This is a genomic window from Pseudoalteromonas sp. SCQQ13, from assembly GCF_015864415.1.
In the GTDB taxonomy this organism is placed as follows: domain Bacteria; phylum Pseudomonadota; class Gammaproteobacteria; order Enterobacterales; family Alteromonadaceae; genus Pseudoalteromonas; species Pseudoalteromonas nigrifaciens.
Window position 1 is genome coordinate 1 of the sequence record NZ_JADYXG010000014.1, and the last position, 114280, is coordinate 114280.

General features: G+C 39.2%; 98 protein-coding genes, 3 tRNA genes, 5 pseudogenes and 1 riboswitch. Of the genes and pseudogenes, 64 read left to right on the forward strand and 42 right to left on the reverse strand.

Going from position 1 to position 114280, the window contains the following annotated elements; translation table 11 throughout:
- The 3 genes from I6F41_RS12065 to I6F41_RS12075 form a co-directional block, all read left to right on the forward strand.
- Positions 1-103 (forward strand): transposase (locus I6F41_RS12065; protein ID WP_197108535.1); only part of this gene is annotated, 103 nt, incomplete at its 5' end.
- Positions 104-187: 84 nt separating this feature from the next.
- Positions 188-1231 carry a hypothetical protein gene (locus I6F41_RS12070; protein WP_197108536.1) on the forward strand — a complete coding sequence of 348 codons (1044 nt, stop codon included), beginning with the start codon at positions 188-190 and terminating at the stop codon, positions 1229-1231.
- An 820-nt stretch (positions 1232-2051) separates the two neighbouring features.
- Entirely contained in the window at positions 2052-3437 is a 1386-nt protein-coding gene (locus tag I6F41_RS12075; RefSeq protein ID WP_197108537.1) for a Fic family protein, read from the forward strand.
- 2 nt (positions 3438-3439) lie between these two features.
- On the opposite strand, the pseudogene I6F41_RS18205 reads toward I6F41_RS12075, so the two are convergent.
- The 4 genes and pseudogenes from I6F41_RS18205 to I6F41_RS12095 all read right to left on the reverse strand — a co-directional run.
- A pseudogene (locus tag I6F41_RS18205) lies at positions 3440-3638 on the reverse strand (transposase); the annotation flags it as partial.
- 114 nt (positions 3639-3752) lie between these two features.
- The gene (locus tag I6F41_RS12085; protein ID WP_197108538.1) at positions 3753-4196 is read right to left on the reverse strand and encodes an antitoxin Xre/MbcA/ParS toxin-binding domain-containing protein; all 444 of its coding nucleotides are present in this window, start codon (positions 4194-4196) and stop codon (positions 3753-3755) included.
- Positions 4197-5127: 931 nt separating this feature from the next.
- Positions 5128-6141 carry a helix-turn-helix domain-containing protein gene (locus I6F41_RS12090; protein ID WP_197108540.1) on the reverse strand — a complete coding sequence of 338 codons (1014 nt, stop codon included), beginning with the start codon at positions 6139-6141 and terminating at the stop codon, positions 5128-5130.
- Positions 6117-7037, reverse strand: a complete 921-nt coding sequence (locus tag I6F41_RS12095) for a GGDEF domain-containing protein (RefSeq protein ID WP_197108542.1) — start codon at positions 7035-7037, stop codon at positions 6117-6119. Before I6F41_RS12095 ends, I6F41_RS12090 begins: the two co-directional genes overlap by 25 nt.
- A gap of 308 nt (positions 7038-7345) precedes the next feature.
- Between I6F41_RS12095 and I6F41_RS12100 the strand changes: the two genes are divergently transcribed.
- From I6F41_RS12100 to I6F41_RS12110, 3 genes are all read left to right on the forward strand, one after another.
- Complete coding sequence (locus I6F41_RS12100; RefSeq protein ID WP_197108543.1) at positions 7346-10054, forward strand: TonB-dependent receptor; 2709 nt, start codon at positions 7346-7348, stop codon at positions 10052-10054.
- Positions 10055-10176: 122 nt separating this feature from the next.
- Positions 10177-12105, forward strand: coding sequence for a phytase (locus I6F41_RS12105; RefSeq protein WP_197108544.1), 1929 nt, complete (start codon positions 10177-10179; stop codon positions 12103-12105).
- Between the two features lie 63 nt (positions 12106-12168).
- The gene (locus tag I6F41_RS12110; protein WP_231613532.1) at positions 12169-13056 is read left to right on the forward strand and encodes a metallophosphoesterase family protein; all 888 of its coding nucleotides are present in this window, start codon (positions 12169-12171) and stop codon (positions 13054-13056) included.
- A gap of 262 nt (positions 13057-13318) precedes the next feature.
- Here I6F41_RS12110 and I6F41_RS12115 read toward each other — a convergent pair whose 3' ends face one another.
- Complete coding sequence (locus tag I6F41_RS12115; protein ID WP_197108545.1) at positions 13319-13720, reverse strand: PaaI family thioesterase; 402 nt, start codon at positions 13718-13720, stop codon at positions 13319-13321.
- A gap of 487 nt (positions 13721-14207) precedes the next feature.
- On the opposite strand from I6F41_RS12115, the gene I6F41_RS12120 reads away from it, so the two are divergent.
- From I6F41_RS12120 to I6F41_RS12130, 3 genes are read left to right on the forward strand one after another with little or no spacing between them, the layout of a single operon-like run.
- Entirely contained in the window at positions 14208-15236 is a 1029-nt protein-coding gene (locus I6F41_RS12120) for a TRAP transporter substrate-binding protein (RefSeq protein ID WP_197108546.1), read from the forward strand.
- Between the two features lie 30 nt (positions 15237-15266).
- The gene (locus I6F41_RS12125; protein ID WP_197108548.1) at positions 15267-15755 is read left to right on the forward strand and encodes a TRAP transporter small permease; all 489 of its coding nucleotides are present in this window, start codon (positions 15267-15269) and stop codon (positions 15753-15755) included.
- Positions 15755-17041, forward strand: coding sequence for a TRAP transporter large permease (locus I6F41_RS12130; protein WP_197108550.1), 1287 nt, complete (start codon positions 15755-15757; stop codon positions 17039-17041). Before I6F41_RS12125 ends, I6F41_RS12130 begins: the two co-directional genes overlap by 1 nt.
- A gap of 92 nt (positions 17042-17133) precedes the next feature.
- On the opposite strand, the gene I6F41_RS12135 is transcribed toward I6F41_RS12130, so the two are convergent.
- Positions 17134-17706, reverse strand: coding sequence for a TetR/AcrR family transcriptional regulator (locus I6F41_RS12135; RefSeq protein ID WP_197108552.1), 573 nt, complete (start codon positions 17704-17706; stop codon positions 17134-17136).
- Between the two features lie 235 nt (positions 17707-17941).
- Here I6F41_RS12135 and I6F41_RS12140 point away from each other — a divergent pair, with 235 nt between their 5' ends.
- Positions 17942-19237, forward strand: a complete 1296-nt coding sequence (locus I6F41_RS12140; protein ID WP_197108554.1) for a DcaP family trimeric outer membrane transporter — start codon at positions 17942-17944, stop codon at positions 19235-19237.
- Between the two features lie 510 nt (positions 19238-19747).
- Here the strand turns inward: I6F41_RS12140 and I6F41_RS12145 are convergent.
- A complete protein-coding gene (locus I6F41_RS12145; protein ID WP_197108556.1) occupies positions 19748-20314 on the reverse strand; it encodes a TetR/AcrR family transcriptional regulator in 567 nt (188 codons plus the stop codon).
- 184 nt (positions 20315-20498) lie between these two features.
- On the opposite strand from I6F41_RS12145, the gene I6F41_RS12150 reads away from it, so the two are divergent.
- The 13 genes from I6F41_RS12150 (at position 20499) to I6F41_RS12210 (ending at position 32624) form a co-directional block, all read left to right on the forward strand.
- Entirely contained in the window at positions 20499-21329 is an 831-nt protein-coding gene (locus I6F41_RS12150) for an alpha/beta fold hydrolase (RefSeq protein WP_197108558.1), read from the forward strand.
- A gap of 6 nt (positions 21330-21335) precedes the next feature.
- Positions 21336-21650 (forward strand): bifunctional 3-phenylpropionate/cinnamic acid dioxygenase ferredoxin subunit, encoded by a 315-nt coding sequence (locus I6F41_RS12155; RefSeq protein ID WP_197108560.1) that lies wholly within the window; start codon positions 21336-21338, stop codon positions 21648-21650.
- Positions 21647-22891 (forward strand): NAD(P)/FAD-dependent oxidoreductase, encoded by a 1245-nt coding sequence (locus tag I6F41_RS12160; protein ID WP_197108562.1) that lies wholly within the window; start codon positions 21647-21649, stop codon positions 22889-22891. The genes I6F41_RS12155 and I6F41_RS12160 overlap by 4 nt, the downstream gene beginning before the upstream one ends.
- A 27-nt stretch (positions 22892-22918) precedes the next feature.
- A complete protein-coding gene (locus tag I6F41_RS12165; protein WP_197108564.1) occupies positions 22919-23806 on the forward strand; it encodes a VOC family protein in 888 nt (295 codons plus the stop codon).
- Between the two features lie 22 nt (positions 23807-23828).
- Positions 23829-24611, forward strand: coding sequence for a 2-keto-4-pentenoate hydratase (locus I6F41_RS12170; protein WP_197108566.1), 783 nt, complete (start codon positions 23829-23831; stop codon positions 24609-24611).
- 10 nt (positions 24612-24621) lie between these two features.
- Positions 24622-25563 carry an acetaldehyde dehydrogenase (acetylating) gene (locus I6F41_RS12175; protein WP_197108568.1) on the forward strand — a complete coding sequence of 314 codons (942 nt, stop codon included), beginning with the start codon at positions 24622-24624 and terminating at the stop codon, positions 25561-25563.
- A gap of 3 nt (positions 25564-25566) precedes the next feature.
- Positions 25567-26589 (forward strand): 4-hydroxy-2-oxovalerate aldolase, encoded by a 1023-nt coding sequence (gene dmpG, locus I6F41_RS12180; protein ID WP_197108571.1) that lies wholly within the window; start codon positions 25567-25569, stop codon positions 26587-26589.
- A gap of 68 nt (positions 26590-26657) precedes the next feature.
- Positions 26658-27581 carry an NAD(P)H-dependent flavin oxidoreductase gene (locus I6F41_RS12185; RefSeq protein WP_197108573.1) on the forward strand — a complete coding sequence of 308 codons (924 nt, stop codon included), beginning with the start codon at positions 26658-26660 and terminating at the stop codon, positions 27579-27581.
- Entirely contained in the window at positions 27574-29424 is a 1851-nt protein-coding gene (locus I6F41_RS12190; RefSeq protein ID WP_197108574.1) for an AMP-binding protein, read from the forward strand. The genes I6F41_RS12185 and I6F41_RS12190 overlap by 8 nt, the downstream gene beginning before the upstream one ends.
- Positions 29425-29454: 30 nt before the next feature.
- On the forward strand, positions 29455-30759 hold the full coding sequence (locus I6F41_RS12195) for an aromatic ring-hydroxylating oxygenase subunit alpha (protein WP_197108576.1): 1305 nt from the start codon (positions 29455-29457) through the stop codon (positions 30757-30759).
- A 28-nt stretch (positions 30760-30787) separates the two neighbouring features.
- Positions 30788-31321, forward strand: a complete 534-nt coding sequence (locus I6F41_RS12200; RefSeq protein ID WP_197108578.1) for a 3-phenylpropionate/cinnamic acid dioxygenase subunit beta — start codon at positions 30788-30790, stop codon at positions 31319-31321.
- Positions 31322-31342: 21 nt separating this feature from the next.
- A complete protein-coding gene (locus tag I6F41_RS12205) occupies positions 31343-32116 on the forward strand; it encodes an SDR family NAD(P)-dependent oxidoreductase (RefSeq protein ID WP_197108581.1) in 774 nt (257 codons plus the stop codon).
- Between the two features lie 97 nt (positions 32117-32213).
- Complete coding sequence (locus I6F41_RS12210; RefSeq protein ID WP_197108583.1) at positions 32214-32624, forward strand: acyl-CoA thioesterase; 411 nt, start codon at positions 32214-32216, stop codon at positions 32622-32624.
- 49 nt (positions 32625-32673) lie between these two features.
- Here I6F41_RS12210 and I6F41_RS18045 read toward each other — a convergent pair.
- Both I6F41_RS18045 and I6F41_RS12215 read right to left on the reverse strand, forming a co-directional pair.
- A pseudogene (locus tag I6F41_RS18045) lies at positions 32674-32817 on the reverse strand (transposase domain-containing protein); the annotation flags it as partial.
- Between the two features lie 122 nt (positions 32818-32939).
- The gene (locus I6F41_RS12215; RefSeq protein WP_197108584.1) at positions 32940-33083 is read right to left on the reverse strand and encodes a hypothetical protein; all 144 of its coding nucleotides are present in this window, start codon (positions 33081-33083) and stop codon (positions 32940-32942) included.
- Positions 33084-33434: 351 nt separating this feature from the next.
- On the opposite strand from I6F41_RS12215, the gene I6F41_RS12220 reads away from it, so the two are divergent.
- The 4 genes from I6F41_RS12220 to I6F41_RS12235 all read left to right on the forward strand — a co-directional run bounded on the left by I6F41_RS12220 (position 33435) and on the right by I6F41_RS12235 (position 39951).
- Positions 33435-35336 (forward strand): TonB-dependent receptor domain-containing protein, encoded by a 1902-nt coding sequence (locus I6F41_RS12220; protein WP_192532837.1) that lies wholly within the window; start codon positions 33435-33437, stop codon positions 35334-35336.
- A gap of 2 nt (positions 35337-35338) precedes the next feature.
- Positions 35339-39142 carry a cobaltochelatase subunit CobN gene (cobN, locus tag I6F41_RS12225; RefSeq protein WP_197108585.1) on the forward strand — a complete coding sequence of 1268 codons (3804 nt, stop codon included), beginning with the start codon at positions 35339-35341 and terminating at the stop codon, positions 39140-39142.
- A gap of 115 nt (positions 39143-39257) precedes the next feature.
- Positions 39258-39644 (forward strand): MotA/TolQ/ExbB proton channel family protein, encoded by a 387-nt coding sequence (locus I6F41_RS12230; protein ID WP_231613541.1) that lies wholly within the window; start codon positions 39258-39260, stop codon positions 39642-39644.
- On the forward strand, positions 39631-39951 hold the full coding sequence (locus tag I6F41_RS12235) for a DUF2149 domain-containing protein (protein WP_197108586.1): 321 nt from the start codon (positions 39631-39633) through the stop codon (positions 39949-39951). The genes I6F41_RS12230 and I6F41_RS12235 overlap by 14 nt, the downstream gene beginning before the upstream one ends.
- Positions 39952-40506: 555 nt before the next feature.
- Here I6F41_RS12235 and I6F41_RS12240 read toward each other — a convergent pair.
- From I6F41_RS12240 to I6F41_RS12260, 5 genes and pseudogenes are all read right to left on the reverse strand, one after another.
- Positions 40507-42036 (reverse strand): purple acid phosphatase family protein, encoded by a 1530-nt coding sequence (locus I6F41_RS12240; RefSeq protein ID WP_197108587.1) that lies wholly within the window; start codon positions 42034-42036, stop codon positions 40507-40509.
- A gap of 113 nt (positions 42037-42149) precedes the next feature.
- A complete protein-coding gene (locus I6F41_RS12245; protein WP_197108588.1) occupies positions 42150-44648 on the reverse strand; it encodes a TonB-dependent receptor domain-containing protein in 2499 nt (832 codons plus the stop codon).
- A 133-nt stretch (positions 44649-44781) separates the two neighbouring features.
- Positions 44782-45816, reverse strand: a complete 1035-nt coding sequence (locus I6F41_RS12250; protein WP_197108589.1) for a FecR family protein — start codon at positions 45814-45816, stop codon at positions 44782-44784.
- 12 nt (positions 45817-45828) lie between these two features.
- Entirely contained in the window at positions 45829-46485 is a 657-nt protein-coding gene (locus I6F41_RS12255) for an RNA polymerase sigma factor (protein ID WP_197108591.1), read from the reverse strand.
- A gap of 638 nt (positions 46486-47123) precedes the next feature.
- A pseudogene (locus I6F41_RS12260) lies at positions 47124-47785 on the reverse strand (transposase); the annotation flags it as partial.
- A gap of 154 nt (positions 47786-47939) precedes the next feature.
- On the opposite strand from I6F41_RS12260, the pseudogene I6F41_RS18210 reads away from it, so the two are divergent.
- Positions 47940-48056: pseudogene (locus I6F41_RS18210) on the forward strand (transposase domain-containing protein); the annotation flags it as partial.
- A gap of 33 nt (positions 48057-48089) precedes the next feature.
- Here I6F41_RS18210 and I6F41_RS12270 read toward each other — a convergent pair.
- Positions 48090-50429, reverse strand: a complete 2340-nt coding sequence (locus tag I6F41_RS12270) for a TonB-dependent receptor (RefSeq protein WP_197108593.1) — start codon at positions 50427-50429, stop codon at positions 48090-48092.
- A 147-nt stretch (positions 50430-50576) separates the two neighbouring features.
- On the opposite strand from I6F41_RS12270, the gene I6F41_RS12275 reads away from it, so the two are divergent.
- Both I6F41_RS12275 and ltrA read left to right on the forward strand, forming a co-directional pair.
- On the forward strand, positions 50577-52439 hold the full coding sequence (locus I6F41_RS12275; protein WP_197108595.1) for a bifunctional metallophosphatase/5'-nucleotidase: 1863 nt from the start codon (positions 50577-50579) through the stop codon (positions 52437-52439).
- Between the two features lie 1083 nt (positions 52440-53522).
- Positions 53523-54953 (forward strand): group II intron reverse transcriptase/maturase, encoded by a 1431-nt coding sequence (ltrA, locus tag I6F41_RS12280; protein WP_231613543.1) that lies wholly within the window; start codon positions 53523-53525, stop codon positions 54951-54953.
- 47 nt (positions 54954-55000) lie between these two features.
- Here the strand turns inward: ltrA and I6F41_RS12285 are convergent, their stop codons facing one another.
- From I6F41_RS12285 to I6F41_RS12315, 7 genes are all read right to left on the reverse strand, one after another.
- The gene (locus I6F41_RS12285; RefSeq protein ID WP_231613545.1) at positions 55001-55228 is read right to left on the reverse strand and encodes a sigma factor-like helix-turn-helix DNA-binding protein; all 228 of its coding nucleotides are present in this window, start codon (positions 55226-55228) and stop codon (positions 55001-55003) included.
- A gap of 493 nt (positions 55229-55721) precedes the next feature.
- Complete coding sequence (locus tag I6F41_RS12290; protein WP_197108597.1) at positions 55722-57026, reverse strand: hypothetical protein; 1305 nt, start codon at positions 57024-57026, stop codon at positions 55722-55724.
- Positions 57027-57958: 932 nt separating this feature from the next.
- Positions 57959-59719, reverse strand: a complete 1761-nt coding sequence (locus tag I6F41_RS12295; RefSeq protein WP_182684079.1) for a hypothetical protein — start codon at positions 59717-59719, stop codon at positions 57959-57961.
- Positions 59720-59735: 16 nt separating this feature from the next.
- On the reverse strand, positions 59736-60662 hold the full coding sequence (locus tag I6F41_RS12300) for a DNA repair protein (RefSeq protein ID WP_182684080.1): 927 nt from the start codon (positions 60660-60662) through the stop codon (positions 59736-59738).
- Between the two features lie 3 nt (positions 60663-60665).
- On the reverse strand, positions 60666-61070 hold the full coding sequence (locus tag I6F41_RS12305; protein WP_182684081.1) for a hypothetical protein: 405 nt from the start codon (positions 61068-61070) through the stop codon (positions 60666-60668).
- A 14-nt stretch (positions 61071-61084) separates the two neighbouring features.
- Positions 61085-62158: a hypothetical protein gene (locus I6F41_RS12310; protein WP_182684082.1), complete on the reverse strand. Its 1074-nt coding sequence runs from the start codon at positions 62156-62158 to the stop codon at positions 61085-61087.
- 32 nt (positions 62159-62190) lie between these two features.
- Complete coding sequence (locus tag I6F41_RS12315; protein ID WP_182684083.1) at positions 62191-63066, reverse strand: helix-turn-helix transcriptional regulator; 876 nt, start codon at positions 63064-63066, stop codon at positions 62191-62193.
- Positions 63067-63142: 76 nt separating this feature from the next.
- On the opposite strand from I6F41_RS12315, the pseudogene I6F41_RS18050 reads away from it, so the two are divergent.
- Positions 63143-63320 (forward strand): annotated as a pseudogene (locus I6F41_RS18050) (IS3 family transposase); the annotation flags it as partial.
- A 680-nt stretch (positions 63321-64000) separates the two neighbouring features.
- Here I6F41_RS18050 and I6F41_RS12320 read toward each other — a convergent pair.
- Both I6F41_RS12320 and I6F41_RS12325 read right to left on the reverse strand, forming a co-directional pair.
- Positions 64001-65368: an MFS transporter gene (locus I6F41_RS12320; RefSeq protein ID WP_182684084.1), complete on the reverse strand. Its 1368-nt coding sequence runs from the start codon at positions 65366-65368 to the stop codon at positions 64001-64003.
- Between the two features lie 367 nt (positions 65369-65735).
- Positions 65736-67103, reverse strand: coding sequence for an MBL fold metallo-hydrolase RNA specificity domain-containing protein (locus I6F41_RS12325; protein WP_404936207.1), 1368 nt, complete (start codon positions 67101-67103; stop codon positions 65736-65738).
- Between the two features lie 344 nt (positions 67104-67447).
- Here I6F41_RS12325 and I6F41_RS12330 point away from each other — a divergent pair, with 344 nt between their 5' ends.
- Positions 67448-68614: a nucleotide sugar dehydrogenase gene (locus tag I6F41_RS12330; RefSeq protein ID WP_182679281.1), complete on the forward strand. Its 1167-nt coding sequence runs from the start codon at positions 67448-67450 to the stop codon at positions 68612-68614.
- 233 nt (positions 68615-68847) lie between these two features.
- Here I6F41_RS12330 and I6F41_RS12335 read toward each other — a convergent pair whose 3' ends face one another.
- The gene (locus I6F41_RS12335; RefSeq protein ID WP_182684086.1) at positions 68848-69774 is read right to left on the reverse strand and encodes a manganese-dependent inorganic pyrophosphatase; all 927 of its coding nucleotides are present in this window, start codon (positions 69772-69774) and stop codon (positions 68848-68850) included.
- Positions 69775-69893: 119 nt separating this feature from the next.
- On the opposite strand from I6F41_RS12335, the gene I6F41_RS12340 reads away from it, so the two are divergent.
- The 3 genes from I6F41_RS12340 to I6F41_RS12350 all read left to right on the forward strand — a co-directional run bounded on the left by I6F41_RS12340 (position 69894) and on the right by I6F41_RS12350 (position 71731).
- The gene (locus I6F41_RS12340; RefSeq protein ID WP_182684087.1) at positions 69894-70400 is read left to right on the forward strand and encodes a hypothetical protein; all 507 of its coding nucleotides are present in this window, start codon (positions 69894-69896) and stop codon (positions 70398-70400) included.
- 25 nt (positions 70401-70425) lie between these two features.
- Positions 70426-71235, forward strand: a complete 810-nt coding sequence (gene mutM, locus I6F41_RS12345) for a bifunctional DNA-formamidopyrimidine glycosylase/DNA-(apurinic or apyrimidinic site) lyase (protein WP_182684088.1) — start codon at positions 70426-70428, stop codon at positions 71233-71235.
- A gap of 148 nt (positions 71236-71383) precedes the next feature.
- Positions 71384-71731: a four helix bundle protein gene (locus tag I6F41_RS12350; RefSeq protein ID WP_182684106.1), complete on the forward strand. Its 348-nt coding sequence runs from the start codon at positions 71384-71386 to the stop codon at positions 71729-71731.
- A 211-nt stretch (positions 71732-71942) separates the two neighbouring features.
- Here I6F41_RS12350 and I6F41_RS12355 read toward each other — a convergent pair whose 3' ends face one another.
- The 3 genes from I6F41_RS12355 to I6F41_RS12365 are packed head-to-tail and all read right to left on the reverse strand — an operon-like array spanning position 71943 to position 74385.
- Positions 71943-72443 (reverse strand): DUF3299 domain-containing protein, encoded by a 501-nt coding sequence (locus tag I6F41_RS12355; RefSeq protein ID WP_086996534.1) that lies wholly within the window; start codon positions 72441-72443, stop codon positions 71943-71945.
- 11 nt (positions 72444-72454) lie between these two features.
- Positions 72455-73702 (reverse strand): ABC transporter permease, encoded by a 1248-nt coding sequence (locus I6F41_RS12360; protein ID WP_179807851.1) that lies wholly within the window; start codon positions 73700-73702, stop codon positions 72455-72457.
- Positions 73699-74385 (reverse strand): ABC transporter ATP-binding protein, encoded by a 687-nt coding sequence (locus tag I6F41_RS12365; protein WP_182684089.1) that lies wholly within the window; start codon positions 74383-74385, stop codon positions 73699-73701. The genes I6F41_RS12360 and I6F41_RS12365 overlap by 4 nt, the downstream gene beginning before the upstream one ends.
- A 360-nt stretch (positions 74386-74745) precedes the next feature.
- On the opposite strand from I6F41_RS12365, the gene I6F41_RS12370 reads away from it, so the two are divergent.
- The 8 genes from I6F41_RS12370 (at position 74746) to I6F41_RS12405 (ending at position 82817) form a co-directional block, all read left to right on the forward strand.
- Positions 74746-75036 (forward strand): helix-turn-helix domain-containing protein, encoded by a 291-nt coding sequence (locus I6F41_RS12370; protein WP_041454642.1) that lies wholly within the window; start codon positions 74746-74748, stop codon positions 75034-75036.
- Positions 75026-76321, forward strand: a complete 1296-nt coding sequence (locus tag I6F41_RS12375) for a type II toxin-antitoxin system HipA family toxin (protein WP_011327163.1) — start codon at positions 75026-75028, stop codon at positions 76319-76321. The genes I6F41_RS12370 and I6F41_RS12375 overlap by 11 nt, the downstream gene beginning before the upstream one ends.
- A 149-nt stretch (positions 76322-76470) precedes the next feature.
- Positions 76471-77574 (forward strand): phosphoribosylaminoimidazolesuccinocarboxamide synthase, encoded by a 1104-nt coding sequence (locus tag I6F41_RS12380; RefSeq protein ID WP_182684090.1) that lies wholly within the window; start codon positions 76471-76473, stop codon positions 77572-77574.
- Between the two features lie 121 nt (positions 77575-77695).
- Entirely contained in the window at positions 77696-78373 is a 678-nt protein-coding gene (locus I6F41_RS12385) for a methylamine utilization protein (protein WP_197108599.1), read from the forward strand.
- A complete protein-coding gene (locus I6F41_RS12390) occupies positions 78366-80681 on the forward strand; it encodes a bifunctional diguanylate cyclase/phosphodiesterase (RefSeq protein ID WP_197108601.1) in 2316 nt (771 codons plus the stop codon). The genes I6F41_RS12385 and I6F41_RS12390 overlap by 8 nt, the downstream gene beginning before the upstream one ends.
- Positions 80668-81501 (forward strand): DUF3034 family protein, encoded by an 834-nt coding sequence (locus I6F41_RS12395; protein WP_197108604.1) that lies wholly within the window; start codon positions 80668-80670, stop codon positions 81499-81501. Before I6F41_RS12390 ends, I6F41_RS12395 begins: the two co-directional genes overlap by 14 nt.
- Positions 81501-81920, forward strand: a complete 420-nt coding sequence (locus I6F41_RS12400) for a group I truncated hemoglobin (RefSeq protein WP_011327168.1) — start codon at positions 81501-81503, stop codon at positions 81918-81920. The genes I6F41_RS12395 and I6F41_RS12400 overlap by 1 nt, the downstream gene beginning before the upstream one ends.
- Positions 81921-81986: 66 nt before the next feature.
- Positions 81987-82817, forward strand: a complete 831-nt coding sequence (locus tag I6F41_RS12405; protein WP_182684094.1) for a sulfurtransferase — start codon at positions 81987-81989, stop codon at positions 82815-82817.
- Position 82818: 1 nt separating this feature from the next.
- On the opposite strand, the gene I6F41_RS12410 is transcribed toward I6F41_RS12405, so the two are convergent.
- Positions 82819-83169 carry a DUF5522 domain-containing protein gene (locus tag I6F41_RS12410; RefSeq protein WP_011327170.1) on the reverse strand — a complete coding sequence of 117 codons (351 nt, stop codon included), beginning with the start codon at positions 83167-83169 and terminating at the stop codon, positions 82819-82821.
- Positions 83170-83211: 42 nt separating this feature from the next.
- On the opposite strand from I6F41_RS12410, the gene I6F41_RS12415 reads away from it, so the two are divergent.
- Complete coding sequence (locus I6F41_RS12415; protein ID WP_011327172.1) at positions 83212-83535, forward strand: hypothetical protein; 324 nt, start codon at positions 83212-83214, stop codon at positions 83533-83535.
- Positions 83536-83567: 32 nt separating this feature from the next.
- On the opposite strand, the gene I6F41_RS12420 is transcribed toward I6F41_RS12415, so the two are convergent.
- Positions 83568-84536, reverse strand: a complete 969-nt coding sequence (locus I6F41_RS12420; protein WP_011327173.1) for a class 1 fructose-bisphosphatase — start codon at positions 84534-84536, stop codon at positions 83568-83570.
- A 154-nt stretch (positions 84537-84690) separates the two neighbouring features.
- Here I6F41_RS12420 and I6F41_RS12425 point away from each other — a divergent pair, with 154 nt between their 5' ends.
- Together I6F41_RS12425 and I6F41_RS12430 are read left to right on the forward strand one after the other, a co-directional pair.
- Entirely contained in the window at positions 84691-87120 is a 2430-nt protein-coding gene (locus I6F41_RS12425; protein WP_197108606.1) for a zinc-dependent metalloprotease, read from the forward strand.
- Between the two features lie 210 nt (positions 87121-87330).
- Positions 87331-88104, forward strand: a complete 774-nt coding sequence (locus I6F41_RS12430; protein ID WP_011327175.1) for a YggN family protein — start codon at positions 87331-87333, stop codon at positions 88102-88104.
- Positions 88105-88214: 110 nt separating this feature from the next.
- Here the strand turns inward: I6F41_RS12430 and wecB are convergent, their stop codons facing one another.
- Together wecB and rsuA are read right to left on the reverse strand one after the other, a co-directional pair.
- A complete protein-coding gene (gene wecB / locus I6F41_RS12435; protein ID WP_089367747.1) occupies positions 88215-89330 on the reverse strand; it encodes a non-hydrolyzing UDP-N-acetylglucosamine 2-epimerase in 1116 nt (371 codons plus the stop codon).
- Between the two features lie 127 nt (positions 89331-89457).
- The gene (gene rsuA, locus I6F41_RS12440; RefSeq protein ID WP_089367748.1) at positions 89458-90156 is read right to left on the reverse strand and encodes a 16S rRNA pseudouridine(516) synthase RsuA; all 699 of its coding nucleotides are present in this window, start codon (positions 90154-90156) and stop codon (positions 89458-89460) included.
- Positions 90157-90215: 59 nt separating this feature from the next.
- Here rsuA and zapE point away from each other — a divergent pair, with 59 nt between their 5' ends.
- The gene (zapE, locus tag I6F41_RS12445) at positions 90216-91325 is read left to right on the forward strand and encodes a cell division protein ZapE (RefSeq protein ID WP_197108608.1); all 1110 of its coding nucleotides are present in this window, start codon (positions 90216-90218) and stop codon (positions 91323-91325) included.
- Positions 91326-91548: 223 nt separating this feature from the next.
- Here zapE and galE read toward each other — a convergent pair whose 3' ends face one another.
- On the reverse strand, positions 91549-92562 hold the full coding sequence (gene galE / locus I6F41_RS12450) for a UDP-glucose 4-epimerase GalE (protein WP_011327179.1): 1014 nt from the start codon (positions 92560-92562) through the stop codon (positions 91549-91551).
- Positions 92563-92836: 274 nt separating this feature from the next.
- Between galE and I6F41_RS12455 the strand changes: the two genes are divergently transcribed.
- Positions 92837-93328, forward strand: a complete 492-nt coding sequence (locus I6F41_RS12455; RefSeq protein ID WP_197108610.1) for a DUF3016 domain-containing protein — start codon at positions 92837-92839, stop codon at positions 93326-93328.
- Positions 93329-93407: 79 nt separating this feature from the next.
- On the opposite strand, the gene I6F41_RS12460 is transcribed toward I6F41_RS12455, so the two are convergent.
- Positions 93408-93698 carry a hypothetical protein gene (locus I6F41_RS12460; RefSeq protein ID WP_011327181.1) on the reverse strand — a complete coding sequence of 97 codons (291 nt, stop codon included), beginning with the start codon at positions 93696-93698 and terminating at the stop codon, positions 93408-93410.
- A 168-nt stretch (positions 93699-93866) separates the two neighbouring features.
- Here I6F41_RS12460 and I6F41_RS12465 point away from each other — a divergent pair, with 168 nt between their 5' ends.
- Complete coding sequence (locus I6F41_RS12465; RefSeq protein ID WP_058372567.1) at positions 93867-94076, forward strand: hypothetical protein; 210 nt, start codon at positions 93867-93869, stop codon at positions 94074-94076.
- A gap of 8 nt (positions 94077-94084) precedes the next feature.
- Here the strand turns inward: I6F41_RS12465 and epmB are convergent, their stop codons facing one another.
- A complete protein-coding gene (epmB, locus tag I6F41_RS12470; RefSeq protein ID WP_197108613.1) occupies positions 94085-95098 on the reverse strand; it encodes an EF-P beta-lysylation protein EpmB in 1014 nt (337 codons plus the stop codon).
- 41 nt (positions 95099-95139) lie between these two features.
- On the opposite strand from epmB, the gene efp reads away from it, so the two are divergent.
- Together efp and epmA are read left to right on the forward strand one after the other, a co-directional pair.
- A complete protein-coding gene (efp, locus tag I6F41_RS12475; RefSeq protein ID WP_011327184.1) occupies positions 95140-95706 on the forward strand; it encodes an elongation factor P in 567 nt (188 codons plus the stop codon).
- Positions 95707-95765: 59 nt separating this feature from the next.
- Positions 95766-96740, forward strand: coding sequence for an elongation factor P--(R)-beta-lysine ligase (gene epmA / locus I6F41_RS12480; RefSeq protein ID WP_011327185.1), 975 nt, complete (start codon positions 95766-95768; stop codon positions 96738-96740).
- A gap of 141 nt (positions 96741-96881) precedes the next feature.
- Here epmA and I6F41_RS12485 read toward each other — a convergent pair whose 3' ends face one another.
- On the reverse strand, positions 96882-98981 hold the full coding sequence (locus I6F41_RS12485; protein ID WP_011327186.1) for a TonB-dependent receptor: 2100 nt from the start codon (positions 98979-98981) through the stop codon (positions 96882-96884).
- A gap of 102 nt (positions 98982-99083) precedes the next feature.
- Here I6F41_RS12485 and I6F41_RS12490 point away from each other — a divergent pair, with 102 nt between their 5' ends.
- The gene (locus tag I6F41_RS12490) at positions 99084-99485 is read left to right on the forward strand and encodes an acyl-CoA thioesterase (protein ID WP_182684103.1); all 402 of its coding nucleotides are present in this window, start codon (positions 99084-99086) and stop codon (positions 99483-99485) included.
- Positions 99486-99615: 130 nt separating this feature from the next.
- Here I6F41_RS12490 and I6F41_RS12495 read toward each other — a convergent pair whose 3' ends face one another.
- Entirely contained in the window at positions 99616-100713 is a 1098-nt protein-coding gene (locus tag I6F41_RS12495; protein ID WP_197108614.1) for an RNA-guided endonuclease TnpB family protein, read from the reverse strand.
- Positions 100714-100785: 72 nt separating this feature from the next.
- On the opposite strand from I6F41_RS12495, the gene tnpA reads away from it, so the two are divergent.
- The 8 genes from tnpA (at position 100786) to I6F41_RS12535 (ending at position 108525) form a co-directional block, all read left to right on the forward strand.
- Positions 100786-101205, forward strand: coding sequence for an IS200/IS605 family transposase (gene tnpA, locus I6F41_RS12500; RefSeq protein ID WP_197108615.1), 420 nt, complete (start codon positions 100786-100788; stop codon positions 101203-101205).
- A gap of 157 nt (positions 101206-101362) precedes the next feature.
- Entirely contained in the window at positions 101363-101761 is a 399-nt protein-coding gene (locus I6F41_RS12505; RefSeq protein ID WP_041454338.1) for an META domain-containing protein, read from the forward strand.
- 162 nt (positions 101762-101923) lie between these two features.
- Positions 101924-102036, forward strand: a riboswitch (TPP riboswitch).
- 172 nt (positions 102037-102208) lie between these two features.
- Positions 102209-104161, forward strand: coding sequence for a phosphomethylpyrimidine synthase ThiC (gene thiC, locus I6F41_RS12510; RefSeq protein ID WP_231613550.1), 1953 nt, complete (start codon positions 102209-102211; stop codon positions 104159-104161).
- A gap of 57 nt (positions 104162-104218) precedes the next feature.
- On the forward strand, positions 104219-105220 hold the full coding sequence (locus I6F41_RS12515; protein WP_179807833.1) for an FAD-dependent oxidoreductase: 1002 nt from the start codon (positions 104219-104221) through the stop codon (positions 105218-105220).
- Between the two features lie 7 nt (positions 105221-105227).
- Positions 105228-105422 (forward strand): sulfur carrier protein ThiS, encoded by a 195-nt coding sequence (thiS, locus tag I6F41_RS12520; RefSeq protein WP_011327191.1) that lies wholly within the window; start codon positions 105228-105230, stop codon positions 105420-105422.
- 5 nt (positions 105423-105427) lie between these two features.
- Positions 105428-106219, forward strand: coding sequence for a thiazole synthase (locus I6F41_RS12525; protein ID WP_086993123.1), 792 nt, complete (start codon positions 105428-105430; stop codon positions 106217-106219).
- Between the two features lie 11 nt (positions 106220-106230).
- The gene (thiE, locus tag I6F41_RS12530) at positions 106231-107757 is read left to right on the forward strand and encodes a thiamine phosphate synthase (RefSeq protein ID WP_182684587.1); all 1527 of its coding nucleotides are present in this window, start codon (positions 106231-106233) and stop codon (positions 107755-107757) included.
- 21 nt (positions 107758-107778) lie between these two features.
- On the forward strand, positions 107779-108525 hold the full coding sequence (locus I6F41_RS12535) for a HesA/MoeB/ThiF family protein (protein ID WP_086993126.1): 747 nt from the start codon (positions 107779-107781) through the stop codon (positions 108523-108525).
- A gap of 170 nt (positions 108526-108695) precedes the next feature.
- Here the strand turns inward: I6F41_RS12535 and asd are convergent, their stop codons facing one another.
- On the reverse strand, positions 108696-109562 hold the full coding sequence (gene asd, locus I6F41_RS12540; RefSeq protein ID WP_182684588.1) for an archaetidylserine decarboxylase: 867 nt from the start codon (positions 109560-109562) through the stop codon (positions 108696-108698).
- Between the two features lie 15 nt (positions 109563-109577).
- Positions 109578-110636, reverse strand: a complete 1059-nt coding sequence (rsgA, locus tag I6F41_RS12545; RefSeq protein WP_011327196.1) for a small ribosomal subunit biogenesis GTPase RsgA — start codon at positions 110634-110636, stop codon at positions 109578-109580.
- 121 nt (positions 110637-110757) lie between these two features.
- On the opposite strand from rsgA, the gene orn reads away from it, so the two are divergent.
- The 4 genes from orn to I6F41_RS12565 all read left to right on the forward strand — a co-directional run bounded on the left by orn (position 110758) and on the right by I6F41_RS12565 (position 111949).
- The gene (gene orn / locus I6F41_RS12550) at positions 110758-111303 is read left to right on the forward strand and encodes an oligoribonuclease (protein WP_011327197.1); all 546 of its coding nucleotides are present in this window, start codon (positions 110758-110760) and stop codon (positions 111301-111303) included.
- A 174-nt stretch (positions 111304-111477) separates the two neighbouring features.
- A tRNA-Gly gene (locus I6F41_RS12555) sits at positions 111478-111553 on the forward strand.
- A 128-nt stretch (positions 111554-111681) separates the two neighbouring features.
- Positions 111682-111757, forward strand: a tRNA-Gly gene (locus I6F41_RS12560).
- A 116-nt stretch (positions 111758-111873) separates the two neighbouring features.
- Positions 111874-111949, forward strand: a tRNA-Gly gene (locus tag I6F41_RS12565).
- A 289-nt stretch (positions 111950-112238) separates the two neighbouring features.
- Here I6F41_RS12565 and I6F41_RS12570 read toward each other — a convergent pair.
- The 3 genes from I6F41_RS12570 to I6F41_RS12580 form a co-directional block, all read right to left on the reverse strand.
- Positions 112239-112667 carry a secondary thiamine-phosphate synthase enzyme YjbQ gene (locus I6F41_RS12570; protein ID WP_179808376.1) on the reverse strand — a complete coding sequence of 143 codons (429 nt, stop codon included), beginning with the start codon at positions 112665-112667 and terminating at the stop codon, positions 112239-112241.
- Complete coding sequence (locus tag I6F41_RS12575; protein ID WP_011327200.1) at positions 112664-113131, reverse strand: chemotaxis protein CheX; 468 nt, start codon at positions 113129-113131, stop codon at positions 112664-112666. The genes I6F41_RS12570 and I6F41_RS12575 overlap by 4 nt, the downstream gene beginning before the upstream one ends.
- Before the next feature lie 63 nt (positions 113132-113194).
- Complete coding sequence (locus I6F41_RS12580) at positions 113195-113632, reverse strand: transcriptional repressor (protein ID WP_011327201.1); 438 nt, start codon at positions 113630-113632, stop codon at positions 113195-113197.
- Positions 113633-114280 lie beyond the last annotated feature (648 nt).

The following is a 114280-nucleotide window of genomic DNA, read 5'->3' on the forward strand; positions in this document are numbered from 1 at the left end:
ATTCTGGGTTAAAAAAACATTTTGGTCTGACGGATATTTTGTTTGCTCTGTTGGAAATGCGGCTGCTGATACAATTCAAAAATACATTCAAGAGCAGGGCTAACTATTCCGATTCATCCCATCGACACCGCTTCGCGTCGATCAATGGGTTTTCTCGGAAAATTTCGATAAAATGAAAGGTTGAAACATGATTAACTACTTAAAACTGATGACAATCATCTTGTTCATCGCAAACCTAATTGCCTGCAAAGCGTTAGAAGATCCAATATACAAGGATGTTTCGCGTAACAACTGGACTATGCCAGAAAAAGAGCCTGTTAAAGATAAAGAAGAAATTATAAAAGCAGCAATTATCGGTAAATTTATGCTCGACAGCCAAGCTCGACATGACCTTTTTATGGAGATTGAAAGTGTGCCGTTTAGTTTTAAAGTTGGTAAGTCAGGGTTTGAGACGGCATCAGACTTAAGTACCGGCGTTCAAATGACAACTGATCTTTTCACTGGGACAGTAGGCTCAGGTCAAGGGCAAGCTCTGGGTTTAGCTGTGGGCGTTGCGGCGTTAACATTTTCAGCATTTTCAGATGATGGTAGTCACGATGTTACTTCAGGTATATTTTTACCGGCTGAAATGGATGGCGTAAAAATAGACACTCCCGAACAAGCCATGCTGATTGCACGTCAAATGGTGAATGATAAAATTCAAACTATAGCACGAAAAATAAACTATTCAGCGGCGTGTGTAGAGGGATGTGACCAAGCTCGCTCAACCTACCAGCTGAAAAACTTGGATTATAAAGCGCCAACAAACCCAGAAAGGTATATTCCAAAAGAAATAGGTATTTACGTTTCAATCTCTCCTTTTGTAGAAAATGAAGATCTATCAAAGTATGATTCTTTAGCCACTGGTTTTAAAGTTAAGTGGATGACAGAGAATATAAACGGTTTTCAATTTGTTATGGCTTCTGATAACTCATTTAACAATACAGACGTTAAATTTATAGAGGGGGAAGATGGGCTGCCCACAATTTTTGGTGATTTACGTTTTTCTAGGACTGAGCTGGGCAGAAAAATAACGAGAACGCTTCATAATACGCCGCATACATTCTTTGGCTCATCAAAAACATTTTTCGACGTTCTTTACTTTAATGACCGCGTTTACAATTTTTATAGCAATGGCCGCTATGAAACTTTCAGGGATTATGCAAAACCAGAATTTCAGCAGGGGCTATGATTGAACACTTATAAGCTAAGTATAGCTTTCCCTATAATATAGGGAGTTTATAGGTTCTATATGGCATTAAACGCTGCCCGCTAGCCGCAACCGAAAAAAGCATGCGGGCAAAACCAGCGAGCTCTTGAGCTTTATTCGAAAACATGACGATTCTTCACGCTCGCTAAATGAAAGCCTTGCTTGCCTTGTTAAAAGCGGTATTTGAGAGCGAGCGGCTAGGAGGCGTTTCAAATCAGGGGAACACGTCAAGTTTACAGCTGCATATATAAGCATGTTATTTTTTTAATAGATTTTTTGATGAGTTCCAAAAATAGACCACTCTATTTAGCATTCTCTAAAATTTGACTTTTAAAAATCATTTTAATTCAAATAGTCTATTTTGTTTTTTTTATTGATTATATGTTTTAGCTAAATAGCTAACTAAAAGTTCAGCTAGCTTTCACTGTTAGCATAAGTGTGATCTCTTATACGACTTCTAGACAGGTAATTAAACTTCAAAAAGGGGCAGCTCTGTTAGCTGTAAAAATTGGTGATCAAAGTCGTAAGAGTGCGCAGTTGCTGATGCACTAGGTGAATGGGCTTCTTATTGGTTACTTATCGATTGCTTCAGAAAATTGCAATCTCTATGATTAAAGATTAAAGAGCAGTTACTTGAGATCCCATATAAAAATATATTGAAAATACAAGATGATGAGAATAGATGCTTTATTCTAATCAAAAGTAGGTGTAAGTTGATGGTAATATAGCATTGGTGAGAATGATGGTTTTAATATCATCAAAATAATTAATAATATGATTAGAATAAAAGAGATGTAAAACTATGTATTTAAAATACAACTGGCAACATCCTGATTGGCCAAATTTTACATATCAGTCTGACAGACTGAGCAAGGCCATCAATGAATACATCCAAATTTCTTCTAACCTTCAAGGTCAAGTGTCTCAGCTCGAGCAAAATAATAAGTCTGAGGCTTATATTTATCTTATGGTTGAAGAAGCTATCAACACGAGCAAAATTGAGGGTGAAAATCTAAACCGTGAAGAAGTTCGATCCTCTGTTGCACGTTATCTTGATTTAGACTTATCACAACCTAAAGGTGTATTTCATAAAGAAAATGGTATCGCATCCTTATTGATTGATGTACGGAGCAACTTTGCCAATAACTTATCCAAAGAAATGATTTGTGACTGGCATAAATTATTACTTACCGGGCAAGAAGAGTATTGTGGAAAACGAGATATAAAGGTAGGTGAATATCGTGATGGTTCTGTTGATATAGTTTCTGGTCACGGTGATTATGAAGAAGTCGTTTTCGAGGGACCTCCGGGTGAAATAGTTGAGGCTGAAATGGCTGCTTTTGTTGAGTGGTACAATACAACGTCCCCATTAAATGCTGATGAAGATGTCCTTTATATTCCCGGGCCTGTGCGTTCTGCAGTAGCACACATGTGGTTTACATCAATACATCCTTTTAATGACGGAAATGGACGTATAGCTCGTGCTATTTCTGAGCATGCTTTGTTTCAGGATTTTGATATACCGCCATTATTTAGTATCTCAACACCCATCAATGAAAATCGTGATGAATACTATAAAAAACTTGCAGAAAGCTCTCGTATAAATCCATCGGTTGATTTGAGTGAATGGGTTAAGTGGTTTGTTGAAATAACGAAACAGGCTCAGGTAGACTCTAAAAACAAGATAGATTTCATTCTGAAAAAATCTATCTTCTGGGATCATCACAAAAATACTGATTTGAATAAGCGTCAGCATAAAGTAGTGAATAAGTTTTTTGAGTTCGGTGAGAGTGGTTTAATCAAAAACGGTATCAACTCAGAGCGATACCAGAATATGACAGGCTGCTCCCCAGCAACCGCTACTCGTGACCTTAAAGACATGGTTGGTAAGGGTATCATTGACCCCTCAGTCTCTGGTGGCCGTAGTATGCGCTATTACATAAAGCTTATCGACTCTAAGCCAGTATTTAATATTTTTCCTAGAGGGAATGATAAGAAAATGCTTGAGATTAGCTTAAAAAAGATCTCAGATGACATTCAGAGAAATATCGATTTCTTTCAGGTGCCAAATGCTAAACTCAACAAATTAGTAAGCAAGTACAAAGAATTTGCCGATAGTGACGAAACTCACCTTGAGCGATTAAATGAGCAATTGGCTCAATTAGATGATGGTAATTTAACTCCTTAGCTACGAGTTAAATTACTATTTCGGCTATTGGTGTACGTAGATTTACTGTGTTTTTGATAGCCTAAATGTTCATCTATTTCTGCATTAAGCACCGCTTCAACAGTTATTTTTTAACATTTTGCTAAGTTGATTTACATCGTCAGGTGTTTTTATACTTTTAGCCGCTTCTTTAGCAAACGCTTCGAGTTCTTCTTTATTCATGTTCATCGCCTAATCCTTAAACTCTTGATAGAGTAAATTATGATAGGCAGTTACACAAAATTAGTTACACCCTCGGGTTGTTATATTGCTTAGCGCCTATCCGATAAACGACTATTACGCTGTAAATCCATGCTGTAGCCCGCTAATAACTCTGCGTATTAATTCACGGCCACGGATACTGTTCATTATGGCTCGTGCAGGTTGATTATCAAATTGAACATTGGGTGTGTCTAACCATGTATTCCAATTATCGATACTGCTGAAATATGCAATCCCAAAGTTTGACAATCGTGCCACTTCAATCGAATTCTCACTGATCTGTTTATTTAAAGGCTTATCTTTATTACGTAACAAAGTACGCTTAGTTGTGCCCAACACTTTTGCTAAAGTACTCAGTTCCCATTGCATTAAGGTAGAAAAAGTACATAAGCCGGCTGTTGTTAAACCTTCTTTAACGATGGCTATTTCAGGCATAGGGTTTGAGTGAGTATTTAATTTACCAAGCGTGACGACATTGAGAAAGTCATGCTTTGTACTTATATACTGTACCTTATTCATTAGTAGCTCACTATGATTGACAACAATTACCTTTAGCGTTCATAGCTAACTCGTAAAACCCTGAGTAAAATAATATAGCAAGGTAATGAGTAATATCCTAAATCGCATACGATCTTTGGGACACGAAATGCGTATGTCGACTTATACGTTATCAAAGCTGGAAAACATTGTTAATTAGATAAAAGAACACTATCTTTTACTATTTTTAAGGGCGTATAAACCAGTGACGAGAGTCACTACAGACATAGCCAAAACTAAGAATATGCCTTTAAATAATTGTTTCATTTCCCTTTTAACCTTTTAATTTAAGTATATAGTTTTGAAGTAACGTATTTGTTTATCTTTTAATCTAATAAAAATAATTACTCATTTTTTGCACGGTTAACTAAAATTCATCATATTTAGGCAAGGATACCTACTGCTTTAACAGGAGTTATTTGCGCTCTCCATTGATTAGGTTAACTATAAAAACATACGCGAATTCAGATTTGAATCTATCACCCGTACTTAATGCTATTTCTTTGATTAAGTAGATGTTACTTAATACACTTAGGTAAATAACAAGCTTCATATTGAAATGCCTTTAAGTTATTGGTCTTGATCAATTAAAAGTAAGTCTTTGCTATGTATGGTAAGTGTTCTAAGCGAGTAATAAATAGAAGTGTAGTACTTGAGTAAAATCATAGTCATTCCTTTTGACAGTGTCCCAACCTTGGGAAAATAAAATTACCGTATTAAGTTAGCATTTAATTTACTTTAGATAAATATTTATTTTTGGTAAGTGCTTTATCTAGTCTTAGCTACTTTTCGCTGTAAATATTTGTGATAAGGGGGACTATTGCGGAAATATAGTGGGCAACAAAATCAATCCTATTAAACCGTTTCATTGTTTGCTCCAAGTGTCTTCGACCTCAAAGGACTGGAATGACGCTTATTTGCTAAGCGCCAGTGCTTTAAGCTCTGTGGGTGTTAACCCTGTCCAGCGTTTACAGGCTCTACGAAAGTTTGGTGCATCATGAAAAGCGAGCTTTTCTGCCACGACTTCGTTACTTAACCCTTGTACGGTAAGGAAATGAAAGGCCAGTTGCATATTTATCCTATCTTGCAATTGTGAAAAGCGTAAATTGTGCTCTTTTAAACGCCGTTTAAGTGTTGCGGTACTCATATTTAAGTGCTCACTGACTTGTTGTAAGTTAGCTTGCCGATGGTGATGTAGATAATTGCTTATCATCTCAATGAAAGTTTGTTTTAACATGTCTCTATTAACTTGCTGCATAGCCAGCTTTCGGTGTAATTGGCTTGATCGTAACAAAGGAGAGGTTAGCCATTTTTGTGCAAATTTAACTATCAGAGAAGGGCGACCAAAGGTAAGTTTAAGGCCTAGATGCTCCTCATACTCATAGATATGGCGTGGGCGTTGAAATGGAAATTCAAAATGAAAAGGAATACGTTCCCCCAGCATGTATCGACTGGCCGAAACTAATAAGCAACAGTATAGCTCAACTACAAATTGATATTGCTGTTCATCCAAACCAACCGCATCATTGAGTTGCAAATAGCTATAATCGTTATACTTATAATGATGAGCAAATAATAGCGGCGCTAACTGCAATCTAAAACAACGCAACAAGCGCAGGGCTTGAGTTAAGTTTCGACTATGTAAAAGAGCACTAGCTTCAGCGCTAGAAGCGGGAAATAGCCGATGACCAAGTTGAAAGGCAGCATCTTGTCCTGGCATCAAGTTGTTAAACTGTTTTAGTAGTCTTAATAGTTGCGATAGGCTCAGGTAAAAATCTGGGCGTAGCAAATCCTCATCAAAAATGCCTGTCCCACGCAATAATTTATGCTGATTTAACTGTCTCTGCTGGGCAAGCTCTAGTAAGCACGCCACCAATCCTTGCACGGGTATAAATTTATCGTTCAGCGTGACATACGGTCGCACCATGCAACTCCTGCTTTGTCACTTTTTTGCTGTGCAAACTGTGTATTTAAGCGCTTTAGCAAGGCTTGACATGACTCACCTTTTGTCGCTTCAATCACTGCGGTTGTTAGTGTATGAAACACCGCCATATCCCCTGACTTAAAGGCAAGGTGCTTCACTGCACTCGCTATTTGTTGTACTTGCAAAGATGCCTGCGGCAAAGCTAATTGCGGCATCAGTAAAATAAAACGATCTCCCGCATAACGACAAACTAAATCAGTAAGGCGTGCATTCATTAAGATTAACTCAGCAATCTCTCTTAGTAACCGGTCTCCTTCGGGGTGTCCAAAACGACGATTAAAGGTATCAAACTGATCAATATCAACTACAGCAACGCAATAGCGACCGCCTTGCTCAAGTTGTAAACGCAATTGCTCGTGCATATAATCAGCACGATATAACCAAGTAACAGAGTCAACGTTTTGATGCTCACGCACATTCGCTTCTCTGCGACGTAATTGAGCATTAAGCACTAGCATTTCTTGATACCATAAGTACAAGCCTCTACTAATCAAGATCATGCCAAATGGAGCGGGAATATTCTCTATTAAAGGCAACCAAGCCTCTTGAGGATAACGAAAAAATTCATCCAAAAAATCCAATAAACCAGAAAACATAAAACAGCAAAGTCCTACAGTCAATAATGTGGTAACTCGCCCAGGAGGGCGGCTAAGCAATAAAAAAAATTGCCACAATATTGTCAGTAATACGATGCCACCTTCGCCTAGTACATCCCACCAATCAATTTCTTGCCAGAGTTTGGTCGTACCCATCATGTTACATAACAGTAACGCAAGCACAATAATACTGAGCGTCAACACAATCATCCGTGGGTGTAATTTTAACAAAGTAAAATTCATATCATTCCTCAATAAATTCTTCTGACTGTGAGGATAACTTCAAATACAGTTTTCTTTGAGGGTCAAATTAGCTCAGCAAGATGACAAAAGGATGACGTTTATACTCATATTTTTAATACAAACATCGAAAAACAAAGAAATGGTTAATAGTTAGTGGGGTCAAAATAGCTCATAAGCGTGACCAAAAATGTAAATTAGTCTTCTTTATGTGGTTTCTTGCGACGGCTTTATTGTGGCGTTCATAAAACTGTCATCATATTTTTCTAGTGTGCTGCGGTCTGATTTATTTATAACCAAGGAATGCGTTCATGAAATTTAAATTATCTATCATCTCTTCGGCCTGTTTAGCTGCGATGCTTAGTGCAAGCGCTTACGCAGAGCCAGGGAATTTTGTAGGTACGCTAAGCGACAGTAACAAACAGGTCTACTTTGAAGGTGCTCAAGTTAAAATTAAAGAATTGAACCTGACTACGCAAACTCGGCGTGATGGTACTTTTCGCTTTAATAATATAGAGCCAGGTCATTACACCATAGAAATTTCTTACTTGGGGGCAGCCCCCATTGTAAAAACAATTTATATCGAAGAAAACAAAACCCTTAAAGACCAGTTTACGTTATCTGAAAGTGGCAATACTATCGAAGACATCGTGGTGTATGGCCAACGAGCGGGTCAGGCTGGTGCGCTTAATATGCAGCGCAGTGCCGATAGTATCAAATCCATCGTATCATCCGATGCAATTGGTCAATTTCCAGATCAAAATGTTGCTGAAGCGCTACAACGCCTTCCAGGTTTGTCGATTGAGCGTGATCAAGGTGAAGGTCGCTTTGTTGGCATTCGCGGTCTAGATCCTAATCTTAATAATGTTACGGTGAATGGAATTAATATTCCTTCACCTGAAGCCGGTGTCCGATCGGTGGCACTGGATGTGTTTCCTTCGGAGCTAGTTGAAGGCTTAGAAGTATCTAAATCAGTCACTTCAGATATGGACGCAGACGCTATTGGCGGCAGTGTAGAAATTAGAAGCTTAAGCGCCTTTGACCGTGCTGGAGAATCGGCTAGTGTGACACTGCAAGCTAGCCATAACCAACTCAGAAGTGATACCAGCCCGAAAGTGTCTGCAAGTTATAGTAATCGTTATAAATTTGGTAATGTAGATGATGTGTTTGGTGTTGCCGCTGCTGTATCTTGGTCTGACCGTGACTTTGGCTCAGATAACATAGAAAGTAATGGCGATGATGAAGTAGAGCAACGGCACTACAAAATTAATCGTGAACGTTTAGGCGCAGCCCTCAACCTTGATTATCGTCCTGATTTTAATAATCAGTACTACCTACGCACACTTTATAGCCAATTTTCAGATACTGAGTTTAGGCAAGCTAATGCATTTACCTTCGCTGGCGATGATTCAGAAGTTGAACGTAGCTCTAAAGATCGTTTTGAAGAGCAGCAAATTTTCTCGCTTACCGGCGGTGCAGAACATCAAATAAATCAGTGGTTACTCACCTATCAAGTTGGATATTCAAAAGCGTCAGAAGACGAGCCTGAGGCGTTAAATTATGTATTTAAAACTGACGGATTTACACTTAACTCTGATTTACTAGGGAAAATCCCTCACGTCGAGCAGCAGGTGGGAGTATCTGAACTTGCCAACTATAAACTAGACGAAATTGAATTTGCTAACAATCAAAGTAACGATAAGGAATATAGCTTTCGATTTGATTTAGCAAAAGACTTAACATTTTTAAATTACCCAAGCCAAATTAAATTTGGTAGCAAGTACCGCAGCCGTGAAAAGCAACAAGCAACTCAAGTAACTTTCTTTGATGGCGACTTTGACAATATTGACTCGGATATGTTTGTTGGCGGCTCACCAGATTGGGGATTAGGAGAATTTGGTGAGGGCTTAAACAAGCATGCATTACGTAGCTTTTTCAATAGTAATCGTGCAAATTTAGAAGTAGCTCAATTAGACTCTGATATTGAGTCTAGAGGTGAGTCATTTATTAATAAAGAAGATATTTTGGCCGCTTATATCATGGGTACAATTGACATAGAGCAGCTTAGAATTGTGGCAGGTTTCCGCTATGAGAAAACTCAATTTAGTACATCGGGCCATAAAGTTGAACTAATAGAAGACGAATACAGCGATATTAATCAGTTAGACGTTAATCCATGGCAAGTAGATCGAGATTATGATTATTTACTGCCAAGCCTAAATGTGCGCTATAACGTTACTGAAAACTTAATTTCGCGTTTCGCCTACACACAGACCCTCTCTCGACCAAAGTTTGAAGAATCAGCAGCGTTTCAAATTATCGAATCAAATACCGTTAAAGATAGTGATGGCGTTTTGACAACTGAACGCGAAGCCAGTGTGGGGAATCCAGAACTAAAACCTTTTGAGTCTGACAACATTGATTTCACCATCGAGTATTACCCTGGCGGCATTGGTGTACTCTCAGCAGGCTATTTTTATAAAAACATCAGCAATTTCGTGATTTACGCTGATGTTGCAAATCAACCACAATGGCAAGGGTTTGATGAAGTTATACAGCCCATCAATGGTGATAAGGCGACCCTACAAGGAATAGAGCTGGCTTGGGTGAAAACGTTTGAAAATGGTTTATTGCTCGCTGCCAATGCGACTTTTTCAGATTCCGAAGCTGTTACTTTACTTGATGGTAAACGGTTTGAAACATCGTTACCCAATCAAGCAGATCGAGTTGGTAACCTGACTGTAGGTTATGAGGACGAAAAATGGAACTTACGTTTAACAATGACTCATAAAAGCGAAAATCTAGAAGAAATCGATGGTGAGTTATTGCGTATGGAAGATAGTCACCAACAATTAGATTTCTCGAGTAAATATTATATTAATCAAAAAATGAATTTATATTTTAACGCTATCAATATCACAGACCAGCCTTTTTACAACTATTTTTCTGAGCGTAATCGCAATGCGCAATACGAAGAGTATGGCCGTACTTTTGAACTTGGTTTTACTTGGAAAATGTAACACCCAAGTTTAAAGCAATCACTCAATAATGAGCAAACTTGCTAATTAAATAAGATAACTATTACAAACTGCCAGCAGTACTTGATAAGCGGCATAAATAAAGAGTTTCACAAGGATAATAAATGAAATACTCCCTAGTCACCACTTTACTGTGTTCACTGTTACCTATTATGGGATGTCATGCACAAAAGACAACGACAGCAACAGTCAACATCAATCCACTTTTTTCGGAGCCTGCATTTAGTGGTAAACAAGGTGTTATGTTAAGTGGCGAAGAACCCAAATGGCTACTCACTAGTGAAAGCAAGGGCTTGCTATTGCTTGATCAACAAGCGCAGCCACTTAGTCGCTTTAATGGTAATTTTGAAACGTTAACGATGCGAGAAAACGTGCTACTCAATGAGGAGCAAAGTACTTTAATAGCTACTATTGATAATGAACACAATACCATTAAGCTTTTGAGCCTTAAGCAAGATAATACTTTTACCCTGCAAAGCAGTCTCCCTTTTGAGCACAGCCAACTTGAAAGTCTCTGTCTATTTCGTCAACCATTAGGTGATATTTCATTATTTGCTGTGGATGCTGTGGGCGAAGTACATCAATTTATAATTTACAATGCCAAGCAACAGCACATTGATATTCAGCCAATACGTAGCTTTGTTGGTGTTCCTGAAGTACAAGGTTGTGCGGTTGATGATAGCCGTGAGCAACTTTATTTGGTCGAAGGGAATATCGGTGTTTGGCAGTATGATGCTAATCCTGAGTCAGATCCTATGCGGACACTTATTGTTGCAGCAAATCCATTTGGTCAGTTGCAAGGTGATATCTCTGATATTTCTGTTACAGCAGAGGGGTCTGTGTGGATCACTACTCCAGAAAATCAACAATTGCATGTCATTCAGCCTATAACAGGCTTATATCAATCAATCACTCTTGATGGATTAACAGAGCCAGAAACCGTGAATGTTACTTTGCATAACAAGCGCTTTCAGGCAGTGGTTTTTGATGCCGTTCAAGACAGTTATTGGCAAGTGGATGATTTAAAAAACATTGTCCCTCAAAAGCTTTTAAAGACGACTACACTTGCCACTATTAGTGCGGACGTTCAGACCGATCCTGTGTTGCGTTTTGGAGATGCAGCTGATGATCCTGCAATCTGGGTTGATCAGCAAACCCCTGCAAATAGTTTAATTTTAGGCACTGATAAGCGAGTCGGATTGATGGTATATGGACTCGATGGTGCATTATTACAAAGTCTTGAAATCGGGAGAGTTAACAACGTTGATGTACGCCAACACTTAAGTATCAACAGCCCATTAAATACCATTATTACTGCAAGTAATAGAACCAAAAGTAGTATTAGTGTTTTTGAGCTAGATGAACAAAGAAGTGTGCATCACGTTGGTGATATAGCCACAGACCTAGGTGATATTTATGGCTTATGTATGTATCAATCTGACTCAGGTAGCTATGTGTTTGTAAATGATAAAGATGGGCGTTATCAACAGTACCGTATCAGTGCAACTAAACCTAATATAGTTGCTAAGAAAGTTAGAGAGTTTGCGCTTCCTAGCCAACCTGAAGGATGTAGCGCAGATGATAGAACAGGCAAGCTTTATATGGGAGAAGAGGATGCTGGAATTTGGCAAATAGATGCTGAACCTAACCTATCAGCACAAGCAAGTCGTATCGCTGATGTTGGTGATACTTTAAAAGATGATGTAGAAGGAATGGAAGTTTATCATGGTCAAAACGCCAGCTACTTAGTGGTATCTAGTCAAGGCAACAATAGTTTTGTTGTATATGGTTTATGGGATGACTACCCAATACTTACGAACTTTCGTATTGATATGGATTTAACAAATGGTATTGATGGAGTATCTGAAACTGATGGACTCACCGTTAGCGCCGCAGCCCTGCCTGGTTACCCACAAGGTGTACTAATAGTACAAGATGGCCGTAATCAACTACCGCAACAACCTCAAAACTTTAAAGTAGTAGATTGGCGTAAAGTTCAAGCACTTATTGATCAAAGTGACCACGTTAATTAAAAATAAGCTTATATATCAATTATAAAATAATACCCATATGGGTATTAATGAGGTAAACAAAACATGACACAACTAATATACACATTAAAAACTGTATTTCTAATCGCTATTACACTATTAAGTTACTCAACCTGGGCAGAAGATAAACACATGGCAGGCTCTAGCATCCGATTTGCAGTTTTAGGTGATGCAGAACCAAAACCTGTCGCAGAGTTCCCTAACTTAGCTCGTGCTATCGATGATGTAAATCGTCTAGCCAGCGAAAAAAAAATCGACTTTATATTAGGTGTAGGAGACATTCCCCATAAAGGCACTATGTTGCAATATAATAATGTAACGCCAGAATTACAACGTCTGACATTGCCTTTTTACCCCATTATGGGGAATGAAGAACATGGTGCAGAGGATGCTGTGACACGTTTTTTGCACTTCGCCAATTTATGGAATAAAGGTAAAGTAACGATCAAGTCTGATAAGTATACTCTAGAGTTTGATGACTTTGCTATTGTTCTTGCATCACCAGATCACGGTCGTGATTTTAATAGTACAGGGGTTAACTGGATCCTTAAACAATTAAAGCAACTCAGCCCAAAACCGGTTTTACTTGTTGTTCATGGTGCACAACAGGGAGTTTACCCTGAGAATCCAGATAAAGGTATTAGCCATGAAAAATTTGCTAACGTTATTGCACAGGCTAACCTAAAAGCGGTGATCTCTGGTGATTTACATATGGACATGGACAGAGTTGATCACTCTAAAAAAATTGGAAAAGTACACTACTTACATATTCCAGCGTTAGAGCGTACAAAAATTCCTGATGAAACACGCCATAACCCTATGTATCGTGTATTTAATATTAGTCCACAAGGGGGCGTTGATGTTGCAACCTATGCCGTTGGTAATCAAGATGCTATTGCTGAACATCGCTATCAATTTAGTTTAAATGAGTAATTAATAGAGAGCTTGCACATGCAAGCTCTCTAATTCCTTTTTGACTAATACTAAAATAGTTGGCTTAAGTTAATCGCTCGTAAGATGATAGGGGAGCAGAGAAGTGGTACGTAACAAGCGCCTTAACGGTAAAATGAGCATCAAGCATGTCAGGTTGAATACAAAGCGATACTAGCTGACAAAATCTCTTATTTAGACGCTAAAGCTGCGTGAATTAGCTGTTTTCCCTTAACCATTAACCCGATCAGAGTTGGGATATAAGCTACGGGTAGTTCATATTACTAATGGTACCCAATGCAGCAGCGACTAACTTTTCACCCTCCTCATTGACAGAATATACCTTGCACTCACATGTTGCTTGTTTTCTTCCTGAGGATAGAACAGTGGAGCGAGCAATGAGTAACTTGCCTATAGCAGGGCGAACGTAACTAATTTTATACTCAGACGTTATACATTTATCAAATACAGTAGCCGCTGCAAATGTTATGCAATTATCAGCTAAATAACTCAGCACACCGCCATGAACGAACCCATAGTTTTGTGTTAATTTATTGCTTATTCTTAAAGATAATTCTGCTTTACCAAGACTTAACTCAGTTAATTCAGTCCCTAATAATCTACTGAATGGTTGATCCTGAAGTATTTTATTCCCTTTTTCGAACATTGAATATGCTTGCCTTAATATAAAATTGTGATGAATAAGCCCTAATACCCTAAACTAAGAATGTAATGAAACACATTTCTAGAATATATATTTTATCGAAAATAACTTAAAAAACCCAGTGTTCAGAGCAAGGTTATGTTACAGGAGAGTTCACATTCGGCTAATACTATTTAAAAGCCAGTCGTTCAGCTCTTTTCATTATTAGGTTTTAATCATCTGTACGTATTTAATTTTGTAAACATCACTTATAAGTACTTTAAAATTCACCCCTGTATCTTGTTGGTGGTTTTTATTGGTGCTTCATCGTTAATGTGTTTTTTAGATTAATTATTTAAACTTGTTTGAAATCAATACATTGCTTGTTTGAGTGGTGCTCAGGTTGCCCGTGGGTGTATTAGTTGTTAATGGTTGTTAATTTATGTTGAATTATTACATGCATATCTGTATCTTTATTTTGTTGAAAAATAAAAGTGACAGAGGAAAAATAATGAATATATTTAAAAAACTAATATTAGGGGCTGCGCTTACTTTGGGTTCAGGGGCTTGTTTAGCTGCGGATGTAACGCTTAGGTATAACCAGTGGTTTCCATCCCAACACTGGTCACAAAAAGATGGATTATATAAATACTTTGAAGAAATAGAAAAAGTAACAGAGGGGCGTGTGAAAGTTCGCCCATCAGCTAAACCTCTTGCACCACCCACAAAAAACTACCAAGCAGTATTAAGTGGAATTGCAGATATAGCATGGGGTCCACATGGCTATACACCTGGAGCTTTCTTATTAACTGAAATGGTGGAGTTTCCTTTTTTAACTTACGACGCGGGGATCAGTTCAAAAGCATATTGGCGTACATATAAAAAGTTTTTTGAGCCTACTGGTATGCAGGATGGCGTTATCACTCTAGCAATGCATGTTACTTCAGGCGGTAATATACATATGCGCACAGAGGACATCTCAACACCGGATGATTTTTATGGTAAAAAAATGCGTGTTCAAACAAGTGTGTTAGGTAATGCTTTGCAGTCGTTAGGAGCTGTTCCAATATCTGGCTCTCTGTCAGAACTTCGAGAGTTTTTATCTAGAGGGATTATTGACGGAACTATGCTGTCTGATGAATTACTCTACGGATTTAAAGTAAATAAATATGTAAACAAAGTCACTCAAATACCAGGTGGTATTTATACAAACAGCGCTTTTATTATTATGAATAAGCAGAAATGGGAGAGAATTAGTTTAAAAGATCGTACTGCGATTATGGAAATATCGGGGGAAAAGTTATCAGTAAAAATGGGGCGTTTATGGCATGAAAACGATATTGATGCACGGGCAAAGCTTATTGAATCATTAGGCGATGATTATCAAGTTGCCAGTGAAAGCTTAATTAAAGCGATTGATGTTTCTTTTGAAGAAGGTCGTACAAGATGGTTTGAAAAAGCGAAAGAGCAAGGAGTTAACGGTGAACAGGCTCTTGATTATTATAGAAAGTTAGTAATTAACTTAGATTCTAAACTTTAAATTTCACTTTATATAATTCTGGGGAAATTGATGCACAAAAAGCTATTAAAAAGCATTGAATCTATTTGTAATAAGATTTGTATCTATTCACTACTATTGATGGCATTGGTTACATTCACAGACGTTTTTGGGCGGCTATTCTTTAATGAGCCTTTAGGTTTTGCATATGAGTTAGTGGCTATATTATTAGCCATCTCTTTTTATGCAGGGCTTTGCCAAGTCAATAGGAAGCGTCAGCATATTCAAATTGATTTACTAAATAAATATTTTAAAGGAACAATTGGGGTCATTCTAAATTGGTTCTGCTACTTAGTTGAGCTCACCTTCTTTACGGCACTAGTAGTAATGGTATATGAGCAAGTTGTAATGTCAGCTGATTTTGGTGAGGTATTCATGTTTCTGAATGTAGAAAAATGGAAAGTGCTAGCGCTTATATTTGGGTTGGCGTTTGTTTCTCTGATTAGTTTATTACAAGCGTTTCCGACAGTTGGAAGAGTAAATATGGAAGGAAGTCGCTAATGGTAATGTCAATAGTGTTTGTAATACTACTCGTTATGTTATTTATTCGTGTACCAATCGCGATTGCAACAGGGGGACTCGGAATTTTAGGTTTGGCCTACTATCAAGGATGGGCTATAGCTTTAAGTCAGCTAGGGATGATCGCTACAGAAACAGTACTTTCCTATGAGTTCGCTGTTATTCCATTATTTATTTTAATGGGTAATATTATCAGTCGCTCGGGGTTAGCTGAAGAGCTTTATAATGCAACGAATGCAATCGTAGGGCACTATCGAGGAGGCTTGGCAATTACAACTATTGGAGCTTCTGGCGGTTTTAGTACTTTTTGTGGTTCAAGTTTTGCTACGGCAGCAACGATGGCTAAAATCGCTTATCCATCGATGAAAAAGTTTGGCTATAGTGATGAATTATCAACAGGTTCTATCGCTGCAGGAGGGACGCTTGGTATATTAATACCGCCTTCAATAGCCTTGGTTTTTTATGGGATTATAACTGAGACTGATATAGGTGAATTATTTATTGCTGGAGCATTACCAGGTATTCTTGGAGTCATACTTTATGTTTGTGCTGTGCTGGTTGTTGTACATTTCTCTGATAGTAAAGCGCAAGAATGTGAAGAAGTTAGCTTTCGAGAGAAGCTGCAAGCTTTAAGTCAACTATGGGCATTTAGTTTATTAGTAATATCAGTGCTAGGTGGGATTTACTTCGGTTTATTCTCTCCTACTGAAGCCGCAGGAATAGGATCAGTGGGGGCAATATTTATCACAGTTTTACGAGGAAAGTTTTCATTTAAAAGTTTACTCGAAGCCCTTGATGATTCTGCATCTACAACCGTAACGCTTATAGCCATACTTATCGGCTCTTTAGTATTTGCTAACTTAGTAAATGTATCTGATCTACCTTTTGACATTGTTGATTGGATTGAAGGCATGGAAATGGGGTTATTTGGTGTTTTATTCGTTATCTTATTAATCTACTTTGTCTTAGGCGCAGTTTTAGAATCAATCTCAATGCTATTACTAACTGTTCCCGTTTTCTTTCCTATCGTATCAGGAATGGGAATGGATCCAATTTGGTTTGGTATCATAGTGGTGGTTGCAACGGAGATAAGTTTAATAACACCGCCTGTAGGGCTTAATGTATTTGTACTTAAATCAGTACTACCTAAAGTGGAGTTGAAAACTATTTTTAAAGGAGTATTTCCATTTGTTATAGCAGATCTTATTCGCTTGGCTATTTTATTAGCATTCCCAAGCATATCGCTATTTTTGGTACAGCAGATGTAGTTTAGCTTTATTAGGTAGGCATCTTAGATAAAGGACATACCAATTAATGTGTCCTTTATCTAAATTATCAACTTTCTCAGGAATAATGATGGTTAATGATTATTGCTCAGTGATGAGAGTAGTTCCATAATTCTCTCCCCCTGATCCTGTGATTCGGACGTGTTTTTATCTACGGGTAAAAGTGATGTCATTACTAGATAAGAATAAAATAAAAAAGCAAGATCTTCTGATTTCTGCTTATCGTTGGTCATTTCAGTAAATAGCGACTGTATGAAAGACACCCTATACTTATCAATCTCTTCAAGAGTTGCTCTTGCAACTTTATCCCTTCGCGCCCAAGCACGTAAAGCTAACTCTGTAGAAGCTGCATCATATGCGCGCTTACCTTTTAAAGGCAGGGCAGCAAGGCTAATAAGTTGCTCTTTAGGCGAAGTGTGTTTAATACGTAAACTTGAAATAACTGATTCTGTAGCACTCGTTCTCCACTTATCCAATACAGCAGTCAATAACTCTTCTCTATTACTGAAGTGATAATAAAAGCTGCCTCTCGTTATTTTTAACTCTTTAGCTAAATTATCAATTTTTACATGACTGATACCTCCACCAGATACTAAAACATTAGTAGCAGCTTCTATCCAGTCATCTTTTGTTAGACGTTTTTTCACAATTTTCCTTTTTATAAAAATACCAAGCTAATCAATATCAAATTATTTATATCATACACCACTAAAAACATAAAAATTGTAAATTTTTATGCTTCAATTGTTTAATTCTTGTTAAATACATGTGTGTATGTTAATTTTTGTTTTGGCAGTAATGTATTACTGTTTCAATTAAAGTTAGCGGTTAAATAAAATGAAAATAAATATCAAATAAATCATAAGTATAGGGTTGAATTAAATGGTTAATAAAACGAATTTAAAAATAACACTGTTGCTATCTGTTTTTTTAAGTGCATATGTGAATGCTTCTGGCAGTGATCGGGTCGATGAAATAGAAAAAAAAATAGAGCTACTTCAGCAATCTTTACTGGAAGTTAAAAAACAACAAAATACTCATGATAAAGTTGAAAAAGATCTTTTATCAGCAACGCCAGGATATTTTTCTGTTTTAGGCTCTGAAACAGAATTTAAAATAAGCGGCTTCGTTCATTTAGATGCGGGAGTAATGGAAAGTGGTTCTGGTATTAATAATACAAACTTTTCAACTTATGCACCCATACTTAATGGAACAGTGATAGGCAGCGATAAAAAAGACACATTTGATATGTCAATACGTCGCAGTCAGTTGCGACTTAATACAAAAACTCCTATAGAAGATAAATCGATACAAACACATATCGAAGTTGATTTGCTCGGCAGCGGTGGTGATGAAAACTTTACAAATAGTTATGATGTTCGAATTCGACAAGCATATGTTACATACAATGGTTGGTTAATAGGTCAGACATATACTAACTTTTTAAACTTTGCATCATTAGGAGAGATTGCCAACCTTGGTCAGCATGCTAATGCTCTTTTCATTAGACAGACTCAGGTTAAGTATACAAGTAAATTTGAGGGAGGTAGCTGGAGTGTATCTGCTGAAAACCCGTATGAAAGCAAATCAGTTACAATATCAGGTGACATAAAAGATACAAATAAAGATGACCAGCTAATTCCTGATTTAATTGGTCGTATAGACCTTAAAGGTGATTGGGGAACCGCAGGTATCGCTATGATGGCAAGAAAGCTTGTGATGGATAATAGTGAGCCAGGAAGTGTTGATGATTCGACAATAAGCGGAGCTGTGAGCATGACTGCTCGGTTTCCTATTTTTAAAGGTAGTGTTGGGTTACAAGCAAACTATGGGGCACTAGGGCGCTACTTAGAGTTAGGACCTTACCCTGACTCATATGTTGAAAATGGTGAGTTAAGAGCTTTCCTTGCTAAAGGTGCTTCAGCTGTTTACGGTCATACTTGGAGGCCAGGTCTTAGGTCGACTCTCGCATTAGCTTATACAGCTTCCGCTAAAGATTTATCTTACTTTTCTCCATCTTCTATAGATAAAACCTCATCACTGCAAGCTAATGTGTTTTGGGACCCAATCAAAAAAACAACATTCGGTTTAGAGTATGGCCTCTATGGTATAGAGCTAGCTAACGGATTAAAGCAAGATGTTTATCGCTGGCAAATGACGGCTCAATATAACTTTTAACGTATTCACTCTTTGAAGTGTTTAGGTTGAGCTGCGCTAAGAATATTGCAGCTCAACCTTTTCTACATGTGAACGACCCCGCAACATTATGTCGCTCTGAATACGGACTGTGTCAGTTTTATTAGTGAATTATGGAAGAGCTTATTTGTTAACAATTAAGCGTTTTTATTTTGCTTTTAATCTATTTAAAAGGATGAAAATACACAGCTGTATTTTATTTTTTATTTAAATACAGCTGGATTTCATCATTTAAATGAAGAGTATATATATTTATAAAGCTTTTATATTTGTAAAGTAATAAAAAGACAGGGGGAGGTAGTTAACTGGTGTCAGCATATAAAGTCATATTAAAGCTATGTATTTAGGAAGGAGGACTCTTGCGAACAGGGGCCAGCATAACCATTGCTCGCGCTGGTAGCGACAAGAGTCGAGGCTGTTTATTTTATCGAGGCGTGAAAAACAACTTTTTTTATTAGATTTAACACTGTTTTATGCTGCATAGTTGATGAATTATAATAAAGTATTAAACACTTTCTCTAGGTGGCAGCCATCCATATTAATCCCCACAACTTTATATCCCTGCATTGTATAATAAAATCGATAGGCTTTAATTTCAGCTTCTTCTTGATCGCAACCTAATGATTTAAAATTATCGGATATGAACTTAAGTCTATGATTATCAACTTCATTAATGGTTTCCTTTACGTTTGCATCATGTTGCGACCAGTTGCGAATAGCTAACTCTAAAGCCCCCCCATTAATGCTTTTAATATTTTTATGTGGAAGGAAAAATAGCTCTCTGAGTTGTTCCTTAGCTGTAAAGTTTGCATCACTTAATCGCTCTATGATTGCGTTAGTGGATCTGACTCTCCAGCTTGTTAGTAGTTGTTCAAATAACTCCTCTCTTCCACTGAAATGCCAATAAAAACTTCCCTTTGTGACTTTTAATTTTTTTGCTAAAGGCTCCACTTTTACAGCTGAAATACCAAACTTAGACAGTTCACCCTCTGCCATATCTAACCAATCTTTGGCTGTTAGTTTGTTTGATTTTGAAGGCTTTTCATTTGTTATAGCCATTACATAAGCTCCTTTTTTTTGAGAATAATTGATTGTATTCCATTTGGAGTAAAAAAATCAGGCTTTATGAATAGAATTAAAAAACATACGCCACCGTATTGACAGTTGTGTATGTTTGGATTAGTGTTGCTTAAAAGTAAACAAGTTACGTAATTGTGATTATTTATGTTAGAGGTGAATGGGAATGAGAATAATTGATTCAGGTAAAGGTAAAACAATTGAAGCTTTTGGGTTGCAGACAAATTATCTAGAGCTAGGTGAAGGAGAGCCATTAATTTTATTGCATGGCTCAGGTCCTGGTGTTTCTGCAAGTACAAATTGGCGCAAAGTAATGCCAGAGTTAGCAAAACATTTTCGAGTTATAGCGCCAGATTTAGCCGGCTTTGGTCACACAGAAAGAGCAGAAGGTTTTTCTTATGACATAAAGCATTGGGGCAAACATTTATTAGGCTTTTTGGATGCATTAGGTATTGAAAAAGCTCACGTTATCGGAAATTCATTTGGTGGCTCTCTCGCACTAGCAACTGCAGCACGCTTTCCGGAGCGATTTTCAAAGCTTTGCTTAATGGGTACTCCTTGCGATAAATTTTTCATGACACCTGGGCTTCGCTCTGGTTGGGATTACACGCCATCTCTTGAAAATATGCGTAAAGCAATGTCACATTTTCCATTTTCAGAAAAAACGATAACGGATGAACTTGTTGAAGAGCGCTATCAAACTAGCCTTATTCCAGGTGCTCAAGAAGGCCTACGTAAGTTATTAGTAAAACCAAGTGAAGACGGTGAGACGGCGCTTTCAGGTATGCCTGAGCATGTAGTGGCTAAAATAGCTCACCCTACACTTGTCTTACATGGTCGTGAAGATAAAGTTGTTCCGACTGAAATGGGGCTAAAACTCGGTCGTTCAATGCCTAACGCTGATATGCACATTTTTGCTAACTGTGGACATTGGGTTATGGCTGAGAGACCAAAAGAGTTCTTGCAGCTTGTAATTAACCACTTTTTAGCAGAGTAGGGCGGCATGACCATGTTTTATGTTTGTAAATTAGACGACTTGGAAATTGGTGATTCAATTAAGCTTGAACAGTATAAGCCACCTATTGCAGTAATACGTGGTGAAAGTGGTCAAGTATATGCAATTGATGACACTTGTACGCATGCTGAAGCATCTTTTTGTGATGGTTTTGTTGAAGGTGATACGGTTGAGTGTCCTCTTCATATGTCAGTTTTTTGCCTCAAGACTGGTGCGCCAGATAATCCGCCTGCAATTAAAGCGGTTGCGACTCACATCGTGAACATAAAAGATGGGGATGTATTTATAGAGGTGCAAAGATGAGTACTGTGAACTCGGTAATTATCGTTGGCGCTAGCGCTGCAGGTGTGAGTTGTTTAAGAGGGCTTCGTAATCGCGGGTTTACTGGCAAAATTATACTTATCGACAAGGATAAGCATGGTGCTTATGAACGGCCTCCACTCTCTAAGCAAATTCTTTTGGATCAAAAGCTAAAAAGTGAAGACATATCTTTAATAACAACAACTGAATTATCTGATCTAAACATTGAAAGTTATTTTGGTGAGTCGGTAACCTATGTACTTCCCGATTTGCGTAAGGTAACTCTTGAATCTGGAGTTGAGCTTGCTGCTGATGCGATTGTGCTAGCAACAGGGGGAGAGGCTCGACGATTACCTATAGAAGGTTCTGCATTAACTAATATATTTGTTCTTCGTCACTTTCAAGACGCTGTAAAATTACGTGAGAAATTATTACCCAACTCGCGAGTTGCAGTAATTGGTGGTGGGTTTATTGGTGCAGAAACATCAGCCTCGCTTTGCAAGCTAGGTGTTTCAGTTCATTGGTTGGATGCAGCAGAGCTACCGCTGGCGCATATATTACCTTACGAATTATGCGAAAAAATAGTCAATAAACATTGTGATGATGGGTTAAACCTTATTACTAACTGCCGAATAAAAGAGTTTGTAGAGCAGGACGATGGCAGCCTATCTATTTTATTTAATGATGACAGAGAATCGTTAAATGTTGATGCGATTGTTTTAGGCGTTGGCATGGCTCCTTATACCCCTTACTTCTCTGAACAAGTTAACGCAAAGATCTTAAATAAAGCCAAAGGTGGGATTGAGGTTAATGAAAGCCAAGAGTCTAAATACCCAGGTATTTATGCTGCTGGAGATGTTGCAGCAATAATTCAAGGTGATGGCTCGGTAATACGTCATGAGCACTGGCAATCTGCACAGTTTCAAGGAGAACGTACAGCAACTTCAATTCTTAATATATCACTTCCCTCAGAGCCCGTTGATTGGTTTTGGTCAGATCAGGGGGATTTACATATTGAAATGGCTGGTGTGTTTTTACCCAATGAGCAGCAGTTAGTTGTTAGGAATGAAGGGGACTGGCCGGTGTATTTTAGTGTGTTGAACAATCGTGTTGTTGGTGCTGTAAGTGTTAATAACCCTAATGCGGTGCGCGCAGCTATGCGAATGATTAAAAACGCAGTAACTGTAGACGTAGCACAACTTGAGAACACAGACTTGCCGTTACGTAAATTAATGCGTGGCTAAACAAAAACTATAACGTTGGACAAATATATGTCAGAAATTAAGGCTTTAGGCTACCTCGGCTTTTCTATCTCCGATCCAGATGCATGGAAAAGATATGCAGAAAATATACTCGGAGTTAGTGTTACTGAAACTGATAATGGTGATATGTACCTCAGAATTGATTCGTATGCATGGCGAATCCATTTAAAAAAATCAGATCATGATCAACTGGATTACATAGGTTGGGAAGTGAGTGATAAACAAAATCTGGAAAATTTAAAAAGACGTTTAACAGAACAAAAAATAGTATTTGAAGTTGGCTCAGATGAATTAATAAAAAATAGGAAAGTAAAAGACCTAATTACTTTTTATGACCCAGATGGTACATGTTGCGAAGTGTTTTATGGGCCTTTACAAGAAACGAATAAACCATTTGTAAGTCCAAAAGGGTTCCGCTTTATTACAGGTGATCAAGGACTTGGGCATATTGTCCTCATAACTAAAGATCATGATGCGCAAGAAGCATTTTATACTGATTTTTTAGGCTTTAAGTTATCAGATTATATTAATACTGAGGTTGTGCCAGGCAAGCCCTTTAATATTTCATTTTTGCGTTGTAACGGGCGTCATCACTCGTTGGCACTTGCTCCGGTTCCGATACCTGCAAAAGTTGCACATATTATGTTTCAAGTAGACAGCATTGATGATGTTGGCCGTGCAATGGATGCGGCAGAAAAAGATGGAGTACATTTCTCATTTACTCTAGGGCGCCATTCGAATGATGAAATGTTGTCATTTTATACAATGACTCCATCAGGTTTTGACGTTGAGTTTGGATGGGGAGCAATAGAAGTCGATGACGATACTTGGCATGTAAAGGTGCACCATACTAATTCAGCCTGGGGCCATAAATTTCAGCGTCCTCCGCGTAAATAATAATTATATAAGAGTCATGATCATGAGCAATAAAACCATTTTAAGTTTATCAAAGTTACTTTCTGATGCGTATGAAGGAGGTGCAGTTGCACCTTTAAGAGAGTTGGTCGAATCTGCAGATATTTCGCTAGCATATCAAATTCAGCAAGAAAACCATCTCCGTTGGAGTGAAGAAGGCCGTATAACAATAGGTCGAAAAATAGGACTGACATCGAAAGCTGTTCAGACTCAACTAGGTGTAGATCAGCCAGACTATGGCATGGTTTACGCTGACACTTGTTATGGCTCGGGCGCTCAATTATCAGTATCTAAATTTTTACAGCCTAAAATAGAAGCTGAAATAGCGTTTGTCCTAAAGTCTGATTTAGATTCAGAAAGTTTAACTATAGTAGACATCATTAATGCTATCGATTATGCAGTGCCAGCCTTAGAAATTGTTGATAGCCGTGTAGAAAATTGGGATATCACTCTGTTTGACACTATTGCAGATAATGCGTCGTATGGCGGGATTGTAATGGGTACAACTCCTGTTCAATTAAGTCAATTAGACCTTGAGAACTGCACTATGAAACTGTTTCAAAATAGTGAATTAGTATCTGAAGGTGAAGGACGTGCTTGCTTAGGAAACCCATTACTAGCGACCCTTTGGCTAGCTAATACCATGATTAAAAATGGCCTACCACTTCGAGCAGGTGATGTTGTGTTATCAGGTGCTTTAGGCCCAATGGTGCCTGTTCAAGCTAAGAATGCATTTACCGCTACCATTGATGGCTTAAACACTGTCTCAGTCACTTTTACAGAATAGGAGAAGAAATATGTCTACTAAAACAAAAGTTGCCATTATTGGCTCTGGGAATATTGGGACAGATCTGATGATTAAAATTTTAAGGACATCTGATGCTCTTAAAATGGCTGTTATGGTTGGAGTTGATCCGAGTTCTGATGGTTTGGCACGCGCAAAGAATATGGGAGTAGCAATTACTCATGAAGGTATCAAAGGGCTAGTTGAAATGCCTGAATGGCAAGAAATAGGTATTGTCTTTGATGCAACTTCAGCTGGAGCTCACGCAACACACGCAAAAATTTGTAATGAGGCGGGTAAAGTTATTGTGGATTTAACACCGGCGGCAATAGGTCCATTTATTGTTCCAGCGGTTAATGGGGACGCAAACCTTGAACAGTTGAATGTCAATATGGTGACTTGTGGAGGACAGGCGACTATTCCTATCGTTCATGCAGTTTCTCGTATTTCTCCCGTTATTTATGCAGAAATAATTGCTTCAATTTCCTCTAAGTCTGCTGGACCAGGGACACGTGCGAATATTGACGAATTTACAGAAACTACTTCACAGGCAATTGAAAAAGTTGGTGGGGCAAAAGTAGGTAAGGCGATAATAGTACTTAATCCTGCAGAGCCTCCGATGATAATGCGTGACACTGTTTTTACTTTCTCTGAAGGAGGAAGTGAAAAGGAGATTACGCAGAGTATTGAAGACATGGTTAAAGCTGTTCAAAGCTACGTGCCAGGGTATCGTTTAAAACAAAGCGTACAGTTTGAGTATTACACAGAAGAAGAACCATTATACCTTCCTGGTATAGGTGCATTAAGTGGAGTGAAAACGTCAGTCTTTTTAGAAGTGGAGGGGGCAGCTCATTACTTACCATCTTATGCGGGTAATCTGGACATAATGACTTCTGCGGCACTTAAAACAGCTGAAAAAATTGCCATTGCTAGATCTTTACAAGGTGGAGAGTAACCCATGAATAATAAAAAACTATATATCCAAGATGTAACTCTGCGAGATGGTATGCACGCAATCCGTCATCAGTACAGTACAGATCATGTTCGAAGCATAGCTAAAGCACTGGAAGACTCAGGTGTTGATGCTATTGAAGTCGCTCATGGAGATGGCCTAAGTGGAAGCAGTTTTAATTATGGTTTTGGTGCACATACAGATTGGGAGTGGCTGGAAGCTGTTGCTGATGTGCTAGAAAAGTCGGTGCTGACAACTTTATTATTACCCGGAATAGGATCAGTAAAAGATTTAAAGAGGGCTTATAACTTAGGTGTACGATCTGTACGTATTGCAACACATTGCACTGAGGCTGATGTTTCAAAACAGCATATTCAAACAGCCCGTGAAATGGGTATGGATACTATTGGCTTTTTAATGATGTCTCATATGGTTTCCCCTTCAGAGTTAGCGAAACAAGCAAAGCTAATGGAGTCGTACGGTGCAACAACTGTTTATGTAGTTGACAGTGGTGGTGCTATGAATATGAATGATATTAGCTCTAGAGTGAAAGCATTAAAAGACACTTTAGACGTAAATACAGAGTTAGGAATTCACGCTCACCACAATCTAAGTTTGGGTGTGGCTAACAGTATAGCGGCAGTCGAAAACGGTGTGAATCGTGTTGATGCGTCCCTAACAGGTATGGGGGCTGGTGCAGGAAATGCACCATTAGAAGTATTTATTGCTGCAATCAATCGCTTAGGCTGGAGCCATAACTGTGATTTATACAAGTTAATGGATGCTGCCGAAAACTTAGTAAGACCACTTCAAGATAGACCGGTACGTGTTGACCGTGAAACTTTAACATTAGGTTATGCGGGTGTTTATTCAAGCTTTTTACGCCATGCTGAAAAAGCAGCAGAGCGTTATAAAATAGATGTTAGAGAAATCCTAGTCGAAGTAGGAAAGCGAAAACTGATAGGTGGTCAAGAGGATATGATCGTTGACGTTGCACTGGATTTAATAAATAGCTCTAAGGGGAAATAATTATGACAGATCGCGCAATCGTATCTTCACTTTATAACTCAATGAAGCTACCTACAATCGTTGCTCCTATGTTCCTCATATCAGGTCCAGATTTGGTAATAGCTGCTGCAAAAGCAGGAATAATAGGGTGTTTTCCGACACCAAATGCTCGAACAATTAATGATTTAGAAGAATGGTTAGAGAAAATAAAATCTGAGCTTAAAGGTACTAAGCAGGAAGGCATGTGGGCAATTAATATGATTGTTCATAAAAGCTATGACCGATTCGAAGCCGAAATGGCCTTGGTTGAGCGTTATAAGCCTAAATTCGTTGTTACCGCATTAGGTAGTCCTACCCGAGTACTTGATAGAGTTCATGCTTTTGGCGGAAAAGTGTTTGCTGATGTTATTAATATGGAACAAGCAAAAAAAGCCATCGCGGCTGGGGTTGACGGTCTTATCCTAGTGTGTTCTGGAGCCGGCGGACATACAGGAAAGTATTCACCATTTTCATTTGTTGAAGAAGTCCGACGTTTTTACGATGGGCCTCTGATTGTAGGTGGTGCAATGCAAAGTGCTCGTTCTATTGCTGCACTAATCGCACTAGGCGCTGACTTTGCTTATATGGGGACTCGATTTATCAGTTGCCCTGAAAGTTTAGTTGTTGATGAATACCGCGACATGCTTGTCAGTTCATCAATGGATGATGTTGTTACATCTGATGTTGTTTCGGGGGTAATGGCCAATTGGCTCAAGGCTAGTCTTAGTAAAGCTGGTTTTGATTTGAAATCAAAGAAAGGCAGTACCGAAATTGATTTCTCAGATATTCAAGGCGAAGGAAAAGCGTGGAAAGACACTTGGGGAGCCGGACATGGTGTTAGTGCAACGCAGAATATAGAAACGGTTAAAGAGATAGTGGATTCGCTAGTAGATGAATTTGCACTCTTACAACCGAGTTTAGCTAATGAGTTGTCACGTTGGCCTAAGCACTCTGAGGATAATAAAAATGATTGAACGTAAAATAAAAATTATTCCTGAAATTCAGCTTGGATCTCACAACGTTATTTCGGATAAAGGCGCTGAAGGTGCAATAATTTTACGAAATAAAGAAGAACTAAGTCTTGATAATCATACAATGCTTGATTGCTTGGATTTCTGGTCTGAGAGAGCTCCCAATACAGTATGTATGCGAGAGCGAACTTCTGATGGTTGGTCAGAGATATCATATAAGGAGTTTTTATCACGAGTAAAGGGAGTTGCAGCTAATTTAGGAACGCTTGATATCTCTGCAGATAAGCCACTTATGATCATAGCTCCTAATTCCATTAATCACGCTTTAGTAGCCTTTGCTGCAATGACAATTGGTGTGCCAGTAACCCCTGTTTCAATAGCATACGCTCAGCATGGGGATACATTCGAACGGCTCGATAATATTATAAATATTGTCAAACCAGGAGCAATTTACTTTAGTGATACGAGGTTCTTTAAAAAAGCAGTAGATGTCCTTCGTCAAAAACACGATATTCAATATATTGCGTCGTACTCAAATATAGATGATATACCAGCAGTACGTGACTTACCAAAAATTAGTGATGAGGAAGTTGCAGTTAAAAGAAGTGAAGTTACACAAGATACAATCTGCAAAGTATTGATGACTTCAGGATCTACAGGACTTCCAAAGGGGGTTATTAATACTCATCGTATGATGTATAGCAATCAAGTGGCACTTTATAAAATGTGGCCATTTTTACAAGATATGACCCCTAATTTAGTTGACTGGTTACCTTGGAGCCATACGTTCGGTGGAAATGTTTGTATCAATATCACATTATTTAATGGCGGCACACTGACTATTGATGATGGTAAGCCTATCCCTGGCCAAATTGGCCGCACGATCGAAAATATTTGTTTAATAGAGCCAAACATTCATTTCAATGTACCAGTTGGTATTGAAGCGCTACTCGCTCAGTTTGAAGATGATCATAGAGTTGCACGGAAATTCTTTACTTCAGTTAAGGTTATTTTTGTTGCAGCAGCGGCGTTGCCTGAGAAAACAAGAAATCGATTGACTTCTTTATCTATGGAGCTTGTCGGAAAGAGTCCTAAGTTACTGGCCGGCTGGGGCTCTACAGAAACAGCCCCGTTTTCTACGTGCTTGAATTTTGAATCAGATCTATCAGTAAATATCGGTGTTCCAATGCCAGGAACTGAAATAAAACTTACGAACTCACAAGATAAACAGGCATTAGCTGTACGAGGACCGAATGTAACCCCAGGATATTGGCGTGATGAAAAAGCCACTGCAGCCGCTTTTGATAAAGATGGCTTTTATTCTATGGGGGATGCCGGGCGATTAGTTAATGAAGATGAACCTTCAGAAGGGTTAGTATTTGATGGACGCACTTCAGAAAACTTTAAGCTAGGATCAGGTACATGGGTTAATGTTAATCAAGTTAGACTTGCAATCGTAACTTCACTTAAACCTTACTTTTTAGATGCTGTAATCACTGGACATAATCAGGCAGATATTGGCTTGTTACTTGTTCCAAATATGACTTACCTAGAAAAGAAATATAATTTAACAGAAGAGCAGCAAATCTCATCGTACTTGCAAACTATAAATGAGCTTATTGAATCTGTTGTAAAGCTATTAAAAGAATACAACGAAACTCATTACAGCAATAGTACTAGAGTTTGTCGGTTTGCTTTTTTACCTCAACCTCCATCCATTGAGAAAAATGAAATTACAGATAAAGGTTACCTTAATCAAAGAGTGCTATTAGGTAATTGGTCTGACTTAGTTGATAAAATGCACAATAAAGAAAAAGCATCATCTATCAACTTCTACTCATTTTAAGAAACTAATAAAGAACACAGAGGATTAATTATGTCGATGAATATAAAGTCACTTATCGACCATGAAAATGGGTTAATTGATAGACGCATTTTTTGGGATAACGCTATATACCAACAAGAATTAAAGCAAATATTTGCTCGTTGCTGGCATTTTGTAGCACATGAGTCACAAGTTAAATCATTTGGTGATTTTATCACCACTTATATTGGTGAAGATGCTGTTATCGTAGCTAGAGCTAAAGATAAGAGTATCAATGTAATGCTTAACTCTTGCCCACATAGAGGGAATAAGGTTTGTTTTGCAGGGGAAGGGAAAATCCGTTCATTTGTATGTAACTACCATGGTTGGGCGTTTGGGTTAGACGGTAAACTAAATGGAATGCCTGAAAATCAATTATACGATAATACAGAAGGCTTTGATAAATCTGATTGGGGGCTGCATAAAGCGCGAGTAGAAACTTATAAAGGTTTAGTTTTTGCTACATTTGATGAGGAAGCCCCTTCTCTTGGTGATTATCTTGGTGATTTTAGATGGTACATGGACGCCATTCTTGATATCGATGATAAAGGAACTGAGTTCATTCCAGGTACAACTCGATCATTATTAAAATGTAATTGGAAGTATCCGGCTGATAACTTTGTTGGTGATATCTATCATGCATTATGGACTCACCTTAGCGCTGCAGAATCCACACTGAAAAGCTCTGGTGGAATACATGTATCGAATGAAAATTCATATCAAAGTAGCGTTAATGGGCATGGTTGGGAGTTTTCGTTAGCAAACAACTTCGGAAATGCTGCGACAATGGGTGATAAGGAAATCGTGAAGTACTTACGTTCTCGTGAAGAAAAGATAAGTCAACGCCTCGGAAGTGTTCGTGCAAAAATGATCGGCTCTGTTGCATCAGGCGCTATTTTTCCAAATTTCGCATTCCTGCCCGGGTATTTAACGTTTAGAACCTTTTTACCAAAAGGGCCAATGGAGACTGAATTACATAGTTGGACATTAGTACCAAGTGAAGCATCTGATGAAATCAAAGATCGCTGGCGTCTAGGAGCTATGCGTACGTTTTCTCCCAGCGGTATTTTGGAGATGGATGATGGTGAGAACTGGGAGCATGCAACAATCGGTAATTCAGGTTATGTAACTCGTAATCAAAAGCTTTGCTATCAAATGAACCCAACTAAAGGTGAAAGTATACCAATCGATTTACCTGGGATAGTAACTAAGGGTCAACTTAATGATGCTAACCAACGACTATTCTTCAAAAGGTATGCTGAATTTATGGATGCTAAAAGTTGGGCAGATATCCCACTAGCAAAACCGCAATTTTAGTAAGGGTATAAAAATGACTAAAGATCAATTGCTAGCGCTTGACGCTAAAGGTAAACATGTTGATATCGAAACTTTTTTTTCAATCCAACAGTATATTAACAAAGAAGCTTACCTGTTAAATAATGAAAAGCTTGATGAGTGGTATAACAGCCTTGAAGAGGATCTAATTTATTGGGCTCCCTTGCGTGAAAACATCTTGCGAAGAAACCGCACACCCGAAATAACGACTTTTAGGGTTCCGCTTTTCGAAGAAAGTAAAGACTCAATAGCTATGCGATTGAGACGTAATGATAGTGGTATGTGCTGGACAGAAGATCCACCAACGCGCCAAGTAACGGCTATATCTAACCTGGAAGTATTCCATACAGATAAAGTCGATGAGTTTGAAGTTCATACTGTTTTTACTTTATATAGAAGTCGATTTGAGCGTGATGATTCTACGTTAATGGGTCGCCGGAAAGATATTTGGCGTAAAGTGGGTAATGATTACCGGTTATCGGGTCGACTTATTCTACTACAACAATCTACGTTATTGACTAAAAACTTAAACGTATTTATGTAATTTAAAGGTGGTATTAGGCATATGTTACTTAATAGACGCGTAGTTGTAACTGGAGCAGGCAGTGGTATTGGAAAAGCTATTGTTAAACGTTTTTTAAAGGAAGGTGCTTGTGTTCTCGCAGTAGTGCGTAAACCAGAGCAAGTAGAAGAGTTTGCTTCGCATAAAGACTTCTCATTTGTAGTAGGTGATGTGAATGATTATTCAACAAATGAATTAGCCGTTACTTCCGCTATAAAAAAGTGGGGAGGTCTAGATGTGATGATTGCAAATGCTGGCGTTTGGGATTTTTTTAAAAAATTACAAAAAATGTCAGTAACAGAGCTTGAAGATGGTTTTTCGCAAATAATGTCTACAAATGTAAAGGCTGTACTAATGGCTGCACATGCGAGCTATTCAGAATTAAATAAAACCAATGGGTGCTTGATCACAACTGGTTCTAATGCATGTTTCCGCCCTGGTGGCGGAGGCCCACTATACACAGCATCCAAATACGCATTAAGAGGGATTGTTGGTCAATTAGCTTTAGATTTTGCACCTAACGTTCGAGTTTGTGGAGTTGCGCCAGGCGCAACAGATACTCCGATCAGTGGAACAGATGCATTAAATCAGCGACAGAAATCAATGAATTCTGATAGGTCACGTTTAGATTCAATGGGACAGCATATCCCACTAGGACGGGTATCTTCTCCTGAGGAGCATACAGACTTATATGTGATGCTAGCAAGTGCTAATGGAGCAAGGTACATAACAGGAACTATTTTAGTAAGTGATGGTGGCTTGACTGCAGGGCAATAATCTTTCATTTATCAAACCAAAACCCCCTTCATTTCCTTTCCTGAACATGTAAAAGAAATGAAATGAAGGATGTCAATTATTCATAAAGGTTTTAAATATGACAGAAGTTATAATCAGAGGGTACCATCTAGATGGTTATCAGCATGTAAATAATGCACGTTACTTAGAGTTTTTAGAGGAAGACCGTTGGGCTTGTATGAGTGAAGAGCTAGAATACTTTTCACAGCAGGGTGTGACATGGGTTATTGCTAATATCAATATCAATTATCGCTTACCTGCAACTTTAGGGCAAAGTCTTATAATTAAGACTACTGTTAGCAAAATTGGTAACAAGAGTGGGGTTGTTACTCAAGTCATCCAATGTAAAAAAACGAATAACGTAGTTGCAGATGCAGAAATTACATTTGTTCTATTTGATGTAAAGACCAAAAAAACCACTCCTCTCGTTGATCACTTCTTGGAAAAGTTATTAACTTGTCAGAAAAGGTTAAGTGATTCTGCTATTTAATAACTCCGCGTTTGCCCGCAACCTTATCAGGTGAGGGTGTTGCCAGGGCTTATGGTGAATTGTATGTAAACGTCCGGCGATCTCCACCTGGATTCCAAGGCAATAATCGTTTTATATCTGGCTCAGACTGACAAAGCTCATCGAGGCAATGCATGATGTAATCAAATGGCGTTAAGCCGTTGAATTTCGCAGTTTATACCGAAAGAAAAACTGGTAATCCCCCCGAAAAATAATAGATGCCAAACGTAGAATTTTCTCTTATTGTAAACACAGGAGAAAATTATGAAAAAAGCACATTTTACAGACAGTCGTTAGCTATACGCTTACCATCCAGTATATCAATGCGCCTGCTGAACGTTCAGAAATACCTGCTTTCGCAGCCGCGATAACTTGGCTATTACGCTTTCTATGTTTCATATAAATAGTGACCTGCTGATCAGTGATTCGTGTTCCCGGCACAGTGAACTCCTCTGTTCTGCTGTACCGAACTTTATCAGATCAACCGGACACCGTAATTGTCGCTTAATAGATTTAGACGAATACTTGTAATAACCATTTGGTTTACCACTTAATACTTGAATGTAAGTACAAATAGAAAGGTTGCGTATAGAAATTGTACTATCTTAACAGTGATACGTTACGTGTATCGTAAGCGTTTAGTAAATGAGCACTACTTGATTAGTGTTATAGTATATCATATCATTGGTGGCGCTTAGAAAACTAATTAGCTTCCATTTGAGTTTAGCCACTCAAATTCTTTTAACTTAATTACATCAATTACATGATGTTTTGATATGTTGTATTATAACAATGAAAAAATTTATTTATACACTGCTTTACCTAACACCGCTCTTATTTTCAAATAACGGCATAGCCACTGAACAAGGCATGGAACAGATCGTTGTCACATCTACATCAACAGAAAAGTTCTTGAGTGAAGCGCCTGCAAGCATCAGTGTTATTACACAGAATGATCTTAATCGTCGAGTTGTTATGGATTTATCCGATGCTCTACGCGGCCAAACCGGAATAAACTTAAGCGCTGTTGGTTTCGGACGTAAAGGAATTGAAATTAGAGGGATGGATTCAGATCAAACCTTGGTTCTAATCGATGGCCAGCGAGTGGGTGGGTCATCCGATTTAATTGCTCATTCAAATTTCGAGCTTAGCTCGATTCCAGTTAATGATATTGAACGGATTGAAGTTGTTAGGGGGCCTATCTCTGCTTTATATGGTTCAGATGCATTGGGTGGCGTGATCAATGTTATAACTAAAAAAGTATCAAAAGACTGGCGTAGTTCGTTAGCCGTTACGGGTGGTCAACAACTTTCAGATGAAGATGCTCAAAGTTATAGTATGAGTGCCTCAACTTCTGGTTCGGTAACGGATGATCTTAGCATTCGGGTTTCTGCAGTACGTGAATATCAGCAAGATGTTGCAAATCGTGTGGATCCAAATCGTTCAGATATTGAAGGACAGAAAACAGATAATTTACGGCTGAGAATGACTTGGGCGGCAACGGATAATCAAACAATTGATGCTATGGTTGCAGTGGTTGATGATTACCGTTGGCATGATACTGCTTTAAGGGCTAATTATTACACTTTTAAAGATGATATTTCTCGTTTGCAATTATCGTTACAGCACCAGGGTTATTGGTCGTGGGGTGACTCTACAATACGCATGTACCGTACTGAAGTAGATCGTGAAAATACGCGCACAAATAATATTTCAGTTACAAGCCCAAGTGAAATAACAGAAGATATTACAGATTTTAAGTTGGGTACTTCATTGGGGGGACATCAGTTACATTTTGGTGGGCAATGGTTACGACAAAACCTTAAAGATAGTGTCGTGAATGACTCTGGAGAGAGGCTATCTATTCAGAAATCTGCTTTTTTTCAGGACGATTGGGCGCTCAGCGATGATTTATCTCTGTTGCTAGGAGGACGGTTTGATCAGCATGATATGTATGGCTGGGAAACGAGTCCTCGCGTATATATGGTTTGGAGTAAGGGGGATTGGGTATTTAAAGGTGGTTATGGAGAAGGGTTTAAAGCTCCGAGTTTGAAGCAACTTTCAGCTGAGTATGAAACGTCTGCGGCGGGAGGCTTATTTTATATTGTAGGTAATCCAGAACTACAGCCTGAGACGAATAAGTCGTATGAGCTATCGGCACGGTATGGAAAAGAAAGCTGGAATATTACAACGACTTTATTTACAACAAAAGCAGAAGATTTAATTGAGACTTTTTGTATTTCTGGCTGTGATGGTCGCGGTGCGTTACGTAATTATCGAAATATTGAAAGTGCTACGTTATCGGGATTGGAAGTGAGTGCTTTTTGGCGAATTTTTGACGATTTAAGTGCAGCAACAAATTTTAACTACCTTGATGCGCGTAATGATAGTGAAGATAAAGCGCTAAGAAATAAACCAAGGACGTCTGGTTATGCTGAGTTGGTATGGAAACTCAGTGAGAATATAGACACTCAATTACGCTTAGAGCATGTTGGCGAGCAATACCTTGATGATGCAAAACTGCCAGGCTATCAATTGCTTCACTTAAGTTCTAACTATCGTTTAAATTCACAGTGGTCAATTCGTGCCAGTATTAACAATCTAACGGATGTTTATTTACTTGATGAATCTGAGCAATTTGAGTTTGTTGAACAAGGTCGTACGTTGTTTCTTAGCGCGCAGATGAGTTTTTAACCATGATTAGATTCTTAATTTTACTGTTAACAGTACTCTCGGCTTCTGTGCAGGCTAAAGCGCCCACAAAGATTTTGATTATTGCGTCAGATTTTGTAGTGGCGGGTAAATTTGAGCAGTTAGCAGTTATTGCGGAACAATATGATGTTGAAATTGATTATATTTATGCTCAAAAAGCGGGGGATTTTTCTGAGGATAAAATAAAAACAGCGTCGTTAGTTATACTTGATAGCCCGCGTCCATCTGATCGAACTGCTGTTGAAATTGCGCTGCCTCAAGGTGTTGTTGGATTTACTGTACCTTGGATCCAAGTTGGTGGAGGGAGACCCAGATTTGGTAATGTATCGGGTAAATTTGCACGTAACTTGATAGCTTATTATGCGAATGGTACAGAGCAAAATTATGGTTATTTATTTTCAACACTAAAGAAAATAGCGAATAAAGAGAGCAATATTGTTCTACCTGAGCCAGTTCAGCTTAAAGAGCAAGGGATCTACACGCCAAATGGAGTGTACGACAATCTAGGTCAATTTTTACAGCATAATCACTCTTTACAACAGTCTCCATTAGTTGGTTTTATTATTTCTAATAGTTTGATCCGAGATATGCAAACTAGCCTGCTTGATGATTTGTACCAACGCACAATAGATGCAGGCTTAGCGCCTGTAATACTGTGGTTCGACAGCGCTAATGACAGTGGTTTGAGCAGCTTTTGGCAGAAAACAAAACCAAGTGCGTTAGTGAATATGACCCATATGCAAAATGGTGAGGCACGAAAAGCTGAGTTTTCATTATTAAATGTGCCTGTGTTACAAGCATTAACTTATCGTGATGGTAGTCAGCAAGATTGGTTGTCTTCTGCAGAGGGACTTACCTCAAGTAGTGCTGCAACCTTAATGGCTGTACCAGAAGCTTGGGGAATGTCAGATCCAATTGTAATAGCCGCTATACAAAATGGCGAGGCGCAAATAATTGCTGAACAAGTGGATTTATTATTAGGTAAATTAAATGCTTTAGTCCAGTTACAAAGAAAACCAAATAAAGCTAAAAAATTAGCTTTAATGTTTTGGAATACGCCTGCAGGTGAAGAGAACATGTCTGCCTCAAACCTTAATATTCCTAGTAGTTTGGCAAATGTGTCGGTTGCTTTGAAGCAGGCCGGTTATGCAGTCGATATACATACTGAAGATGAAATTATACAACAAGGCAAACGCTTGCTCAGTGGGATTTACTATCCCGATAAATTGGTTGATTTATGGCAGCAAGGATTGGCTATTCATTTACCCTTAGCTGATTACTTAGCATGGTTTTCAACATTACCTGCGGCAATACAACAAGAACTAAATACTAAATGGGGGGAAGTCAACTTACATTGGGCGTTGCATGACGTTAATGGTCAAGCTGCTTTTATTTTTCCGGCAGCGAGTTGGGGGAATTTATTAGTAATGCCACAGCCTCCTCGTTCAGGGAAAGTTGGAGCTGATACGCATGACACAAAAGTCCCCCCCGATCATTATTATTTAGCTGCATACCTTGCGTTGCAATTACATCAAGCAGATGCATTGATCCACTTTGGAACTCATGGCACACAAGAATGGACACCGGGTAAGGCGAGAGGGCTGAGTGCTTATGATTACCCCTTTTTAAGCCTAGGGAATATGCCAGTCATTTATCCATATATTCAAGATAATGTGACGGAGGCGTTACAAGCAAGGCGCAGAGGGCGAGCTACAACGATTAGCCATCAAACGCCATCATTTGCACCTTCTGGTTTATACGAAGAACTACTCGATATTCATAACTTAGTACATGAATATGAATTGTTATCAGCCGGTCAGGTAAAAGATGAAGTACAACTAAAGCTAATTACCCACGCTAAAAGTATGTCTTTGGATATTGAACTGGGATTTAATGATGCGAAAATAAAATCTGACTTTTCAGTGTTTTATACAGCATTACACGATCATTTACATAAACTTGCAGCAACGATCACCCCATTGGGTCTTCATACTTTTGGTAAAACGGCATCATCTGAACATTTATTGTTAACTATACTGCAGCAGCTCGGGCCTGAATTTTTGCAGTTAGCCGGAGAAGAGGATCCTGAAGAGTTTCTTGCAACAGGAATAGACAATATAAAACAAAGTAAAGTAATTGGTTTGTTGCGAAAAGCGCTGTTTGATGGAACTTTTCCTGAAGGTAATGAGCAACTTAAAAATATGCTTAACACGGCTCAAGTTAATTATAAGCGCCTTACAGATAACCAAGAAATTCCAGCTTTGTTAAAAGCACTTAATGGCGAATTTATCGCGGCAGGGTTAGGCGGAGATCCTGTGCGAATGCCTGAGACGAGTAATGGGACTAATCTGTACGGCTTTGATCCGCTAAAAATACCGACTCCTTCAGCTTACAAGTCGAGTGAGCAAGCATTTGAACAGCTTATTAAAAATTACCAAGCAGAGCATCAAGTGTACCCAGATAAGCTTGCATTTTCTTTATGGTCAGGTGAAGCACAGCGTCACATGGGTGTCGTTGAAGGGCAAGTTTTAAGAGCTTTAGGCTTAAAGCCAGTATGGGGACGAAATGGCCGAGTGAGTTACTTTGACATCATTGCACAGGATCAACTTTCTTATCCGCGTATCGATGTTGTGGTCCAAGTAACGAGTGTTTATCGTGACCAGTTTGATGGTTTTATGAGTTTACTTGCGGATGCAATAGCACGCCTAGCGGCGCTTGATGACGGTAATATTATTGCAAAAAATACTTTGGCGACCCAACTCGAATTAATCAACAAAGGGATTAAAAAGCAAGAGGCTACAGAGTTAGCAGAACTGCGAATTTTTAGCAATCAACCGGGGGATTATGGAACAGGAGTGACTAATCTAGCTTTAGATTCAACATCATGGGAGGGTGATGGTGCATTGGCTGAGCAGTATCTTGCACGCTTACAATATGGCTATGGCCGTAAAGGGTGGGGAGTCAGTGTTGGACAAGGTATTAATTTATTTGGTCAACAGCTTAAAGGCGTTGATGCGGCTATTATGTCACGCTCAAGTAATTTACATGGCATGTTATCAACAGATCATCCATTTGAGTTTTTAGGTGGTATGGCAGCGGCTGTGAGATCAGTAAACGGTCAATCGCCTGAGCTGTATATAAGTGATTTACGCCAACCAACAGGACGTATTGTAAAGGCCGCTGATTTTATTAGTGAAGAAATGCGGGCTCGATATCTTAATCCTAATTGGATAAAAGGAATGCAGGGCGAAGGATATGCTGGTGCATTAGAAATTTTAAATACTGTAAATAATGTGTTTGGTTGGCAGGCGACTGCACCGGATGTGATCCGTAATGATCAATGGGAAGCAATGAGCCAAGTTTTTGTTGAAGATAAGTATAAGCTTGGCCTTAACGAGTGGTTTGATGAACAACAGCCCGTTGCCCAAATGCAAATTATTGAGCGTATGGCAGAAGCTATTCGCAAGGATTATTGGCAAGCGAGTGACCAAGCAAAAATAGCACTCGCAACACGATATGCAGAGTTGTTGCAAGAGCATCCTCAGCACAAAGCAGCTATCAAAACCGCTGATTTTTTGTCTGAATTGGTTGCAGGCTATGGCCCGAATGCCGGTCAAGGCGGTAATCAAAATGTGGTAGGTCAAACCTTGCAGCAAGTTACCGAACAGTCATCGAATACATCTTCAAACATTACTCGGCTGTTGCTGGTTTTAGCTATGTTAGGGCTGATCCTCAGTGGTGCAATATACCAGAAACAGCTTAATAAACATCGAATTAAAGGTCAATAAAATGAACGAATTTGAAAGTATATTATATGATTTAACACGTTTTTTCTTATTTCCAGTAATGTCGCTGATATTACTATCTTTAGCTTATTCTTTGCTTGTACTGGGGAGTTTTGCGATGGAATATGTACAACGTAAGCGTCAGGTTTATGTATCAGAACTTGCTAGTTATAGTCGCACAGAGGCTGTTTCTAATAGTGAAGATTTAGAGCTGTGGATACTCAAGCGATTAGAAAAATTACGTATTGTTACTCGGACTTCGCCAATGCTTGGGCTAGTCGCAACGATGATATCTATTGGACCTGCACTGCTAGCATTGGGTGAAGGACAAGTGAGTGAAGTATCGAGTAATATGGTCGTGGCATTTTCAGCTGTTATATTATCACTTATTGCTGCAAGTATTACCTTTGGTGTGCTTACAGTGAAGCGTCGATTTTTGTTAGAAGAATTACGGGACTTGGAACGCCAAGATGAACAACAAGGAGAAGCTAATGCGTTTTCTTGATAGTGATGATGCGGATGACCCAATATTGTCGGTTGTTAATTTGGTTGATTTATTTCTGGTGATCATTGGAATTTTATTGGCTGTGATCGCAGCAAACCCTTTGAGCCCACTTTCGAATAAAGATATTGTTGTAATTGAAAACCCAGGTAAAGCGGATATGAAAATTACAGTAAAGAATGGTGAAAAACTGACTCGGTATGAGTCAAATGGTGAAATAGGGGAAGGGCAAGGCACTAAAGCAGGTGAAACCTATCAAATGGAAGATGGCAGCCTTATTTATGTACCGAGTAAAGAAGTAGAAAAGTGAACTACCCAGCGACTAAAGATCACAGGGTTTTCTCGCTAAGTAATTGATAAATCATTGCTTCATGATATAAAAAACTTGTGTACTAACAACCCAATCATTAAACATTAAGCTAGTTTATTAGAATAAGCTCAATAATTCGATAACGTTGCAATAGCTTGTAAATTCATGGGCGTATCACGAGGTATGCCCTATCTTTACTGAGAACTTGTAGAAAAAGCAGGTATAGATGCCTTAATTGAAAAAGCGATGAACTCTAAATATCAAAAACCGTGTTGACGAAGAAGCAATGTTAGCTTGCGCTGTTGATCAGTCTGGTCATGGATAACATAGGAAAAGTAATAAGTTTGCAAGTAAGGTGTTTGTTGAATCTGGACATGTCTTTTTATACCGTGATTTTTTTCGAAAAATAAATTGATAGCCTAGTAGCACTTGTTGAGGGCTAACCTAAACGTGATATCTACACTGATGCGATATTTTAATCTAGGCAAGGCCTCAATAGTGAACCTCAATAATTGAAAATTCCAATTAAAGAGGAAGGTTATTCGAAACAGTCAATTACTCCGCTAAGTCATGATGGCTTTTATAGTCTCCAGTGTTATCAAAAGTACGTTGTTCTGGTAAATCGCTCATGACTTTTAAGGTTGTTTGACCACTTTCAGCCTTTTCTAAAGTAAAGCCATCGTATAATTTTCCATCTGTAGTAAATGATTTATATATTAGTTTATTAGTTGTTTTTTTAATAATTTGATAGGTGGAAGTATTTTCACCTATACGCTCAAGAGTAACACCATAGTGATTATATTCTTGCCACCGTGTCGGTTTTTGTGGGTAAGTTTTAGGGCCTGCCACAGATGTCACAAACACAGATTTAACCTTTTTAGGCGAGGTAGAGCTGGCCAATACTGCGATATCTTCTTTTGTGCCTATGCTGCCACGAGCATACGTGTGATCGTGGCCCTGTAACACCAAATCGACATTATGTTTTAGGAGAATGGGTAAGAAAGCAGCCCTTACTTCTGGCTCATCTTGCCCTGGAGTATTTAATGGTACGCCGCACGATGAAAATATAGGGTGATGCATAGTCACAATCCGCCATTGTGCTTTGCTGTGTTGTAGTTGATCATCTAACCACTCAGCTTGTGCTTGTAATAAATTAACGTCACCTTGCGCTTCAGAATTAAGTACAAAAATATCTAAGTCAGGGTAATGCGATGCATAAACAGTTTCTTGTAATACATTGGGTAAAGTAGATACCGGAGGCAATGTAAATTGCTCCTGCCAAAGAGTTGAAAGTGCCCAACTCTTATTATTATTATTATTATTATTATTATTATTATTAGTATTAATACCTTTATTAGTGTGTATCTGCCAATCATACTCATGATTTCCTGCTACCAATACAGCGGGTAACATACCATGGATAAAGCGCCCAGCATTTAACCAGTTTGACCATTGCTTATCATTAGCTCCTTCGTTTACTAAATCTCCAGCATAAATAGCAAATTCAGCATTGGCTGCATTTTTCCATGCGCGTCTTAATACCATCGGCCAATGAGAGTAAATTCCGTTTTGTGCATCACCAAAATAGAGAAATTCAACATCTTTATTCGCTTGTAAAGATGTTGTTTTAATTTGTTGCCAAGGAGACCATTTACCTTCGGCACCGCTAACACGGTAATTATATAATGTATCAGGTGATAAGTTTTTAAATGTGATTGCATGATAATTTACATCAGGAAATTTATCATTAGCAGGGTATTTAAACTCACCTTGATGATTCCTACCTTGCTTTAAGGAGGCAGTGTTCGTAATTGCTTTCACTGTATTTGCATGAATGTCATACCTGGCATCTGAATTTGCAGCAACTATTTGGCCGTAAGTACTATCAGTAATGCTATTTGTTCGCCAAGTGAGTGAAATATTTTTCGCTGGGTTTTCCGTAGCCGTTGCAATAATTCGATCTGGCCATGAGGTGGCCTGCTCATAAGGGGTTTCCGATTTAGCGGGTAATGGCGAATTAGCCAATGCAGTATTAAAAATAAGTAAGGATAAAGCTACCCAAGGAAAAAACGTTGATGAAGTCATAAAGTCACCTAAAAATGTACAAACACTTAGTAAAAAGCGTCACAAGAGTCTGGGACGCTTTATGAAAATAAAACACCGTACTCAAGAAGAGCACGAGTAGTTTGTATTGCTAATTAAAATGCATAGCTAATACCACCGCCATAAGTGGCGGGTGCGCCGACTAAGCGAGAACCACTATTGAGTTCAAGAAAATAAACTTCATCAGTAATATTACGGCCATACGCATATAGATTTAAACCATTGTTGAATGTTACATCCACACGCAATCCAAGAATGCCATACGAAGGGGTTGTATTACCTTCACCCGCATTCAAGCGATTTGACTCTTCATCGTGGTAGCTATAATTAAGGCGTGCGTTTAACTGAGTATTGCTAGTGAGCGATGTCTCATAGTTAAGCGCGGCCGTTTGACTCCATTTTGGTGAACCAGGAAGTGGGTCGCCAATGGTACTGATGACATCGTTAACTCGGTTTGAATTAAATTCTGTAATTTCAGTGTCTAGGTAGGTAGCCGCGGTATTGAAGGTAACTCTATGGCTATTTGCTTCGTATAAGGTCGTAGTGAGTGAGGCTTCAGCACCACGAACAGTTGCTTTACCTACGTTTGTTCTTCCGTTTGTATCATTTGATAAACGAGCTGTTGCTTGTAATTCTTCAAAGTCATAAGAAAACACGTCTAACGTAAAATTTAATACGTCATTTACATATCGAGCACCCGCTTCATAAGCGAGAACTTCTTCTGATTCAAAAGGTTCTGTTTCTTCCTCTGAAAAAATAGAGGTGCCGTCGAAACCACCACCACGATAAGCCGTACTAACAGAAGCAAACACGTTAAAGTTATTATTAACAAAGTATTGAACGGCTAATTTCCCCGACACGTTGCTGTCATCGAATTGTCGATCCCAAGAAAAATTAGCATCCGTTTGAAAAGTATCTTCAAATATTGACAGCCCCCAAGGATCTGCATCAATATTTTCACCGCGAAATTTAGCGCTATCTTTCGTATAACGCAGACCAGCACTAAGAACTAAATCGTTTGATACATTCCAGTCGACATTACCAAAAATAGCAACACTGTTACGACGCTGATTATAAGGTGAGCTGTATTGAGACATTACAGTATAGCTGTTCCAGTTACTGATAAAGTCTACTGAGTCGTTGATGAAAAATGTACCTGCTATCCAATCAAATTGACCGCCAGTACTATCGCTTAATCGTATTTCTAACGATGTTTGATTCAAACTATCATCAAAATTGTATTGATAGCGAGGGAAAGAAGTGCCGTCACCATTACCGCTAACATTACGATCACTACTTTGTTGAGCGAATAACACATCTAAATTTAAATCTTTATTTAATTGACGATTGAAGTCACCCGAAATCCCACTTACGTCTATTTCATGTGAGTAATATTCACTGGTATAAAATTCATAAGGGTTATCGTTTTCTCCAGCATTAAGGTTAGACGAGTCATCAACGAATGCTATACGGTCGTATTGGCGAGTATCGCCACGGTTTTGACTGAAAAAGTAGTGTAAGGTTAATGATGTTACACTATCAAACTCATATTCAGCAGTGCCTCTAAAAGCAAATAAATCAGCATCACCAAACCCATCGCGCTCACCTGGATCAGTAACAGGAGGGATAACTCCTTCAGCACCTTCAGGTACGAACCCAGCAAAGTTACCAGCGCCTTTGCCATCCATGAAACCACCACCTTGTTTCATTAATACAGCAACCCGAACACCTAAATTATCTGATACGGGTCCACCAATAGCAGCGCTGCCAGAAACAAAGTCGTATGAACCATACTCGATATCAGCATAACCGTTTAATGTGTCACCAGGAGCTCGCGTAATTGCGTTAATTGTACCGGCCGTTGTATTGCGGCCATATAGTGTGCCTTGCGGACCTTTAAGTACCTCAATTCGTTCTAAATCAAATAACGGCATACTTAAATAAGCATTAGATGTTTGGTAAATACCATCAACATGTAACGCAACCGATGGGTTACCATTCGGTTTATAGTCATCAGCACCACCAATACCACGAATAGTGATAAAACTATTTTCAGGGCCACCAAAAGCTGAGTTGATTGATATGCCCGATAGACTATTAATTAAGTCCGTGAAGTCTGTTACACCTTGTGCTTTTAACTCATCACCATCCAGTACAGAAATTGCTACGGGAGTATCTTGTAAGCTGCTCTCGCGCTTAAGCCCAGTAACCACAATTTCATCCATTGGTGCATGATAACTAGAGTTAGCTGTGTGCTTATTTGATGAGATAGGATTTACGTCGGCTTTTTTTATTATTATGGCACCACTAGGCTGTTGTTGTGCTATTAAACCGCTACCGAGTAATAACTGTTCAACTGCTTGGGTTACTGACAGCTTTCCGATAGCAGCAACGGCTTGTTTATCACTCACTAGACGACTTGGCGCGATAATGACTGTTCCTGTTTGTTGAGAAAGCTGATTAAGCGCCTGACCTAAAGGTTGGATGGAAATGTTTACTTCAGTTTGTTGTGCAAATGCACCCTGAGGTGTTAAAGAAGCAAGCGCACTACTAAAAAGTGCAAACTTAATAGATTTACTGAGTAATGTTTTCATAATGTATCTTCCGGTTAATTAATAGAGGTTCGTTACAAGAGTCACAAAGAAGAAAAGTTTTTCAGAAAATATACATGTTTAACAAAAGCTTCATAAACTGAAGCTTATGAAAAACGTCCCGAGTACTTACTCGCTATTGGGTATTGTTAGCTTTTGTAATGAGTGTACGATTTACTTCTTCTATTAACTTAATAGGGTAAGCGCCAGCTAATCCTGCTAAAACAGAGTCAATTTGATCGAAAGTGAATGATGCAGTAATCGGAAGGTTGTTAATGCTGTCGTCTGAAATAATAACAGGTTTTGTAATGTAACGATTGATATCCACGATTACATCTTTGAGTGGTATATTATCGTAAATTAATCGTGCATTTAGCCAAGCAAATTCTGTTTTAGGATTGAAATGAGTAATACCGTTAATAAATTTACCATTAATATCGGCACGTAATTGTTCATTTGATTGCAACTGAACAACTTTTTCATCTTGACCGCCATACTCAGGTAAATCTGCTACATCTACTATTCCACGTTGTACTGAAATTTTTAGCTCATTGTCAGTGCTATATTCAACCTCAAATGCAGTGCCACGAACGCGAACTTCTGTATGTTGAGCTGATACTGAAAACATACGCGCTGAGTCATGAGTAACGTCGAAATAAGCACTGCCTTTACGCAGAAATATACGTCTTTCATGCGGATTTATATCGACTGAAATACTGCTATTTCCTGCCAATGTGACAGATGTGCCATCATTTAATATTACCGTTCGGTTTCCCCCAATGGGTGACGTAAGTACTATTTCAGGTACCGTTACTTTCAAGACTTCAGGGGCATCAAATGCAACGTTAACAAATAAAAACAAAGCACTCGCGGCAATACCACTCAACCATATTGCAGATTGAGTAAATATATTTTTTTGTTTTTTGGATGATAGCTTTACAGATTCTCGTATAGCGTATTGCTCTAACCACTCTAGAGCTGAATCTGTTACTCCAATGGTTTGCCAGACCTTGTAAGATTGGGTAAAGGCTTGTCTATTCGCATTGTTAATATTGAGCCACATAATAAATTCATCACGTTTTTCTTGCGTTGTTTCTCCAGAGTAAAGATAGGTAAGCCATTCTCTTGCTTGGTTTTTTACTAACGCTTCTTCGTTGTATTGGTCTGTCATGATTTTTACTCGTTAGGTAGGGCGGCTTACAAGTGGGTTGCTAGTACTGCTTCTATTTAACTTACTGCTATTACAAGTTGATCCTCTATCAACTTGTTCTAGAATAGACATTGCAGTATTTAATTGACGACAAATATCAGCAATACTCCAGCCTGTGTCTGCGGCAATTTGCGCGTATGTTTGCCCCTTTATTCTGGCGCGCATTAATATATCGCGTTGCTTATTACTGAGTTGCTTTGTGGCTTTTTGAATAATTTCAATACTTTGTTCACCCTGTAAAATACGTTCTGGGCAAAATGTATCTACTTGCTCTTCATCAATCAGTAATTGCTCGGTAATAAACTCTCGAGTTTTACATAAGTGTCCAATTGATTTAAGAGTGATGTTGATAGCTATTTTTAAGATATAGGCTTTAGGATTGTGTATTTTCTCAGGATTGTTCATTTGTGCAAATCGGCTAAAAGCTTCTTGGGCAACATCTTCAGGCTCTGGAGGTCCTGAGCCATATGATTTGTGTAATAATCGACATACATCAAGCCAGTGCTCTCGAAATAAATAATCTATTTTTTTGAATTGCATTGTTGTATGTAGATTACTTTTATTCACCGAATGCTTATTAGTATCCGCATTGATGAAAAACACCTGATCCCTATACAAGGATTTATTCATTTATATAGCTTAATTATTACTGGAATATATGGACTCTAGCAATAGCTTATGACAGGGGGATGACGATTAATATTTAAAGGGGAGGCTACTCAGAGGAGCGGCAACATTGATAAACGTTAATTTTCATGCAGGGAATTCAAATAGTGGAAAAGTGATCTGAGATAATGAAACTCTGTCTGTGTTTATTAAAAGCATTAATGTAGCAATATTAATTTTATAATTATCAATATCTTAAATTAAAAATAGTGGAAAGTGTTTTGAGATAATAGAGCTTTGTTTTATCCAAAAACTCCGAGAAAATCCATTGTTCGATGTGAAGCGGTGTCGGTGGGATGAGTCACAGTAACTAACCTTGCCCTTGAATGTATTTTCGGATTGTGTTGGCAGATGATTTGTGTCGTAGATTGCTTAACTCTTCGAATATAACTCGCCACAGAAATTCACTGTAAATTCTGACCTTGCAGCTATTTCAGAGGTTTTTAGTTTTACAAAATCACCCTATACACCTTGTAGCGATTATTTTCTGTATTTTACAACTAAGATGCAATGCTATTAAATACTTGCAGTGTGATTTTTTGAGCTAGTACACATTACAACTTAGTTATTCAAGGGAAGATCATTTTAAACTCATTCAGAATGCCATCAGATAACTGGTCGTGCATAAAATCCATTGACCAACATTCATTAATGGCATCAGGTACAGCTAATGGTTCAGGCTTCTCCCTTGTTAGGCGCTTTCTAGGCTTTATTCGCAGATTCAACTCAAGCTCACGGTAAATACGATAAACGCGCTTATGATTCCATGTGTAGCCTTTAACATTGCGTAAGTATAAAAAACATAAACCAAATCTCCAATTACGCTGACATTGGCTTAAATCCAATAGTAACGCTGCAATTTCCTCATTTTCATCAGACAGTTTTGGCGTATAGCGATAGCATGTTTCACTTATCATGAAAGTACGACAGACTAAGGCAATACTCATTTTATCTGTGCTAACGACTTCATATGCCAATACTTTGCGCTCAGAAATCTTTACCACTTTTTTGCTATTGCCTCTAGAATGACCTCAGATTTTAGCCGCTCTTCAGCATACATTTTCTTTAAACGGCGGTTTTCATCTTCAAACTCTTTCATTCGTGTCATTAAAGACGCATCCATGCCGCCGTATTTAGTGCGCCATTTATAAAAGGTTGAGTTGCCCATACCATGTTCACGGCATAGCTCAGTAATAGGCACGCCACTTTCTGCTTGTTTCAAAATAGCGAGGATCTGACTGTCTGTAAAATGTGCTTTTTTCATAATTTTCTCCTGTGTTTACAATAAGAGAAAATTCTACATTTGGCTTCTATTATTTTTGGGGGGTGGATTACCTGCCGAAGCAATAATATGCAGGTGTCTTTGTATTATAAGGCTCTAGCCAAGTGGTTCGGCATAAAGTACCAAGCTTAATAACCTTGAGCCCTATCAGTATCTTCATAACTTGCTAACCAAGTTACCTTATGCAGAAACGGTAGAGCAAATCGACGCGCTGCTGCCATGGAATATCAGCAACAGCTATCAATTAGCATAATTGTCAATATACGCGCAGAATTGAGCGCTTACCTTAAAAGTTATATCTTGCTGTAACGCTAATAACTCGTGGAGGTAAATATTGAGCACTTGTTACACCAATGCCAAATGTGTCAGTATGCAAAGATGAAACCGCATCTTTATCAAATAAATTCTGGATATTTAGTTCCACCATCCAGTCACTTTGTGTAGGAATAAATGCAATATTGGCATTAACCATATTATAAGAGTCAACTAAATCCCTCTCATTTGAGTTAAATACACGAGCATAATAATCGCCTCGAAAATTATAACTAAGTGAACTGCGTATTACCCCCCCGTTATTAAGCTCATATTGGTGAGTTGCTCTAATATTAGCGACAAATTCCGGAATTTTAGCTAGTTTATTACCTGTAAGGTCAACTGCTGTAGCTTCTCGAGCAGCATTAATTTCTTCACTAGAAGCTCCAGCCATGATTAACCCAACTGACGCATTTTCAGCTTCAGCTCTATCTATTGCGTCTCTTCCTTTTATAATTTCTGAATCCATCCATGTTAAATTTGCTGTAATAGTTAAGCTGTCTGTAAGTTGTGCAAAGCTTTCAATTTCTACCCCATAAATTTCAGCTTCTGGTAGATTAGAAGCACCTGAGTTAAAGCGTCCAATACCACTTGATTCAAACAAATAGTCTTTATAATCATAATAAAAAGCGGCTACATTCATACGTAAACGATTGTTTAGATATTGACTTTTTTGACCAACTTCATAGGCTATGACTTTTTCTTGATCAAAAACTTCTGGGAAAAACCTTAAATCATTACTGCTATTTGAACCAGCCGGTTTAACACCTGTAGCAATAGAACTATAAATCATAGTGTCATTATTAATATGGTAATCAATAGCTACACGGCCTGTAACGTTATCAGTGTTATTGCTAGGTGAACTCGTAATTGGTGAACGTTCAGGTACACAATTTAAGCTACAACGCTCATCTGTAAATGTATTTTTAGTATACCTCAAGCCACCAGTTAAGCTTAAGTTATTGTTAAATGCATAGCCTACCTGACCAAAAACTGAATGAGAACTAAAGTTTCGGTAGTCTGAATTAATAAAGTCGATGTCCGAATTATTAGCAAATACATCAGGACCTTTTACTGTTTCATTAATAGTATTGCCATCTCTACCAGCATCAAAAAAGTTTCGAGTGTCACTAAGTATTTTAGTATCAAGATAAAAAGCACCTAAGCTCCAGCTGAAATTACTATTATGATAGTCCGATAGTAAATTAAGTTCCGCAGTGTAACTCGTATCTTCTTGCTTTAAATTACCAATAAATTGTTGAATTGGTACTTGACCTAATAAATAAGGTACTTCTTCATTAGCTAATGTTATTGGGGCAGGGTCATTTGCAGTTAAGTTTGACCGATCCATATCTAATCGCCTACGCATATCGTACGTTTGACGAGAAAAAGTACCTTTTAGTAATGTTTCATTGAAATCGTAATTTATATGAAGTCCTAATAGTCGATTATCAAGCTTATAGAATTGTTGGGTATCATGATAAACAACGCGAGGGTCATCGCTTAATACATCGTAATTACCTTTTAATGCAGGTCCGTTAGTGTCAGAAGTGAACTGCATGTATTGTAAAATAACTTCAAGGTCCTCATCAGCTTGCCAAAGTAATTGACCTCGCATTGTCGTATCATTTTTCTCATCAAGTTGATTGTCATAATTCAGGGCCAAGTTTTGAGTGTAACCATCATGTTGTCTATGGGACGCAGTTAAAGAAAAAGCAAGACTATCTGACAACCCTAGTTTTACACCACTACGAATATTCATCGTATCGTATTGTCCAAAAGTAAAATCGACAAAACCACTCTTATCGTTAACCTCAGGTTTACTGGTTACTATATTTACAGCACCACCCGTTGAACTATTGCCATAAATAGTGCCATCAGGACCACGTTGTACTTCAACACGATCTATATCGACTAAATCGGACCATAAAGCATAATCATTAGTCATAAATATACCATCAATATGAAACGCTACTGCTGGTTTGGTACCTGCATTGTCTGGAATTTCGTTTCCTACACCTCTAATAGTGATTGATGGTCGATACCCTTGTACGCTTGAGACAACAAGCCCTGGTACTTGATCACTTAAATCAAACATGTTGGCAACGTTAAGCTTGTCTAATTCATCACCACCTATTACTGAAATAGCGTCAGGAATATCCCTTAGATCTTTAGCTGTGCGCTGTGCGGAAACGATAATTCTTTCTATATCGTCTTCATAACTAATGCTGTCTAACGCTGCAGCGTCAAATGAATTTAACTGTAAACTTACAGCTAGAGCAATGAGGCTCATATTTAACTTGCTGTTTTTCATTAAATAGTCTCCGGTTGTCATAATTATTAATCTAATACATGACTCTACAGACCATTTATGAACATTTAATTACTTAACTTTGTAATATTTTTGACATTTTTATATGGGATAGTGAGATAAGATTATTTGTTAAAGGTTTGCACACCAATGAAGTTGAATAAGAGTTACCCATTGATATTAATATTGAATGTTATTTTTCTGCTTATACATGATGTTAAAGCCGATTCGTTATACATAGAAAATATTCAAACAAATGGAACTTCATTTAATTCTCTTTATAGGGTGCATACACAAAAAAATGTGAGTGACAAATCCATACCATTATCAGCATTACCAAGTGGGAGCAAGCCAGAAGAGTTGGCTTTAACACTTTTTTATTTTAATGACTTACATGGAAAAATTATTATTCCAAATGAAGCGAAAGGAGATACCTTTGTCTTTGCACAAATGATGAAAATTGTCGGGAATGCACGAAAGAAAAAGAATAAACCAGTGTTGTTTGTATCGGGTGGTGATGATCATACCGGTGAAGTATATGATGAGCTACTCGGAACAAATGCAAATACATTTCAAATGAGCTTACCATATCACGCTTATTCCTCAGGGGGGCTAGATGCAGCTGTCATTGGAAATCATGAATTAGATCGTGGTGTTGAAACGCTTAAAAGAACTATCCAGCAGGATGTTGATTTTGCTTTATTATCAGCCAATATTAGTCATTCTTCAGTACTGGAATATCCATTGTTTGTCCCTGCTGTTATAGGAGAGATAGAAGGTGTCAGAATTGCAATCATTGGCTTGACTTCATTTGAAGATACTAAAACTAATCATAAAGATGACCCTCAATTTAAAGTTGAGCGGGCTTTACCTGTATTAAAAAAACTTGCCACAGAACTTGAGCCACATGTAGATATGATACTAGTATTAAGTCATTTAGGTTATGGACAACCAGGTATTGATGGTGATGAGGAGGTAGCTAAATTATTAGACTCTTTAACTATACCCTCAGTGATTGTTGGTGCGCATTCTCATACATTACTTCACGAGGATGGATTACAACCACAACATACTATTAATGGTATTCCAATTCTCCAAGCTGGTAGTTGGGGAAAGTATTTAGGTGAATTAAACTTTTCATTAAGATACCCTCTTAATGGTACAAAGCCTTTATTGCGTATTCAAAATAGTGTCATGCATAAAATAGCACCAAATATACATAAAGGGCCGAAAGTTGATGAGGAGTTTCAACAAAGATTTATTGATCCTGTCATTGAGCGCTTTAATCATCTTTTATATGAAAAAATAGCTGATGTTGAAAATAATCCATATTTAACAACCCTACATACACTTCAAACTCGTTACACGGGTGAAAACTTGATTGCCAATGTTTTAACTGACGCTGTATTATCTCGACAAAAGCATTATAGTGATCTGCCAATTGATGCTGTAGCCATTAATGCCTCTGGTATTATTGGCGGTATTAAGCCAAATACTCCGTTGTTATTTAAAGATTTTTTTAACATTATGCCTTATGCTGATGTTATTCAAATTATTGAACTTAATTCTGCAGAGCTCCAACAGCTTTTAGACAGTAATGCTAAACGAATTGTACGAGAGGAAGAACTCGATATGGTTGATTTAAATAATTTCATAAATCGAGGGTTCTTGCACTTTAGTGCTTCTATTAGGTATACCGTATCTCTAGCAGAAAAAGCAGAAAATGCAGTTGCTACAGCAATAACTGTCCATGGTAAACCTTTAAAGAGCTTTCCTCGAGAGCATTTATTTAGGCTGGTACTAGGTGACTACATAACTAATGGAAATCAAGGTTGGAAAGGAAAAGTAGTTGGGGCTGGATTATCACCTAATATCATAGGGTATGACGTTACTAAATTATCTAGCCTTAATAGTGGCTACATAATGCGTAATGAGATAGTGCAATCATTACGTGAAAAAAATGTTGTAAAAGCGAATAAAGATGGTCGCTTAAAGGTTTCTGTAAACAAGTAGCCTTGACCCTATAATATATTTAATGTAATAGCCAAGCTTAAATAATATTCTTTATGGTCTTCGAATTAAACCATAAACCGACTTAAGAGTGTTTCCCTATTTCTTATCAGTATTTCCCAATTTATCGATGCTTGATCAATGGCTCAAAAAATAACTTTTTAGCGTAAATTTTGATGCAGAAATCATGAGCGAGATATACTTAGCTTTGGTCCATGATATGATTGATCCCATCACTAGTTATGACCTCACCTAATTCTAATGCGATGGCATCAAGTTTAAATTCTTTGGAATACTTTTTACGTTTTGTCATTATCGATCTCCAGTTAAGTTGATTATCTCTTAACTGGGGTAGTCGAATCCATAAAACCACGTCATAGAACGCCTTTGATGATAAACATGAATACCACAGATAGAACAAAAAAAATGTTTTGCAGAAAATGTGAGGGCGTTCAGAATTCTGTGTCAGCCTAAATTACTAAATATCTAGCACACCATCGTAAGCGTCTAGCCAAGTGCACCTACAAGTAACCCGTCAAAACGATTAAGCTATTTCCGAATTTCAATTAGGAGGTAGGTATGAGAAAAACACGTAGCCTTGAGCAGTGGCGTAATATAATAGAAGAGCAACAATCGAGTGATTTAACTATCACTGAGTATTGTTAGCTATACGCTTAGAACGCCAGGAAAGCTGGTGATTGAATATGGGGTGAAAGTCCTCTCTGGGTAAGGGCTAACCACTCGCCCAGTCCTTTAGCTATGCGCAGCAGCGGGTAACCTCTGATGTGAAGTGTTAGCGGAGGTACTCGCAGGCTAGCTATTGAGCCACGTAATAAATATTAAAGGCGGTGATGCTGTTAAGCGAAGCAGAAACCAATAATAAATTATGGCGTAATATGGTGAGTCATTTTTTATGCCTTTCGGGGTCGTAGAACCTATGCATGCGAGGAAATTCATCATACGGAACCTGGGAGATCCAAAACTATCGCCCGCTCTGAGCCAGTGGGTCGTTTCAATCAAAGCCGTTGGGTTTAGGTTGATTTGAGTTTTAGGAAGTCGGACGAGACCATAGTATCGAGGAAGTAAATGAACAAAGCAGGTAACAATGTCGCGGAATTTATGGAGAAAAGGGTCTCGACCAAGGGGAACAACCAACAACACGCCCGTATCCAGACTCAGAGCTGGGATAATACGACGTCACGTTTGCTGGTTGTGCGAAATGCAGCAAGAAAAGATAAGAAGCAACAGTTTACTAATCTTTACCATCATATAGACGAAAACCTGCTTCGGGAGAGTTTTCTCAAACTTAAGCGTCGCTCGGCTGCTGGATATGACGGAGTAACGTGGTTTGATTACGCGTCATCTCTAGATAGCAATATTCAAACGTTACACCGAAAACTACATCAAGGAAGTTATAAACCTAAGCCGGCAAGGCAAGTGTTTATTCCAAAAGAAGATGGAAGTGAGCGAGGGCTGAGCATTATATGTTTGGAAGATAAAATCGTTCAGCAAGCAATGGTGCAGGTGCTAAACCAAATATATGAAACTGACTTTCTTGGTTTCTCATATGGTTTTAGACCCGAACGAGGGCAGCATGATGCGCTAGATGCTCTGCATATGGCGATTATGAAAAGAAAGGTAAACTGGGTGTTAGATTTGGACATCAGCAAGTTCTTCGATACCGTAGAGCATGACTGGCTCATCAAGTTCATCGAACACCGAATAGGGGATAAGCGTATTATCCGCCTTATCAGGCAATGGATTAAAGTTGGTACTGTCGATAGTCATGGGCATCGTCAGCAGTCAACAATCGGAACACCACAAGGAGCAGTTATCTCGCCACTTTTGGCAAATATTTACCTGCACTATAGTTTCGATCTCTGGCTTAATAAGCAACGGAAATATGCGCGAGGCAATGTCACGATCATCAGATATGCTGACGATGCAGTGTTGGGTTTTCAAAAGCACCAAGATGCTATTGATTGCCAGCGGGCGCTAACTCAGCGACTTTTGTGTTTTGGTTTGAAAGTCCACCCAAACAAAACTAAGCTGATACGATTTGGCCGTTTTGCACCTGAGCAATATCGCGAAAATCCATCACGAGGTAAACCGGGAACTTTTGATTTTCTGGGTTTTACGCACTATATCGGCAAGAAGTTATCCGGTGAAGTTATCGTAAAACGCAAGACAAAACGCAACAGACAGATCACCCAACTAAAACGGATAAAACAGGCACTTCGAAAACGACTCCATGATAAGCCCTGGGAAACGGGTCGCTGGCTACGGCGAGTGCTCCAAGGGCATATTAACTATTATGGTGTGCCTTACAATGCCCATAAAATCGGTCAATTTGTTGAGGAAGTGAAGAAGTTATGGTTGAAAAGCTTAAGACGACGTAGTCAGCGGCACCGTATGACTTGGGAGCGATTTAAATACTATGTGAGATATTGGCTACCAAAACCTAGGATTGTACATCCTTATCCGGAACAACGCTTTTACGCCAAATACCCGAGGTAGGAGCCGGATGCGTTAGCAGCGCACGTCCGGATCTGTGCGGGGGGTGGTCAGTAATGACCATTCCTACCGCGACCGTTGAAAAATGTATTTTGCTGTTTATCCTCTGGTATTGGCCATTGATTTAAGCCTAACTCATTGGCCTTTTTAAGGTAATTAGCCACAGTACCAGGTGAAATATTTAAGCTTCTGGCAATCTCTCGATGGGATAATTGTGCTGAGTACTTCAGCCGTAAAATGGAATGTAATTTACTCATAGATATAGGTCTTGTTGTCATTGTTGTTATCCTCATCAAACGATTCAGATAACGGTTTAACACACCTACAAAAATGATAAAACGTGAACTCGGTTACGAGTGGTATTAAGCTTTGATCGGCAAAATCATTAAGAGCATAAAAGTGATCATTTACAAGTGATTTTAGTGATCAAAGCTTAATGAGAATAAGCGATCAAAGTTAATGCAATTGGGTGATCAAAGCTGGAGAGAATATGCATATAACCGTTCCAGTGTTTTATAAAAAGAAAAAATTCTACGTTTGGCATCTATTATTTTTCGGGGGGATTACCAATATAAAAACACCATAAATATGGTGTTTTTATATTGTGTTTTTTGTTTTCACTAAGGTTATAGTGCTAACCTCGCTGTCCGCCAATCAGGGTGAAGTAGGGTACTTAGTTAGTAATAACTTCACCCCAAATTAGCTAGGGTGACCGTACAAGTGCGAGCAACACTCTTTACCTATGAAGAGCTTTGCAGTTTCCCTGCAATGTTAAAGAAGATCTTTTTTGATTTTATTAAGAACGATGATGGTTGCTAGTGGGGTCACTTCGGTAACTAATGAGTAACCCTTCCCCGCGATAAGTTTGAGTTCACGAGTAGCAACGCGGCAGCGCAATAGAGTATCTAGACTTGTGATGCCGATAACTGCGTTATCGTTGCACTCTGAACTTTTAGAAATTTTGCGTAATTCGTATTTAAGATGATTCACCAACTGAAGAGTAAGTTTTCCGTCTGGAAGTAGTTTAATCCACCCGTTATCAATCGCCTCAGAATATAGTTTATTAGCTTCGACACGTAACTTCTGAGTGTATGTATTTAATCGAGAAGGCGACAAAGGGTCGAATGTTGTTGTAATAACGGCTGCGGCCTCGGTGTTCCAAACGGATGTATCATCAAAAAAAATGGATTTAATGCTATTTAAATTAGAGAATATTTTTGTATAAGGCTGCTCACTCTCAGGATCAATCATTACTACTGGAAAGTCAGAACTCTTATATGCAGAAAGCAAATTCGGGCTTGTGCGGTTTACTAAGTGCATTGTATTAAGTGACTTATTTCGACCATTTCTCAAAGTAACGTTTAGGCCGTGAGCATTCTCAGAAAACTTAATCTGTGAAATATCTTCAATTGAAATATATTTATTTGTTCCTTTTTCCAACAGGACTTCTAAAACATGTCTTTCTTTTAGATTGCCGATGCGCAAAAATTTAAATCGACCTTCATCTGTGACAATTACACCAGTTGGGCCATTTTTTGATTTGCGTGTTTCAAATACCTTCAGCAAGGCCTCGCGAGCCTCTAAACGCTTTGGTGAATCAATTTTTACATGTAATAGTTGCGTTGGGTTATCATCAAGGAAATTGATGGTGAATTCGCCAATAAACCTACTATTTGACGTTGAACATCTATATTTATAGCCGCCATACTCGTCTATTCTGTGTGTGACTGCTCCGCCACTAGTGAAGCAGAATCGACTAAACCCATCTATTACAGCGGCTTCGGAGGCAAGAAGTTGTTCGTCGTTTATATGCGGAATATAGTGGTCTTTGTATGATTTGAATGGCTCGATCCAAGAGCTGTACAGAGCTTCAATATCCCCTTTGTTTTCAGCAATCAAGGTGTCTGGTAACGCTAAAGGAGATGATAATGGCTTTGTTGATGGGGATGCTGAACATCCGGCTAATATCACGGCAACTCCAGTTCCGGAAAAAACGGCTTTTATTAATTTATTTGACAGATACATTAAAAATCCTTGTTTGTTAATCTGAATTGAAACAACTTTATCAGAGGACACTTTCCTTATTTTCAAGCAAGAGTTTCCTGACACTATGAATATTGACTTATGCTAAACAGTATAAGCTATTACAAAATAAAAATATTTTTTAAAAATTTAATATTATATTGTAAAAAATGAAATGCGTTTCACTCACATAGATTAGGTGGAAAAATTAACTATGCCACTATAATTTCACACTGCTAAGTGTGAGAAAACGTATTATTCTGAGTTAGAAACGGCCTAGTGAAAGCAGGGAATTCTACATTGAGTATTCACTATTTCACCGATTGCGCGTGAAGCTACGATAAAAATCGCTGATTTGAGCGCGCCAAACCGACTCACTGGTTGTTATTTTAACGCGTAAATCAGCCTTAAATTAGGTAAAAAAGTGCCTGACCACATAATAAAAAAGTGTATTTTTTCACTTTTTTATCTCAGACTTTTAGTGTGTTAGCGTGTCGTAAATGGCCAGATTGAGACACTTTTTACTCGCATTTTGCCCGATTAAAACTGTCTCAAATGTTAAAAATTAGACGTTTTTCTGTCTCATTTAAAAAGCTAAATCGCGCGCAAAGCCTTGCTGTGTAAGGGGTTTGGGGGAGGGCTGTGTTTTCTTCTAATAGTGGGAACTATTGGATGAGGTTTTTATTTAAATTTCAATGGTTTACGTGGTTTTAGCCGTGTTTAATGATTGTTTAAAGTAAAGTGGTTTATAGTTAAACCTCTGATTTAAATTGGTTTAATTTTAAATGAAGGCCAAATTCAGGCCTCTATTTAAAAAACAACCTATAAAGAGTTTATATAGTTAGTAAATATGAACAGGACAGCTCGTCCTAAGTCCATGTTGTTAGGTAATAGAGCTCAGTGTGCTTCTTTGCATTGGCCGTTATCAATAGAAAAAATGAGTAACCGGTAGCACAGGGCTGAAGCGCAGCACTTTGCTCTTTATGTTAAACAGCTAATGAGCCCTGCTTCAATAAATCCATAAAATCATTAGTGGATTTAATTTTAAGATCTATTTTCATGAAGTCAGCCATATCATAAACAGAGCTATTAACATTACTCTTGTTATCAATTGCCTTTTCCATATTCTCAGTGATGCTTCGAAATTTTAATCTATCTTGTGCTAACTTTTCTATTGATGCAGTTTCGAAAGCATCCGTGTTTTCTTTAATTTGCTGGATACGCATATCAAATACCTCGCTAACGCGCTTAGTACGTATCTCATCTTTTACAGAGAACAGATCTAACTTGTCTAAGCCCCAGACAACAATTGTTGAGGCAACGCCACTTAATAATGCCAAAGCAATATCTTTAATAAAGTTATTAGGCATTGCTGACATAATCGTAGATTCAAAGTGGAAAACAACAAAGGTAACTACCGTTGATGCAAATAACTTTAAAATAGCATCAGCTTTTTGTGCAGCTGACATTTCTTTAGAGGGTGCATTTAGAATTTTAATTGCTCCTACTAATGCAGCAAACCCTTCAGAAATAATTTTCATTAGTGATTTGAATAGCCCAGTAACTAATCCTAAAATACCCTCAATAAGTACTTTAAAAAAGTTATTGAAGAAGTCTTTAGCGCCTTGTATTAATGTAGGGAGCACCTTAGCTTTCACATATTGGGTGATTCTGTTAAGTCTAAATTTTAGTCCCTCGAGTATTGAGTTTTCTCCCACACCTTTATCAAAGCCAAATTTAATCGCATCATTTAATTCATAAAAAAGGGGTTTAATAAACAAAATAACAGCATGACCGATAGCTTGATATCCTGTTTGTTCGCCTGCTTGTAACCCTGACTTTTCCAGTACTGCGGTTTTATTGTTTTTTACAGTATTCAATGCTGCTTCTTGGGATTTTTTGAAGTTAGCTTCCGTTGCTTTTTTCTCTAATTTAATGCCCTTTTCTAAACTTCCTTTTGGAAATTTATCATTAATACCATCTAAGTCTTTTTGTTCTGAGGTGGTTATTTCCCCAGTCGATTTTTTCTTCTCTAATACTGTTTTTTTGTATTTTATCTGTGAAAAAGTACCAGCGCCTTTTGAGGTATTTTGAGATGTACTTATTGAAGCAAGGTTTGCATCATGATTGACAATATCTTTCATATCATTTTTAGTTAAAAATACATTATTACCAAACTTTTCATGATAAGCGTGCGCAGATTCGAGGTGATCTGTATTTACGTCCTTGTGCGGAGATACCTCTTTAGCATTACGTTGTAACTTTCGGCCATCTATTTCGCTCGTTATCGAACCATCAGCATTCGTATTATTTTCTTTATGTTTTTTTAGTTTATGAGCTTGAACATTTCCTCTTTTATTTGCTTCAGTTTGGCGTAAAGCTTCTAGCTGGTGCTTACTCGATAGTGTGGGTATATCTGCTGTAGTCGTGTCTTCATACTTAAACTCCTTGATATCTTTCCACACCCTTGAAGCAGTCAAACCTGTTTTATTAAGCTTTAGGTCTTTATGGGTAATAATACTATCTAATAAACTTATCCCCAGTGGGCTAACTAATTCATCTATAACATTATCTTTATTTTCAAACTCTTCATAAATACTATTTAGTACTTCCAATGATGATTGTTGATCATGTAACTCCATATCAATCAATGTTTTACTTACCTGTAAAGGGGAAGAGCCTTCTAACCTTCCCATCACTGACTCTGTAGTCAGTGATGGTTGACTATATTTGTTTGACTGCGCCATTTAAGACTACTCCATTTTATGCTGCTAAGACTTGAATTGACTCAGTCTTTTTGAATAATTTCTCAGCTGCACTTTTGTCATTTTTAACCACTTCACCTGTATCGCTGATATACCCTAAAATAGCCATTTCCTTTAAAACAATAGAAAGATTAAACAGGGCTTGAAACTCTTCAATATGAACGATAGGAATAAGCCTAAAATCTAACTTAAGTGTAAATAAATGGTCGGAATTAGATTGCTGTTTAAAGCGCTGTGTCTGAATGCCATATTCAAAACGATCAAGCAACTTGCTATAGTTTTTAATTAATACATTAAAGTACTCAACAACAGTATCAATTGATGTAGCGACCACTTTTAGCTGCTTCTTGTGTGCTGTCATTTTGATGATTTCTTCATCAATGCGCTTTTCTTCTTCTTGAACTTGCAGCAATGATTGCTTTGCTGCTTTTCTTGAAAAAATCCCCAACGTTAATATATGTCCTGCAGCTGCAATAAAACTCATATTATTAAAGTCGATCAGGAATAATTCATTCTTATTACGTCCTCCGGTTTTCTTTTTAACTTCTAATATCCCATCATCAAAGAGCTCTTCAAATGGTTGCCCTTTGACTGTGACATTTGTGAGTCTGTTAGCCATAGTGGTAAAACGTTTAAATTGAATATTATAAATATCTGCTTTGAACGAATTAATAGTGCTCACTTTGTCTTTAATATCATCACTAATTTCTTTGACAGCTTTCTCGTACTCGAACTTTGCTTTATCATATTTTTCGGTTATTTCAGCATAAAGCTTTTCTGCTTTTTCAAAAGTTGTTTTACCAGTTACGGCTCCCCATGCTTTAGAGCACTTCTCTTTTACCGTTGTAACTATTTCAGATACCGTTTCAACCGTTTTGCGATAAACATTTTTTGCTGCGCTCCATAGTTTGCTTCCCCAGCCCATACATTACCCCTTATTCAATATGTTGTAACCTTCATTAACCAGATCTGTCATGGCTTCAACCCAGCGTTGAATTTTTCTGATTTCATAATTATCTATATCAAAGGCTAAACCAATTTTATCCATGTATTGTGCTTCTGCATCACATACTTCACCATCGGCTAATAAAATACCAAAAAGCTCAATGAGTAGAATGCGCTTATTACGTGTTTCTGATTTAGCTAAAACTTTTATTACTGAATCTATTCTTTCTTGCTTTTCAAGAGAGTACTTTGGCAATTCACATTCATAAACAAATGACTGAAATATTTCTTTTTCCTCCTCTTTTAATTCACCGTTTAACCCCATTGCGTAGTAGGCTAATTCTAGAAAATTCTTTTTCTCACCAATTGATAATTCACTTAGATACATTGTCGGCTCCAGATTTAGTATACTTTTTCTATTTTTTTAGGGGTTTTGGTTGTAGTGCTATAAATGTATTCATTGCGTTTATTTATCTCGCCAGCTTTGTCATATTCATATTCAAAGGTAATTTCTCCCTTATCATTAAATTCAACGCCTTTTGAAATTTTTCCTTCTTTATCGAAAAGCATTCGATATTTCAATACATCACCGGCTAAAGTGTCACTACTCCGTTTAATCCCTTTTTCATAATTAAAGCGAGTAATTTGTCCTGTATTTTTGTCTGTCATCTGTACAACTTTGCAGTCACCTAAATACTTTTCAAAGTCAGAAGTATCGATCTTTAAGTTTTTTTGTTTAGCTATGTTGCTAGTAATTTCACTTAAATTCTCTACTCTGATAGTTTGAATCAAACTAGATAATTGCTCAAAAGCAGATGTCCTTTCTTGTTTAGTTTTAAATGATTGAGCTTTTAATTCTTTATCTAACTCTCTGCTTAGCGAACCGACTTTGTTTGATAAGTGCTCGTATATTTCACTGGCTTGTTTCTGAGTTGATACACTATTATCTTTTTGTCCTTGGTTTAGTGCCGTAAAATATTTAGCTGAGCTAGTTTCAATAACTTCTAAATTAGAAGTAAGCAGTAGTTTTATTTCTTTGCTTAGTGCTTTGTTTTCATTGCGTAGGTTGCTTTGCTCGTCAGAAAAATGGCTTATAGAAGTTGAAATGTGTTGAGTTGCGTCAACTAAAAATTGTTTATAAGATTCGAAATCATTTGCACTTCTTTCAGTCAGATCTATAAACTGTTTCTTATAATTGAAAAGAGTTTCGTTAAAGTTATCTATAATTAATTTTTGTAAATCTGTGTTAGCTTTTAAGCTTTCAGTTTGCTTATTAATAACGTCATCAATGCGCAAATTAGTTGATGCAGATAGGTCATTTAGCGCTTTTAATAAGCTATTATAGTCTTTCGAGCTTTTCTCAGAAATACTTGTGTTCATCTGTTTAGTTTTGTTTAAAAGTATCCCCAGCAATATGAGCAAGATTAAACCTTGCGCCACAGTTGCAATAAATACATACATCAAATTAATTTCCATATAAGCCTCTGTTTTTTAAAATTATGATTGATTTAAGTAGTTTTGGTATCTACACGTAGCTTGTCATTCAAACTTAATGGTGAAATAACTACGACGTGGGGTAACCAATATTTAATAGTTGGTAGAATCTGTTTTTCGTGTGCGACCATGGAGGTTATAACCAGGCTACTATCATCACATGTTTTTGTTATTTCTTGCTCTGGTAGCAATTGGCGTCGAGTAAAGTAACCTGCAACGTTGGCACTAATTTTTAGAATAACTTCAAATTTAGTTTCACTAAAAAATACTCCTTCATCTTCCTCTATTGCAGAGAGTATATTTTGCTGCAGAGTAAATGATTCACGTTGCTCTAAAATGTGATTGACTTCAGATAGATGAAATGTTTTTAAGGTATTGTTATCTAGCGCAGCTAAGTACCAAACCCCCTTGTTGTTAACTAATCGATATGGGTGAATGCTCGTGTATTGTTTGTCTTTATAGCTAAAGCTAATACACTTTTTGTGCTCAATGATTATTTCAAGTTTATTTAGATTGGATTCAACTTTATGCTTTGGCTCATGACAGTGGCCTTTAATAATAAATGGGTTATTAATCGCTTTAGATAAAATTGAACAAATGAAGCTGGTATCTAAGCTTGGATAAAGCGCTTCAATACCTGATATAACTGCGAAGTGACGTAGAACCTTTGGTGAAAGTCTACCTAGCGCTGAAGGGGATAAGCTGTATTGTCCTTTACTTTCAAGCATAGGCAATAAACTCAGGCGCTCATTTAAGTCGCATTGGAGCGTACGAATGCTTTCATTAAACTCTTTTGCAAGTGAAGTAATGCTAATCGTTTTTGCATCGTTTAATTTGGTCATAATACTTGCGAGTCGCTCTGCAAGCTTAACTTCTGTGGAAGAATTCAAATCACTACATCCTTGTAATTTATAAATTTCAAAGTACATCATTCGTGCAAGGTTTTAAAGACCTGATTAGAATAATTTTAAAATAAGTCGTTATCGTGCTGCTAAGCTAATGATTAAATTAAAGCTAGGAAGCTGCCAAGTACCTCACATTTATATAAATGCGGCGATAAAGAGCACCTTGAAATCCCAGTCTACTTGATAGGCAGTTTGATGTTGTTGGGCCAGATAGCGTGTGGTGCGGTGATGTTACGTATAGTGTGATCGGAGTTCAGCATTAGCATGGAGTGCTTAAATGAACCACGAGTCTATTTGAAATTCATAAACGAAATGGCAAGAGCTAGCTTGTTTATGGCGCTGTCAGGTTGTGCAGGTGGCTGAGTCTGAGCGGCAGTGACTTATTGTATGCTAATAAGGTGATGTAACTCGCTGACAACGGGGAGTGAGGTGAATTCGTTAAGCCAATATGCTCCTCAAGGCTGAGAAGTGGACGGATGAAGAACATGAGTCTATTAATCCGCATCTATGGGCTGAAATGTCGCCATTGCCTACACGAATTATGAGGCAATATGGCGCAGTAAACAGTTACAAGTATGGATGTTGTTACCAAGTTGTTAGGCTAAATGTAGGGGGGTAATAAGGGAGCTAGTGCATTATTATAACTCTGCACTTGCACGCCATCGTGTTTACATGGGGAATGACGAAAAGAACAAATGAGCATATGGCAGTAAGGTGGATGCTTATAAAGTGTTTGAAAAGATGTTATGTAGGGCGATCCTCTAAAGGGGGGGGGATGAACTTTTAAAAGCAGCCAGGGAAATACCCTCTCCGTAGGAAAGTCGCTTGTTTCTACACAAAAAAGTAGCCTAGATCGTATGAGTATGCCGCTCTGCTGAATTTAGTATTTATACATACTTTAAATTATTTTAAACACAATTTAAGCCCGGCCACGCAGTGCAGAAATACAGCTTGCGAGGATCACAAATCCTAAAGACATTTTAAACGCCAATGAAACGGTACTCATTAATGCGGGGCTATTTTGCGCTGAAAAAGTACTGTCTCCAAGGTAATACTGCACAATTAAGTTGATTAAGCTCATACCAAATAAATTACCAATCGTGCGTGACAAATTCATTGAAGAAGATGCGACACCTAGCTCGCTTTTATCTACTGCGCCCATAATGGCATTGTTATTTGGGGTCGAAAATAAGCCAAAGCCAATGCCCAATAATAGCAGTGAGCCGCTAATATAGGTTGTACTTGAACTAACCGACAGCTGTGATAGTAGAAAAAAGCCAATCATAACAATGATACAGCCTAATGTGGCAAGTAAGCGTGGTTGTATTTTATCGGCAAATTTACCTGCCAGTGGCGCCATGATAGCCATTGAAACGGCTTGGAGTAATACTATTTTCCCAGCATGTGCGGGGCTTAATCCTTTAATGTATTGCAAGTATAAACTTAACAAAAAGGCCAGTGAAAAGTTACTGGCATACATTAAAAATGACGTAGACAGTGAGAGGCTAAATACACGGCTTTCTAAAAACATTTGTACCCTAATGAGTGGCCGCCGGCTGCGACTTTGATGAACAATAAATAACATCAAAAAGGTGATTGAAAGTAATGTTAAAAGCCAGCCTGACATACGTGGTAAATCACTTAACCCTAATACTAAGCACAGTGCGAAAAGCGAGAAGATAACGGTGCCCCACCAGTCAAACGGTGATTTTTTATCGTTTTTCCACTCACCCTGTAAAAACAATTTAATGGTAATGAGCAGCATAAGTACCAGTGGGATCTGCGAGTAAAACACGGCGCGCCATCCCCACATTTCAGTAAGCCAACCACCCATTGCCGGGGCTGCGCTGAGCCCTATATACACACATGCCGCAGAGGTGCCCAGTGCCATCCCTCGTTTATTATCAGGTGTGACAGAGGTTATGATGGCAACGCCGATACCAAAAATCATGGCGCCTGCGGCTCCTTGTATAAAGCGCCAAAAAAGCACCCACTCAATCGATGTTGCCAGCGCACACATAAGCGAGGCCAGCGCATTTAAGGCTAAACCAGAAGCATATACGCGTTTGCGGCCATAGTTGTCTGCTATTTTTCCGCACGGTAGCATAAACATGACGCTACTGAGTAAATACAAGGTGGGCATCCACGCGATCATTTTCGCGCTCGCATTTAAATCTTCAGCGAGATTTGGGATCGCTATGTTAACGCCTGCCATGCCAAGTGGCCCTATGATAGAGCCGCTACAAACGATAATAAGTGCAATGGTAGTCGAGGGAAGTTTAAACAAGAAGAGTCCTTTTATTTACTAGTCTTAAAAATGATACGTGTAGATATTTGCTTGTAAAGGCTTTGATGTCGTTGAGAGCGAAGCAATGACTTTAGGTCAGTATAATTGCGTGATTCCCCCAAACAGGTGATTATTTACCAGGTTGGCATACTTGCATCTGGCTCAGAGTATCATTCCAGAGAAAGCGACAGCGCTTATATGTGCTACGCATTATGACTAAAAAAGGGAGGAAGATCTTTATGATTTGAAAATTAAAATGTTCAATATTAAATGCTGTTTAATAAAAGTTTTCATTGTGGATAATTGAACGAAATGGCAGCTTTACACACTGTGTACTAAGACTTCATTTACCTATGGTTAATTTTTATTATTTAGCGATTTCCACGAATGTTTTTTCTCCTAAAATTTCGCGATATTTATTTGCGAGCGCATTTTTCGCATCATCATCGCCATGCACTATTTTTATATGGTTGGGCTTTTTACGCATGCCGGTTACAAATTTTATTAACCCATTTTGATCTGCGTGGGCGCTGTAGCCGCTTATAGTGTGTACTTTGGCGTTTATGATAATGCGAGTGTCGTTTACAAATACATAGCCGTTACGAGGGCCATAGGTTTGTATATCATGCCCTAATGTGCCGCGTCCTTGATAGCCTACAAACAGTATGTCGGTGGTTTTGTCACTTAAAAAACGCGCTAGGTAATTTACAATGCGCCCGCCGGTGCACATGCCGCTGGCGGCTAAAATAATGGCGGGGGTTTGGCGAGTGGCTAAGTAGTTAATAATGGCCACATGCTCTTTATGAGTGTCGATTGTGGTTAGGTTTTTAAAGTCGAGCGGGTGGCGGCCTTTGGCAACTTTGCGTTTGGCTTCAGCGTCCCATAAATGTTTAAAATTTCTGTACTGCTCAGTAAAATTTGCCGCCATGGGGGAGTCTAGTATTACGTGTATGCTGTGCCATGGTGAGTTTTTAGGTGCGCTGTGAATTAACTGCTCTAGTTCGTAAAGTAGCTCTTGGGTGCGACCTATACTAAACGCGGGCACGAGTACTACGCCGTTATCGGCAACCGCACCTTCGATTACTTTTTTTAATGTTTGAGTACGCTCTTTACGCCCTTGATGGTTTTTATCGCCATAGGTCGATTCAATGACTAGAGTGTCGGCTTTATACGGCGGCTTAGGTGTGGGTAATAGGGGAGTATAGGGCGCGCCTAGATCGCCAGAAAACACCACGCGATGCGTACTTTTACCTTGTGTGTTGTTAGAAGTGGTTTTAGTGCTTTTGTTCTCAAGAATGTCAATTTCAACATAGGCTGAACCTAAAATGTGCCCGGCTCGCTGAAACCGTGCTTTGGCTGTTTGGGTATTTTCAGCATTACTAACGCTTGGATTGATAGGTAAGTTAAACCAGGTTTTAAAATCAACCGCAACAATGCGCCTAGCTAATAAGCTTAAACAGGCTGCAATTATTTTAGGATCGCGTGTTACCCCTACTTTTAATGCATCTTCTATTACCAGTGGTAATAAACTGGCCGACGCTTTAGTGGTGTAAATAGGCCCTTTAAATCCCGCAGCCAATAAATACGGTATGCGCCCCACATGATCAATATGGCAATGAGTAACAATTAATGCCGTAACATTAGTTATATCAAACCCAATAGCTAAATCAGTTTTTGAATCCTCCCCCTGAAATAGTCCACAATCAATGAGTATTGATGTGCTGTTATTTATCACTAGTTCATGGCACGAACCGGTAACGCCATTAACAGCCCCATGATGCAGTATTTTCATTGTTCGTCCTTGTATGCTTAAAAAGGGCGGTGATCTACTTTTAGCCGTAACTTTCAATTAAAGATGAAAGCAGCTTTTAAGTGTTTTAACGTATTGTTTGTAACAGCTTAGTTTTAATTAGTTTAAATGCAAGGGTAGGTAATGGGTTGCGATTAGTTTTCAGTTAGAAATAAAAATAAGGGCAGAGTGTGTTGCTAGTGTGTTTTTTGCACTTTTCAATTTGCCTATAATTTAGCCTTAACTATACTTTTAGCTGATATAGAATATTTTAAATATTAGGGATGAATATGAAGGTAACAGTTGTAGGTACTGGTTATGTTGGTTTGTCGAACGCCATGTTACTAGCCCAGCATAACGAGGTTATAGCACTTGATATAGATGAGCAAAAAATAGCCCTTTTAAATAATAAGCAATCGCCGATAGTCGATTTTCATATAAGTGAATATTTACAACGAGATGATATAAATTTTACTGCAACAACTAATAAAAGCATGGCGTACTGCAACGCTGACTTTATTATTATAGCGACCCCTACCGATTACGATACCCACACTCATAATTTTAATACCAGCTCTGTTGAGGCCGTGATAAACGACGCTTTGGCTTATAATCCTCACGCGGTAATAATTGTTAAATCGACAGTGCCAGTGCGTTTTACGCAGCGGATGAAAGCGCAGCTGGGCGTAGACAATATTATATTTTCTCCTGAATTTTTACGTGAAGGTAAGGCGCTTTACGATAACCTACACCCATCACGCATTGTGGTTGGTGAGCAAAGTGAGCGTGCTGCTGTATTTGCTAATTTACTTAAGCAAGGGGCGATTAAACAAGATATAGCAGTGTTGTTTACTGAGTCGACCGAAGCTGAAGCCATTAAATTATTTTCAAATACCTATCTTGCAATGCGGGTCGCATATTTTAACGAACTTGATACGTATGCCGAAGCGCATGGATTAAATAGTAAACAAATTATACAAGGGGTTGGACTTGACCCTCGCATTGGTAATCATTATAACAATCCATCGTTTGGCTATGGTGGCTATTGTTTGCCAAAAGATACCAAGCAGTTATTAGCAAATTATAAAGACATACCCAACAATATGATTTGCGCTATTGTTGATGCCAATACCACACGTAAAAATTTTATAGCGGATTCAATTATTAAACGAAATCCTAAAGTCGTTGGAATTTACAGGCTCGTTATGAAAACGGGATCTGATAACTTTAGAGCGTCTGCTATTCAAGGGATCATGAAGCGAATTGCAGCCAGTAATGTGCAAATGGTGGTGTATGAGCCAGAGCTTAAAGAAGATGTTTTTTATAACTCTCGCGTTATTAGAAACTTAAATGAATTTAAACAAATATCTGATGTAGTTGTTTCTAACCGTATGGTTGAAGAGTTGAGTGATATTACAGATAAAGTATACACACGCGATTTATTTGGTAGTGATTGAAAGTAAATAGCAGATAGCAGGTAGCAAGTGGTCAGGCAGAAATAAGAGTTGAAAGAGCCAGCTAAAGGTTCAAGGGCAGTGGTCAGGTTTTAGTCATAAATAAAGAGCAGAGTAGTGTTTGATAGTGTGACTTTATAACATTTGATTACTACGATTTTAAACAAAAACACCGCGTTTAAATAAACGCGGTGTTTTTTTGAAGTCTGATTGCTGACCTCTAGTATCTGCTTACATTATACTTTTTGAAAAGCGTCTTGTAGTGGTGGTACTACTTGCTTTTTACGGCTCAGTACGCCGTCTAGCCATACTTTTCCGTCTGCTGGTTTTTCACCATAAGCTTGCTCTACTAGGTTTGCGTCGTCTGATGCAATTAGCATTTCTGAGCCTTCTTTCATGATGTCGGTAAGCAGTAAAAATACTGAGTGGCGGTTACCTTCAGTTTTAAGCTTGGCGATATCGGTCGCTAAATCAGCTTTAATATCGTCAAATACTGCAAGGTCGATCACTTCTAGCTGGCCTATACCTACTAGGTTGCCGTTCATGTTAAAGTCTTTAAAGTCGCGCATAACCAGGTCGCGTATAGGCGTGTCGGCAACTGCCGATTTAACGCGAAACATCTCCATGCCGAGCTCTTTAGGATCGTCAATACCAGCTATTTCTGCTAGCGCTTCAACACATTTAATATCAGCGGTAGTGCACGTTGGCGATTTAAAAATAACGGTGTCGCTTAAAATAGCACACATCATAATACCGGCGATGTTTTTAGGGATTTCTACATTGTAAAAATCGTACATCATTTTAATTATGGTGTTTGAACAACCTACAGGGCGGATCCAGCACTCTAGTGGTGCTGATGAGGTTAGGTCGCCAAGCTTATGGTGATCTACCACGCCGACTATGCGAGCTTGGTCTATATCATCGGGTGCTTGGGTTTTTTCTGTGTGGTCAACAATATACACATCTTCGCCGGCGTAGCTAAGCTTTAGCTCTGGCGCTTCGAAACCAAATTTATCAAGAATAAACTGAGTTTCTGGTGAAACTTCACCAAGACGCGTTGGAATGGCTGGTTCATTAATTTGGTTTTTTAAATAAGCGAGTGCAATTGCGCCGCATATTGAATCTGAATCTGGGATTTTATGGCCTACTACATACATTGACATTGATGAAACTCCTAAAAATTTGCGCGTATTCTAACAAAGTATAGTGGATTTAACATATAGACAGTGTAATTAAGTTTTGGTTACACTTTAAACTATTGAGCTAATTAGGAACATCGAGCATGCAATTAAGCCGTAAAGGTTGGAACAACGTTATTATTTTTTCGATGTTGATTATGATCTTCTTTTTAAATGGTTGGCACAAAGATATTGGTGGTAGTAATAACGAGCCGGTACTGCAACCAGTGTTACCAATACAAAGTTTTGTATTAACGTTGAGTTTTGTTGATCAAAAAATTGAACGTATAGGCACAAGCTGGCGTACAACCGCATTACAAACCGATGTGCCGCTTACTTGGCAAGGTACGGAGCAGCAGCTAGGCGAACTGGTTAACTTATGGCAAAGTGCTCAGCTTATGTCGGTTCATGAGTCAGTTGTGTTTAATCCTAATGCACCACTCTCGGTAGCTACCCTTGAACTGGCGGGCGAACCATTACCTTGGGTGTATTTACTTTACAAGGGCGATGGCCAGTATTATTTACTCGAAAAAAATAGTCAGCGTGTATTTGCGCTTGATTTAGCCGTAGTTAAACAGTTGTTTCCTAGCTCAACCCCGAGCGAACAATAATCTTTATAATAAAGTGAGTGTATAAATGCCTGAATTACCAGAGGTAGAAGTAAGCCGCATGGGCATAACCCCGCATGTTTTAAACCAAGTTGTTACTAAGGTAAATATTCATAATGGCAGCATGCGTTGGCCGGTACCTGACGATGTATATCAGTTAACGGGTTTAACCGTAACGGGCGTTGAGCGCCGTGCAAAGTATTTGTTATTGCATTGTGAGTTAGGCGCTACTATTTTGCATTTAGGTATGTCGGGAAATTTACGCGTAGTAAGTGCTAACGAGCCACTTAAAAAACACGATCATATAGAATTTATTTTTGCTAACGGTAAAGCGCTGCGCTTAAACGATCCGCGCCGCTTTGGTTGTTGCCTATGGCAAGCGCCGGGCTCAGTTCATAAGTTACTGGCAAAGCTTGGGCCTGAGCCGCTTACGGACGAATTTTTTGCGAAACAGGTATATCAGCAATCACGCAATAAAAAAGTGCCGGTAAAACAATTTATAATGAATAACGCTATTGTCGTAGGGGTCGGTAATATTTACGCTAACGAATCATTATTTAAAGCAGGAATAGACCCTCGCCGCGAAGCCGGTAAAGTATCACTGAAAAGTTTTGAAGCGCTTATCCCTATAATTAAAGACACGCTAGCCGCAGCAATAACCCAAGGTGGCACCACCTTAAAAGATTTTGCCCAAAGCGATGGGAAACCGGGTTACTTTGCTCAGCAACTTTTAGTGTACGGTCGCAAAGGGCAACCTTGCTTGGTGTGTAAAAGCGAATTACAAGAAGTTAGGTTAGGGCAAAGAAGTACTGTGTTTTGTGGGAAGTGTCAGAAGTGAAGGGCAGGTTATAGGTATCAGGTGTCAGGTGTCAGGTAGAGATAAAAACAAGGTTTCAGGGGGGAGGTGTTAGTTTTAAATATTTGTATTTTGTTAATTAAAAACTAAGCTAATTTAATCAAAGTATCTGTACAAGGGTGTCAGAATGATGAATTTTGAAAACTTAGATGTTTGGAAACGCTCTACCCGTTTAAGTGCAGATATTTATAAAAACCCAACATTGAAAAAAGACTTTGGCTTTAGGGAGCAATTAACGCGATCAGGCTTATCTGTCCCTAGTAATATAGCAGAAGGAATGACGCGAGATAGTGATAAAGAAAAAGTTCGCTTTTTAGATATTGCGCGTTCTTCGTTAGCTGAAGCTCGAACACAAATTTATATTGCCATAGATATAAATTATATAGAATCGGATGTTGGTCGGGCTTGGTTAAACGAAACCTTTGAGTTATCAAAAATGCTGACAAGCTTGATATCTAAAATTAAAACTCGAATTTGAAGATGACAAAAGTGGCTTTAGTTTAGAGAGAGCTAAAGCCAAGCTCTGAGTTTAAGTTAGATGCGCGCGAGCAATTTACTACTGCGTTTATTTAATTCAAAAACGTGGAATAAGTACACACTTATCAGAGTGGTATTTTTATCATTTTGCTGACACCTGACACCTGACACCTGACACCTGACACCTGACACCTGACACCTGACACCTGACTTTAAAGCTCAAACGGAGCTACGCCTACGGCTTTCATTGTGTAGCCTACTTGGGCTATTTCGCCTGACCATGTTTGGGTGCTAATTACACCAGTCACTACTATGGCGTCGTATAGGCTGTCGATGGGGACTCCGCCTTTAATGGTTACATGTACTATTTGATTTGGCGGCGGCGGCGGTACGTGTATGCAGGCGCCAAAATAAGGAACCAGTAAAAATTCGGTAATTACTTCACTGTCGCCTTCAAGTGGTACTACAAAGCCCGGTAGGCTTACCGATTTACCATCAAGTGCTTTTACTACAGGTGCGTTTAGATCTGGTTGAACCCAGTTTTGTTCACTGCCTTCGTGGTTAGCTTGCGCTTGGGTGTTTATTTGCATATGACCTTGTGGAATTAGGTCTTCCCAAAAAATTTCTTTGGGTGGATTTGCACTACTAACAAAGCTGGTTAGCATTAAGCTTACCAAGGCGATGTATTGAAAAATTGTTTTTAAAAACGTCATGATTGTCCTAGTTATATTTTTATACTCATGCCATCGCTGAGCGAGTAAAAGTAAGCGCGAGTTGCGGGAATTAAACCAATAATAAATCCTGCAATCATAATAACGCCTATAAGTGTGAGTTCATAGTAAGAGAGCATGGCAATATTAATGCTAATACCAGCGTGACTTTGTAAGTAACCTGCGCCAAAAAACATCAGCGCATAAAATAATACACACCCAACTATGCAGCCGAGTAAAGTGGTAAGCAGTGACTCTATGCTAATGAGCGTAAATAGCTGCCATGGCCGAGCGCCTACTGAGCGTAATATGGCAAGCTCTCTGCGGCGCTGATTAAGATTAGCTAGGAGCGTGGTTAACATGCCAAGCAAGCTAATAATGACTACCACAACAGAAAATAGCAGCAGTATTTTTTCAACAATAGCGAGCATTTCCCATAACTCTTTTAGCGTTACTGTGGGCATAATACCCAGCAGTGCTTCTTTTTTATATTGGTTTATATTGCGCCTAATTTGCAGCGTGTAAAGTGGTGAGTTAAAGCCCATTAAAAACGCAGTAATTTGTTTTGGGTGGCCAACTAAGTTGCTATGTTCCTCGTGCTCATGTTCGTCATGCTCTGCACTATGGCCACCATGGATTAAATCGATAGCGGCCAGCGGTATATGCAGCGTTTTATCTACTGGTGTGCCGGTGGCATTTAAAATACCGACCACTTTAAACGGGTTGTCATCATGATGATGAAAACTAGTGCTGCCCATACCATGAGATATAACAATGCTGTCGCCCAGTTTATAGTTTAATTTACTCGCTACCTCACTCCCCAGCACGACTTGGTTAATCGTGTTAAATGCGTGGCCTTGCTTAAAGCTCAGTGGCTGCTTTTTGCCAAACCGATAATAATTAAAGTAATCAAGGGTGGTGCCTAATACTGCTTGGCCTTTGTGGCTGTCGCCAAGGCTTATTGGAATGCTCCACTTTACGCCGCGTTGTCCGGTTATGTATTCATAACTTTGCCAACTCACACCATTGTTAGTGTGGCCTATTCGAAATACGGACGAGAGCAGCAATTGAATATCGCCAGTGCGCGCACCGACAATTAAATCGGTGCCCGAAATAGTATTACTAAAACTGCTTTTTGCGTCTATGCGTACCCGTTCAATGCTTAGCAGTAACATGACGCTAATGGCGATGGTAAGTAAGGTTAACAGCACGCTACTACGACGGTTTAATAGGCTTTTATAGGCGAGTTTAATTAAGATCATGATGCTGCCTGCAAATTAACTAAATCGATGCTGCGATTAAAAAGTGGTTGCAAACTTTCGTCGTGGCTAACAAATACTAAAGTACTGTTGGCGTGCTTAGCTTGCTCAAACAGCAGTTTTATAAAGCTTTGGCGGTTGTTGGTGTCGAGCGCCGATGTGGGCTCGTCGGCAATAATTAACTCTGGGCTGCCAATAAATGCACGCGCGGCAGCCACACGTTGTTGCTGGCCAATGCTTAATTTACCCACATCTTGATGATGTAAATGTTGCGCTAACCCTAAGGCATTAAGCAATCTTGCGGACTCTGCGGTTAAGCAGTGTGATTGCTGCAGCGCCCGTTGTTGGCGCTGCTTTGAAAACTGGCAACCCAAGCTTACGTTTTCCAGCGGCGTTAAATAGGGGAGCAAATTAAAATTTTGAAAAATATAACCAATATGATCCGCTCTAAATACATCGCGCTGAGTATTACTTAGGCTGTTTAAGTTTTTATTTAAAATACTTACTTCACCGCTGGTGGCGGTATTAATACCCGCTAATAATGCCAGTAAGGTCGACTTACCACAGCCACTTGGTCCATGTAAAAACACATGCTCGCCTTGCTTAATGTTCAGCTGGTTAATATTAAGCGTGGGGCTAACTGCATTTTTATGCCATTTAAATAACAGCTTAGAAAGTGTGATCATAACAACTTAATAGTTAAACATTTATAGTTGTGATGTTAAGCGATAATAAAAGGGAAAGGAAGGAGGGGCGCGTTCAGTGGTTATATTTCAGCGGCCAGCTTAATATTAGCCAAGCATTGAGCTAATCAAACCCTTTACGCATGGCTTAAAATATAAGCATTCATATAATGGGTATGAAAGAGAGTAAATGAAAAGCAATACAGTGATATTAATAAACCCAATAGCTAAGGAATCATTTGCATTTGAGAATCGAAGTATATTAACTTAATACAAATAATTGGACGCTATGATGTCTTTTTTCTTTTATTTTAGTTTTTTTTGGGTATGGTGGTGTCTAATTGTGTTTTTAGGGCTACAGTTATCAATTATTTATTATTAAGTGAAGGCGATGTGCAACTTGCTTTTGCAGCACATTTACAAGCGCTTCGAAAAAAAGCTAAATTGTCTCGAGAAGCTTTAGCTAAGAAAAGTACCGTACCGGCTTCTACAATAAAAAAATTTGAAGTTACGGGACTCATTTCATTTAGGCAGCTATTACTTTTGTGGCAATCATTAGACGACTTAACTCGCTTATATGATTTAACAAAAGATCTTCCTCAAAGTAAAGATGCACCAACGTCTATAGAGCAGGTTTTGAAAAATGGTCTTTAAGCCAATAAATAAACTAGAAGTTAAACGTACGCTATCTGATTCCACAGAATTACTTGTTGGTGTGCTTGCTCAAAATCGGCAGGGTGTTTATTTTCAATTTGATCAAAACTACTTAGATCAATATAGCAACCTTTCACCATTTTCATTGTCCTTTAATAGGGATGTGCAATTAGCACCTAAAAGCCCACACAATGGGCTTCATGGAGTTTTTTCTGATTGTTTGCCTGATGGTTGGGGATCATTACTTCAGGACCGTGTTTTTAGACAAAATAATATAATGCCAAACTTCGTTACTGCAATGGACCGATTATCGTTTGTTGGCCATTCTGCTATGGGGGCATTATCTTTTACACCAGAGGCTAATTATAATATTCCAAGTGAAGAGGAGCCAGGTCTAGCTGAATTAGGCCAACAAGCTCAAGCCATTTTTGATGGGCAAACAGAAACAGTACTTTCGGCATTGGTTGCAGCTGGTAGCTCTGGTGGTGCACGTCCTAAAGCTCAAGTATATTTTCCTGAACATAATATAGAAGAATGTAGAACTCAGCCTAAAATTGGTGATGATGCATGGCTGATAAAATTTACATCCAAAAATTTGTCTTTAGGCCATGAAGAAGGATTGTGCGAAGCTGTGTATTTGGAGTTAGCAGATAAAGCTAAATTAAGCCCACCTGAAAGACTTTTGGTAAATGCACCTGAAGGCACTGGAGCAAAACAATGGCTGGCATTAAAGCGATTTGATAGATTTAAATTACCAAGCAATAAAATGGGCCGTAAACAGATGCACAGCGCATGTGGTTTATTGGATGCTGACTTTCGTGCACCCACATTAGATTATGAAGATTTAATTAAAGCTAGTCGTGTTTTATGCAAGTCTCCTGCTGCTGGGCAGTTACAGTTTCGCCGAGCTATATTCAATTTGTTTAGTTGTAATCAAGATGATCATTCAAAAAACTGGGCATTTCTTCAAGAAGATTCTGGCGAGTGGAACCTAGCTCCTTTTTACGATGTTACTTTTAGTCCTCATCCGTTTAATGAGCATGCAACTTCGTTTGCAGGATATGGGAAAAACCCTCCAATAAAAGCAATTCAAAAGTTAGCCTCTGCGGCTGGGTATGCAAATTGGAAACAAGTTCAGATTATAATCTCTGAAATTGCAGACATTGTTTTTAGCTTTAAAGACACAGCTAAAACATTTGAGGTAAATAAACAGACTATTCAATTGATTGAACAACAACTTGATAATACTTACCGCATAAATAAACAGTTATGCGGGAGTCTTTAATAATCCTTAAACCTAAATAGTAAATCACTAGCTAAAACCGGCTCATTAGCCAAAGCGATTGAGCTTTTTATGACTCTGGATTATTATGTGTGGCTTATAACCCCAATCCCATACTTTGCTCTTTGAGCATGCCTAACCCCGGAGATAGCATGACTAGCTATAAAGTTTTAGACGTAAACGATGATTTACCTATTCGTACCAAAGGTGACGTACACAGTGGTAAAGTACGCTCGGTTTATTGGCTAACCGACGCAGACAGCAAACGTTTAATTAGCGAAAAGGGCTATAAAGTACCAGCCGATACTGAGCTGGCAATTATGGTTATTTCCGACAGAATTTCAGCTTTTGATTGTATTTGGCAAGGCGAAAACGGCTTAAATGGCGTGCCAGGTAAAGGCATAGCGTTAAACTCGGTGGCTGCGCATTGGTTTAAGTTATTTGATGAAGCAGGACTTGCGGGTAATCACATTGTTGATATTCCGCATCCGTATGTTTGGATTGTACGCAAAGCCAGTACGGTAAAAGTAGAAGCCATTGCCCGCCAATATATTACAGGCAGCATGTGGCGCGACTACGCTAAAGGTGTACGAGACTTTTGTGGTATTAATTTACCAGAAGGTTTAACAGCTAATCAAAAGCTTGATAAAGTATTAATTACTCCCTCTACCAAAGGCATTATTACTGGCGTGGCAGATATTCCCCCAGTTGATGATGTGAATATAACGCGTAGCAATATTACTAATAACCTAAGCGTATTTAACTTTAGAACGGCTGATGATGTAGCCCAATACGAAAAGTTATTAGTGGAAGGTTTTGAGCTAATAAGTGGCGAGCTGGCTAAGCTTGGGCAAATATTTGTAGATACCAAATTTGAATTTGGCTATGTAGAAGATATAAATGGCGCAGAGCAGCTTATTTATATTGATGAAGTAGGCACGCCTGATTCATCGCGTATTTGGGATGAAGCATCTTATAAAGATGGCAAGATTGTTGAAAACTCAAAGGAAGGTTTTCGTCAGCTGTTAATTAATAACGTGCCAGAGAGCGACGTACTACTTAATAAAGACCGCATGGATGAGCGTGAGCAGCTAGCTAAAAATTACATTTTACCTGAGTCAGTAATGCTTGAAGTGTCAAATACCTACGTGGGCATTGCCAGTAAAATAGTGGGCAAAGAGATTGTTATTCCTGCTGATCCGCGTCAAGAAGTAATTGCTATTTTAGATGCCGATTATGGATTAATTATAAAATAACACGACTAAAGTGCTAAAAAATGAATGCTAAAATGTTTATTTTTAGTGACTGAACTATATTTCTTGCAATTAGTGCTCGTCTCTAATTAACTGAACTTAAAATTAATATTTGAGTATGGTTATGTTTGAACGAGCATTGCAAGTTTTTGCAAAAAAACGTTATTTATTCGCTTTAAGTGTGCTTTTTAGCCACGCTGCTATTAGCGCAAATATTGATTTAGTAATAAAAGATCAACACGGTATGGTGTTACCTAATGCCGTTGTTGAAATAGGCCAAGCAAACACTGCTTTTAAGCCTACAAATCCAAGTGTTAAAAAGCTCCCCGTTGCGGTAATGGATCAGGTAGATAAGCAGTTTTTACCTGAGCTACTTATTGTGCAGCAAGGGCAATTAGTTAACTTTCCTAATAGCGATAATATTCGCCATAACGTGTATTCGTTTTCAAACGCTAAATCTTTTCAATTAAAACTCTACTCAGGGCAACCCAAAGAGCCAATTATTTTTGACACTCAAGGTGTTGTGGTACTAGGCTGTAATATTCATGATTCTATGGTGGGTTATATCTATGTGGCTAAGAGTGAGCAAGTTTATAAAACCGATAAAAACGGAGTTGTAAGTTTGCCTGTTACTACGCAGCCTTTGCAAATAAGTATTTGGCATGCGTTGCAAACTGCGCCTTTAGAAAATAAAAAAATGATGAATATAGAGCCACAAGCTATTTTACCTATAACCATAAATACTTCCTCGCCAGCACCACGTAACACCTTTGGCAGTCAGTTTAAGGGCGGTAATGACTAACAATTTGCGAAACCGTATAACCATTTTATGTGTAGGCTTGGTGTTATTAACCACTGTGGTTAGTTTGCTGAGCTTTTGGTGGTCTACAAGTAAGTTTCAAGAAGAAAAAGTCAATCAAGACATAAGCGTGGCACAAAATGTTTATAAACAATATTTAAACTCGAAAGAAAACCTACTATTAACTGCCGCTAAAGTACTCACCTCCGATTTTGGCTTTAAACAAGCGGTTGCCACGCGTGACGCTGCTACTATAAGCAGTGTTTTATACAATCATAGCCAGCGTATAAATGCCGATTTAATGCTGCTGTTAGATTTGTCGGGGCAGTTAATATCAACCAATGATGATGAGGACAACTTTACCGATAATCTGCAGCCTTTAATGAGTGAGTTATTAACTACCGCGGAGCGCTCTAGTTTTGTGGTATTAAATGGCCAGCTGTATCAGGTTATTTTACTGCCAGTTAAAACCCCGCGCACCATAGCTTACAGTTTAGTGGGTTTTAAAATAACCAGTGATGTAGCTTCAGAGCTTAAAAGCCTAACAGGTATGGAAGTAAGCTTTATAGCGAGCGCAGATAGCTTAGTAAAAACCTCATTGGTAGCCCCTCCAGCAAACTTGCAACCAGTTAATTATTTTAATAGCAAAACGACGTCGCGCTTTTTTGGTGATTATTTAGTGTATAAAAATCGTGAAATTGAGCTGCCTGCACTGCAAGCACACCCGGTAATAATTTTACTCAGTGCCGATTTAACCCAAAGCTATCGCGATTTTGAACAGCTATTTATTACGCTGATTATACTTGCCATACTTACTTTAATTGTTGGGGTAGTAACCAGTAGTTTATTAGCAAATAATTTAACTACACCACTGTCGCAATTGGCCGTGGTGGCTAAGCAATTTGCAAAGGGTAATTATAATTTTGAATTTAAAGGCAGCAAACAAAGCTGTGAAATAACTACCCTTATGGATGCTTTTCATCACATGGGGAGTGATATAAATAAGCGTGAACAGCAAATTAGCTATCAGGCTCGCCATGATACGCTAACTGGCTTTTATAACCGCTCGGCTATGCTAGAAATGCTAGCCAAACAATTAAATAAAAGCACAGAACACACGCTAGTTGCTATCGATATTAAAGGCTTGCGGCATATAAACGATAAGTTAGGGCCACGTATTGGCGATGATTGTTTAAAGGCGGTGGCAAAGCGTATTAGTGAATTCTCAGATGAGTTGGGTGGCTTTCATGCGCGTATTGGTGGCGATGAGTTTTTAACCGTGTTTCCGGCGGGGGCAGTGAGCGAATTTAAACGCGGTATTATTGCTTTAATGGCGCAGCTCCAAGCGGGGTACACCATTCAAAACTTAAAAATAAACTTACGCTTTAGTGTGGGTGTGGTGCAATATCCGCTACACGGTGAACAAGCTGAGGATCTAATTCGCCGAGTACTTATAGCGGTAGATAGCGCAACTAGTCATCATCAAAATATTCATTACTATCAACAAGGCGAAGACGAAGCGCATTTAGAGCGCTTAGTTATGCTTGATGAACTTAAGCAAGCTATAAGCGATGATGACGGCCAGTTATTTATGACCTATCAGCCAAAACTAAATATGAAAATACAAAAGGTTGATAAGGTAGAGTCTTTAATTCGCTGGCAGCGTAAAGATGGTAGTTGGGTGTCGCCTGAGGTGTTTATTGATTTAGCCGAACAGTCGGGATTAATTGTTGAGCTCACTGCCTGGGTGGTTAATACCGTTATTGCACAAGTTGCCGCTTGGCAGCAAAAAGGCATACATTTACAAGCGGCTATCAATGTATCGGCACAAGATATTGCGTTTGCGGGGTTTCATTCGTCATTAGTACGTACTTTAAAAAAGCATAAGGTTAACCCTGCGTTGATCACCATTGAGCTCACCGAGCGCGATATGATCGAAAATGAAGAAAAAGGCATAATTGCCCTCGAAAACTTAAAAGCTATTGGGGTAAAAATATCGCTTGATGATTATGGCGTAGGACAAACATCGTTAGGGCGTTTAAAAATGCTACCAATTGATGAGCTTAAATTAGATAAGTGCTTTATTTTAAAGCTTGATGAGTCGCAAAAAGATCAATTTATTGTGCAGTCGAGTATTACTTTAGGGCATCAATTAGGGTTTTCGGTAGTAGCCGAAGGAGTAGAAACGGCAGGTACTTTAGCGCTACTTAAGCAGATGCAATGCGATCATGCACAAGGTTATTATTTAAGTCGACCATTAAAAGCTGAGCTATTAGAGCAGTGGTTAGAGGAATACGATGGCGTACATTAAGTGTTTTATGGCGGGGGTATTACTCACAGCCAGTTTTATTACTGCTGCGAGTAGCGGTAAATTATTAGCTACTCCTGGGGTGTCTCAAGTTGAGGGGGCTGGTGGCGGTGGCCTTGTTCCGTGGGCGCAACTTGCTGGGTATGCCAGTGAAGATGAGGTTTCGGTTAATGGTTTTTGTAGCCGTGCGGATGTAACCGACTATAAGTTAGATGTATGTGGCGCACAGCTTAATTTGTTTAATCGCGTTGAGCTTAGCTATGCGCAGCAAGAGTTTGATGTACCTGCGCTGAGTACGCAAATAGAGCAGTCGATAACTGGTGCTAAAGTTCGTTTATATGGCGACATTGTTTACAGTAGTTGGCCGCAAGTAAGTTTAGGTATACAACATAAGTCGTTAGACGATGGCACGGTTGCAAAGCTAGTGGGTGCACAGAGCACCAGCGGCACCGACTTTTACTTAGCGGCAAGCAAGTTACACTTAGGTGCTATTGCAGGATACAACTGGTTTTGGAACGTGACCACCCGTTACAGCAAAGCCAACCAACTAGGGTTACTGGGTTATGGCGGTAATAATACCAGCAATAAATTGCTATTTGAGGCAAGCACAGCGATATTTTTAAGCCGTGAAGTAGCGTTAGGTGTTGAGTATCGTCAAAAAACAAATAACCTAGGATTAGGCGAGCAAGATTGGAAAGATGTGTTTGTAGCTTGGATGCCAAATAAACATATGAGCGTAACCGCCGCCTACTTAGATTTAGGCAGTATAGCTGGAGCAAGCGATCAAACCGGTTGGTACTTATCGGTGACAGGATATTGGTAATGAGAGTTTTTATACTATTTTTATTGGCTACAAGTGTATTAGCTGGCTGTAGCAGCAAGCCTAAACAGAGTTTGTATCAGCAAATAAATGGTAATGCCGGCATAGAAAAACTAGTGGATAGCTTTATTTATCAAATTGGTAATGACAGGCAAGTGTTTCACTATTTTGAGCACAGTAACATTACTCATTTTCGCCAAGGCTTTATAAGCCACTTATGCGCGCTAACAAACGGCCCGTGTGAGTATAAAGGCGACTCTATGGTTGCTATTCATACCGGCATGAATATTAATGAAAAAGATTTTAATCATGTAGTCGATCTGCTAATTAATGCGATGGACGAGCAAAGTATACCCCATCCAGTACAAAATAAAATAATATCGAAAATGGCACCATTGCGCAGTGAAATAATAAAGATTTAAGAGCTGTAAAGTGGCAGCGCTCAGCTGTTCACTTTTAAAAAAGCAGCCAAACCTTGAGATAGATAAATGAAAAATATAATTACCAATGAGCAGCTTTATACGCAATTAAATGATCCTGCATTAATATTATTTGACGCGGGTATGCTGCGCCCGGGTTTAACTGGTAACTACGTTGCTAAAGCAGTACTGCCTAACGCGCAGCGCTTTGATATTAAAAATGAACTAGCAGATCGTTCTAACCCGTTACCTAATACTTTGTGTAGCGAAACGCAATTTACTCAAGTAATGCAAAAGACAGGCGTTAACCACGATTCGTACATTGTTATTTATGAGGATGAGGGTTTGTTTAGCGCAGCTAGGGCATGGTGGATGCTAAAATCTATGGGCTTTGATAATGTAAAAGTGCTCAGTGGCGGTTTAGCTAAGTGGCTTGAACTCGGGCTTCCGGTTGAATCAAACTATACACAAGCATCATTAAAAGGCGATTTTATTGCTCAATACCGGCCTGATTACTTTATTGATAAAAAACAGGTGCTAAGTGCTACTAAGGATGCCAATACTGTCATTTTAGATGCGCGTGCTTATGAGCGATTTACTGGCAAAAGTAGTGAGCCAAGAGCGGGTATGCGCAGCGGTCATATTATTAACAGTTATTCGCTACCTTTAACTAGTCTATTAGAAAATGGTGAAGCAAAATCACTCGACTTTATACAGGCAAAGTTTAGTGAATTAGTCGGTAATGCAACACACTTACAATTTAGCTGTGGCTCTGGCGTTACTGCCTGTGCGCTTGCGCTGTTTGCCGATGAATGCGGCTATAGTAATTTAAGTGTGTACGATGGCTCGTGGAGTGAATGGGGCGCTGATAACTCACTGCCTATTGCTGTGGGTGGCTAATTTAACTATAAGGGCAATTTTTACAACCATTTTTGCAGCAAGTACCACGCTTTAAAAAATACCACTTACTAAATACCATATAGCTGTTTTGCATAGTGTAATCGAGCCCTTCAATCAGCTCTCCATTATTTTTAAATTGCTTAGCAAACGCGAGTTGTATTTTAATCGGCTGCGAGTAAAGGCTTTGTAAGTAAGTGTTTATTTTAGCCAGCGTACAGTTACGGCATAAACAGCTTGTAGCGTTAAGATCTAACGGTAAAATAGCGGGTAACTCGTTGCACCAACATGCTGATATGTCAGTCACATTACAGGTAAGAGCAGCATTACATTGGGTGCAGTTAATTTGGGTCATTATTTTACTTTTAAATCACGGTGAGCGCAGAATAACAATATTATGGATATACAAAAAGCATTAGCGCAGTTTATTACCTTCGGCTCAGAAAAAGACGAGGCTATTGATGTCATTGTATCTGCGGCAGCAGCAAAACAGCCATTATTTACCCTAAGTACGTCAATCATGCTAAATGTGTTTGAGCGTTGTTTACATAATGAAATAGTACTTGATGACTTGGAACTGTGGGCAAATGTGATTGAGGCGCGAGATGATATTGATTGCGCTGAATGTGAGGGCGTTATTTATGCACTTAGTAACAGTGAGCAAATGGGCGAGCTTAATTATGAAAAGCTCGCCAAATTAGCCACGCTTTTACAAGAGTAAAAGCATGGCTAATTCTTAGTAAAACTTAGGCTTTACTTATGATATCCCAAGCAGGTTTCTACTTCGTTTTTTGAGCCTAAAATTACAGCTACGCGCTGGTGAATGGCATTAGGCTGTATGTCCATAATACGCTCGGTGCCAGTTGACGCAATCCCGCCAGCTTGCTCTACTAGCATGGCCATAGGGTTTGCTTCGTAAAGCAGACGAAGCTTATTTGGCTGGCTCGGGTTTTTGGTATCGGTTGGGTAGGTAAATAACCCGCCACGGCTTAATACGCGGTGTACATCGCCTACCATTGCAGCAATCCAGCGCATATTAAAGTTTCGAGCGCGTGGGCCAGTGTCGCCAGCTACAAGGTCGTTAATGTAGTTTTGCATAGCAGGTTGCCAATGGCGTTGGTTTGACGCATTAATAGCATATTCGTTGGTATCTGCTGGTATTTTTGCAAAATCTTGAGTTAATAAAAAGGTGCCGTGAGTTTTATCTAGGGTGAAAAAGCGGGTGCCTTTACCTGTCGTTAGCGCCAATATAGTCGATGGACCATATAGTACATAACCTGCCGCTACTTGATTAATACCCGGTTGCATAAAAATACTTTGGTCAGCAGGATCTGCGCCTTCAGGCGCTTTCATTACTGAAAAAATAGTACCTACTAACGAGTTTATGTCGGTGTTTGATGAGCCATCAAGTGGGTCAAACGCTACAATATATTCTGCATCAGGATTACCAGCAACTGTGTAGTCTTCTTCTTCAGAGGCGATGGCTTTTACGTAGCCCGATTCCAATAATATATCTTTAAGCAGTTGGTTGGTTAAAACATCAAGCTTCTTTTGAGTTTCGCCTTGAATATTCTCGTCAAGTGTTGAGCCTAATACACCCGATAATTCGCCTTGGCCAACACGAAATGAAATTTCTTTACATGCGGCTAAAATAGTTCTGATCAAAGAGATTAACTCTCTTGGGCAACCATCTTCAAGTAATACTGGAGGAAGTCTACGCATTCTATTTTCCTGATAACGTGATTAAACTAATCATAATGTGAGAGGGATTAGTTTGGAGCGCTGAAATTCGTCTTAAATAACTGTATTGTTTAAATTCCCCCCTATAATGGGGTTACCTAATCGTACTTAAAACGCCAATAACAAAGATAAGATTATGCAAAAAATAAAACTACTAGGTTACATTCTCTTTACTGTGTTGCTCACTATGATAACTCAAGCGCACGCAGCAATTAAGTCTATTGATGAATTTACTGGAAAGATGAATCATTTTCCGGGATATTTTTCATTTTTTTACGATACAGAAAACGGCAAAGTTTATTTAAAAGTAGATAAACTAGAGCAGCAATTTTTGCTACAACAAAGCTTGCCAAATGGCTTGGGCTCTAACGATATAGGGCTCGATAGAGGGCAGCTTGGTAATACACACTTAGTGCAATTTGAGCGCTTTGGCGACAAAGTAATGCTACGTGCTGTAAATACTTACTATCGCGCAAATACCAGTAATAAAGCCGAGCAGCAAAGTATTAATGAAGCGTTTGCATCAAGTATATTAGCGGGCTTTAAAGTGGTTGCGCAAAATAAGCGGGCGCTATTAATCGATTACACTCCGTATTTACTTAGTGATGTACACGGTGTAAATCGAACCCTGGCAGCGACTAAACAAGGTAACTTTAATCTAGACGAATCGCGTAGTGCAGTTTATATGAGTCGCTCTAAAGCATTTATTAATAATACAGAGCTTGAAGCTGTGCTGACCTTTGCCGGTACTCAACCGGGTAAGTTTGTGCGTGAAATAAGCCCTGACGCTTATTCGTTAACTGTGCATATGCACCATTCACTAATTAAATTACCAGACGATAACTACACCCCGCGCAACTTCCATCCACAATCGGGTTTTTGGAGTATTGAGCATAAAAACTATGCTGCAGCACTTGGTGAGTCTATGTATGTGCGATATATACCGCGCCATCGGTTAACTAAAAAAGATCCGAGTTTACCTATTAGCGAGCCCATTGAGCCGATTGTTTATTACCTTGATCCTGGGGTGCCGGAGCCGGTAAAAAGTGCATTGCTTGAAGGTGCACAGTGGTGGGATGAAGCGTTTAGTGCAGCGGGTTATAAAAATGCATTTATAATAAAAGTACTACCAACAAACGCTGATCCTATGGATATTCGCTACAACGTAGTGCAGTGGGTGCATCGTGCTACTCGTGGTTGGTCGTATGGCAGTTCGGTAATTGATCCGCGCACCGGCGAAATAATAAAAGGGCATGTAACGCTTGGTTCACTGCGCGTACGCCAAGATATTTTAATTGCAGAAGCGCTGGCTGCGCCTTACTTAAACGGCAATGAAATAGCAAAAACTCTACAAGCCATGGCGCTTGATCGTATTAGGCAGTTAAGTGCTCACGAAATTGGGCATACCTTGGGGATTTCTCATAACTTTGCCGCTTCAGTGGGCGATAGAGCCTCGGTAATGGATTATCCGCATCCGCTGCTTAGCTTTGATGAACAAGGCAAGCTTGATGTGTCACGCGGTTATGCTACGGGTATGGGCGTGTGGGATACACAAGTTATTAAATACGGCTACAGCGACTTTACTAATCAAAACGAAGCAGCAGCATTGGCGGCTATTTTAAAAGAAAACAACACTAAAGGGCTCGAGTTTATATCTGATAGCGACGCACGCGCTGCCGGTGGTGCGCATCCTACGGCTCATTTGTGGGATAACGGCGCAGCACCAAGCGAAGAGCTATTAAGAGTACTAGAAGTGCGTAAGCAAGCACTCGCACAATTTGGTATTCATAATATAAAAACGGGAGAGGCGTTATCGCAATTAGAAGAAAAACTGGTGCCCTTGTATTTATTTCACCGTTACCAAGTAGAGGCAGTGGCTAAATTAATTGCTGGGGTAAATTACGAGTACGAAGTACGCGGTGATAAACCTGTAAAAGGCGCGCAAGTGGTTACTAAGCAAGCGCAACAACAAGCGGTTAAAGCTATTTTAACCACTCTTGAGGGCCGTAATTTAGTGTTGCCAGAGTCAATACTCGCACTTATTCCACCTAAAGCGTATGGTGAGTCTAGAACGCGTGAAAGTATAGTGGGGCGCACCGGTTTAACCCTTGATGCTATGGCGTTACCTGAAGTTGCCGTGCAGCATAGCTTATCGTTATTACTAAATGCACAGCGTTTAAATCGCCTTGCGCAACAACAAGCACGCAGTGATGATTTTTATAGTTTAGATGAGTTACTTTTACAGCTTTATAAGCAGGTTTTTGTGGCATTGCCATCCAATAACATGGTGGCAAAGATCACTCAGCGAGTGCAATTTTTAAGTGCTAAAACAATGGCTGATTTAGTGGCCAGCGATAACGTAAGTCCAGAAGTACAAGCACAACTGCGTTACTATTTAACTAAGCTAAAAGATGACTTTGAACAAAACTCACTACTAAGCAACACCAGTATAGGTGAAAGCGCGTTTAAACAATATTTAGCTGAACAAGTTAACCTGTTTTTAACCACAGGTAGCTGGCCAGATAACTTTAAAGCATTACCAATCCCGCCAGGTTCGCCAATTTAAAAGGATCGCTTTTAGCAATAAAGCAGCAGACGGCTTTTAACTAAGAAATTAAAAAACACCGCGCTTAATTTAAACGCGGTGTTTTTTTGTATTACTCATTGCATAGGTTAAATACGCAGGGCTGTCTTTGTTATTGTGTTACTTTTGCTTGCATAAAGTTGTTTTTTTGTTAATCTACCCGCCTTCTGTTGTGGCTATTTTGAGGTGTTTATGGCGTTTTTATCTCGTTCGATATTGGCGTTGTCTGTAGCACTTTTAAGCAATAACGTATTTGCGCAAAAGCAGTGTGATGTAGAGCTTCGTCACGGTTTAATCATTACTGATGATATTATTCGCATTGTTGATAAAGGCCAAACCCGCGTACAAATTAATAATAATAACCAATTGTTTATCCGTGGCTATTGGATTGACTTAAGTGATGACGAAAGTAAAGTCCTTGAGCAGTTTAGCAGCGGTATTCGTCAAACTGTTCCTGAACTCGTTAACTTAGCCACCGATGGTGTTAATTTAGGGCTCAGTGCAATTGAGCATGTTGTTGAAGGCATGACAGATAAAGAATCAGAAGTGCTTAAAACGCAATTGCAGTACGTTGAACGTGCGCTAATGGATAAGTTTAAACGCGGCGATGATTTTTTCTTTATTGCGCCGCAATCACTTTCCAAAATAGACGACTTTTTCACTAAAGATATTAGCAAAAAAATTCACTCGGCAGTGCATGGCTCCCTCGGGGCTATTTTAATGTCGTTAGGCGATGCATTTAAATCGCGCGAAGGTAATATTGAAGATCGAATGAACGACATGAGCCAACGCATGGATATCATTTCTTCAGAAATAGATAAATCACTCCAAGAAAAAGCCCGCCAACTCGAACTTAAAGCCGCGGAATACTGCGAATGTTTAAATGCCCTTGATGTAACCGAATCCCGCCTTCAGGCCATAGTACCTGGCATGGTGAACTTTGACTTAGTGCAAATAAAGTCTTAAAAATTAAGAGCTGGTATTAGGTTTCAGGTTTCAGTAATTAATTAGCCAAGCACGCATTTACAATTAGGCCTCGTCGTTATAAATTGCCTAGAACCTAGTGCAATGAACTTTTAACGCGCTAAAATATCACATATACGTTGGCATGCATTGCCGTCACCATAAGGGTTGTGAGCGCGACTCATTGTTTTATATGCAGCATCATCAGTTAACAACTCATTTAATGCTGCGGTGATCTTAGCTACATCGGTACCAACTAATTTCACTGTACCTGCTTCAACTGCCTCTGGGCGCTCTGTGGTATCACGCATAACTAATACAGGCTTACCTAAACTTGGTGCTTCTTCTTGAATGCCACCTGAGTCAGTTAAAATAATATGAGCACGATTCATCAAGTATACAAATGGCAGGTATTGTTGTGGCTCAATTAAATGTACGTTATCAACATCCTTTAAAATGCGCTTTACTGGCTCTTGTACATTCGGGTTTAAATGCACGGGATAAAGTATTTGCGTATTTGGATGAGTTTTTGCGGTTTGCGCTAATGCTTCGCAAATTCGCTCAAACCCGCCACCAAAACTTTCACGGCGATGGCCTGTAACCAATATAAGCTTTTTATTTTCATCAAGCATTGGGAATTGCGATGCAAGTGTATTGCTTAATTCTGCATCATTTTCAATTTGTTGTTTAACCATTAATAACGCATCAATTACTGTGTTACCCGTTACAGATATGTTTTCAGCCGCGTAGTTTTCTTTTAATAAGTTAGCTTTTGAATTTTCGGTGGGTGCTAAATGGTACTTTGTAAGTGAGCCGGTTAATTTACGATTACCTTCTTCTGGCCAGGGTGAGTAAATATTACCTGTACGCAAGCCTGCTTCGACATGACCTACTGCGATTTGCTCATAATAAGCCGCCAGACTTGCTGCAAAAGTAGTCGCGGTATCGCCATGAACAAGCACTACATCTGGCTTAAACTCTTTAAGTACGGGCGTTAACTCTAGCAGAATACGACTGGTTACTTCTGGTAGTGTTTGGCCCGCTTTCATCAGGTTCAAATCGTAGTCAGGGGTTATTTTAAACAGCTCAAGTACTTGGTCTAGCATTTCACGATGCTGCGCCGTTACACAAACTTTAGCTTCAAAGCGACTATCGTTAGTTAATGCATGTACTAGCGGCGCCATTTTTATCGCTTCTGGGCGGGTGCCAAATACGGTTAATACTTTCACTGTTATATCCTTTTAATAAATTAGAGTCTCGAAGCTCTATTATGCTCGTTATCTGTGTTAAAAGTGCTGTGTTTTTAGGCTGCCTTATCTTTCGTTACTAATACTTAATTGAAGCCTAAAAAGTTCTTTACAGTTTAATTTCTTCGGCTGTTAACAAGCGATATTCACCCGCTGCTAGGTTTTCGTCTAGTTTAATATTGCCAATTTGTTCGCGGTGCAATTCAACCACTTTGTTGTCTACAGCGGCTAACATGCGCTTAACTTGGTGGTATTTACCTTCACAAATAGATAAACGTAAGCCGTAATTAGCGAGGCGCTCTGCTTTTGCCGGACGGGTTAGAGCTTTTTCGTTATGTAATTGTACCCCTTCGCGCAGTGCCTCTAACGATTCGTCAGTAATGGGCTCTTGGGTTTCTACTAAGTAGGTTTTAAATTTATTGTTTTTAGGAGACGTTATTTTATGCGACCAGTCGCCATCGTTGGTTAAGATAACTAAGCCAGTGGTGTCAATATCGAGGCGGCCTGCTACGTGAAAGTCGCTCATATTTGGCTCGTCAATTAAATCGAATACCGTTTTGTGTAGTTCATCACTATTGGCACTTACATAACCAACGGGTTTGTTTAACATGAAGTAGCGTTTACCTAAAAATACGAGTTGTTCACCTTGAAAAACTACTTCGTCTTGCTGCTTAATTTGAAAATCGAAAGCAGTGACCACTTCACCATTGACTAGTGCGGCTTGGCGTTTAATGCTGGCTCTGGCTTTTGAGCGTGGCAGCTCTGCTAAATGGCTAATAAATTTATCTAGGCGGCAAGGGAATTTCATTGGGGTTCACATTTTGAGTCGGCTACAATGGACGCGATTATAACGGATAGTGAAATACCATGACAGTGCAGGACACACAAATAATAAGCCTTTACCAAGCTAAGGTTGCATCGGGCGAGCTTAGCTTCGATGCTGCGCAAAATAATGCCGTACAGGCACTTAATTCGCTTAGTGAACAATTACAAATACACTATAGCTGGTGGCAAAAGTCGCCACTCATAAAAGGTGTGTATTTGTATGGACCGGTAGGGCGTGGTAAATCCATGTTAATGGATTTATTTTATAACAATGTTGCTATAAGTAAAAAGCAGCGGCTGCATTTTCATCACTTTATAGCGCAGGTGCACCAGCAGTTAGGGCAGTTACAAGGGCAAAAAGATCCGTTAATAATTATAGCTAAAAATTGGGCCAAAAATATTCGGGTGCTATGTTTTGATGAGTTTTTTGTTAGCGATATTGGCGACGCTATGATTATGGCTCGGCTGTTTGATGCGTTATTTAAACAAGGTGTAGTGTTGGTGGCCACTTCAAACGCAAAACCAGAGCAGCTTTACTATAATGGCCTACAGCGAGCACGGTTTTTACCTACTATAGATTTAATTAATAATTATTGCGAGATAGTAAATGTAGCGGGAGAGGAGGATCATCGTTTTCGTTATGGTAAAAATAGTAGTCATTACTTTATTAATTTACCCAGTGATGACTTTAAAGCTAAATTTTTAACGCAGTACCCGCAAGCATCGCACAGTGGCAATATCACGGTACACGGTAGAGCGCTGCCTTATTTATTAAAAACAGCAAATGCCTTAATGATTGATTTTATGGCGTTGTGCTCTGGCCCGCGTAGCGCTAACGATTACATGTTTTTAGCTCAGCAATTTTCTGTGTTATACGTGGCAAATGTGCCAAAAATGGGCGTTGGCGCAACCGGTAAAGTAATAGTGCACGGTATAGAGGACAGCTACCAGCGTGAAAAACAAACTCTAGACGAGCACTTTTTTGATGATGAAGCACGACGTTTTATTGCTTTGGTCGATGAGTTTTATGACTGCCATAAGTTACTGGTTATAAATGCACAGGCTGATATAGACATCTTGTATCAAGGTAAAAAACTAAGCTTTGAATATGCACGAACGCAATCGCGTATAGTCGAAATGCAAAATTGGTAAAAATAATAATCGTACTAGGAAGTAAATCAGGGCTAGGTTCTAGGTTAAACTCTAAACCTTAAACTCTAAACCTTAAACTCTAAACCTTAAACTCTAAACCTTAAACTCTGAGCTTAAATTTGAACACGTATATCTTTATTGAATTAAATAAATGACTTACTCCAACCATAATTAACATGCCCCTATAAAAATAGGGACATATTGATTATAGGTATATGGTTTTCTACTTATACCCATTTGGGTTATTTGACTGCCAGCGCCAGGTGTCTTGCATCATAGTATCGATACCGCGCATCGCTTGCCAGTCTAGTTCATTCAGGGCTTTTTCAGGAGCTGCGTAACAAGCGGCTATATCGCCTGGACGACGTGGTGACACTTGATATGGTACTGCTTGCCCACTGGCCTTAATAAAGGCGTTCACCATTTGCAGTACTGAATAACCGTTGCCTGTACCTAGGTTATAAACCAATGCACCGGTGTTTGTGGCAATTTTATTCAGCGCTTTTAAATGTCCTAAAGCTAAGTCGACTACGTGAATGTAGTCGCGCACGCCGGTGCCATCTACTGTGTCGTAATCATCGCCAAATACGGCTAGTTGCTTGAGCTTGCCCACGGCAACTTGTGAAATATACGGTAATAAATTATTAGGGATCCCGTTCGGATCTTCGCCAATTAACCCCGATTCATGCGCGCCTACTGGATTAAAGTAACGCAAAATAGCAAAGGCAAAGCGCTCGTCTGATTTTGCGATATCTTGCAACATCATTTCAACCATTAACTTTGATGTGCCATAAGGGTTGGTGGTGCCACCAACAGGAAAGTCTTCTTTAATAGGTAAGCTTGCTGGGTCGCCATAAACGGTTGCTGATGAGCTAAATACTAACTTAAATACACCCGCATCGCGCATCGCATCAACTAGTGTTAATGTACCTTGTACGTTATTTTGATAGTACTCAATTGGTTTTACAACCGACTCACCCACCGCTTTTAAGCCAGCAAAGTGAATTACGCTTTCAATAGTATGCTTAGCAAATACTGAGTCTAAAAATGCTTTATCGAGAATATCACCTTGGTAAAAAGTTACTTCTTTACCGGTAATTTTTTTAACGCGCGTAAGTGACTCTGATGATGAGTTGCTTAAATTATCAATAACAACAACATTACTGTTTTGTTGTAAAAGTTCTAAAACAGTGTGCGAGCCAATATAGCCTGCGCCACCGGTTACTAAAATAGTCATGAATGCTCCGTGGATACCTTTTATCAATAGTGTTGATTGCACCATAAATTGCGATATTTTACATGCATTATCTGCTTTAAATACGCTGTTATTTTAAAAAAGCTAGATTTACATATTTGATTACATTTTGAACGCTTTAAATAACACTTATGTCATAAGATTAAGTTATAGTTAATAAACAGCTGTTAAAATGAACTCAGTTATTTAGGTGTTAATACTGAGCATGCCCTAATTGCAATAATGTAATATTCGGCGCACCTTTTTGGAGAGTGATATGAATCCAGTAAACAAAATCGCAATGTTAATGTGCTTTGCACTACCAGCACTTGCCCATGCGGGTGAGTCGGCTATTAAATGGCATGATTTTAAAGACTATCGTGATGTACGCGAATCCAATCAAGGTAAAGCTTCGTACCATAAGCATATAGCGAGCAGTATTGAAGAGCATGTTGCTAAACTTGCAGAGCAATTGCCAAAAGACTACAAACTTAGCCTAGAGATTACTGATGTCGATTTAGCTGGCGATGTACGCTATGGCGGTATAAATGAAATCAGGGTGGTTAAGCCTATTTATTTTCCGCAACTCAAACTTAATTATTCACTTACCAATGAAAAAGGTGAGGTAATAAGTGCAGCAAGTGATGTAAAGCTTAAAGATATGGGCTTTATGGATAAAATTAAAATGGGCCGAGATGGACCTTTCAATTACGAAAAACGCTTACTTACAGAGTGGTTTGGTGAGGAAGTATTACCGAAAGTTGATTAACTAAGCTTTACAAAAACGCCGCTAAATAGCGGCGCTTTTAATGCTTATAGAATCATAAACTTTTTAACTAAAGTTTACGTTACTTAAACGTAGCTAACAAAGTAAGTAGTTGCTGTAATTTAATAACGGTGGTTTTAAGTTTTTCTTCATTAAAACCGTCACTAGATAAGCTCTCTACGTCGGCTGCTACATCAAGCACATATGGCTTAAAGCGTTTAGCTTCAAAGGTAAAACCTGAGTCGGCTGTAAAGAGTGCTTTAAATTTGCCGTGACCTTGCTGTTGTAACTCGTCGAGTTTTTTGTCAGCATCAAGCGCCTGTCGGTAAACAATTTTTAAGTTAGCGTTGAGTTGTTCAATAATAGAATCCATGGTTTTCCTAAAGCTTTGTATTGAGTTGCCGATAATTTATTATGTAGCATGCGTATACTGCATATGTTACTTGGATTATATTTAAAAGTCAGGTTTTTAGCACTGTGCCTTGTTTAACTCCTTTTAAATTATTGCACAACAAACACTGATTAAAGGTGGATTAATTTTATGAATATAGCAGGTGGAAATTTACCGGTAATGCCAAGTTCAAGCCAAGGCGGCGAGGTGTTGAGCGCTGCATTGTCTAAAAAACAGCAACTAGCTGATGGCGCAGCTGCATTAGCACTGATTGAGGGGGCTGCGCAGTCATCCAGCGCGCAAACACCGACTAAGTCGGCGACTGCAACACTGGGTAATAACGTAAACATTTACGTTTAAATACGGCTTTAAATTAACTTAAGATCGATTGGTGTTTTACTTTTTTCACCGCCAATCTCTCTGACTAATTTAGGCACTAAAAAACCAGGTAGAGCTTCTAACAGCTCTGCCATTATTTTAATTGCTTGCTCCTCACTAATGTCAAAGTGGCTCGCCCCTTCTACCTTATCTAGCAAATGTAGATAATAGGGCAATACATCGGCATCAAATAACGCTTCACTTAAATTCACTTGTGCTGCAGTTGTATCGTTCACGTCTTTTAAAATAACCGCTTGATTAAATAGCACTACACCTACTTGTTTAAGCTTTTGCATTGCGGCTTTAAAGTCGTCGTCTATTTCGTTGGCATGGTTTATATGATTAACAAACACAATTTTTAATGGCGTTCTTGCAAGTCGTTCGCATAACTCATCGGTGATGCGCGCCGGAATAACCACCGGCAGACGGGTATGAATTCGCATGCGTTTAATTTGTGGTAGTTGCTCAAGCTCATCTAAAAACCAACTAATGGCATCGTCTTTGGCCATAAGCGGATCGCCACCACTTAAAATCACTTCATTTATATTATTGTCGGATTTTATATAGCTAAGCGCATCTAGCAGGCTACGCTTATTAAGTTGGTTTTCTTGATACGGAAAATGGCGTCTAAAACAATAGCGGCAATTTACTGCACAACCGGTTTTAAACATTACTAAAACACGCGATTTATACTTGTGTAATAGCCCTGGCTGCTGGTTACTTTGCTCAAGCAGGGGATCTTTATTAAAACCACTTTTAGTTAAGAATTCTTGATGGCGCGGCATAACTTGTAATAATAATGGATCGTTTGCATCGCCTTTACACATTTTTTTTATAAATGGTATTGGCACACGAACTGGGAACAAGCTACGAGCTTTTATGTCGTTATCATGGACTTGGCTCGATAAACCGACCATTTCTAGCAACACTTTTGGGCAGGTAACTACATTTGCTAATTCTTTTTGCCAGTTTTTATGCAAATTTGCTTCATTTCTTTGTATCATTGGCACGTAGATTACTCGAAAAAATATAAATAGAGGAAACGATGGCGAATTATAGCACCAACGAGTTCAAGGGCGGCCTAAAAATTATGATGGATGGCGAGCCTAGTAGTATCATAGAAAATGAAATGGTAAAACCTGGTAAAGGCCAAGCGTTTAACCGTGTTCGTATCCGTAAACTTATTTCAGGTAAAGTACTTGAAAAAACCTTTAAATCGGGTGAATCTGTTGAAGGTGCTGATGTAATGGATACTGATTTAGCGTATTTATACACAGACGGCGAATTTTGGCATTTCATGAATAACGAAACATTTGAGCAAATTGCTGCTGACGAAAAAGCGTTAGGCGATGCGGGTAAATGGTTAGTTGAAAATGACGTGTGTACAATTACATTATGGAACGGTAATCCCATTGTAGTAACACCACCTAACTTTGTTGAGCTTGAGATCACTGAAACTGATCCGGGCCTTAAAGGTGATACAGCCGGAACTGGCGGTAAACCTGCAACATTAAGTACAGGTGCTGTAGTACGTGTTCCACTATTTGTACAAATAGGCGAAGTTATTAAAGTAGACACTCGTAACGGTGAATACGTAAGCCGCGTTAAGTAATTTTAAGCGTCGCTTTATAAAATCCTAGCTTAAAAGCTGGGATTTTTTTTGGAGAAAATATGTCAGTAAATCTTTGGGCTCCCAGTGCAAGTATTGCAACACTTAAGCAGCGAGCTGTTATTTTACGCAGTATTCGCGAGTTCTTTTATGCTCGCAATGTAATGGAAGTAGAAACCCCCAGTTTAAGCGGAGCCAGTGTAACCGATATACACTTAGTGAGTTTTAACACTCGATTTGTAGGCCCAGGGCACGCCAGCGGCCTTGAGCTATATTTACAAACCTCTCCAGAGTTTGCAATGAAGCGCTTGTTAGCGGCGGGCTCAGGGCCTATATTTCAGTTGTGTAAAGCATTTAGAAACGAAGAAGCTGGCAGCCATCATAATCCAGAATTTACTATGCTGGAATGGTATAGACCGGGGTTTGACGAATTTGCATTAATGGCTGAAATAGATGAGCTAATGCAGCTTATTTTAGATGTTGCGCCGAGTGAACGGTTAACTTACCAACACGCATTTGAACAAGTACTTGGACTTGATCCACTCACTGCTAGTTTAGAGCAATTACAACAACTTGCCTGCGAGCAAGGGTTTGCTGATATAGCTAAAAATGAAACGCATAGAGATACTTTACTGCAGCTTTTATTTTGTATGAAAGTAGAGCCAACAATTGGCCAACATAAGCCGTGTTTTGTGTATCACTTTCCGGCATCGCAAGCAGCACTGGCACAAATTTGCGATCATGACAGTCGCGTAGCAGGGCGGTTTGAGCTGTATTATAAAAATATGGAATTAGCCAATGGCTTTAACGAGCTAACTAATGCGACAGAGCAAGCTAAGCGTTTTAATGACGATAATGAATATCGTAAACAAAATGGCTTAAAGCAAGTACCAATGGATAAGCATTTAATTGCTGCGCTTGAACATGGATTAGCGCCTTGTGCAGGGGTAGCGCTGGGCATAGACAGGCTAGTAATGTTAGCCACGCAAAAGAGTAATATAAAAGAAGTTATTGCGTTTGATGTGACAAGGGCTTAAAGCAACTTAACATGCAGGGGGGCTGTCAGTTAGTAACTAACCTCTCGCATGATCAGGCTCTACGACTACCACATAAAAAACCGCGTTTATTTTAATAAACGCGGTTTTTTTAACAGAGTACTAAAAGCTGTCAGCTTTACTTTATAAATTAAGTGTAAAGGTAACGCCAGCTACACGTGGCTCACCTAGTTGGGTGTAGGTATGATCAGCGTAACCATCAAGTGGGTTGTTGCCAAACTCAAAACCGCGAGTAGGTACTGTTTCGTCAAACACGTTACGTGCCCAGGCGCGTACAGCCCAGCTATCGGCTTCATAACCTAAGCTTACATTCACTAAGTTACTGTTTGGTGCCTGTGCATTATGGCTATCTGAGAAGTAATAATCGTCTTTGCCTTCAACACCTACCATGGCATAAAGCTCGTTGGTAAGGTTATAACGAGCACTCAGTGCGTATTGATATTTAGGTGACTGTGCTTGGTCGCGACCGTCTTGGTTTAAACCCGCTTTAGTTACAAATTTATTTATTTTAGTATTTAAATAACCAGCACTACCGGTAATAAGTAAATCGTCGGTTAGCTGATAGCTACCTTCAAGTTCAAGGCCATAGTTACTGCCAGAGCTCGCGTTATCTACATAACCGGTAAACTTCTGATCTTGTACTTGCCATGACTTTAACTGAATGTTGTCGCGGTGCATGTAAAACGCAGCTAAACGTAGAATAAATTTATCATCAAGGGATGATCCCTTAACACCAAACTCACCGCTCCATAAGTATTCTGGATCAAAACTGGTGTGTTGTTTAAAAAATTCAGCATCAAGGTTTAAGCCTTCATCTTTGGCTTTAGCGAGCGCTTCTGAGTTAATGCCGCCTGCTTTATAACCACGGGTAATGCTGGTGTAGATCATGGTGCGATCAATTACTTGGTACTCAAGCGCTATTTTTCCGCCAACCATAATGTCGTCGGTATCTTCAATAAAACCGTTATTATCGGTGTAATCACCTTGGTATTGCTCAACACGTAAGCCAGTAATTAAGGTGGTTTTAGGCCCAATAGGAGTCGCTAATTGGCCATATACTGCCACGTTATTGGTTTCATACGTTGAGTTAAATGGGCTAGCTAACCAGGTATATTGGCGTTCTAAATCTACGTCGCGGTTTTGATAGTAAAGACCTGCAACCCAGTTGCCGGTTTTGCTTTTAAATTGTAAATCGACCCCTTGATCATCGCGATCGCGGCTGTAAACATCAGTTGAGCTGTAACCATCAGGATGCAAACCGGCGGCGCAAAGCTGCGGTTTACTCGGATCGTTACATACCCAATCTTCATCAAAGCTATAAAATAATTCACTGTCGATCGCCGATAAACTTAAGTTTACGTCAAATAAATCAAAGCCCGTATAAGTGTTATTTAGACCAATAGCGTAACTTAATTGGTTATCTTCACCGGGTTCATCGGCAACGCTGTTACGGCCGTTATCAAGTGCGAAGGTGTCGTAACCGTTGTTAATATCAATATAGTGTAGATTTAATTCAGTGCGTAAATTGGCAGTTATTTGGCTGTTTAATTTAAAGCGTGCTACTTGCTCGTCTTGCCCTTGAGTTGGCTTATTTAGGTATAGGTTATCTACATAGCCGTCTGATTTTCTGCGAAAGTAGCTAACACGAGCGCTGGTATCGTCGGTTAAACCTGTACTTGCAGCAAGACCTGCTTCGCGGCTGTTGTAAGTGCCTGCACCTACTTGTAGTTTTAAACTAGGATCGCTTGTTGCTTGCGCCGATTGCATTTGGATCATACCTGCCATACCGTCGGCACCAAAGCGTGTACCTTGTGGGCCACGGTAAATTTCTACTTGGTCAATATCAAATAATAATGCACTGCCACCAAGGCCTGAGTAGTTAATGCCATCAATAACTAAACCAACCGAAGGATTTATGGGGTCAACAAACTGTGAACGTAGTCCTACGCCACGAATTTGAATATAACGACCGCGAGAAGCCCCAGAAGCAAAATTAATATTGGCAGTACTCCCAAGCATTTCATCTAGGTAGGTTGCACCTCGTAAATTAACTTCATCTTCGCTAAATAAGCTGGCGCTAGCACTTAAGGTTTGAATGCTTTCTCGTTGAAAATCACCAGTAACAACAATGCGTTCTAGATCTGTATCGTCAGCGTTGGCGGTAACTGATGCACCAAACAGTGGTAATAATGCGGCGGTAATTAAAGACAAACGTAAGTTCATTAGGTTACTTAACTCCATTTTAGGGACTTGCATGGTAGCAATTATTTCAGTACATGTGCTATAAACGCGGCAATTATACGTTAAATAATTTGGATTACGAATATGACCTTTACAGTAGACTTTAAAGTGCGAGACTACGAATGCGACCTACAAGGCATTGTAAATAATAGTGTGTATTTTAATTACTTAGAGCATGCGCGCCATGAATTTTTGCATGCACATGGGGTTGATTTTGCTCAGCTTGCCAAAGATAAAATTAACCTGGTCGTGATGCGCAGCGAAATGGATTATAAACAGTCATTATTACCGGGCGATGAATTTTATGTAGCTGTAGAGCCACAACGTATTAGCCGACTTAAATTTGCTTTTAAACAAACCCTGATCCGTAAACACGATGAAAGAATAATGCTTAATGCATTGGTAATCGGCACAGCTTTAAATGAAAAAGGTCGGCCATTTTTACCAGCGCAAATAGATAATTTATTTAAAACGGATTCTGATTGAAGTACCCCCAGATAAATCAAGGGGATTCTTGTCGTCAACGGTTTAAGCATTGTGATACTAGATCACTTTAGACTTCTAAAACCTCTTACAAGCATTTAATGTGTCGGTACTACCTACCGCCACAAATTATTTAAGCTATTAGCCTTAATCCCTCATTATGAATATTAATAGCAGCATTATGATCTCTATCGTGGATAGCTCCACATTCACAAGACCACGTTCTTATAGCTAATGACCATTTACCAGAATACAGCGAACCGCACTCATTACACATTTTACTTGATGGAAACCACTGGCTAATAGCTGACACTTTACGGCCATACCAATCGGCTTTATATTCTAACTGTCTTACTATTTCACCAAAATTAGCATCGTGGATATGCTTAGGTAGCTTACGGTTCTTAACCATGTTTTTGACTTTCAATGACTCGATCCCTATCACTTGGTTTTCGTTTATAAGTTTCGTTGTCATTTTTTGGGTAAAGTCTTTGCGTGAGTTTGCTATCTTTTCGTGAATTCGAGCAACAACACGTTTTTGCTTGTTGAAGTTGTTGGAGCCTTTTTTCTTCTTGGCTAGTTTACGTTGTGCTTTGGCTAGCTTGCTAGCGTACTTGTTTGTTAATCGTGGATTATTGAACTTAGTGCCATCCGAACAGATAGCAAGATCTTTAATACCAACGTCTACGCCTACCGTTTTATTCGCTACTGGTCGTTTTTTAATATCTTCTTTAACTAAGATACTAATGAAGTACTTACCTGATTTAGTTTTAGATACAGTCAGCGAGCTAGGCTTACCAGTAAATGAGCGTGACCACTTAATTTTTAATGGCTGCTTCATCTTCGCAAGTGTTAACGATTGCTTATCAGCCTCCCACTTAAAGCCGTTACTCATATAGCTTACTGATTGATTACCATGTTTATTTTTAAACTTAGGGTAGCCAAAGCCAGACTTAAAGAATGATTTAAAGCCTTTATCTAGGTGCTTTAATGCTTGCTGCAATGGCACACTTGAAACATCTTTCAACCATGCAAAATCAGGGTTCTTTTTAAGCTGAGTGAGGTTTTTACTCCAATCGTTATAATTGGTTTTATTACCTAAGTCGTATTGCTCTTTAGAGTAACCAAGTGCTGAATTATAAGCGAAACGAACACAGCCAAATGTATGAGTAAGCATTAGCGCCTGTTCATTATTTGGGTAAACTCTGTATTTGTATGCTATTAAAATCACTTGGTCTTACTCCTTGCTTTCTCTTATTATATATACCTAAGTATGACAATCAACTATTGGTCCATTATAATTATGACGCATAAGAATGAGGCAGAAGTAAGAAAAGGTCGGCACTGTGTTAGCGCATTACATGCACATTTAGTATTCGTGACAAAATACAGGCGCAAGGTGTTTAATGATGTAATTTTAAATCGGCTAGAGGCGATACTATTAGATGTGTGTAAAGATTTTGAAGTTGATTTAGTCGAATTTAACGGTGAGCAAGATCACGTTCATTTGTTAATTGAATACCCTCCTAAAGTACAATTAAGTAAATTAATTAATTCGCTTAAAGGTGTTAGCTCAAGACTAATGAGGAAAGAGTTTACAGAAATACACCGCAACTTATGGAACGGTGCGCTTTGGTCGCCTAGCTACTTTGCTGGATCTTGCGGTGGCGCGTCATTGGACGTATTAACAGCCTATATAGAACAACAAAATAGACCTAAGTAATGTTAATGCTACGCATTAAAGGCTTACATCCCCGATATAAATGACGGGGTTTTTCATCAGGAACGATAAAATTTACACTTTAAACATGTATTTTTAACGGATTAACTTGTTAAAAATTGTTATTATTACAGTAATTAGACAAATAATTAGTAATAACATGAAATTAGCAGCAATACCCATGCTTATAATCGGTTTATGTGTTGGTTGTGCATCAACGCAAACGGTTACCTCAGAGCAGCTTAAACATACTCAATGGCAGTTATCACGTATTGATGGCCTAGCTATTCCGCCTTCGTTTAATGCGTCGGTGGGTTTTATTGAAGCACTGCAAGTCAATGGTTTTGCTGGCTGCAATAAATTTTTTGGTGAAGGTGAGCTGGACGATAGCAGCTTAACAGTTAACAAAATAGGGATGACCCGTAAGTCGTGTGGCCAACAACTTGATAAGTTTGAGCAGCAGTTACTACACGCACTGCAACAAGGTGCGCAGCTTAAAATGCAAGACCAGCAATTGGTGATGCAGGGCGAGAAAACATTTGTATTTATTGCTAAATAAAAAACGCCCTCTTGCAGGCGATTTTTAACTGGCGTACACTCAACGCTGATTTGCTAGATACTATTCGCAAATTAATAAATTACAAATACCAATTTGATACCCAAACAACTTAGCATTGCAGCTGCAGTTATAAGTGGCAAAGGTATATTTAATAATTGGTATTAATACTTGTCGGAGTGCCTAACTAAATAATTAGTTAAGGCTGAGATCGCGAAAGCGGGATCCGTGAACCTGATCAGGCTAATACCTGCGTAGGGAACAAGCTGCCTAAAATAGGACGCTTGTGCGTCTTTTTTTAGGCGTACAAGTTATACCATCCGGTATTAAGTTCTGTTGGCTGCCAAGATTGGCTGTGACAGTAAACTGCTTAACCAATCTACGATCCAATGAGGCATTTTGCCTTCTCAATTCTTCGCACAAGACAACCCATAAACTATGAGGTAAGTCATGTCGAATACTGCAAAAAAATCATCGCGTCGTGAAACGCGAGCCGCTGCATCTGAATATATTTATAACTTAACGGGACAACCGTTTCCTAATTCGCACAAAGTGTATGTTGAGGGTACGCAAAACAACATTCGTGTAGGAATGCGTGAAATAACCCTAAGCGATACTTATATAGGCGGCAGTGATGAAAATCCAGTGTATGAGCCAAACGAGCCGCTACGTGTTTACGACACATCAGGCCCGTATACCGATCCAAACTTTAAGCTTGATGTACGCCAAGGCTTAGCAAAGTTTCGTGAGCAATGGATTGAAAGTCGCGGTGATACCGAGTTACTTGAATCCGTTACTTCACGTTTTACGCAACAACGTATGGCTGATGAAGGGCTTGATCATCTTCGTTTTGAGCATTTACCAAAAATACGCCGCGGTAAAGCGGGTAAAAATGTCACGCAAATGCATTACGCTCGCCAAGGCATTATTACCCCTGAAATGGAATACGTAGCGATACGCGAAAACATGGGTCGCAAAAAAATTCATGCTGAACTATTAGCCGCGCAGCATAAAGGTGAGTCATTTGGGGCCAGTATTCCTGATTTTATTACGCCTGAATTTGTACGCGACGAAATTGCGCGTGGCCGCGCTATATTACCCAACAATATTAACCACCCCGAAACCGAACCTATGATTGTAGGGCGTAACTTTTTGGTAAAAGTAAACGCTAATATAGGTAATTCGTCGGTAAGCTCATCGATTGAAGAAGAAGTAGAAAAAATGGTGTGGTCTACTCGCTGGGGCGCCGATACCGTTATGGATTTATCAACTGGGCGTTATATTCATGAAACTCGCGAATGGGTAGTACGTAACTCGCCTGTACCTATTGGCACAGTTCCTATTTATCAAGCGCTGGAAAAAGTAAACGGCGTAGCGGAGGACTTAACCTGGGAGATTTTTCGCGATACGTTAATAGAGCAAGCTGAACAAGGCGTCGATTACTTTACTATTCATGCAGGTGTGCTACTGCGTTACGTACCAATGACCGCAAAACGAGTAACCGGTATTGTGTCGCGCGGTGGCTCTATTATGGCAAAGTGGTGTTTAGCGCACCATAAAGAAAACTTTTTATACACCCACTTTGAAGATATTTGCGAAATTTTAAAGCAATACGATATTTGTTTTTCGCTTGGCGATGGCCTGCGCCCAGGCTCGATTGCTGATGCCAACGATGAAGCTCAGTTTAGCGAATTGCGCACCCTAGGTGAGTTGACTAAGTTAGCCTGGAAACACGATGTACAAGTATTTATAGAAGGCCCCGGGCATGTGCCAATGCATATGATTAAGGCCAATATGGATGAGCAACTTAAACATTGCGACGAAGCACCGTTTTACACTTTAGGCCCGTTAACTACTGATATTGCACCTGGGTATGACCATATCACCTCAGGTATTGGTGCGGCTCAAATAGCATGGTACGGCTGCGCTATGCTGTGTTACGTAACACCTAAAGAGCATTTAGGTTTGCCAAATAAGGAAGACGTAAAAGAAGGTTTAATTACCTATAAAATTGCTGCCCATGCCGCCGATTTAGCAAAAGGTCACCCCGGTGCGCAAGAGCGTGATAATGCCCTATCAAAAGCGCGCTTTGAGTTTAGATGGCATGACCAATTTAATATTGGTTTAGACCCTGAGCGTGCCCGCGAATATCACGATGAAACACTCCCGCAAGAGTCGGGTAAAGTAGCGCATTTTTGCTCTATGTGTGGCCCTAAGTTTTGCTCAATGAAAATCAGTCAAGAAGTACGCGAATATGCAAAAGATTTAGAAGCGCGTGGCATTGCCCCTGCTAATGCTGCAGATACGATTACAATAAAAATGATTGATGTAGAAGCACAAATGAAAGCTAAGTCGGACGAGTTTAAAAAAACCGGATCAGAAATATATCATAAAGCGATATAAATCAGCTTAAGGTATTGGGCTGCGGGCAGCGAGGGCTCGCAGCTAAAAGGAACTTTTATGTTTTACAATATAGCGGTAGTGGGGTTTGGTTTAACCGGTAGGTTGGCGGCGCTTGAGCTGAGTAAGCAACACCGAGTTACTGTATTTGAGGCAGATGATGAGCACTCTCAAAACAGCGCAGGCAAGGTGGCTGCGGCTATGCTTGCTCCTCTTGCTGAGTCGGTATTGTGCGAGGCTGATTTAGCTTTAATGGGGCTTGATTCTATAAAGCGTTGGCCTGGGATTATTGATGAGCTTGATAGTGAGGTTTTTTTTCAGCAGCAGGGCACATTAGTTGTCGCGCATCAGCAAGATAAAGGCGATTTACAAAGCTTTGCTCAGCGGCTAAAACCGTTAGCTAATTATACCGGGGAGTCGGTGAATTCCCAGCAAATTGAAATGTTAGAGCCTGAGCTTGCTAATCGTTTTAGTCAGGGATTATTTTTACCCTGTGACGGGCAAATAGATAATCAGGCATTTTATCAAGCCAGCTTTACACAACTTAATAAACGCAAAGTAAAGTTTGTATTTAATCAACGGGTAACGATTAACGATAATAAAATTAATAACCGAGAGTTTGATTATATTATTGATTGCCGAGGGCTCGGCGCAAAAGATGACAAGCCTCTGCGGGGCGTGCGTGGAGAAGTAGCTAGGTTATACGCGCCAGAGGTGAGTTTAACGCGACCCGTGCGCTTAATGCATCCGCGTTACCCCATTTATATAGCGCCTAAACCCAATAATGAATATGTAATTGGCGCGACTGAAATAGAGTCGCAAGATACAGGCCCAGCCACAGTGCGCTCTGCTTTAGAGTTACTTTCGGCGGCTTATACGGTGCACAGCGGTTTTGCCGAAGCGCGGCTATTAAATATTCAAACAGGGTTACGCCCGGCATTTTGCGATAACCGCCCACAAGTAACACACGTTGGGCGAGTTATTAGTATTAATGGCTTATATCGTCATGGTTACATGTTAGCGCCAAGTTTAGTGGCAAATGCCCTTTTATGCATAGAGTGAAAATTAAATGAACATAACAATTAATGGTGAGTTAATAGCTATTAGCAGTAATAAGCTCATTAACTGTTTGCAAGATTTTGGTGGTGTTGCACCATTTGCGGTGGCGATTAATGGTGAGTTTATACCGCAAAGCCAGCATAGCGATTATCAATTAACTGAGGGTGATAGTATTGAGCTGCTCTCGCCGATTCAGGGCGGATAACAGCTATGCTAAATAATGACTATTTAACTATTTATGGTGAGCAAATAAAAAGCCGATTACTAATAGGCTCGGCGCTTTACCCGTCGCCTGCAGTGATGAATGAATCGATTGTTGCATCGGGCGCTGAAATAGTCACGGTGTCGCTTAGGCGTCAGCAAAGTGCGGCTGCGGGTGATGATTTTTGGCAGTTAATAAAAAATACTGGGCTTAAAATTTTACCAAATACAGCAGGGTGTCATAGTGTTAAAGAGGCCATTACGCTTGCTAAAATGTGCCGTGAAGTGTTTGCTACCGATTGGATTAAGCTTGAACTGATAGGGGACGATTACAACTTGCAGCCCGATCCGTTTGCACTGTTAGAAGCAACTAAAATACTGATCGACGATGGCTTTAAAGTACTGCCATATTGCACAGACGATTTAGTGCTGTGCCAGCGTTTAAATGCTTTAGGCTGTGAAGTATTAATGCCATGGGGTGCACCCATTGGTACAGGTAAAGGCTTGTTAAACAGTTATAATTTAAAAACAATCAGAGAGCGCTTACCTGAGGCAACGTTAATAGTGGATGCTGGTTTAGGTTTGCCCTCGCATGCCTGCCAAGCACTTGAACTAGGGTATGATGCAGTATTATTAAATTCGGCGATTGCCGGAGCGGGTTGCCCTATAACCATGAGCCGAGCATTTAAAGCCGCGGTAGAGGCTGGACGTTTTGCATATAACGCCAAAGCAATGCCTGAAAAAGACGTTGCAGCCCCTTCAACCCCGACTATGGGTATGCCATTTTGGCATCAAGAATAAGTGAGACGAATATGAATAACGTAGTATGGACAATCGCCGGCTCAGACTCGGGCGGTGGCGCAGGTATTCAAGCCGATATAAAAGCAATGCAAAGTTTTGGTGTGCATGGGTGCACTGCTATTACAGCACTGACTGCGCAAAATAGTTTAGGTGTTGAGGCAATTAATGCCGTATCAACCGATATTATTGAATCGCAGCTTTTAGCGCTCGAAAAAGATATGAAAGCCAAAGTAATTAAAATAGGCATGCTGGCAAATGTGCAGCAAATTCAATTGATCAGTGAACATATAAGCCATTACAAAGCCAAATGGCCAGTGCCGCCTGTTATTGTTTACGACCCAGTAGCTATTGCTACTAGCGGCGATTTATTAACAGAGGAAGACACAGTTAGTGCGATTAAAGAATGCTTATTGCCGCTGGTGGATGTAATAACCCCAAATACGCACGAAACTCAGTTATTAACTGGCGTGTACTTAATTGGCCCCGCGGCAATAAAAGAAGCTGCCAATAAGTTATTAAGCTGGGGCGCAAAAGCCGTGGTTATAAAAGGCGGACATTGGGATTATCCAAGCGGCTACTGTATAGATTACTGCATAAATAATTTCACTCAAAAAGGCGAAGAATACTGGCTGGGAAATGAAAAAATTCAAACGCCACATAACCATGGTACAGGCTGCAGTATGGCCTCGGTTATTGCTGCTTGCTTAGCAAAAGACTACCCGTTAAAAGATGCGTTTATTTTAGCTAAAGCTTATATTAATCAAGGGTTGAAAGTAGCGGTGCGCTACGGAGAAGGAATTGGCCCAGTTGCACAAACCTCATTTCCAACCAACTTAGGTGATTACCCACAAGTAATAGAAGCGGGCAGTTGGTTAGGCGATGAACTCGATTTTGACGTTCCGCTTGATTTTAATATGGCTGCAGATTTTGCACCCTGCGAAATTAAATCATTAGGTTTATACGCAGTGGTTGATAGTGTTGACTGGCTAGAAAAGTGCTTACAACAGGGCGTTAAAACTGCGCAGTTACGAGTTAAAAATAAAGACGATGCACAACTTGACGAATTAGTGGCAAAAGCGGTGGCACTGGGAGAGCAATATAATGCGCAGGTATTTATAAACGACTATTGGCAACTTGCAATTAAGCATGGTGCATATGGTGTGCATTTAGGCCAACAAGATCTAGAAAGCACTAATTTAGCGGCGATTAAAAATGCAGGACTTAGGCTGGGGCTTTCTACTCATGGCTTCTATGAAATGCTCCGCGCACATAATTACCGGCCAAGTTATTTGGCATTTGGCGCTATTTATCCTACCACTACCAAAGATATGACAGGGCAAATACAGGGACTAGAAAAGTTATTTAAATTTGTCCCCTTAATGCAAAGCTACCCAACAGTGGCAATTGGCGGTATAGATTTAAAGCGTGCCAGCCAAGTTGCCAAAACAGGCGTTGGTAGTGTGGCTGTGGTACGTGCAATTAGCGAAGCTGATGATTATGTGCAGGCAATAAGTGCGTTGCAAGCGGCAATAAATTAAATGGGCCAGGTTAATAGCCAAATGAATGAACTTAGCGATAAAGAAATGCTGCGCTATAGTCGCCATATATTGCTTAAAGAAGTGGGACTTGCAGGACAGTTAAAGCTTAAGTCGGCAAGTGTTGCAGTAGTAGGTGCGGGTGGCTTAGGCAGCCCCGCATTGCTGTATTTAGCTGCTGCGGGTATTGGTAAGCTTATTTTAATTGATGATGATGCGGTTGAGCTTTCGAACTTACAGCGCCAAGTGCTTTATAAAGTAAATCACTTAGGGCAAAAAAAGGTGGTTGCAGCAGGTAAAGTGCTTGCAAGTCTGAATAACCAAATCACTATAATTACTCACGCTGAAAAGCTTACTCAAGATAATAGCGCAGCATTACTCAATAATGCGGATATTGTGTTGGATTGCAGTGATAACTTTACCACTCGTTACAGTGTTAATCGCTTTTGTGTACAGCATAAAACCCCATTAATCTCCGGTGCGGCACTGGCAACAAAAGGGCAGCTGATTAGCTTAGACTTAAGAAATGCTAATAGCCCGTGTTATGGCTGTATTTTTCCACAAAGCGATATTGCGCCGCTTATCAATTGTGATAACGCCGGAGTAATTAGTCCGCTGTTAGGTATTATCGGCTCAATGCAGGCGCAGCTGACACTCAATATGTTATTAGGTCATTCTAGCGATTGTGTGTTTATGAGTATTAATGCACTCACTTTGCAGCAGCAACAATTTAAAGTGGTGAAAGATATCGACTGTAAGGAGTGTAGGTAAAGCCACGGTTTCAGGTGTTAGGTATCAGGCAGAGATCAGCCAAACTCGGTATTTAAGCAAACTGTAGGCGAGTTATTTTCCACCGCGATTGAATTTATAAACTCACTGAAAAATAAAAACCCCGCGTTTATTACCATAAACGCGGAGTTTTTTTACCTGATATCTATATCTTAATCATCAATTTTGGCAAACGGGGTGCCTAAGCGGGTCACTGTTTCAGGAAGTTGATCATCAAGAATATCCGCTTTGTCGTCGCCCCAAGCAAGTACCACGGTAGAGCCAAGTTTAAAGCGGCCCATTTCTTCACCTTTTTTGAGGCTAATAGCGTTTTCGCCCTTGGTTGGGTAGTTCCAGCTAAATACATCGCTACCAGCTGGTGGTGTTACTGTACCCGCCCAAATAGTTTCAATGCTGGCAACAATAGTTGCGCCAACCAGTACCATAGCAAGTGGACCTATTTCAGTTTCAAAAATAGCAACCACACGTTCGTTACGTGCAAACAAGTTAGGCACGTTTTGCGCAGTCAGCGGATTTACTGAAAATAAATCGCCTGGTACGTAAATCATTTTACTTAATGTGCCATCAATTGGCATATGAATACGGTGGTAGTCTTTTGGCGCTAAATAAATAGTTGCAAACTTACCGCCTAAAAATGGGGTTGTATCGTCTTTATTACCACCAAGTAGTGCTTGTAGGCTGTAATCGTGACCTTTAGCTTGAATTAGTTGGCCGTCAACAATATCGCCTAATTGGCTAATTGCGCCATCTACTGGATGAATAATAATATCGCTGTCTGCAACTATTGGGCGTGCGCCATCTTTTAACGGGCGGGTGAAAAACTCGTTAAAGCTTTCATAATAAGCAGGATCTGAGTGTTTAGCTTCACTCATATCTACTTTGTATTGCTTAATAAACAGTTTAATTAACGTGGTTGTTAACATACCCGCTTTAGCAGCGGCTAGTTTTCCTACTACGCGTGAAATAAAGTGTTTTGGCATTGCGTACTGCATTGCGATTTTAAATTTATCTAAACTCACTGGTTGTTTCCTAAATTATACGCGAGGCGCGCGAGAGCCTGCACGGCCATCGGCCATTGTTTCTAAAATTCTGTGGTAGCTGTCAAAGCGCAATTGCGAAATTTTGCCATCAGCTACGGCTTCTTTAATTATACAGCCCGGATCGTTTAAATGTTTACAGTCTCTAAATCGACACCCGCCTATAAATTCTCTAAATTCTTTAAAGCACCAAGTTACACGATCAACTTCTAAGTGCCATAAACCAAATTCACGTATACCTGGTGAATCTATTAAGTTACCGCCGCTTGGTAAATGATGTAGGCGAGATACCGTGGTGGTATGTTGGCCTAAACCACTGTTTTCAGAAACTTCTTTAGTTAGAATTTCAGCATCTGGAAGTACGGTATTAACTAAAGTAGATTTACCTACGCCACTTTGACCAACAAAAATATTGTTTTTACCAACGAGTACATCTTTTAATTCGTCAATACCATCGGTACTTATATTACTAACCAATAAAACTTTGTAGTCGAGCTTGCGGTATACATCGAGTACTTTTTGTATTTCACTAAGACCTTGCGCATCGATTAAATCTATTTTATTTAGTACTAAAATAGGCTCTATACCCATATCTTCGCAGGCTATTAAATAACGGTCGATAATACTTGGGGTAAATTCGGGTAATACTGCTGACACCATTAATATTTGGTCAATATTAGCAGCTATTACTTTTACACCGTCGTAAAAATCAGGGCGAGTAAGTTGTGACCGACGCTCTTGCGTTGCTTCAATTACACCAGCTAAATCGCCTTCGCTTACTTTAGCGCGACGAAACAGTACTTCATCCCCACACACTAAATTAGACACAGTGCGGCGTATATTACAGCGTAGTACTTCGCCGCTTTCAACTTCCACATCGGCATGTTGACCAAAACGACTGATCACAATAGCGCTTTCTACTTGGCCTAAATTATCGGTTTGCCATTCTTGCGCACCTTTTTTAGCAGGCCTTGCATCAGCACTGCTTATACGCTTTTGATGATTAGCCTTGATCTGACGAGACTGGCCTTTACTTAATTTTTTTTGTTTTGCCACAGGAGGCCTATAACCTTAGTTAAATGTCGACTTAGCTAAAAAATGCTTTAGCTCGACGTATGATGCTAATATGATATATCGAAATGCGCTGGATCTAAAGGAAAGCACCGCTTAGGTAATTATGAATATTAATAAATCAAACTTAATTTGGCTCGATCTTGAAATGACCGGACTCGAACCAGAGACCGATAAAATACTCGAAATTGCGACCGTTGTCACTGATGCTGATTTGAATATATTAGCTGAAGGGCCAACTATTGCCATTCATCAAAGTAATGAGTTGCTTGATAATATGGATGAGTGGTGTACCACTCAGCATGGAAAATCGGGTTTAACAGCACGCTGCAAGGCAAGTACTTACGACGAAGCCTACGCGGTTGAGCAAACAATAGCCTTTTTAAAACAATGGGTACCTGCAGGTGCATCACCGATGTGTGGTAACTCAATAGGGCAAGATCGTCGCTTTATGAATAAATACATGCGCGAATTGGAAGACTTTTTTCACTATCGTAATCTAGATGTAAGCACAATTAAAGAGCTAGCGCGTCGCTGGAAACCAGAGGTACTTGCACAAGTGAATAAAAAAGGCTCACATCTTGCGCTAGACGATATTAAAGATTCGATTATGGAATTAAAGGTCTATAGAGAAAAATTCTTTAATTTATAAAAAACACTTGCAAACACACTGTATTATTGTAGAATCCTGCCCCGCTCAAGACGATAACCCACGCGGGGTTAGTGTGTTTGAGTTGTATAAATATAAAGCAGGACTAGCTCAGTTGCTAGAATGTTGAACGCGACTTGTCGCGCACCAACGTAAAATAACTAAAGAAATAAAAATGCGGCACTAGCTCAGTTGGTAGAGCGCGACCTTGCCAAGGTCGAGGTCACGAGTTCGAGCCTCGTGTGCCGCTCCAATTTCTAACCAAAAGAAATTGAAGTTATTTATATAACTAGAAGTAAAAATGCGGTACTAGCTCAGTTGCTTGAATGTTGAACGCGACCTGTCGCGCACCAACGGACGAATTACTGACTACTTTATAATGCGGCACTAGCTCAGTTGGTAGAGCGCGACCTTGCCAAGGTCGAGGTCACGAGTTCGAGCCTCGTGTGCCGCTCCAATTTCTAACCAAAAGAAATTGCAGTGTTGAATAAAAATGCGGTACTAGTTCAGTTGCCAGAATGTTGAACGCGATTTGTCGCGCACCAACGGACGAATTACTAACTACTTTATAATGCGGTACTAGCTCAGTTGGTAGAGCGCGACCTTGCCAAGGTCGAGGTCACGAGTTCGAGCCTCGTGTACCGCTCCAATCTTTTATATCTATTAAAAATATCCCTAAATAAAAAGCCATAAAAAATTCTTATTTTAAATACAATCTTTCTCTATCTGATTTCATATGCAGTGAACTATCCAGCGACTGAAGAACACTAGGTTTTCTCGCTATGCATTCGATAAAAATTGCGTTAAAGCCTTTAGTAATTAGCAACGATAGTTACTCGCGAAGGGCAAGTTCTTTACCAATAAAGTGATGTGTTTTTACTGTGATAATTAATGGGTATGCGGCGGGAGTGAGGTTTAAGCTTTGATGAGGCGACTTGTTAAAACAACTCGCCCTGAATGGTTGCTACAATTCGCCTAGTACCACCGCGGTCTCGATGTTCACCTAAATAAACACCTTGCCATGTACCTAAAGCTAAATAGCCATTTGTAATAGGGATGCTTAACTCACAGCCTAAAATACTGGTTTTTATATGAGCTGGCATGTCGTCGTCACCTTCATAATCGTGACGATAATAGGGTTGGCACTGCGGAACAAATTCATTAAAGTGGCTCTCCATATCCATACGTACAGTAGGGTCGGCATTTTCATTAATGGTTAGGCTAGCTGAAGTGTGTTGAATAAATAAGTGCAGTAAACCCACTTTGTAATTTGTGAGTTCGGGGATTTGAATGAGTATTTCGTTATCAATTAAATGAAAACCTCGGATACGAGGTTTTAAAGTAATGACTTTTTGTTGCCAACTCATAACTTATCGAAACTCACTTCAATATTGGCGTTACCCGCATCGCAGGTAAATGGCATAAGTATTTTTTTACCTTGGCTTTTATGGGTAATTGTATGGTCTTTACCAGATACAACTATTGGAGTTGCCATATCAAAGTCGAAACCTTTTTGACCCAATAAGTTTTTAGCGCCACCTGTAACCATATTAGTAATTTCGCCTACCATATCGGTTACTTCTTCATTTATACTATCCGGACGTTCGCCAAGCATACGCTCCATGATAGTTAGTGCTAACTGCTCATCAAAAGTTATTGAAAAAGAGCCTCGTGTTTGCGGACCAACCATTCCGATCAGGCCTGATACATCACCACAAGCTTTCTCATCAGTTTTAATGCGTGGCTTACCTGGCTTTAATTGTGTTTGAGCCATTGTACTTAATACATTGATCAAAGAAGATAAAAAAGGGTTGATGAACTCTACATTCATATAAATTACTCTTAAATTGGTGCTAAAAAATAGCTATATAAAATATTTATATCGCTACTAAAACTATGCAGCTCTGCAAGACTCACACCTTCCATGTGCTTCTATTGTTTGCGCCGATACAACAAACCCACCTTCCGCAGCTAAACTATTTAGCTCATGCGAAATAACGGTTGAATGCAGTTCTTTAACAAATCCACAGGTATCGCAAATTAATAACTGTACAGGATGAATATGATCAAAATGATGGCACAACATAAATGCATTGGTGCTTTCAATTTTATGAATAAAACCAAGCTCAGCCAAAAAATCTAATGCACGGTATATCGTGGCAGGTTTAGCGCCAGTTTCTGTTACTTTTAATTGCTCGAGCAAATCATACGCGCCCACACCACCTTGCGCACTTGCAAGTAAACGAAATACCTTTTCACGGATAGGTGTAAATCGCGCACCACGGTTGTCACATACTTGTTTTGCTTTACTTACGAGTGATTCTATATTCATCGTTCTCTTATCCTTATGCTACCTTGATATAATATCACACTGTATTTAAGTTGCAGTGTTTAAATTAAACGCGTTTGTTAAAGCTATTCACTAAGGCGTGTTTATCTTTAGAGGTTAAATTAATAGTAGCGAGTTTGGTGTTAGGGAGGGCAGTACTTATTATATAGTGTCGCTATTTTCCATTAATAAGCGATAACGCTTGTTTGGATATTTGCTTGTAGTAAATGAGCAAGTAAATAATACCTATGTAGTAGCTTCAGTACTATATAGTAAAATAATGAAGGCCATTAGTTTTAAACTACATTAAAAGTACATTGGCTTTCTCTAATCTCTAATTACTCAGGTTATTAGTTATAAAGAATTGCATGACTTTTAGTTTTGTTTACTATTTGTGCATGCTTAATATGCGTAGCGTAATAAGCACACTTTATATTACTCAAACAATCGAGTGGTGCTTAAATTATGCACTGCTCAATACCTGCTTAGAATGTAAAACCAAGTCGAGTTACCCAAAATGCAGATGGTTTAGTATTGTTTTTAATCGTTTGGTTTAAATATCAAGCGAACAGCATTTTATTTTAAGTTTTCTTTAAAAAACGCTTGCGTAAAACTGGCTGCGCCCTATAATGCGACCCCACTGAGACGGCA

Bases quoted from the DNA above. Each gene is read 5' to 3' on its own strand.
- I6F41_RS12070 (WP_197108536.1), top strand. From the start codon at position 188: ATGATTAACTACTTAAAACTGATGACAATCATCTTGTTCATCGCAAAC.
- I6F41_RS12075 (WP_197108537.1), top strand. From the start codon at position 2,052: ATGTATTTAAAATACAACTGGCAACATCCTGATTGGCCAAATTTTACA.
- I6F41_RS12085 (WP_197108538.1), bottom strand. From the start codon at position 4,196: ATGAATAAGGTACAGTATATAAGTACAAAGCATGACTTTCTCAATGTC.
- I6F41_RS12090 (WP_197108540.1), bottom strand. From the start codon at position 6,141: ATGGTGCGACCGTATGTCACGCTGAACGATAAATTTATACCCGTGCAA.
- I6F41_RS12095 (WP_197108542.1), bottom strand. From the start codon at position 7,037: ATGAATTTTACTTTGTTAAAATTACACCCACGGATGATTGTGTTGACG.
- I6F41_RS12100 (WP_197108543.1), top strand. From the start codon at position 7,346: ATGAAATTTAAATTATCTATCATCTCTTCGGCCTGTTTAGCTGCGATG.
- I6F41_RS12105 (WP_197108544.1), top strand. From the start codon at position 10,177: ATGAAATACTCCCTAGTCACCACTTTACTGTGTTCACTGTTACCTATT.
- I6F41_RS12110 (WP_231613532.1), top strand. From the start codon at position 12,169: ATGACACAACTAATATACACATTAAAAACTGTATTTCTAATCGCTATT.
- I6F41_RS12115 (WP_197108545.1), bottom strand. From the start codon at position 13,720: ATGTTCGAAAAAGGGAATAAAATACTTCAGGATCAACCATTCAGTAGA.
- I6F41_RS12120 (WP_197108546.1), top strand. From the start codon at position 14,208: ATGAATATATTTAAAAAACTAATATTAGGGGCTGCGCTTACTTTGGGT.
- I6F41_RS12125 (WP_197108548.1), top strand. From the start codon at position 15,267: ATGCACAAAAAGCTATTAAAAAGCATTGAATCTATTTGTAATAAGATT.
- I6F41_RS12130 (WP_197108550.1), top strand. From the start codon at position 15,755: ATGGTAATGTCAATAGTGTTTGTAATACTACTCGTTATGTTATTTATT.
- I6F41_RS12140 (WP_197108554.1), top strand. From the start codon at position 17,942: ATGGTTAATAAAACGAATTTAAAAATAACACTGTTGCTATCTGTTTTT.
- I6F41_RS12145 (WP_197108556.1), bottom strand. From the start codon at position 20,314: ATGGCTATAACAAATGAAAAGCCTTCAAAATCAAACAAACTAACAGCC.
- I6F41_RS12150 (WP_197108558.1), top strand. From the start codon at position 20,499: ATGAGAATAATTGATTCAGGTAAAGGTAAAACAATTGAAGCTTTTGGG.
- I6F41_RS12155 (WP_197108560.1), top strand. From the start codon at position 21,336: ATGACCATGTTTTATGTTTGTAAATTAGACGACTTGGAAATTGGTGAT.
- I6F41_RS12160 (WP_197108562.1), top strand. From the start codon at position 21,647: ATGAGTACTGTGAACTCGGTAATTATCGTTGGCGCTAGCGCTGCAGGT.
- I6F41_RS12165 (WP_197108564.1), top strand. From the start codon at position 22,919: ATGTCAGAAATTAAGGCTTTAGGCTACCTCGGCTTTTCTATCTCCGAT.
- I6F41_RS12170 (WP_197108566.1), top strand. From the start codon at position 23,829: ATGAGCAATAAAACCATTTTAAGTTTATCAAAGTTACTTTCTGATGCG.
- I6F41_RS12175 (WP_197108568.1), top strand. From the start codon at position 24,622: ATGTCTACTAAAACAAAAGTTGCCATTATTGGCTCTGGGAATATTGGG.
- dmpG (WP_197108571.1), top strand. From the start codon at position 25,567: ATGAATAATAAAAAACTATATATCCAAGATGTAACTCTGCGAGATGGT.
- I6F41_RS12185 (WP_197108573.1), top strand. From the start codon at position 26,658: ATGTTCCTCATATCAGGTCCAGATTTGGTAATAGCTGCTGCAAAAGCA.
- I6F41_RS12190 (WP_197108574.1), top strand. From the start codon at position 27,574: ATGATTGAACGTAAAATAAAAATTATTCCTGAAATTCAGCTTGGATCT.
- I6F41_RS12195 (WP_197108576.1), top strand. From the start codon at position 29,455: ATGTCGATGAATATAAAGTCACTTATCGACCATGAAAATGGGTTAATT.
- I6F41_RS12205 (WP_197108581.1), top strand. From the start codon at position 31,343: ATGTTACTTAATAGACGCGTAGTTGTAACTGGAGCAGGCAGTGGTATT.
- I6F41_RS12210 (WP_197108583.1), top strand. From the start codon at position 32,214: ATGACAGAAGTTATAATCAGAGGGTACCATCTAGATGGTTATCAGCAT.
- I6F41_RS12220 (WP_192532837.1), top strand. From the start codon at position 33,435: ATGAAAAAATTTATTTATACACTGCTTTACCTAACACCGCTCTTATTT.
- cobN (WP_197108585.1), top strand. From the start codon at position 35,339: ATGATTAGATTCTTAATTTTACTGTTAACAGTACTCTCGGCTTCTGTG.
- I6F41_RS12230 (WP_231613541.1), top strand. From the start codon at position 39,258: ATGGAATATGTACAACGTAAGCGTCAGGTTTATGTATCAGAACTTGCT.
- I6F41_RS12235 (WP_197108586.1), top strand. From the start codon at position 39,631: ATGCGTTTTCTTGATAGTGATGATGCGGATGACCCAATATTGTCGGTT.
- I6F41_RS12240 (WP_197108587.1), bottom strand. From the start codon at position 42,036: ATGACTTCATCAACGTTTTTTCCTTGGGTAGCTTTATCCTTACTTATT.
- I6F41_RS12245 (WP_197108588.1), bottom strand. From the start codon at position 44,648: ATGAAAACATTACTCAGTAAATCTATTAAGTTTGCACTTTTTAGTAGT.
- I6F41_RS12250 (WP_197108589.1), bottom strand. From the start codon at position 45,816: ATGACAGACCAATACAACGAAGAAGCGTTAGTAAAAAACCAAGCAAGA.
- I6F41_RS12255 (WP_197108591.1), bottom strand. From the start codon at position 46,485: ATGAATAAATCCTTGTATAGGGATCAGGTGTTTTTCATCAATGCGGAT.
- I6F41_RS12270 (WP_197108593.1), bottom strand. From the start codon at position 50,429: ATGAAAAACAGCAAGTTAAATATGAGCCTCATTGCTCTAGCTGTAAGT.
- I6F41_RS12275 (WP_197108595.1), top strand. From the start codon at position 50,577: ATGAAGTTGAATAAGAGTTACCCATTGATATTAATATTGAATGTTATT.
- ltrA (WP_231613543.1), top strand. From the start codon at position 53,523: ATGAACAAAGCAGGTAACAATGTCGCGGAATTTATGGAGAAAAGGGTC.
- I6F41_RS12285 (WP_231613545.1), bottom strand. From the start codon at position 55,228: ATGACAACAAGACCTATATCTATGAGTAAATTACATTCCATTTTACGG.
- I6F41_RS12295 (WP_182684079.1), bottom strand. From the start codon at position 59,719: ATGGCGCAGTCAAACAAATATAGTCAACCATCACTGACTACAGAGTCA.
- I6F41_RS12300 (WP_182684080.1), bottom strand. From the start codon at position 60,662: ATGGGCTGGGGAAGCAAACTATGGAGCGCAGCAAAAAATGTTTATCGC.
- I6F41_RS12305 (WP_182684081.1), bottom strand. From the start codon at position 61,070: ATGTATCTAAGTGAATTATCAATTGGTGAGAAAAAGAATTTTCTAGAA.
- I6F41_RS12310 (WP_182684082.1), bottom strand. From the start codon at position 62,158: ATGGAAATTAATTTGATGTATGTATTTATTGCAACTGTGGCGCAAGGT.
- I6F41_RS12330 (WP_182679281.1), top strand. From the start codon at position 67,448: ATGAAGGTAACAGTTGTAGGTACTGGTTATGTTGGTTTGTCGAACGCC.
- I6F41_RS12335 (WP_182684086.1), bottom strand. From the start codon at position 69,774: ATGTCAATGTATGTAGTAGGCCATAAAATCCCAGATTCAGATTCAATA.
- I6F41_RS12340 (WP_182684087.1), top strand. From the start codon at position 69,894: ATGCAATTAAGCCGTAAAGGTTGGAACAACGTTATTATTTTTTCGATG.
- mutM (WP_182684088.1), top strand. From the start codon at position 70,426: ATGCCTGAATTACCAGAGGTAGAAGTAAGCCGCATGGGCATAACCCCG.
- I6F41_RS12350 (WP_182684106.1), top strand. From the start codon at position 71,384: ATGAATTTTGAAAACTTAGATGTTTGGAAACGCTCTACCCGTTTAAGT.
- I6F41_RS12355 (WP_086996534.1), bottom strand. From the start codon at position 72,443: ATGACGTTTTTAAAAACAATTTTTCAATACATCGCCTTGGTAAGCTTA.
- I6F41_RS12360 (WP_179807851.1), bottom strand. From the start codon at position 73,702: ATGATCTTAATTAAACTCGCCTATAAAAGCCTATTAAACCGTCGTAGT.
- I6F41_RS12365 (WP_182684089.1), bottom strand. From the start codon at position 74,385: ATGATCACACTTTCTAAGCTGTTATTTAAATGGCATAAAAATGCAGTT.
- I6F41_RS12375 (WP_011327163.1), top strand. From the start codon at position 75,026: ATGGTCTTTAAGCCAATAAATAAACTAGAAGTTAAACGTACGCTATCT.
- I6F41_RS12380 (WP_182684090.1), top strand. From the start codon at position 76,471: ATGACTAGCTATAAAGTTTTAGACGTAAACGATGATTTACCTATTCGT.
- I6F41_RS12385 (WP_197108599.1), top strand. From the start codon at position 77,696: ATGTTTGAACGAGCATTGCAAGTTTTTGCAAAAAAACGTTATTTATTC.
- I6F41_RS12390 (WP_197108601.1), top strand. From the start codon at position 78,366: ATGACTAACAATTTGCGAAACCGTATAACCATTTTATGTGTAGGCTTG.
- I6F41_RS12395 (WP_197108604.1), top strand. From the start codon at position 80,668: ATGGCGTACATTAAGTGTTTTATGGCGGGGGTATTACTCACAGCCAGT.
- I6F41_RS12400 (WP_011327168.1), top strand. From the start codon at position 81,501: ATGAGAGTTTTTATACTATTTTTATTGGCTACAAGTGTATTAGCTGGC.
- I6F41_RS12405 (WP_182684094.1), top strand. From the start codon at position 81,987: ATGAAAAATATAATTACCAATGAGCAGCTTTATACGCAATTAAATGAT.
- I6F41_RS12410 (WP_011327170.1), bottom strand. From the start codon at position 83,169: ATGACCCAAATTAACTGCACCCAATGTAATGCTGCTCTTACCTGTAAT.
- I6F41_RS12415 (WP_011327172.1), top strand. From the start codon at position 83,212: ATGGATATACAAAAAGCATTAGCGCAGTTTATTACCTTCGGCTCAGAA.
- I6F41_RS12420 (WP_011327173.1), bottom strand. From the start codon at position 84,536: ATGCGTAGACTTCCTCCAGTATTACTTGAAGATGGTTGCCCAAGAGAG.
- I6F41_RS12425 (WP_197108606.1), top strand. From the start codon at position 84,691: ATGCAAAAAATAAAACTACTAGGTTACATTCTCTTTACTGTGTTGCTC.
- I6F41_RS12430 (WP_011327175.1), top strand. From the start codon at position 87,331: ATGGCGTTTTTATCTCGTTCGATATTGGCGTTGTCTGTAGCACTTTTA.
- rsuA (WP_089367748.1), bottom strand. From the start codon at position 90,156: ATGAAATTCCCTTGCCGCCTAGATAAATTTATTAGCCATTTAGCAGAG.
- zapE (WP_197108608.1), top strand. From the start codon at position 90,216: ATGACAGTGCAGGACACACAAATAATAAGCCTTTACCAAGCTAAGGTT.
- galE (WP_011327179.1), bottom strand. From the start codon at position 92,562: ATGACTATTTTAGTAACCGGTGGCGCAGGCTATATTGGCTCGCACACT.
- I6F41_RS12455 (WP_197108610.1), top strand. From the start codon at position 92,837: ATGAATCCAGTAAACAAAATCGCAATGTTAATGTGCTTTGCACTACCA.
- I6F41_RS12460 (WP_011327181.1), bottom strand. From the start codon at position 93,698: ATGGATTCTATTATTGAACAACTCAACGCTAACTTAAAAATTGTTTAC.
- I6F41_RS12465 (WP_058372567.1), top strand. From the start codon at position 93,867: ATGAATATAGCAGGTGGAAATTTACCGGTAATGCCAAGTTCAAGCCAA.
- epmB (WP_197108613.1), bottom strand. From the start codon at position 95,098: ATGATACAAAGAAATGAAGCAAATTTGCATAAAAACTGGCAAAAAGAA.
- efp (WP_011327184.1), top strand. From the start codon at position 95,140: ATGGCGAATTATAGCACCAACGAGTTCAAGGGCGGCCTAAAAATTATG.
- epmA (WP_011327185.1), top strand. From the start codon at position 95,766: ATGTCAGTAAATCTTTGGGCTCCCAGTGCAAGTATTGCAACACTTAAG.
- I6F41_RS12485 (WP_011327186.1), bottom strand. From the start codon at position 98,981: ATGAACTTACGTTTGTCTTTAATTACCGCCGCATTATTACCACTGTTT.
- I6F41_RS12490 (WP_182684103.1), top strand. From the start codon at position 99,084: ATGACCTTTACAGTAGACTTTAAAGTGCGAGACTACGAATGCGACCTA.
- tnpA (WP_197108615.1), top strand. From the start codon at position 100,786: ATGACGCATAAGAATGAGGCAGAAGTAAGAAAAGGTCGGCACTGTGTT.
- I6F41_RS12505 (WP_041454338.1), top strand. From the start codon at position 101,363: ATGAAATTAGCAGCAATACCCATGCTTATAATCGGTTTATGTGTTGGT.
- thiC (WP_231613550.1), top strand. From the start codon at position 102,209: ATGTCGAATACTGCAAAAAAATCATCGCGTCGTGAAACGCGAGCCGCT.
- I6F41_RS12515 (WP_179807833.1), top strand. From the start codon at position 104,219: ATGTTTTACAATATAGCGGTAGTGGGGTTTGGTTTAACCGGTAGGTTG.
- thiS (WP_011327191.1), top strand. From the start codon at position 105,228: ATGAACATAACAATTAATGGTGAGTTAATAGCTATTAGCAGTAATAAG.
- I6F41_RS12525 (WP_086993123.1), top strand. From the start codon at position 105,428: ATGCTAAATAATGACTATTTAACTATTTATGGTGAGCAAATAAAAAGC.
- thiE (WP_182684587.1), top strand. From the start codon at position 106,231: ATGAATAACGTAGTATGGACAATCGCCGGCTCAGACTCGGGCGGTGGC.
- I6F41_RS12535 (WP_086993126.1), top strand. From the start codon at position 107,779: ATGAATGAACTTAGCGATAAAGAAATGCTGCGCTATAGTCGCCATATA.
- orn (WP_011327197.1), top strand. From the start codon at position 110,758: ATGAATATTAATAAATCAAACTTAATTTGGCTCGATCTTGAAATGACC.
- I6F41_RS12570 (WP_179808376.1), bottom strand. From the start codon at position 112,667: ATGAGTTGGCAACAAAAAGTCATTACTTTAAAACCTCGTATCCGAGGT.
- I6F41_RS12575 (WP_011327200.1), bottom strand. From the start codon at position 113,131: ATGAATGTAGAGTTCATCAACCCTTTTTTATCTTCTTTGATCAATGTA.
- I6F41_RS12580 (WP_011327201.1), bottom strand. From the start codon at position 113,632: ATGAATATAGAATCACTCGTAAGTAAAGCAAAACAAGTATGTGACAAC.